The sequence below is a fragment of the Burkholderia sp. NLJ2 genome (assembly GCF_049487195.1).
Taxonomy (GTDB): Bacteria; Pseudomonadota; Gammaproteobacteria; order Burkholderiales; family Burkholderiaceae; genus Burkholderia; species Burkholderia pyrrocinia.
In genome coordinates this window covers 2,681,010-2,794,237 of sequence record NZ_CP137810.1, presented here as the reverse complement: position 1 = coordinate 2,794,237, position 113,228 = coordinate 2,681,010, and the positions used below count along the sequence as shown (strand labels likewise).

Annotated in this window: 100 protein-coding genes and 2 pseudogenes (2 of these 102 cut by a window edge); 44 read left to right on the top strand and 58 right to left on the bottom strand. The window is 67.3% G+C overall.

Going from position 1 to position 113,228, the window contains the following annotated elements:
* On the bottom strand, nucleotides 1–637 hold the 5' portion of the coding sequence (locus R9B84_RS35025; protein WP_423761945.1) for a YceH family protein. It extends 74 nt beyond the left edge of the window; the window shows 637 of its 711 coding nt (coding positions 1–637); its start codon is at nucleotides 635–637; the stop codon falls past the left edge of the window.
* A 447-nt stretch (nucleotides 638–1,084) separates the two neighbouring features.
* Between R9B84_RS35025 and R9B84_RS35020 the strand changes: the two genes are divergently transcribed.
* Complete coding sequence (locus tag R9B84_RS35020; protein WP_423761944.1) at nucleotides 1,085–1,849, top strand: SDR family oxidoreductase; 765 nt, start codon at nucleotides 1,085–1,087, stop codon at nucleotides 1,847–1,849.
* 37 nt (nucleotides 1,850–1,886) lie between these two features.
* Here the strand turns inward: R9B84_RS35020 and R9B84_RS35015 are convergent, their stop codons facing one another.
* Genes R9B84_RS35015 through R9B84_RS35005 form a run of 3 tightly spaced genes read right to left on the bottom strand, consistent with a single transcriptional unit; the run spans nucleotide 1,887 to nucleotide 4,317 of the window.
* Nucleotides 1,887–2,591, bottom strand: coding sequence for an MOSC domain-containing protein (locus R9B84_RS35015; protein WP_423761943.1), 705 nt, complete (start codon nucleotides 2,589–2,591; stop codon nucleotides 1,887–1,889).
* Nucleotides 2,588–3,484 carry a dihydrodipicolinate synthase family protein gene (locus R9B84_RS35010; RefSeq protein WP_423761942.1) on the bottom strand — a complete coding sequence of 299 codons (897 nt, stop codon included), beginning with the start codon at nucleotides 3,482–3,484 and terminating at the stop codon, nucleotides 2,588–2,590. The genes R9B84_RS35015 and R9B84_RS35010 overlap by 4 nt, the downstream gene beginning before the upstream one ends.
* A 50-nt stretch (nucleotides 3,485–3,534) precedes the next feature.
* Nucleotides 3,535–4,317 (bottom strand): aldolase, encoded by a 783-nt coding sequence (locus R9B84_RS35005; protein WP_423761941.1) that lies wholly within the window; start codon nucleotides 4,315–4,317, stop codon nucleotides 3,535–3,537.
* A 133-nt stretch (nucleotides 4,318–4,450) separates the two neighbouring features.
* Between R9B84_RS35005 and R9B84_RS35000 the strand changes: the two genes are divergently transcribed.
* Both R9B84_RS35000 and hutC read left to right on the top strand, forming a co-directional pair.
* Nucleotides 4,451–4,993, top strand: a complete 543-nt coding sequence (locus R9B84_RS35000; RefSeq protein WP_047902171.1) for a helix-turn-helix domain-containing protein — start codon at nucleotides 4,451–4,453, stop codon at nucleotides 4,991–4,993.
* A 31-nt stretch (nucleotides 4,994–5,024) separates the two neighbouring features.
* On the top strand, nucleotides 5,025–5,762 hold the full coding sequence (gene hutC, locus R9B84_RS34995; protein WP_423761940.1) for a histidine utilization repressor: 738 nt from the start codon (nucleotides 5,025–5,027) through the stop codon (nucleotides 5,760–5,762).
* A gap of 84 nt (nucleotides 5,763–5,846) precedes the next feature.
* On the opposite strand, the gene R9B84_RS34990 is transcribed toward hutC, so the two are convergent.
* Complete coding sequence (locus tag R9B84_RS34990; RefSeq protein WP_423761939.1) at nucleotides 5,847–6,695, bottom strand: phytanoyl-CoA dioxygenase family protein; 849 nt, start codon at nucleotides 6,693–6,695, stop codon at nucleotides 5,847–5,849.
* 31 nt (nucleotides 6,696–6,726) lie between these two features.
* The gene (locus tag R9B84_RS34985; protein ID WP_423761938.1) at nucleotides 6,727–7,527 is read right to left on the bottom strand and encodes an ABC transporter substrate-binding protein; all 801 of its coding nucleotides are present in this window, start codon (nucleotides 7,525–7,527) and stop codon (nucleotides 6,727–6,729) included.
* Nucleotides 7,528–7,998: 471 nt separating this feature from the next.
* Between R9B84_RS34985 and R9B84_RS34980 the strand changes: the two genes are divergently transcribed.
* From R9B84_RS34980 to R9B84_RS34970, 3 genes are all read left to right on the top strand, one after another.
* Entirely contained in the window at nucleotides 7,999–8,478 is a 480-nt protein-coding gene (locus R9B84_RS34980; protein ID WP_423761937.1) for a helix-turn-helix domain-containing protein, read from the top strand.
* On the top strand, nucleotides 8,475–9,164 hold the full coding sequence (locus R9B84_RS34975) for a nucleotidyl transferase AbiEii/AbiGii toxin family protein (protein WP_423761936.1): 690 nt from the start codon (nucleotides 8,475–8,477) through the stop codon (nucleotides 9,162–9,164). Before R9B84_RS34980 ends, R9B84_RS34975 begins: the two co-directional genes overlap by 4 nt.
* A 164-nt stretch (nucleotides 9,165–9,328) precedes the next feature.
* Nucleotides 9,329–10,189, top strand: coding sequence for a LysR family transcriptional regulator (locus R9B84_RS34970; RefSeq protein ID WP_423761935.1), 861 nt, complete (start codon nucleotides 9,329–9,331; stop codon nucleotides 10,187–10,189).
* Between the two features lie 55 nt (nucleotides 10,190–10,244).
* Here the strand turns inward: R9B84_RS34970 and R9B84_RS34965 are convergent, their stop codons facing one another.
* The 3 genes from R9B84_RS34965 to R9B84_RS34955 form a co-directional block, all read right to left on the bottom strand.
* On the bottom strand, nucleotides 10,245–10,718 hold the full coding sequence (locus R9B84_RS34965; RefSeq protein ID WP_423761934.1) for a nuclear transport factor 2 family protein: 474 nt from the start codon (nucleotides 10,716–10,718) through the stop codon (nucleotides 10,245–10,247).
* A 57-nt stretch (nucleotides 10,719–10,775) separates the two neighbouring features.
* Nucleotides 10,776–11,960, bottom strand: a complete 1,185-nt coding sequence (locus R9B84_RS34960) for an amidohydrolase family protein (protein WP_423761933.1) — start codon at nucleotides 11,958–11,960, stop codon at nucleotides 10,776–10,778.
* Nucleotides 11,961–12,029: 69 nt separating this feature from the next.
* A complete protein-coding gene (locus R9B84_RS34955) occupies nucleotides 12,030–13,229 on the bottom strand; it encodes an amidohydrolase family protein (RefSeq protein ID WP_423761932.1) in 1,200 nt (399 codons plus the stop codon).
* 539 nt (nucleotides 13,230–13,768) lie between these two features.
* On the opposite strand from R9B84_RS34955, the gene R9B84_RS34950 reads away from it, so the two are divergent.
* Entirely contained in the window at nucleotides 13,769–14,401 is a 633-nt protein-coding gene (locus R9B84_RS34950) for a glycine zipper 2TM domain-containing protein (protein ID WP_423761931.1), read from the top strand.
* Nucleotides 14,402–14,826: 425 nt separating this feature from the next.
* Nucleotides 14,827–15,336, top strand: a complete 510-nt coding sequence (locus R9B84_RS34945; protein WP_423761930.1) for a GNAT family N-acetyltransferase — start codon at nucleotides 14,827–14,829, stop codon at nucleotides 15,334–15,336.
* Between the two features lie 148 nt (nucleotides 15,337–15,484).
* Here the strand turns inward: R9B84_RS34945 and R9B84_RS34940 are convergent, their stop codons facing one another.
* Nucleotides 15,485–17,485, bottom strand: coding sequence for a glycoside hydrolase family 28 protein (locus tag R9B84_RS34940; RefSeq protein ID WP_423761929.1), 2,001 nt, complete (start codon nucleotides 17,483–17,485; stop codon nucleotides 15,485–15,487).
* 434 nt (nucleotides 17,486–17,919) lie between these two features.
* Here R9B84_RS34940 and R9B84_RS34935 point away from each other — a divergent pair, with 434 nt between their 5' ends.
* Nucleotides 17,920–19,278 carry an aspartate aminotransferase family protein gene (locus R9B84_RS34935; RefSeq protein ID WP_423761928.1) on the top strand — a complete coding sequence of 453 codons (1,359 nt, stop codon included), beginning with the start codon at nucleotides 17,920–17,922 and terminating at the stop codon, nucleotides 19,276–19,278.
* Nucleotides 19,279–19,405: 127 nt separating this feature from the next.
* Here R9B84_RS34935 and R9B84_RS34930 read toward each other — a convergent pair whose 3' ends face one another.
* The 5 genes from R9B84_RS34930 to R9B84_RS34910 are packed head-to-tail and all read right to left on the bottom strand — an operon-like array spanning nucleotide 19,406 to nucleotide 25,446.
* Nucleotides 19,406–20,674, bottom strand: coding sequence for a serine hydrolase domain-containing protein (locus R9B84_RS34930; protein ID WP_423761927.1), 1,269 nt, complete (start codon nucleotides 20,672–20,674; stop codon nucleotides 19,406–19,408).
* Between the two features lie 14 nt (nucleotides 20,675–20,688).
* On the bottom strand, nucleotides 20,689–21,885 hold the full coding sequence (locus tag R9B84_RS34925) for a serine hydrolase domain-containing protein (protein WP_423761926.1): 1,197 nt from the start codon (nucleotides 21,883–21,885) through the stop codon (nucleotides 20,689–20,691).
* Nucleotides 21,886–21,934: 49 nt separating this feature from the next.
* Complete coding sequence (gene hydA / locus R9B84_RS34920; protein WP_423761925.1) at nucleotides 21,935–23,350, bottom strand: dihydropyrimidinase; 1,416 nt, start codon at nucleotides 23,348–23,350, stop codon at nucleotides 21,935–21,937.
* Nucleotides 23,351–23,360: 10 nt separating this feature from the next.
* Nucleotides 23,361–24,089, bottom strand: a complete 729-nt coding sequence (locus R9B84_RS34915) for a maleate cis-trans isomerase family protein (RefSeq protein ID WP_423761924.1) — start codon at nucleotides 24,087–24,089, stop codon at nucleotides 23,361–23,363.
* Nucleotides 24,090–24,147: 58 nt separating this feature from the next.
* Nucleotides 24,148–25,446: an MFS transporter gene (locus tag R9B84_RS34910; protein WP_423761923.1), complete on the bottom strand. Its 1,299-nt coding sequence runs from the start codon at nucleotides 25,444–25,446 to the stop codon at nucleotides 24,148–24,150.
* A 172-nt stretch (nucleotides 25,447–25,618) separates the two neighbouring features.
* On the opposite strand from R9B84_RS34910, the gene R9B84_RS34905 reads away from it, so the two are divergent.
* Nucleotides 25,619–26,332, top strand: a complete 714-nt coding sequence (locus tag R9B84_RS34905) for a GntR family transcriptional regulator (RefSeq protein WP_423761922.1) — start codon at nucleotides 25,619–25,621, stop codon at nucleotides 26,330–26,332.
* Nucleotides 26,333–26,421: 89 nt separating this feature from the next.
* On the opposite strand, the gene R9B84_RS34900 is transcribed toward R9B84_RS34905, so the two are convergent.
* Nucleotides 26,422–27,606 carry a M20 aminoacylase family protein gene (locus R9B84_RS34900; RefSeq protein ID WP_423763544.1) on the bottom strand — a complete coding sequence of 395 codons (1,185 nt, stop codon included), beginning with the start codon at nucleotides 27,604–27,606 and terminating at the stop codon, nucleotides 26,422–26,424.
* Between the two features lie 38 nt (nucleotides 27,607–27,644).
* Nucleotides 27,645–28,877, bottom strand: a complete 1,233-nt coding sequence (locus R9B84_RS34895; RefSeq protein WP_423761921.1) for a diaminopropionate ammonia-lyase — start codon at nucleotides 28,875–28,877, stop codon at nucleotides 27,645–27,647.
* A 180-nt stretch (nucleotides 28,878–29,057) separates the two neighbouring features.
* Between R9B84_RS34895 and R9B84_RS34890 the strand changes: the two genes are divergently transcribed.
* Nucleotides 29,058–29,534, top strand: coding sequence for an Lrp/AsnC family transcriptional regulator (locus R9B84_RS34890; protein WP_423761920.1), 477 nt, complete (start codon nucleotides 29,058–29,060; stop codon nucleotides 29,532–29,534).
* A gap of 63 nt (nucleotides 29,535–29,597) precedes the next feature.
* Here the strand turns inward: R9B84_RS34890 and R9B84_RS34885 are convergent, their stop codons facing one another.
* From R9B84_RS34885 to R9B84_RS34870, 4 genes are all read right to left on the bottom strand, one after another.
* On the bottom strand, nucleotides 29,598–31,319 hold the full coding sequence (locus R9B84_RS34885) for a tannase/feruloyl esterase family alpha/beta hydrolase (RefSeq protein ID WP_423761919.1): 1,722 nt from the start codon (nucleotides 31,317–31,319) through the stop codon (nucleotides 29,598–29,600).
* Nucleotides 31,320–31,347: 28 nt separating this feature from the next.
* On the bottom strand, nucleotides 31,348–32,487 hold the full coding sequence (locus R9B84_RS34880) for a porin (RefSeq protein ID WP_423761918.1): 1,140 nt from the start codon (nucleotides 32,485–32,487) through the stop codon (nucleotides 31,348–31,350).
* Nucleotides 32,488–32,554: 67 nt separating this feature from the next.
* On the bottom strand, nucleotides 32,555–33,760 hold the full coding sequence (gene mhpT / locus R9B84_RS34875; protein WP_423761917.1) for a 3-(3-hydroxy-phenyl)propionate transporter MhpT: 1,206 nt from the start codon (nucleotides 33,758–33,760) through the stop codon (nucleotides 32,555–32,557).
* Nucleotides 33,761–34,046: 286 nt separating this feature from the next.
* Entirely contained in the window at nucleotides 34,047–34,541 is a 495-nt protein-coding gene (locus R9B84_RS34870) for a MarR family winged helix-turn-helix transcriptional regulator (protein ID WP_423761916.1), read from the bottom strand.
* Nucleotides 34,542–34,797: 256 nt separating this feature from the next.
* On the opposite strand from R9B84_RS34870, the gene R9B84_RS34865 reads away from it, so the two are divergent.
* The 3 genes from R9B84_RS34865 to R9B84_RS34855 all read left to right on the top strand — a co-directional run bounded on the left by R9B84_RS34865 (nucleotide 34,798) and on the right by R9B84_RS34855 (nucleotide 37,747).
* On the top strand, nucleotides 34,798–35,565 hold the full coding sequence (locus R9B84_RS34865; protein WP_423763543.1) for a GntR family transcriptional regulator: 768 nt from the start codon (nucleotides 34,798–34,800) through the stop codon (nucleotides 35,563–35,565).
* 86 nt (nucleotides 35,566–35,651) lie between these two features.
* Nucleotides 35,652–36,695 (top strand): Rieske 2Fe-2S domain-containing protein, encoded by a 1,044-nt coding sequence (locus R9B84_RS34860; RefSeq protein ID WP_423761915.1) that lies wholly within the window; start codon nucleotides 35,652–35,654, stop codon nucleotides 36,693–36,695.
* 56 nt (nucleotides 36,696–36,751) lie between these two features.
* On the top strand, nucleotides 36,752–37,747 hold the full coding sequence (locus R9B84_RS34855) for a PDR/VanB family oxidoreductase (RefSeq protein ID WP_423761914.1): 996 nt from the start codon (nucleotides 36,752–36,754) through the stop codon (nucleotides 37,745–37,747).
* A gap of 41 nt (nucleotides 37,748–37,788) precedes the next feature.
* On the opposite strand, the gene R9B84_RS34850 is transcribed toward R9B84_RS34855, so the two are convergent.
* The 3 genes from R9B84_RS34850 to R9B84_RS34840 form a co-directional block, all read right to left on the bottom strand.
* Entirely contained in the window at nucleotides 37,789–39,693 is a 1,905-nt protein-coding gene (locus R9B84_RS34850; protein WP_423761913.1) for a feruloyl-CoA synthase, read from the bottom strand.
* 91 nt (nucleotides 39,694–39,784) lie between these two features.
* On the bottom strand, nucleotides 39,785–41,236 hold the full coding sequence (locus tag R9B84_RS34845; protein WP_423761912.1) for an aldehyde dehydrogenase: 1,452 nt from the start codon (nucleotides 41,234–41,236) through the stop codon (nucleotides 39,785–39,787).
* A gap of 42 nt (nucleotides 41,237–41,278) precedes the next feature.
* Nucleotides 41,279–42,106 carry a p-hydroxycinnamoyl CoA hydratase/lyase gene (locus R9B84_RS34840; protein ID WP_423761911.1) on the bottom strand — a complete coding sequence of 276 codons (828 nt, stop codon included), beginning with the start codon at nucleotides 42,104–42,106 and terminating at the stop codon, nucleotides 41,279–41,281.
* A 170-nt stretch (nucleotides 42,107–42,276) separates the two neighbouring features.
* Between R9B84_RS34840 and R9B84_RS34835 the strand changes: the two genes are divergently transcribed.
* Nucleotides 42,277–43,176 carry an amidohydrolase family protein gene (locus tag R9B84_RS34835; RefSeq protein WP_423761910.1) on the top strand — a complete coding sequence of 300 codons (900 nt, stop codon included), beginning with the start codon at nucleotides 42,277–42,279 and terminating at the stop codon, nucleotides 43,174–43,176.
* An 87-nt stretch (nucleotides 43,177–43,263) separates the two neighbouring features.
* Here the strand turns inward: R9B84_RS34835 and R9B84_RS34830 are convergent, their stop codons facing one another.
* From R9B84_RS34830 to R9B84_RS34795, 8 genes are all read right to left on the bottom strand, one after another.
* On the bottom strand, nucleotides 43,264–44,166 hold the full coding sequence (locus R9B84_RS34830) for an SMP-30/gluconolactonase/LRE family protein (protein WP_423761909.1): 903 nt from the start codon (nucleotides 44,164–44,166) through the stop codon (nucleotides 43,264–43,266).
* Nucleotides 44,167–44,224: 58 nt separating this feature from the next.
* Entirely contained in the window at nucleotides 44,225–45,244 is a 1,020-nt protein-coding gene (araH, locus tag R9B84_RS34825; RefSeq protein ID WP_423761908.1) for an L-arabinose ABC transporter permease AraH, read from the bottom strand.
* A gap of 31 nt (nucleotides 45,245–45,275) precedes the next feature.
* Complete coding sequence (araG, locus tag R9B84_RS34820; protein WP_423761907.1) at nucleotides 45,276–46,829, bottom strand: L-arabinose ABC transporter ATP-binding protein AraG; 1,554 nt, start codon at nucleotides 46,827–46,829, stop codon at nucleotides 45,276–45,278.
* A 21-nt stretch (nucleotides 46,830–46,850) separates the two neighbouring features.
* The gene (locus R9B84_RS34815) at nucleotides 46,851–47,864 is read right to left on the bottom strand and encodes an arabinose ABC transporter substrate-binding protein (RefSeq protein ID WP_423761906.1); all 1,014 of its coding nucleotides are present in this window, start codon (nucleotides 47,862–47,864) and stop codon (nucleotides 46,851–46,853) included.
* A 73-nt stretch (nucleotides 47,865–47,937) separates the two neighbouring features.
* The gene (locus R9B84_RS34810) at nucleotides 47,938–48,867 is read right to left on the bottom strand and encodes a Gfo/Idh/MocA family protein (protein WP_423761905.1); all 930 of its coding nucleotides are present in this window, start codon (nucleotides 48,865–48,867) and stop codon (nucleotides 47,938–47,940) included.
* Between the two features lie 25 nt (nucleotides 48,868–48,892).
* Nucleotides 48,893–49,822 carry a dihydrodipicolinate synthase family protein gene (locus R9B84_RS34805; RefSeq protein ID WP_423761904.1) on the bottom strand — a complete coding sequence of 310 codons (930 nt, stop codon included), beginning with the start codon at nucleotides 49,820–49,822 and terminating at the stop codon, nucleotides 48,893–48,895.
* A gap of 50 nt (nucleotides 49,823–49,872) precedes the next feature.
* On the bottom strand, nucleotides 49,873–51,234 hold the full coding sequence (locus tag R9B84_RS34800) for an MFS transporter (RefSeq protein ID WP_423761903.1): 1,362 nt from the start codon (nucleotides 51,232–51,234) through the stop codon (nucleotides 49,873–49,875).
* Between the two features lie 79 nt (nucleotides 51,235–51,313).
* Entirely contained in the window at nucleotides 51,314–53,065 is a 1,752-nt protein-coding gene (locus R9B84_RS34795) for an IlvD/Edd family dehydratase (protein WP_423761902.1), read from the bottom strand.
* A gap of 114 nt (nucleotides 53,066–53,179) precedes the next feature.
* On the opposite strand from R9B84_RS34795, the gene R9B84_RS34790 reads away from it, so the two are divergent.
* Complete coding sequence (locus R9B84_RS34790; RefSeq protein WP_423761901.1) at nucleotides 53,180–54,130, top strand: LysR family transcriptional regulator; 951 nt, start codon at nucleotides 53,180–53,182, stop codon at nucleotides 54,128–54,130.
* A 114-nt stretch (nucleotides 54,131–54,244) separates the two neighbouring features.
* Here R9B84_RS34790 and R9B84_RS34785 read toward each other — a convergent pair whose 3' ends face one another.
* Nucleotides 54,245–54,721 (bottom strand): OsmC family protein, encoded by a 477-nt coding sequence (locus tag R9B84_RS34785; protein ID WP_423761900.1) that lies wholly within the window; start codon nucleotides 54,719–54,721, stop codon nucleotides 54,245–54,247.
* Nucleotides 54,722–54,856: 135 nt separating this feature from the next.
* Between R9B84_RS34785 and R9B84_RS34780 the strand changes: the two genes are divergently transcribed.
* Nucleotides 54,857–55,498, top strand: a complete 642-nt coding sequence (locus R9B84_RS34780; protein ID WP_423761899.1) for a GntR family transcriptional regulator — start codon at nucleotides 54,857–54,859, stop codon at nucleotides 55,496–55,498.
* A gap of 115 nt (nucleotides 55,499–55,613) precedes the next feature.
* Here the strand turns inward: R9B84_RS34780 and R9B84_RS34775 are convergent, their stop codons facing one another.
* Nucleotides 55,614–56,648: a LacI family DNA-binding transcriptional regulator gene (locus R9B84_RS34775; protein ID WP_423761898.1), complete on the bottom strand. Its 1,035-nt coding sequence runs from the start codon at nucleotides 56,646–56,648 to the stop codon at nucleotides 55,614–55,616.
* 189 nt (nucleotides 56,649–56,837) lie between these two features.
* On the opposite strand from R9B84_RS34775, the gene R9B84_RS34770 reads away from it, so the two are divergent.
* The 5 genes from R9B84_RS34770 (at nucleotide 56,838) to R9B84_RS34750 (ending at nucleotide 63,172) form a co-directional block, all read left to right on the top strand.
* The gene (locus R9B84_RS34770) at nucleotides 56,838–57,986 is read left to right on the top strand and encodes an ABC transporter ATP-binding protein (protein ID WP_423761897.1); all 1,149 of its coding nucleotides are present in this window, start codon (nucleotides 56,838–56,840) and stop codon (nucleotides 57,984–57,986) included.
* A gap of 9 nt (nucleotides 57,987–57,995) precedes the next feature.
* Nucleotides 57,996–59,981, top strand: a complete 1,986-nt coding sequence (locus R9B84_RS34765) for a beta-galactosidase (RefSeq protein WP_423761896.1) — start codon at nucleotides 57,996–57,998, stop codon at nucleotides 59,979–59,981.
* A 63-nt stretch (nucleotides 59,982–60,044) separates the two neighbouring features.
* Nucleotides 60,045–61,304, top strand: coding sequence for an ABC transporter substrate-binding protein (locus tag R9B84_RS34760; protein WP_423761895.1), 1,260 nt, complete (start codon nucleotides 60,045–60,047; stop codon nucleotides 61,302–61,304).
* Between the two features lie 54 nt (nucleotides 61,305–61,358).
* Nucleotides 61,359–62,303 carry a carbohydrate ABC transporter permease gene (locus R9B84_RS34755; protein WP_047902125.1) on the top strand — a complete coding sequence of 315 codons (945 nt, stop codon included), beginning with the start codon at nucleotides 61,359–61,361 and terminating at the stop codon, nucleotides 62,301–62,303.
* 17 nt (nucleotides 62,304–62,320) lie between these two features.
* Nucleotides 62,321–63,172, top strand: coding sequence for a carbohydrate ABC transporter permease (locus tag R9B84_RS34750; protein WP_065503326.1), 852 nt, complete (start codon nucleotides 62,321–62,323; stop codon nucleotides 63,170–63,172).
* Between the two features lie 240 nt (nucleotides 63,173–63,412).
* Here the strand turns inward: R9B84_RS34750 and R9B84_RS34745 are convergent, their stop codons facing one another.
* On the bottom strand, nucleotides 63,413–63,964 hold the full coding sequence (locus R9B84_RS34745) for an ArsR/SmtB family transcription factor (RefSeq protein ID WP_423761894.1): 552 nt from the start codon (nucleotides 63,962–63,964) through the stop codon (nucleotides 63,413–63,415).
* Here R9B84_RS34745 and R9B84_RS34740 point away from each other — a divergent pair.
* A complete protein-coding gene (locus R9B84_RS34740; protein ID WP_423763542.1) occupies nucleotides 63,963–65,087 on the top strand; it encodes an MFS transporter in 1,125 nt (374 codons plus the stop codon). The genes R9B84_RS34745 and R9B84_RS34740 overlap by 2 nt on opposite strands.
* A 163-nt stretch (nucleotides 65,088–65,250) precedes the next feature.
* Here R9B84_RS34740 and R9B84_RS34735 read toward each other — a convergent pair whose 3' ends face one another.
* A complete protein-coding gene (locus R9B84_RS34735) occupies nucleotides 65,251–66,654 on the bottom strand; it encodes a GGDEF domain-containing protein (protein WP_423761893.1) in 1,404 nt (467 codons plus the stop codon).
* A gap of 333 nt (nucleotides 66,655–66,987) precedes the next feature.
* Nucleotides 66,988–67,539: pseudogene (locus R9B84_RS34730) on the bottom strand (DUF6306 domain-containing protein); the annotation flags it as partial.
* Between the two features lie 156 nt (nucleotides 67,540–67,695).
* Between R9B84_RS34730 and R9B84_RS34725 the strand changes: the two are divergent.
* The 6 genes and pseudogenes from R9B84_RS34725 to R9B84_RS34700 form a co-directional block, all read left to right on the top strand.
* Nucleotides 67,696–68,058, top strand: a pseudogene (locus R9B84_RS34725) (heterodisulfide reductase-related iron-sulfur binding cluster); the annotation flags it as partial.
* Nucleotides 68,059–68,080: 22 nt separating this feature from the next.
* The gene (locus R9B84_RS34720; RefSeq protein WP_407971821.1) at nucleotides 68,081–68,485 is read left to right on the top strand and encodes a GlcG/HbpS family heme-binding protein; all 405 of its coding nucleotides are present in this window, start codon (nucleotides 68,081–68,083) and stop codon (nucleotides 68,483–68,485) included.
* 44 nt (nucleotides 68,486–68,529) lie between these two features.
* On the top strand, nucleotides 68,530–70,704 hold the full coding sequence (locus R9B84_RS34715; RefSeq protein WP_423761892.1) for a malate synthase G: 2,175 nt from the start codon (nucleotides 68,530–68,532) through the stop codon (nucleotides 70,702–70,704).
* A 563-nt stretch (nucleotides 70,705–71,267) separates the two neighbouring features.
* A complete protein-coding gene (locus R9B84_RS34710; RefSeq protein ID WP_423761891.1) occupies nucleotides 71,268–72,833 on the top strand; it encodes a sensor domain-containing diguanylate cyclase in 1,566 nt (521 codons plus the stop codon).
* Between the two features lie 179 nt (nucleotides 72,834–73,012).
* The gene (locus R9B84_RS34705) at nucleotides 73,013–74,395 is read left to right on the top strand and encodes a cache domain-containing protein (RefSeq protein ID WP_423761890.1); all 1,383 of its coding nucleotides are present in this window, start codon (nucleotides 73,013–73,015) and stop codon (nucleotides 74,393–74,395) included.
* A gap of 30 nt (nucleotides 74,396–74,425) precedes the next feature.
* The gene (locus R9B84_RS34700) at nucleotides 74,426–75,070 is read left to right on the top strand and encodes a response regulator (protein ID WP_047902116.1); all 645 of its coding nucleotides are present in this window, start codon (nucleotides 74,426–74,428) and stop codon (nucleotides 75,068–75,070) included.
* 230 nt (nucleotides 75,071–75,300) lie between these two features.
* Here the strand turns inward: R9B84_RS34700 and R9B84_RS34695 are convergent, their stop codons facing one another.
* Complete coding sequence (locus R9B84_RS34695) at nucleotides 75,301–75,897, bottom strand: MlaC/ttg2D family ABC transporter substrate-binding protein (protein WP_047902115.1); 597 nt, start codon at nucleotides 75,895–75,897, stop codon at nucleotides 75,301–75,303.
* 333 nt (nucleotides 75,898–76,230) lie between these two features.
* On the opposite strand from R9B84_RS34695, the gene R9B84_RS34690 reads away from it, so the two are divergent.
* Nucleotides 76,231–78,864: an MMPL family transporter gene (locus R9B84_RS34690; protein WP_423761889.1), complete on the top strand. Its 2,634-nt coding sequence runs from the start codon at nucleotides 76,231–76,233 to the stop codon at nucleotides 78,862–78,864.
* The gene (locus R9B84_RS34685) at nucleotides 78,857–79,858 is read left to right on the top strand and encodes an MlaA family lipoprotein (protein ID WP_423761888.1); all 1,002 of its coding nucleotides are present in this window, start codon (nucleotides 78,857–78,859) and stop codon (nucleotides 79,856–79,858) included. Before R9B84_RS34690 ends, R9B84_RS34685 begins: the two co-directional genes overlap by 8 nt.
* 116 nt (nucleotides 79,859–79,974) lie before the next feature.
* On the opposite strand, the gene R9B84_RS34680 is transcribed toward R9B84_RS34685, so the two are convergent.
* The 5 genes from R9B84_RS34680 to R9B84_RS34660 form a co-directional block, all read right to left on the bottom strand.
* The gene (locus R9B84_RS34680) at nucleotides 79,975–80,631 is read right to left on the bottom strand and encodes a phosphorylase (RefSeq protein ID WP_423763541.1); all 657 of its coding nucleotides are present in this window, start codon (nucleotides 80,629–80,631) and stop codon (nucleotides 79,975–79,977) included.
* 54 nt (nucleotides 80,632–80,685) lie between these two features.
* Entirely contained in the window at nucleotides 80,686–82,659 is a 1,974-nt protein-coding gene (shc, locus tag R9B84_RS34675) for a squalene--hopene cyclase (protein ID WP_423761887.1), read from the bottom strand.
* A 13-nt stretch (nucleotides 82,660–82,672) separates the two neighbouring features.
* Nucleotides 82,673–83,926 carry a hydroxysqualene dehydroxylase HpnE gene (gene hpnE, locus R9B84_RS34670; protein WP_423761886.1) on the bottom strand — a complete coding sequence of 418 codons (1,254 nt, stop codon included), beginning with the start codon at nucleotides 83,924–83,926 and terminating at the stop codon, nucleotides 82,673–82,675.
* 13 nt (nucleotides 83,927–83,939) lie between these two features.
* Nucleotides 83,940–84,788 carry a presqualene diphosphate synthase HpnD gene (hpnD, locus tag R9B84_RS34665; RefSeq protein WP_423761885.1) on the bottom strand — a complete coding sequence of 283 codons (849 nt, stop codon included), beginning with the start codon at nucleotides 84,786–84,788 and terminating at the stop codon, nucleotides 83,940–83,942.
* Between the two features lie 275 nt (nucleotides 84,789–85,063).
* On the bottom strand, nucleotides 85,064–85,396 hold the full coding sequence (locus R9B84_RS34660; protein ID WP_047902108.1) for a hypothetical protein: 333 nt from the start codon (nucleotides 85,394–85,396) through the stop codon (nucleotides 85,064–85,066).
* Between the two features lie 192 nt (nucleotides 85,397–85,588).
* Between R9B84_RS34660 and R9B84_RS34655 the strand changes: the two genes are divergently transcribed.
* Complete coding sequence (locus tag R9B84_RS34655; protein WP_423761884.1) at nucleotides 85,589–86,473, top strand: alpha/beta fold hydrolase; 885 nt, start codon at nucleotides 85,589–85,591, stop codon at nucleotides 86,471–86,473.
* Between the two features lie 51 nt (nucleotides 86,474–86,524).
* Here the strand turns inward: R9B84_RS34655 and R9B84_RS34650 are convergent, their stop codons facing one another.
* The 3 genes from R9B84_RS34650 to R9B84_RS34640 are packed head-to-tail and all read right to left on the bottom strand — an operon-like array spanning nucleotide 86,525 to nucleotide 88,447.
* Nucleotides 86,525–87,463, bottom strand: a complete 939-nt coding sequence (locus tag R9B84_RS34650) for a GGDEF domain-containing protein (RefSeq protein ID WP_423761883.1) — start codon at nucleotides 87,461–87,463, stop codon at nucleotides 86,525–86,527.
* Nucleotides 87,460–88,086 (bottom strand): chemotaxis protein CheC, encoded by a 627-nt coding sequence (locus tag R9B84_RS34645; RefSeq protein ID WP_047902105.1) that lies wholly within the window; start codon nucleotides 88,084–88,086, stop codon nucleotides 87,460–87,462. Before R9B84_RS34645 ends, R9B84_RS34650 begins: the two co-directional genes overlap by 4 nt.
* Nucleotides 88,079–88,447: a response regulator gene (locus R9B84_RS34640; protein ID WP_011548759.1), complete on the bottom strand. Its 369-nt coding sequence runs from the start codon at nucleotides 88,445–88,447 to the stop codon at nucleotides 88,079–88,081. The genes R9B84_RS34645 and R9B84_RS34640 overlap by 8 nt, the downstream gene beginning before the upstream one ends.
* 470 nt (nucleotides 88,448–88,917) lie before the next feature.
* On the opposite strand from R9B84_RS34640, the gene R9B84_RS34635 reads away from it, so the two are divergent.
* A complete protein-coding gene (locus R9B84_RS34635) occupies nucleotides 88,918–91,161 on the top strand; it encodes a response regulator (protein WP_423761882.1) in 2,244 nt (747 codons plus the stop codon).
* Nucleotides 91,162–91,207: 46 nt separating this feature from the next.
* On the opposite strand, the gene R9B84_RS34630 is transcribed toward R9B84_RS34635, so the two are convergent.
* Nucleotides 91,208–91,762 (bottom strand): NADPH-dependent FMN reductase, encoded by a 555-nt coding sequence (locus tag R9B84_RS34630; protein WP_096473180.1) that lies wholly within the window; start codon nucleotides 91,760–91,762, stop codon nucleotides 91,208–91,210.
* A 367-nt stretch (nucleotides 91,763–92,129) separates the two neighbouring features.
* On the opposite strand from R9B84_RS34630, the gene R9B84_RS34625 reads away from it, so the two are divergent.
* The 3 genes from R9B84_RS34625 to R9B84_RS34615 are packed head-to-tail and all read left to right on the top strand — an operon-like array spanning nucleotide 92,130 to nucleotide 93,342.
* A complete protein-coding gene (locus R9B84_RS34625) occupies nucleotides 92,130–92,729 on the top strand; it encodes an RNA polymerase factor sigma-70 (RefSeq protein ID WP_047902102.1) in 600 nt (199 codons plus the stop codon).
* Entirely contained in the window at nucleotides 92,707–92,922 is a 216-nt protein-coding gene (locus tag R9B84_RS34620; RefSeq protein ID WP_423761881.1) for a zf-HC2 domain-containing protein, read from the top strand. The genes R9B84_RS34625 and R9B84_RS34620 overlap by 23 nt, the downstream gene beginning before the upstream one ends.
* A gap of 42 nt (nucleotides 92,923–92,964) precedes the next feature.
* The gene (locus R9B84_RS34615) at nucleotides 92,965–93,342 is read left to right on the top strand and encodes a hypothetical protein (RefSeq protein WP_423761880.1); all 378 of its coding nucleotides are present in this window, start codon (nucleotides 92,965–92,967) and stop codon (nucleotides 93,340–93,342) included.
* 21 nt (nucleotides 93,343–93,363) lie between these two features.
* On the opposite strand, the gene arsC is transcribed toward R9B84_RS34615, so the two are convergent.
* The gene (arsC, locus tag R9B84_RS34610) at nucleotides 93,364–93,720 is read right to left on the bottom strand and encodes an arsenate reductase (glutaredoxin) (protein ID WP_423763540.1); all 357 of its coding nucleotides are present in this window, start codon (nucleotides 93,718–93,720) and stop codon (nucleotides 93,364–93,366) included.
* A gap of 979 nt (nucleotides 93,721–94,699) precedes the next feature.
* On the opposite strand from arsC, the gene parA reads away from it, so the two are divergent.
* Both parA and R9B84_RS34600 read left to right on the top strand, forming a co-directional pair.
* The gene (parA, locus tag R9B84_RS34605) at nucleotides 94,700–95,362 is read left to right on the top strand and encodes a ParA family partition ATPase (protein WP_034181507.1); all 663 of its coding nucleotides are present in this window, start codon (nucleotides 94,700–94,702) and stop codon (nucleotides 95,360–95,362) included.
* Between the two features lie 23 nt (nucleotides 95,363–95,385).
* Nucleotides 95,386–96,447 carry a ParB/RepB/Spo0J family partition protein gene (locus tag R9B84_RS34600; RefSeq protein ID WP_423761879.1) on the top strand — a complete coding sequence of 354 codons (1,062 nt, stop codon included), beginning with the start codon at nucleotides 95,386–95,388 and terminating at the stop codon, nucleotides 96,445–96,447.
* Nucleotides 96,448–96,538: 91 nt separating this feature from the next.
* Here the strand turns inward: R9B84_RS34600 and R9B84_RS34595 are convergent, their stop codons facing one another.
* On the bottom strand, nucleotides 96,539–97,906 hold the full coding sequence (locus tag R9B84_RS34595) for a replication initiation protein (RefSeq protein ID WP_423761878.1): 1,368 nt from the start codon (nucleotides 97,904–97,906) through the stop codon (nucleotides 96,539–96,541).
* Nucleotides 97,907–99,728: 1,822 nt separating this feature from the next.
* Here R9B84_RS34595 and R9B84_RS34590 point away from each other — a divergent pair.
* The gene (locus R9B84_RS34590; protein WP_423761877.1) at nucleotides 99,729–100,910 is read left to right on the top strand and encodes a DNA-binding protein; all 1,182 of its coding nucleotides are present in this window, start codon (nucleotides 99,729–99,731) and stop codon (nucleotides 100,908–100,910) included.
* Nucleotides 100,911–101,047: 137 nt separating this feature from the next.
* Here R9B84_RS34590 and R9B84_RS34585 read toward each other — a convergent pair whose 3' ends face one another.
* The 3 genes from R9B84_RS34585 to R9B84_RS34575 form a co-directional block, all read right to left on the bottom strand.
* Nucleotides 101,048–102,067, bottom strand: coding sequence for a tyrosine-type recombinase/integrase (locus R9B84_RS34585; RefSeq protein WP_423761876.1), 1,020 nt, complete (start codon nucleotides 102,065–102,067; stop codon nucleotides 101,048–101,050).
* Between the two features lie 102 nt (nucleotides 102,068–102,169).
* Nucleotides 102,170–102,547: a DUF2471 family protein gene (locus R9B84_RS34580; RefSeq protein WP_423761875.1), complete on the bottom strand. Its 378-nt coding sequence runs from the start codon at nucleotides 102,545–102,547 to the stop codon at nucleotides 102,170–102,172.
* Between the two features lie 130 nt (nucleotides 102,548–102,677).
* On the bottom strand, nucleotides 102,678–103,289 hold the full coding sequence (locus R9B84_RS34575) for a helix-turn-helix domain-containing protein (RefSeq protein ID WP_069749454.1): 612 nt from the start codon (nucleotides 103,287–103,289) through the stop codon (nucleotides 102,678–102,680).
* A 161-nt stretch (nucleotides 103,290–103,450) separates the two neighbouring features.
* Here R9B84_RS34575 and R9B84_RS34570 point away from each other — a divergent pair, with 161 nt between their 5' ends.
* Nucleotides 103,451–104,650, top strand: a complete 1,200-nt coding sequence (locus tag R9B84_RS34570) for a glycine C-acetyltransferase (RefSeq protein ID WP_423761874.1) — start codon at nucleotides 103,451–103,453, stop codon at nucleotides 104,648–104,650.
* Nucleotides 104,651–104,663: 13 nt separating this feature from the next.
* The gene (tdh, locus tag R9B84_RS34565) at nucleotides 104,664–105,692 is read left to right on the top strand and encodes an L-threonine 3-dehydrogenase (protein ID WP_047902093.1); all 1,029 of its coding nucleotides are present in this window, start codon (nucleotides 104,664–104,666) and stop codon (nucleotides 105,690–105,692) included.
* 386 nt (nucleotides 105,693–106,078) lie between these two features.
* Here the strand turns inward: tdh and R9B84_RS34560 are convergent, their stop codons facing one another.
* Nucleotides 106,079–106,495 (bottom strand): hypothetical protein, encoded by a 417-nt coding sequence (locus R9B84_RS34560; protein ID WP_423761873.1) that lies wholly within the window; start codon nucleotides 106,493–106,495, stop codon nucleotides 106,079–106,081.
* Nucleotides 106,492–107,130 carry a GNAT family N-acetyltransferase gene (locus tag R9B84_RS34555; protein ID WP_423761872.1) on the bottom strand — a complete coding sequence of 213 codons (639 nt, stop codon included), beginning with the start codon at nucleotides 107,128–107,130 and terminating at the stop codon, nucleotides 106,492–106,494. Before R9B84_RS34555 ends, R9B84_RS34560 begins: the two co-directional genes overlap by 4 nt.
* A gap of 193 nt (nucleotides 107,131–107,323) precedes the next feature.
* On the opposite strand from R9B84_RS34555, the gene R9B84_RS34550 reads away from it, so the two are divergent.
* Nucleotides 107,324–107,929 (top strand): TetR/AcrR family transcriptional regulator, encoded by a 606-nt coding sequence (locus tag R9B84_RS34550; RefSeq protein WP_047902090.1) that lies wholly within the window; start codon nucleotides 107,324–107,326, stop codon nucleotides 107,927–107,929.
* Nucleotides 107,930–107,993: 64 nt separating this feature from the next.
* Nucleotides 107,994–108,473 (top strand): DUF1348 family protein, encoded by a 480-nt coding sequence (locus R9B84_RS34545; RefSeq protein WP_096475497.1) that lies wholly within the window; start codon nucleotides 107,994–107,996, stop codon nucleotides 108,471–108,473.
* Between the two features lie 496 nt (nucleotides 108,474–108,969).
* Here the strand turns inward: R9B84_RS34545 and R9B84_RS34540 are convergent, their stop codons facing one another.
* Nucleotides 108,970–110,055, bottom strand: a complete 1,086-nt coding sequence (locus R9B84_RS34540) for a tartrate dehydrogenase (RefSeq protein ID WP_423761871.1) — start codon at nucleotides 110,053–110,055, stop codon at nucleotides 108,970–108,972.
* Between the two features lie 116 nt (nucleotides 110,056–110,171).
* Here R9B84_RS34540 and R9B84_RS34535 point away from each other — a divergent pair, with 116 nt between their 5' ends.
* Nucleotides 110,172–111,095, top strand: coding sequence for a LysR substrate-binding domain-containing protein (locus R9B84_RS34535; RefSeq protein ID WP_423761870.1), 924 nt, complete (start codon nucleotides 110,172–110,174; stop codon nucleotides 111,093–111,095).
* Between the two features lie 138 nt (nucleotides 111,096–111,233).
* Here R9B84_RS34535 and R9B84_RS34530 read toward each other — a convergent pair whose 3' ends face one another.
* The 3 genes from R9B84_RS34530 to R9B84_RS34520 form a co-directional block, all read right to left on the bottom strand.
* On the bottom strand, nucleotides 111,234–111,698 hold the full coding sequence (locus R9B84_RS34530) for a signal peptide protein (protein ID WP_423761869.1): 465 nt from the start codon (nucleotides 111,696–111,698) through the stop codon (nucleotides 111,234–111,236).
* Nucleotides 111,699–111,758: 60 nt separating this feature from the next.
* A complete protein-coding gene (locus R9B84_RS34525) occupies nucleotides 111,759–112,973 on the bottom strand; it encodes a patatin-like phospholipase family protein (protein WP_423761868.1) in 1,215 nt (404 codons plus the stop codon).
* A gap of 172 nt (nucleotides 112,974–113,145) precedes the next feature.
* Nucleotides 113,146–113,228, bottom strand: partial view of a 3-hydroxybutyrate dehydrogenase gene (locus tag R9B84_RS34520; protein ID WP_096475490.1) — the 3' end only. 703 nt of this gene lie beyond the right edge of the window; 83 of the gene's 786 nt are visible here — the last part of the coding sequence; its start codon lies beyond the right edge, outside the window; its stop codon occupies nucleotides 113,146–113,148.

Sequence of the window (113,228 nt, the reverse complement as noted above, 5' to 3'; positions counted from 1 at the left end):
GTCGCACCACTTCATCCGCGAGGCGCTTCTGTTCGGCCTTCAGCGCCTCGAATTCGGAAGGCGGCACGGAGTCCACGCCACCGGCATCCGCGCCCGCGAAGTCGGCAACATTCACCTCGCCGCACATCAGGTGCATCCAGCGGTTTTCGCGCGCGCCCGGCGCACGTGGCAGTCGGACGACAAGCGCCTGCGCACGCGCCGCGAGTTCGTCGAGAAACGCCTCGACCGACGAGATATCCGCGAAGCCGTGCAGCCGCGCGCTGTTCAGGCGCAGTTCGGCGGCCGTCTGCGGGCCGCGCAGCAGCAGGATCGTCAGCAGCGCGACCGCCTGGCTCGGGATGCCGAGCACGCGGTTCATGTTGTGCTCGAAACGCGGCACACGGCTGCTGCTGCCTTCCATCACGAGGCTCAGGTGCTTCAGCCCGTCGAGCGCGGTCGTGACTTCATCCTCGCTGACGTTCATCACCGGCGCGCGTGCGGTTTTCTGGTTGCAGCCCGCGGTCAGCGCATTCAGCGACAGCGGGTAGGTGTCCGGCACCGTGTGCTCTTTCTCGACCAGCACACCGAGAATGCGGGCCTCGAGAGGCGTGAGTTCGCGAAGGGCGCGTGGCGTGGGCATATCCGGCGTGGTGTTCATGGGTGGCGTCGCAGCGTGCAGCAGGTGAAGGGAAACGGTCGTGGCCCGTCCGGCATCGCGCACGGGCGAGCCATATGATAGCTCGCGACGCGCGGCCCGGCGCCGCTCGCCGTGCCGTCGCGCGCACGTGCCGCAGCCGCTTTCGTCCAACGTATCGGCCGAGCGATGCCGCGCGGCGCTGCACACGCCCGGCACTTGCGCATTCGCGCTGCACACGCACCGCGGCCTGCGGCGCATGCACGGCGGAGTCACCCCCGCGTTTGCGCGACACGCATGGCGGCGCTACGATATGCGTTCACGCGGGCATCCGCGGCGCCGCGCGCGACCGCCTCTGCACACCTCCGCACGCCAATACCACGCATCATCCGCCCAACACGCACTGCCGCCGCGCCTGCGCGCCGCTCGTCAACACCGCTCACCCTTTCATCCCTTCACCGGTTCGCCACCATGACTGCATCCTCACCCGCGCCGCACGTGCGCGCCATCGTCACCGGACACACGCGCGGTCTCGGCGCATCGCTCGCCGAACAACTGCTGCAGGAAGGCATCGCCGTGCTCGGCGTGTCGCGCAGCCGCCATCCGTCGCTCGCATCGCAAGCCGGCGACCGCTTCGCCGAAGTCGAACTCGACCTGTCCGACACGTCGGCCGTCGCGACCTGGCTGGCCGGCGACACGCTGCGCAGCTTCGTCGACGGCGCATCGATCGTGCTGCTGTTCAACAACGCGGGGATCGTCGATCCGATCGGCCCGCTCGCCGCGCAGGACCCGGCGATCGTCGCGCGCGCGGTCGGCCTGAACGTCGCGGCGCCGCTGATGCTGTCGGCCGCGCTCGCGCAGGCGGCATCCGCCCCGACCGAATGCCGGATCCTGCACCTGTCGAGCGGTGCGGCGCGCAATGCGTACGCGGGCTGGAGCATCTACTGCGCGACCAAGGCCGCGCTCGATCACCATGCTCGCGCAGTCGCGCTCGACGCGAACCGCGCGCTGCGGATCTGCAGCGTCGCGCCGGGTGTCGTCGACACCGGCATGCAGGCGACGATCCGCTCGACCAGCGAAGGCAACTTCCCGATGCGCGAAAAGTTCGACCAGTTGAAGTCGAGCGGCGCGCTCGCGACGCCCGAGGCGGCCGCACGCCAATTGATCGGTTATGCGCTGAGCGATGCGTTCGGCTCCACGCCGACGGTCGACGTGCGGGAACTGCCGGCCAGGTAAACCACGGGCCGCGAGGTCCGCCGCGCAACGCGGCCCGTCATCCCTCGAGCCGTTTCGTCCAGTCTTCGACCTGCCGCTCGGTCCGGCGCATTTCAAGCATCTTGCGCCAGCCGGGCGGCAGCACCGGGACATCACACAGCGCATCGAGCGCGGCCATGTCGAGCGTGCGCCGGTACAGCACATCGAGCACCGTCGACAGCGGCCATTGCGGATAGCGGCGCTCATGCAGCGCCAGCACGTCGCCCGGCGCGACCCAGCCTTCGTGCAGCACGCGGTAGTACCAGCCGGTCCGGCCGCTTTGCTGCACGAGCGCGGCCATCCGCGGATGATCGAAGCGCGCGTTGAGCTTCCAGCACGGCTGCCGCGACTGCGTCACCTGAAGCACGGCGCCGCCCAGCGTGAACACGTCGCCAACGCACACGTCATGCTCGGTCACGCCATGCGTCGACAGGTTCTCGCCGAACGCGCCCGCTTGTGCAAGCACGTCGCGTGCGCCGATCTGCGCGGACCACCACGCATAGTGATCGTGCGCATAGTGGTGGACCGCCTTGTCCGGCCCGCCGTGATGCCGCGCATCGGCCTGCTCGTCGCCGGCAAAGCCTAGCGCGCCCAGCCACAGGCGCGCGTCGACCGGCCGCTTGTCGATCGCGCTCGCGTGCGGCGTGCCGGCCAGCGGCCGGCTCGCGCCGACCCGCACCGCGCCGATGATGGCCGCGATCGCCGGCCGCGCTTCATCGCTCATGCCGGGACACCGTCCGGCAGTGCCGCGAGCAGGCGTTCGAGTTCGCGCGTGCGCGCATCGCCAAGCGGCAGCAGCGGCTTCCTCGGTTCGCCGGCGTCGAAGCCGCGCAGGCGCAGCCCGGCCTTCACGGTCACCGGCAGCCCGCCGTTGACGATGAACTGCAGCAGCGGCAACTGCGCATGAAAGACTGCCCGGGCGCGCGTCAGGTCACCCGCGCGCATCGCGTCGACCAGCGCGAGCGGCAACGCCGCGTTCAAATTCGGCGCGGCCGTGCACCATCCGGCCGCGCCCGCGGCCAGCGCGGCGAGCGCCATCGGATTGCTGCCGTTGTAGAACGGGATCGTCCCGTCGCTCAACTGCGCGAGTCGGTGCATCCGGCCGATGTCGCCGGTGCTCTCCTTGACCATCGTGACGTTGTCGACGGTCCGGCAGATCGTTGCAATCAGGTCGGGCGACATGTCGACGCCACTCGTCGCCGGGTTGTTGTACAGCATGATCGGAATGCCGATCGCGTCGCCGATCGCGCGGTAGTGCGCGACGATCTCGTCGTTGCCGAGCTTCCAGTACGACACCGGCAGCACCATCACCGCATCGGCGCCGGCTTGTTCGGCGATGCGCGCGCGGCGCACCGCACCCGCCGTGGTGAGTTCGGAGATGCCGACGACGGTCGGCACGCGCCGGCGCACCGCGCGGATCGACGCACTGGCAACCGCCTCCCATTCGGCGTCGGACAGGTACGCGCTCTCGCCGGTACTGCCCAGCGGGGCAATCGCCTGAACGCCGTCGGCGATCAGGCGCTCGATCAGCGCATCGAGCGTATTCAGATCGACGCCGCCGTCGGCGGAGAACGGCGTGACCGGGTAGGCAATGATGCCTTGCAGCAGGATAGACACGATGTGTATTCCTCAATGATGAGTGAACGTGACGGAAGCGATGCGCTCGTTCACGCGACGCAGTCGCGATGCGTGCGCAGTGCGCGGCGCGCGTAATAGTCGAATGTCACGGCATCGCGCTTCGGTTTCGAAATCCAGTCGTGCGCTTCCCGCGCCAGCGCCGGCGGCACCGGCTTGATCTCGCCGGCCGACATCGCGAGCAGTTGCAGCTTCGCGGCCCGCTCGATCAGCAGCGCGAGCATGCACGCTTCCTCGATCGTCTTGCCGACCACGAGCTGGCCGTGATGCGACAGCAGGATCGCGCGCTTGCTGCCGAGCGCCTTCGAGATGATCTCGCCTTCCTCGTTGCCGACCGGCACGCCGGGCCAGTCCTTCAGGAACGCGCAATCGTCGTATAGCGGGCAGGTATCCATGTGCGACACGACGAGCGGCTGCTCGAGCATCGACAGCGCCGCGACGTGCGCCGGATGCGTATGGATGATGCAGTTCACGTCCGGGCGCTCGCGATAGATCCACGTGTGGAACCGGTTGGCCGGGTTCGGAATGCCTTCGCCGTCGACGACGTCGAGATCCTCGTTGACGCGCAGCAGGTTCGCGGCCGAGATCTCGTCGAAACCGAGCCCGAGCCGCTGCGTGTAGTACGTGCCGGCGTCGCCCGCGCGGCAGGTGATCTGCCCGGCCAGGCCGGAATCGTGACCGGCGTCGAACAGGATCCGGCACGCGAGCGCGAGCTTCTGTCGCGCGGACCAGCCGCTGTCGCCCACCTCGTTTTCAAGACGCCGCTCCGCCAGCGCGACCAGCGCCGCCTTCGTCAAATTCAGCGTTTCCGCCATGTTCACCTCCTGAATGGGTCGGATGTGTCGCGTCGGCCGCAGCCGTTTTCCCGGGATCCGTGACACACGATCCATTATATGACACATAGTGTCATGCGTTACAATCGGTTTTTCGAAGGACACCTGGCGCCCCATGACGATTCGCCTGAAGCTGCTCAGAAAACAGAAGGGCTGGACGCTCGATGTGCTGGCCGACGAGACCGGCCTCACCAAGAGCTACCTGTCGAAAGTCGAGCGCGGCCTGAGCGTGCCGTCGATCGCGGTCGCGCTGAAGCTGTCGAAAGCGCTGAATGTCGACGTCGAGCAACTGTTCTCGGAAAGCAGCAATCGCGAGCTGATCACGGTCACGCGCGCCGGCGAGCGCACGGCGATGGGCGCGGCGGCCGACAGCCACGCGCACCGCTTCGAAAGCATCGCGGCCGGCGTCGCGCCGAAGAAGATGCTGCCGTTCGTCGTGCATCCGCCGCACGAATTCGTCGCGTCGACGTTCCGCGAGCACGAAGGCGAGGAATTCCTGTTCGTGCACAAGGGGCGCGTCGAAATCGAATTTCCGAACGAGACGGTGCAACTCAAGACCGGCGATTCAGTCTATTTCAACGCACTCATCCCGCACCGCACGCGCAGCCTCGGCGCCGCGCAGGCGGAGATCCTGGTCATCGTCAGTCACGACGACTAGACTCGTCACCTCTTCGCGCAAGGATCCTCCGATGGTCACAAAGGCCACCGCACCGTTCCAGCAGATCAAGACGCTCGTTCGCCAGAACGTCGAGTCGGGCGACTGGCGCCCCGGGGACCGCATTCCGTCCGAGCTCGATCTCGCCGCGCAGTTCGGCGTCGCGCGCATGACGGTCAACCGCGCGCTGCGCGAGCTGACCGAGGAGGGCGTGCTGAAGCGCATCGCGGGCGTCGGCACCTTCGTCGCCGAGGCGAAGCCGCAGTCGAACCTGCTGATGATTGCGCATATCCGCGACGAAATCCGCGCGCGCGGCCACGAATATCGCTGCCGCGTGCTGAGCCGGTCGAGCGAGCCCGCATCGTTCGACGTTGCGGCCGCGTTCGGCCTGCCGGTCAACACGCCGGTCTTTCATGTGGTGTGCGTGCACGAGGAAAACGGCCGCCCGATCCAGCTGGAAGACCGCTACGTGAACCCGGCCGCCGCGCCCGGTTTCATCGACCAGGATTTCCAGACCGAGCCGCCGTCCGAGTACCTGTACAACAACGTGTCGCACTACGAACTGGAAATCGAGCACGTCGTCGACGCGTCGTTGCCGTCCGGCGAACAGGCGCGGCTGCTCGACATGCGCGCCGACGAGCCGTGCCTCACGCTCACGCGCCGCACCTGGACGGACGGGCTGCCCGTCACGTTCGTGCATTTCCTGCATCCGGGCAACCGCTACCGGCTCGGCTCGCGCTTCAAGCCGGGCGCCGGGCGCCACCCGACCTGACCTTTCGCCACACGCCGGCACGCACAACAACGCGCAGCGGCCGTTTCGTCGGGAAACGGCCGCCGAGCTCGTTACATGTGCCGGTCAGATCGCGCCGGCCTGCCCCGCACCGCGCGACCACACGACCGGAAACAACGGGTGTTCGAGCGGCGCGCCGTCCGGCAGTTGCTCCGCGAGCCCGGGGAAATCGGGCGACGTTTTCCAGCGGCGCGGCGCGTGACGGATGTCGTCGCCGACGAAGCGGATCGAGAACGCACGCCGGCGGTTCTGCGTGCCGCCCGACGCATGCAGCGTGAGCATCCGGAAGCACACCATGTCGCCGGGCTCGAGCGCCCAATGGCGAATCGGGAACGCCGCGCGATCGGCTTCGATGTCGGGCAGGTCGGCGAGGCTGCCTTCCGGGAACCACTTCGCCTCCTTGTCCATGAACGTGCGCGGCATCAGCCACGGCCCGCGATGCGAGCCCGCGACGAACTCCAGCGTCGATTCGAGCGGCACCGGATCGACCGGAATCCACATGCTGACGTTGTCGTCGCCTTCGATGTTGTAGTACGGCTGGTCCTGGTGCCACGGCGTGCGCTGCCGCGTGCCGGGCTCCTTCACGAGCAGGTGGTCGTGATGCAGCCGCACGTGGTCCGTGCCCATCAGCGCGGCGGCCACCGACGGCGCCGGCGAGCGCACGATGAAGTCGCGGTATGCGTCGTTGTGCTGCCAGTTGCAGAAATCCTCGAAGAACCAGCCCGGATCGTCGGGCCGGCTCGCGACTTTCGCGCGCTCGCTCGGCTGCGCGAGATTCGTGTCGATGCCGGCCCGGAGCGCGGCCACTTCGTCGGGCGAAAAGATGCCCTTGATGCAGACCGCGCCTTCCTCGCGGAACGCGGCGATCAGTTCGGGCGTCACGGCTTTCGCGACGCGGTCCTGGATACTCGTCATGGTTTGCCTGTCGATTGAATGAATCACGGGGTCACGGTGCGGCGGTCAACTGCTTCGCGCCGTAGATGTCGAAGTCGAAGTATTTCGCGGCGATCTTCTGGTACGTGCCGTTCGCGCGAATCGCGACGATCGCGTCGTTCAGCCGCTTCTTCATGTCGGCGTCGCCCTTGCGCAGCCCCATCGCGACGCCGTAGCCGGTGATCCGCGCGTCGGTCACGTCGGGGCCCGCGAACGCGTAGCCCTTGCCGCGCGGCGTCTTCAGGAACGAGTAACCGGCCTGCGTCTTGTCCTGGAAGGTCGCGTCGAGGCGGCCGTTGACGAGATCCTGGTAGACCTGGTCCTGGTTCTGGTACGAGACGATCGTCACGCCCTTGGTCGCCCATTCGGCCTTCGCGTACGCCTCCTGCGTCGTGCCCTGGTCGATTCCGATGCGCTTGCCCGCGAGCGACGTCGCGGTCGGCAGCAGCTTCGAGCCGACCGGCGCGACGAGCGCGCCCGGCGACGCATACAGCTTGTTCGAGAAGTCGATCTGCTTGAGCCGCTCGTCGGTGGCCGTCATCGCGGACATGATTACGTCGAACTTGCGCGCGCGCAGCGCCGGAATCATCCCGTCGAAGCCCTGCTCGACCCACACGCACTTCGCACGCAGTTCCTCGCAGATCGCATTGCGCAGGTCGATGTCGAAACCGGCGAGCGAGCCGTCGGGCTGCTTCGCCTCGAACGGCGGATACGTGGGATCGATGCCCCAGCGAATCGTCGACGTGTCCTGCGCGAACGATACGAGCGGCGCGAACGCCAGCGCGGTAACGAGGAGCTTTGCAGTGCGGTTCATGGCGGGTCCTTGAAGGTCTCGACGCGGCGGGCGACCGCCGGCGTCCGGTGGATGGCGCCGTGCCGTGATGCCGGCGCGGCGCGGTGCGCGAAAGACGGGGACTTCGATGAAACTGCGATGCAGTCTAGACCGCTCAATTTCTGAGCGCAAGCGACGGAAACGGGGGTGAGGGGGATTGAGGCCGAGCGGAGGCGGGAAGGAAGGATTAGGGCTTGAATTCTGGCTGTTTTTCGGGGGTTTCGGGTGTTTACCCTGTGCGACGCATGCCTGCCACAGAGCGTGCTTCTACCGATATCGGCAGGATGGCGATGTCTATACAGGCGTGCAACGCGAAGTCTTGTCCGATACGGTTTTGGCTGTATTGATGATGCGACCTATACCGGGCTGAAGATTCTCAGAGACGAAAACTTGCCTTGAGATGTAAGATATAACTTACATTCAAGATCGCTTAAGCAGCGTCGGGAGGTCGGCATGCAGCTCTATGAAATCGGCCAGGCCGTTGCAAAACGAAGGTCGGAGCTCGACCTCACGCAGGCCCAGCTTGCGAGGCTCGCCGGATTGTCCCGCCTCACCGTGAACCAGCTCGAAGCCGGCAAGGTCAAGAATCTCGGCATCAACAAGCTGATCCCGTTGCTCAGCGTGCTCGGCATCGAACTCCTGGCACTCCCGCGGCAGGCGCAAAATGGTCTCTACAAGGCCGTCGTGAGCGCGAACGTCAGCTACAAGGGCGAATTGACCGAACGACTGCTGGCCGATGCGTTGACCACCGGACACATTCCGGAAGGATACGAATCGCAATTCTCCGTCATCCTCGACGAGGTGCCGCTGCCTGTCGTCGTGAAGGCGGCAGAGGAAGCTGCGGAGCGCTCGGGCACACCGCTTCGGACTATCTGGAAAAACCTTGCCGCATGGTCGAAGGATCTCCATCTGTATCGGGAGGTATGGACATGACCGCACCATCCGCGTTACCCGACGGCCCGTGGCAGGGCCTTTTCCGTCACGCGCTGACACTGGTCGACGAGATACGAAAACACGGCAAGTCGAATCCGTTCTGGACGTTCGGCGGCGGCACGGTTCTCATGCTGCGCCACGGCCATCGCGTCAGCAAGGACGTCGACATCTTCGTACCCGACCCGCAGTATCTCGGGTACGTGAATCCCCGCATCAGCGACGCCGCATCCGACATCACGGCGGACTACGAGGAACACGCCGGTTTCGTGAAACTGGTGCTGCCCGACGGCGAAATTGACTTCGTGGTCTCCCGAAATCTAATGTCGCCCGGTTACGACGAATGGATGCTGATGGATCACGTCGTCAAGGTCGAGACTTCCGCGGAAATCGTCGCCAAGAAAATGTGGCACCGTGGCGATCGCCCGACCGCGCGGGACCTGTTCGATCTGTGTCTGGTCATCGAGCGGGAACCGGAGAGCCTGATGGATGCCGGTGCATTTCTCGTTCGGCATCGCGATACGTTTTTGCGCCTGCTCAAAGAGCATCGTACCTTCGTACAGCCGCGCTTCGACGACATCCGGACACTCGGCTACACGCCGTCGTTCGACTACTGCGTGAAACTGGCCGACGCGTTTCTCGGGCAGCTTCCCGGTAGCCCCCCCGAACGCAAGTCGCGCCCCCGCTGAAACCTACCGCGCCCCCACCAGCACCCGCTCGATCGCCGCATACCCGCGCCCGCGCAACGCCGCGCCAGGTCCGGCGAAACCGCGATTGCCCGTAGCGCCCGGCCATGTTAAAAATCGTCGCACGCATTTGGAAATGAAATGTTCGAATCCGAAAAAGTGCAGAAATGAATAGACCCCTGTTCGACCTCGACCTGCTGCGCGCCCTCGTGATGGTCGCCGACTGCGGCAGCTTCACGACGGCCTCCGCGCGTCTGCACTCGACGCAATCGACGGTCAGCCAGAAGGTGCGCCGGCTCGAGGAAATCGCCGGACATCGGCTGCTCGACCGCGGCACGCGCGACGTGCGGCCGACCGACGCGGGCGTGACGGTGCTCAGCTATGCGCGGCGCATGCTCGCGCTGAACGACGAGATGCTGGAAGCGCTGTCGGGCGCGACGGTCGCACTGACGATCCGGCTCGGCGTGCCGGACGATTTCGCGGCGGGCCGCACGACCCATGCGCTCGCCGCGTTCAATCGCGAGCATCCGCAGGTCAAGCTCGAAGTGATGTGCGGGCTGAGCCGCGACATCAGCGCCGCATACGATCGCGGCGAGCTCGACCTCGTATTGATCAAGCAGCGGCGCGACAGCCGCGAGGCCGTCGTGCGCTGGCCCGAGAAGCTGCGCTGGATCGACAGCGCGAAGCATCCGTCGATCGATCTCGACCCGGTGCCGATCGTCGTGTTTCCGCCGCGCGGGCTCTATCGCGACGACATGATCAAGGCGATCGAGGAGCGCGGCCGCCGCTGGCGGATCAGCTTCACGACGTCGAGCCTGAGCGGCATCCAGGCCGCCGTCGCCGACGGGCTCGGCATCAGCGTGCTACCCGCGCGCGTGGTGACGGACGAGCACACCGTGCTGACCGCGAAGCAGGGTTTCGCGCCGATCGAGCACATGGACATCGCGATCCTGCATCGGCCGACGGCCGATCCGATGGTCAGCGCGCTGACGAAGACGCTCGCGGCGATGCTGGAGCACGAGGAATAGTCGAGCGGCGGGGTTCGTTCAGGAAGAAAGAAAGGAGCTGTCCACCCCGGATCACTCAGAACATCGTGTTCCCGTTCGCGGCCTGCTCGGGCACCGGCTGGTTGACGTCCCAGTGCTCGACGATCTTGCCGTTCTCCAGCCGGAAGATGTCCACGATCGCACTGCCGCGCGTGCCGGGTTCGCGCACCGCGTGCACGTGCAGGATCACGTAGTCGCCGTCGACGAACGAGCGTTTGATCTCGCTGTGCGACTGCGGATACTTGTCGCGCAGGAACGCGACGAACTTGCGGAAGCCGTCGCGGCCGTCGGCTGCATTCGGGTTGTGCTGCACGTAGCGCTCGCCGACATACGCGAGCGCGGCATCCGCGTCTTTCTCGTTCAGGCCTTTTTCGTAGAAGGCGAGCACCGTCCGCCGATTGGCTTCCTGCTGCGCGTCGTTCGGGCCGGCCGCCACCGCATGCGCGGCGGTCACGGCGAACAGGGCCGCCGCCATCCATCGTGCGGCCCGTGCCGCTGTCGTGCGTCGCATCGTCGTCTCCCGGAAAATCCGGCTGAAAACCGGATCATACCGGGGACGACACGGCGCTCAGACCAGCGCGCCGTTGCGCGCGACGATCTTCCCCGACGACACAACGAGACGCCGCACCGGCCGCGCGACGACCGCCTCGGCGAACGTCAGCGCATCGACGAGCACGACGTCCGCGCGGCTGCCCGGCTGCAGCCCGTAGTCGGCGAAACCGCAACCGCGCGCGCCGCTGTGCGTCACGCAGTCGAGCGCGACTTCGAGCGCATCGTCGCGGCGGAAATCGTTGCGCATGCCGATCAGCATCGCGCGTTCGAGCATGTCGGGCGAACCGTACGGCGTCCACGTGTCGCGCACGCCATCGTTGCCGCCGATGACGGTCACGCCCGCCGCGCGGCACGCGGCCACCGGCGGCACGGGCACCGCCGCCGGCGCGGTCGTGACGATCGCGACGCCGAGTTCGGCCATCCGCGCGAGCAGCGCATCACGCTCGCGTTCGGCGATATCGCCGAGACAGAACCCGTGGCTGATCGTGACCTTCCCGTGCATGCCGTGCGCGGCCGTGCGCTGCAGGATCAGATCGAGCGAGTACGCGCCCATCGACGCGCGTTCGTGCAGGTGGATGTCGAGCCCGCGGCCGTGGCGCTCGGCGATCGCGAACAGCACGTCCACCGCCTCGACCGGATCGCCTTCGATCGCGCACGGGTCGAGCCCGCCGAGCAGATCGGCGCCGGCGCCGAGCGCGTCGGACAGCAGCGCGTCGGTACCCGGCCGCTTGAGCACGCCCGATTGCGGAAACGCGACGATCTGGATTTCAACCTGCCCGCGCAGCGTCTCGCGCGTGGCGAGCACGCCGTGCAGGTGCCGCAACCCGGCTTCGGTATCGACGTCGACGTGCGTGCGGATGCGCGTCGTGCCGGCTGCGAGGAACGCGCGTGCGAGCGCGAGCGATGCGGCGCCCGCGTCATGGCCGCTCGTCGCGCGATAGTGCCGTTCGTTCTCGATGCGGTCGACGAGGCGCGGCCCGACCTGGTTGCGATACCACGGCATCCCCCAGTGCGTCTTGTCGAGGTGTGTGTGGCCTTCGACGAGGCCAGGCAGCGCGAGCGCGCCCGCGCCGTCCTCGATCGCGCAGCCGGCAGGCGCGTCGAGCGACGGGCCGACGCGCGCGATGCGATCGTCTTCGATGAGGATGTCGAGCGCAGCGTCGGCGCTCGTGCGGACATTGCGGATCAGCAGGTTCGTCATGTCGGTTCCGGTGTGGTCGGTCAGTGCGAAGCGGGCACGGCGCGTGCGCGGTGCCCGCGGTCAGGTCGGTCAGCGCGTGAAGTGCAGCGACGGGGCGAACGGCGCGCCCGTATCGCTTTCGCCGCGGCGGAACACCCAGCGTTCGGCCGGCACGCCCGCGACGGCCGCCGCCGCATTCGGCGCGCGCACCGCGACGAACGTCGCGTCGCAGCCGACCGCGATTCCGTAGTTCTCCTTGCCGATCGCGCACGCGCCGGCGTGCGTCGCCATGTCGAGCGCGATGCCGAGCGCTTCGTCGGTGTAGAAGCCCGACCGATAGCCGACCATCATCGCGCGCTGCAGCATGTCGCCGTTGCCGTACGGCCACCACGCGTCGCGGATGTTGTCGTTGCCCGCGAACACGTGCACGCCCGCGTCGCGCAACCGCCGCACCGGCGGAAACGCGCAGTCGCCCGGCGCGTTCGTCAGGATCGACACGCCGGCTTCGGCCAGCGCCACCGCCGTGCGTTGAACGTTGTCGTAGCCGACTTCGCCGAGCGCATACGCATGGCTCACGTTCACACGCCCGCCGAGCCCCGCCGCGCGCGTGCGCGCCGCGATCCGCAGCAGTTGCGCGATGCCGGTTTCGCCCGGTTCGTGCAGGTGGATGTCGAGCTTCGCGCCGCGCTTCTCGGCGATGCCGAACACGATGTCGAGCTGGCCGTCCGCATCGCCGTCGAGCGTCGTCGGGTCGATCCCGCCGACCACGTCCGCGCCTTCGCGTACTGCCGCGTCCAGAATGTCGGCGGTGCCCGGGCACGACACGACGCCGGCCTGCGGAAACGCGACGAGTTCGATGTCGACGATCCCGCGCCATTGCTCGCGCGCGGCCATCACGGCCTGCAGGTTCGACAGGCCAGTCGTCGCATCGACGTCGACGTGGCTGCGCATCGCGACCGTGCCGAATGCGGCGGCCTGCGCGATCAGCGCGTTCGCGCGCTCGACGATCGGCGGCGCGGCCGCGAGCTGGCGCTTCTCGACCGCGAGCCGCTCGCGCAGCGAGCCGACCGGTTCGTGCGGCACCCAGCGATCGCCGACGAAACTCTTGTCGAGGTGGATGTGGCCATCGACGAAGCCGGGCAGCACGACGCGGCCGTCGAGGTCGATCGTCTCCGTGCCGGGCGCAGCAGCGCAATCGGCGCCGATCGCGATGAAGCGGCCGTCACGGACGACGAGGTTGATGGGTTGGCCGCCGGCGTCGACGGCATTGATGAAGATACGATCGGTCATGGCTCGGAAGGTGGGGCAGTCGCTGCGCGACACCGGCGCGGACAGGGGAAGGAACCGCAGCCGGCGCGGCGCGACCGTTGGCAGGGAATCCGGCCACGATATCGGACGCCGCCGCCCGAGGCCAATTAAATGTCGCGATGCCGCGCATTCGATTTCGCGATGTGCGGCGCAAACGCCAAGCCGGCGAGGTGCGGCAGCGGGGTCCGATCTCGTCGGCGACGGCCCGCATGCCAATGGCCCGTCGGGCGACGTCGCGGAAGCCGAGGTTTCAGGCGCCGGAATCGACACGCCGACCGCCTCGGAAGACACGCCGCCGGACCGCTATCGATGCGCGTCATCGAAGCTGCCGAACGGGCGCCGGCGCCCTTGCCGGCCCTCGCTTCAGCGCCCCGCCCGACCGGCGATTTGCGCGGCAACAGACTTTACACGTTGTTACCCGGCCGCACCGGACACGCATTCGGCCATTCCTTATACTCACGCCGAGTTCGCCACCCGTCCGGGAATCCGTCGGCGAACACGTTGCCGATGCAGGAACCATCATGATGCGCATGCCTTCCACGAAGACCGTTCTGTTCGCCTCGCTCGTCGCCGTGGCGGCGCTTCCGCTGACCGCCTGCGTCGCGCCGGGTTATTACGGCGCGCAGCCGGGCTATCCGCAGCAGCAATACGCGACGCCCGGCTACGCGCAGCCCGCGTATTCGCAACCGGGCTACGTACAGCAGCAACCGTACGATCAATACGGCAACCAGCCGCAATACGGGTCGCAGCCGTATGACCAGTACGGCAATCAGCAACAGCAATACGGCAACCAGTACGGCAACGGCTACGGCACGCAGTACGGCACAGTCGCGAACATCCAGCCGGTCAACGGCTCGGTCGGCCCGTCGGGCGTCGCCGGCACCGTCGTCGGCGCACTGATCGGCGGCGTGCTCGGCAACCAGGTCGGTCGCGGTCACGGCCGCGAAGCGGCCACCGTGATCGGTGCGCTCGGCGGCGCGGTCGCGGGCAACCAGATCGGCCAGCAGATGGGTGCGGCGCAAGCGCCGAGCAGCTACCGGATCGACGTGCAGGTCAGCGACGGCTCGACGCGTTCGTTCGACGTGCAGTCGCCGGGCAACCTGCGGCCGGGCGACCGCGTGCAGATCAACGGCAATCAGTTGTCGCGGTATTGATGCCGATTCGGTGTGCCTGACCTGAGCGGGCGCACCTCGCGCGTTTGATGTCGTGTGACGGTTCGGCGCGATGGCGCGCGTGCTTCACGTCATCCTCATCCTTCGTGCCAGCGCGGCGCGCATGACGCGCCGCCGGTACTTCCGCAGTCCCTGCACCTTCGCGTCAGCCTCCAGCGCGACGCATCGCACTGCCGTTCCACCGCTCGCCTGCACGAACCGACCGCGTCGCAGTCACACGCGCTCCGCACCGAGCGCGATGCGCGTCGACCGCGCGACGCGATCTGACGACCAAGGCGCGGCCGGGATGCACGGCACATCGAACGCCGCCACGTGCCATCCGGATTCCGATTAGCATAGGCACGATGCATCCCGCGGCCGCAGCAGCACGCGCCGGCATGCACAGCCCCCAACCGGAACGCCCCTCGATGACGATCACGACCCGCCTGCTCGACGCGGCCGACGCCGCCCGTTTCCAGACCCTCCGCCTGCGTGCGGTCGACACCGCGCCTACCTCCTTCCTGCCGACACTCGACGAAGAATCGCAGGTGCCCGTCGACGAATTCGCGACGCGCATCACGCCGACTCACGAGCGCGCCGTGTTCGGCGCGTTCGACGGCGACACACTCGTCGGCATCACCGGCGTGCGCCGCGATGCGCGCGTGAAGATCGCGCACAAGGCGACGATCTGGGGCGTGTTCGTCGATCCCGCGTATCGCGGGCGCGGCATCGCGCAAGTGCTGCTCGAAAGAGCGACCGCGCATGCGGCGCACGCGTGGCAGTGCACGCAACTGATGCTGTGCGTGAACGAAGTCAACGGCACCGCGGAGCGGCTGTATGCGTCGCAGGGGTTCGTCCGGTTCGGCACCGAACCGCGCTCGCTGTTCGTCGACGGGCGGTTCTATGACGAACACTACATGGTCAAGACGCTGGCGTAACGCGGCGAAGCGGCGGGGACAAGCAGCGCAGCGCGAACGCTGATACGCCGCACCGCTCGCAATCTGCGCTCGCTTTCGAGCGCGGGCAACTGTGCGTCACGCACGCGCATCGACCGGCGCACGCACGCGCACCCGCTCGCTCGCACCATCATCGCCTGTCGGTGATCGTCGTGTTGACGATCTGCCCGGCGATCGTCACGTTCGTCAGCGTCAGCGCGTTCACGTTGAACGCGTAGATCGGCCCCGGCGACGTGACCGTCGGCGTGCCCGACGCGACCGGCGTGCCGAAGTCGCAGTTGCTGATCGTCACGCCGGAAATCGGCTGCACGGCCGGCACAGGCGGCGTGCCGTTGTAGTCGAACGCGACCGGCCCCTGCGCGACGATCGCCTGGAAGCACGACGCGGTCACGCCGTTCAGCGTCACGTTGCTCGCTTTCACGTCCGAGATCGTCACGTTCTGCACGACCGGCGCGCGCGTGCGCACCGCATCGTTCGCCGGCTGGTAATCGCAGTCGAACGTGACGATGCCGCCCTGCGCGGCCGACGGGTTGCCGGCCGACGGCGTGACGACGCCGAGCGGCACGCTCGCATTGACCGGGCTGCCCGCGAGCAACGCGCTGCCGTAGCCGCCGCCCTTCAGCGTCACGCCGTTCGGCAGCGTGACGCCCTTCACGTGGAAGTCCTTCACGTAGCCGCCGCGATTCATGTTGGTCTTCACGCGAATCGCGATGTTCAGCGGGTTGGTCTGCCAGTTCGCGTTCAGCATCGACAGGTTCGTCGCATAGATCTGCTCGACGCCGCCGCCCATCTCGCTGCCGAGCGTGATGCCGCCATGCCCGCTGTTCATCGTGCAGTTGCGGATCAGGTGCCGCTTTGCCGGCCCGTATTCGGTGTCGCGATCCTTGCCGGACTTGATCGCGATGCAATCGTCGCCGGTGTTGAACGTGCAGTCCTCGCACAGCACGTCGGTGCACGCGTCCGGATCGAAGCCGTCGTTGTTCGGGCCGATGCTGTTCGTCGTCACGCCGCGAATCACGACATGGCGGCTCCCGGTCGGATGGTGCTGCCAGAACGGCGTGTTCTGCGTCTGGTAATTCGCCATCAGCACGTTCGTGCAGCCGATGAATTCGACCATGCATGGCCGCAGATAGTGGCCGAGGCCGAAGATGCGCTTCTCGACCGGCACGCCGGCCTCGGATAGCGCGGGCAGGTAGTTCTGGTCCTGCTGCCATGGCGTGACCGGCGACGTGAGCAGCGCGTAGAGCGCGTCGGGAATCGCGGGCGCGACGATCCGCAGGTCGACGTTGTTCGGATTCGCATACGCCTGGCTCGGCACCCCCGCGGCTGCGCCGTACGCACCCGACGAACCCTTGAACGTCCACCAGCAGACGCTGCCGGCCCCGCTGCCGGAGAACGGCGTCATCGCCTGCCCGTTGAGCACCGACGTCGGGCCCTCGCCCGTCAGCGCGATATTCGTCGCGTTGCGCGCGTAGACGGGTGCGCCGTAGTTCAGGCAATCGTTCGCCTGCCAGCGGCTGTAGTACAGCCGGCCATTCGTGCCGCAATCGACCGGGCCATCCTTCGCGTAGTCGGCCGGGTTCGGGCTGAAGTAGATCGTGCAGTTCGCGCTCAGGTGGAAGGTCACGTTGCTCTGCAACACGATCGGCCCCGCGCAGTACCAGTTGCCGGACGGCACGACCACGCGCCCGCCGCCTTCGCGGCGGCACGCATCGATCGCCGCGAGAAACGCCGGGCGCGAATCGAACGCGCCAGGCGCGGTCGTCAGTTCGGAACCCGGGCTCACCGGCGATTTCGCGACGTTCGTGTACGGCGACGTCTGCGCGACCGTCGCGCACGGGCGCGCGCCGTAGTGCGTCACGTCGAAGTCGCGCCCGCGCAGTGCAAGCCGCGACACGTGCGCGAGCGACGCGGCGATGCGCGCCGCCGCGCCATGCTCGCCCCAGACGAGATCGACGGCCGACGCATTGGACATGTGGCCTCCCGCAAACGCCCGGGTTGCCGCGAGCGGTCCGCCGAGCACGGCGCCGCCGGCGAGTGCGCCGGTCCAGCCGATGAATGCGCGGCGCGACACCGGCTTCGACGATGGCGCTCGGACAGACGAAGACGAACGGCGGCTGTTTGCGGCCATGGGCACTCCTTCAGTGTATGGGGTATCGACGCGCCCGGCGGCGGATCGTTATTTATACGTCGTCGTACTACATCGAGCAGTCTAAATGCGATCGAAGCCAGACACGTATTTGTCGTTTACCCTGTTTTTACTGAATCAATTCGTCGAATGTGTGCGCACACTCACATCAACGAATGCTTTTTTAGAGATATGTTGTCGTACATTTATGCGCACAAACTTCAACTGAAATATCCAGGGCAACGACGCTCGCCGGGGCAGCGTCCCGACTCGCCATCCGCCGCGACCGCTCCCGCCGCCGGCTCGCGTCCTGTCGACACGGCCGGTTCGAACATCGGCACCCGTCCGCCGCCGACCCGCGTCGGTAATTCCGCCCCTGTTCAGCTCCCCGCTGCCCGCGCTATCGTTTCCCCATCTTCACAGCCCCGGAGCCCCACTTGCCTTCCCGTCACGGAGTCGACCTCATCCGCGCCCGCGCATTGTTCGATCGCGAGCGCCGTGCGTTCACCGAAGCCATGCCGGCGTCCCGCGCGCTGTCCGCGGAAGCGTCCGAGCACCTGCTGTTCGGCGTGCCGTTGCACTGGATGCAGGACTGGTCGACGCCGTTCTCGCTGGTCGTGAAGGAAGCGCGCGGCGCGACGTTCACGGACGTCGACGGCCATCGCTACGTGGATTTCTGCCTCGGCGATACCGGCGCGATGTTCGGCCATGCGCCCGAACCGGTCGCCCGCGCGCTCGTCGAGCAGGCCACGCGCGGCTACACGACGATGCTGCCGAGCGAGGACGCCGCGTGGGTGTCGCGCGAGCTCGCGCGCCGCTTCCGGCTGCCGGTCTGGCAGTTCGCGCTGAGCGCGAGCGACGCGAACCGCTTCGTGCTGCGCTGGGCGCGCGCGGCCACCGGCCGCAACACGATCGTCGTGTTCAACGGCTGCTATCACGGCACGGTCGACGACGTGTTCGTCGATCTCGTCGACGGCCGCCCCGTGCAGCGCGACAGCCTGCTCGGGCAGTCGTACGACCTGCTCGCGAACACGCGCGTCGTCGAATTCAACGACCTGGACGCGCTCGAAGCGGCGCTGAGGAACGGCGATGTCGCATGCGTGCTCGCCGAGCCCGCGATGACGAACATCGGGATGGTGCTGCCCGACCCGGGCTTCTGGGATGCGGCGCGCGAACTGACGCGCCGCTACGGCACGCTGCTCGTGATCGACGAAACGCACACGATCAGCAGCGGCCCGGGCGGCTACGCGGTCGCGCACGATCTCGAACCGGACATGCTGGTGGTCGGCAAGCCGATCGCAGGCGGCGTACCGTGCGCGGTGTACGGCTTCAGCGCGGAATTCGCGGAACGCGCGAAACAGGCGAAGCTGAACGCGCCGCCCGGCCATTCGGGCATCGGCACGACGCTCACCGCGAACATGCTCGCGATGCATGCGATGCGCGCGACGCTGGCCGAAGTCGCAACCGACGCCGCGTATGCGCACATGTTCGAACTCGCCGCGCGGCTGGCCGCCGGACTCGAACAGGCAATCGCGAAACACGGGCTGCCATGGTGCGTGACGCGCATCGGCGCGCGCACCGAATTCCAGTTCGCGCCCGAGCCGCCGCGCAACGGCACGCTCGCCGGCGCGCAACTCGACAGCGAGCTAGAACACATCGTGCACCTGTACCTGCTGAATCGCGGCGTGCTAATCACGCCGTTCCACAACATGATGCTCGTGTGCCCGCAGACGACGAGCGACGATGTCGACAAACTCGTCGCGCAGTTCGACGCGTGCCTAAGCGAGCTGGTGTGACGTGATGCAACCGCGTCCGGCTCGCCAGTACGCGCGAGCCGGACGCATGCCCGATGCGTCATGCATCACGGCGAGCGATGAGCGATGAGCGACATCCCGCATCCGGCGCGCCTGCCGGCTTAACGCGCTACTTCGGCCGATCCGTCGGATCGACCTGCGCGCCGGGCACGCTTTCGGCACGCGCGCTCGACTCAAGCTCGCGCGTGAGCGCCGCATGCGCTTCGCCACCGGACGCCTGCACGGAAGCCCCGCCGTCGAGCGCCGGCAGGATGTAGCCGTTCACCATCCGGCGGAACAGCTTCACGTTCTCCGCGTCGCGCAAGCCGCCTTCCACCGGCAGCACGCCCGTCATCACGACCACCGCATTGCGCTTCGGCAGCACCGTGATGAATTGCCCCTTGAAGCCCATCGCGTCGAACTCGGGTTCGCTCTCGACGATGTTGTTGATCCACCAGTAGTAGCCGAAATGCGGCGACACGCGCGGCGTCGTCATCTGCGCGACCCACGCTTGCGGGACGACCTGCCGCCCCTGCCAGCGGCCGCCGTCGAGCACGAGCATGCCGATCTTCGCCATGTCGATCGCGCGCAGCCGCAAGCCCCAGCCGGCCGACACGAGCCCCGTGCGGTCGGCGCGCTCCCAGGCGGCGCGCTTCATGTCCAGCGGGCCGAACAGATGCGTCTGCGCATAGCGCTCGACCGGCTCGCCGGCGGCCGCGCTCAAGATTGCCGATGCGAGGATCGGGTTGACGTCGGTGTACTCGAACGCGGTGCCGGGCGCGGCCTTCGGCGCCGCCGAAGCGGCAAGCTTCAGCCGGTCCGGCGCGGTGTAGTAGATCGGATCGTCCTTCGGGCTGAAGTCGTAGTGCAGGCCGCTCGACATCGACAGCACGTGTTTCAGCGCGATATTGCGCTTGTCGGCGAGCGCGCCGGCGAGATCGGGCCGCCACGCGGCGAGCCGCGCGGCCACCGGGGCGTCGGGATGCACGGCGCCGCGGTCGACCAGGATGCCCGCGACGAGCGACGTCACGGCCTTCGTGACCGAATACAGCTCGTAGGTCGCGTCGCGCGACGCGTTCGCGCCGTAGCGCTCGAAGATCAGCTTGCCGTCCTTCACGACGAGCAGGCTGTACACGTCGAGCTTCTGTTCGCGGATCCAGCGCGACAGGTCGACGAGCTTGCGCGAATCGACGCCGACATCCTCAGGCGTGGCGGCCTCGATGCCCGTTTCGTGCAGCAGCGGCAGCGCGTCGGCCGCCTGCGCCGCCGATAGCGCGGGCGCAAGCGCGCCGCCACCGATCAGCAACGTCGCGAGCCGCGCGAGCAGCCGGCGAACCAGAGGCGCCGCGCGCGACGCGGGCCCGCACGCATCGGGCCGCGCGGCCCGGCTGGCGATCATGTTTGCAATCCTCATCAAATTTCCGGCGCGTCGTTGAACGCGGCGGCCGTGCCGGGCACGCCCTTCGTCTGCCGGCTGCGCGCCAGCTCGTCGCGCAGCGCCTGCGTCGTGTCCGCGCGCTCGACCGGCGGCTGTGCCGGCGTGAGCGCGGGCAGGATGTAGTCGTTGACCATCCGGCGATAGAGGTTCAGGTAGGTCGCATCGCGCAGGCCGCCGTCGGTCGGCAGCAGGCTCGTCATCACGACCACCGCGCGCTGCGCGGGCAGCACCGTGATGAACTGCCCCTTGAAGCCCATCGCACCGAATTCCGGCGTGCCGTGCTCGACCACGTGGCTGATCCAGCAGTAGTAACCGTAATCGGCCGCGGCCGGCGACGGTGCGGTCATCTGCCCGACCCAGCCGGCCGGCACCACCTGCTTGCCGTTCCACTGGCCGCGGTCGAGCAGCAGCATGCCGAGCTTCGCCATGTCGACGGCACGCAACCTCAGGCCCCAGCCGCCGGCCACCGCGCCCGTGCCGTCGGCGCCGCTCCAGCGGTAATGCGCGAAGCCGAGCGGTTCGAACAGCCGCTTGCGCGCGAATTCGTCCTCCCGCTCGCGCGCGGCGATCGACACGGCCGTGCCGACCAGCACCGGGTTCACGTCGATGTAGTCGAAATGCGTGCCGGGCGGCTGCGCCGCGCGGCTCGTCACCGCGACGCGCAGCCGGTCGGGCGCATCGTAGTAGAGCGGATCGATGCCTTCGCGCGTCGTGTAGCGCAGCCCGCTCGACATCGACATCAGGTGCCGCAGCTCGATGTCCTGCTTGTCCGCGAGTTCGCTCGCGAGATCGGGCCGCGCGGCCGCGATCAGCGGCGCGACCTTCGTCGACGGGCCGAGCTTGCCTTCGCCGTCGAGGATGCCGGCGAGCAACGCGGTCACCGTCTTCGTCACCGAGTACAGCTCGTAGTTGTTGTCGCGCGTGAGGCCGTCGCCGTAGCGCTCGAACACGATCTTGCCGTCCTTCACGACGACGAGGCTGCGCACGTCCATCCGGTCGTGGCGCAGCCAGGCCGACATCCGCACGAGCGGCGCCGAATCGACGCCGACCGATTCGGGCACGACGCTCGGCATGTCCTGCGGCGCGCCGCCGGCCGCCAGTGCCGGGCCGCCGCACGAACCGGCGACGATCGCGGCGGCCGCGATGCCGCGCATTGCATGGGGAACGCTCATCCTTGCTCCTGTCGAAACCTGCGCCCGCGGTGTCGCGCGGGCCATCGCATCAATCGAGGCACGGCTTGCCGGCCGGCACGAACTGCCCGCGCCCCGGCTCGGCCGCGAGCAGGCGGCCGTCCTCGACCAGCAGTTCGCCGCGCGACAGGCAATGGCGCGGCCAGCCCGTCACTTCGATCCCTTCGTACGGCGTGTAGTCGACCGCATGATGCAGCGACGCATTCGCGATCCGCACGCGCTTGTCCGGATCCCACACGACGATGTCCGCATCGGCGCCGACCGCGATCGTCCCCTTCCTCGGATACAGCCCGTACAGCTTTGCGGGCCGCAGCGACGTCAGCTCGACGAACTGGTGCAGCGACAGCCGCCCGTGACGCACGCCGTCGAACAGCAGCGGCAGCCGCGTCTCGAGCCCGGGAATCCCGTTCGGGATATGGTCGAACGATACGGCCTGCCCGCCCGGATGCTTGCCGCACGGATCGTCGTAGTTGAACGGCGCATGGTCGGACGAGAACACCGAGAACACACCCTGCTTCAGCGCCTTCCACACGGCCTGCTGGTTCGCGGGATCGCGCGGCGGCGGGCTGCACACGCACTTCGCGCCTTCGTAGCCGTCGTGACCGGCGTGGCCGAGATCGGCGGCCGTCAGATACAGGTATTGCGGGCAGGTCTCCGCAAGGATCGGCAAACCGCGCGACTGCCCCCAGCGGATCTGCTCGATCGCCTCGGCGCCCGACACGTGCACGATCAGGATCGGCACGTCGACGAGTTCCGCGAACGCGATCGCGCGATGCGTCGCCTCGCGCTCGACCACGGCCGGCCGCGCATGCGCATGGAAATGCGGCGCGACGTGGCCGTCGCCGAGCAGCCGCTCGGTGAGCCAGCCGATGCAGTCCGAATTCTCCGCGTGCACCATCACGAGCGCGCCGTGTGCGCGCGCCACCGACAGCACGTCGAGCATCTGGCGATCGTTCAGCTTCAGGTCGTCGTAGGTCATGTACACCTTGAACGACGTGTAGCCGTTCGCGATCAGCCGCGGCAGCTCCTCGGCCAGCACGTGCGGCGTCGGATCGGCGACGATCAGGTGAAAGCCGTAGTCGACCAGCGCGCGCCCTTCCGCGCGCCGGTGATAGTCGTCGACGGCCGCCTGCAGCGACTGCCCCTTCGCCTGCGCGGCGAACGGGATCACGGTGGTCGTGCCACCGCACAGCGCCGAGCGCGTGCCGGACAGGAAATCGTCGGCCATCCGCAGCCCGTCGGGCATCGGCTGGTCGAGATGGCAGTGCGCATCGACGCCGCCCGGCATCACGAGCATCCCGCTCGCATCGAGCTCGCGCGGCGCGCGCGGCAGCCCGTGGCCGAGCATGGCCACGCGCCCCGCGCGGATGCCGATGTCGCACGAGAACCGGTCCGCCGCCGTCACGACGTCCGCGTGACGGATCACGAAATCGAGATCGTTCGACATGGTGCGCGCCTCAGATCACTTCGCTGAAGAGACGTCCCCAGCCCTTGACCTGCCGCGTGTCGTAGTCGGCGAGCTGCAGCGACTTCCACACGACGGTCGAGATCGTGTCGTAGATCGGGATGCCCGTCTCCTCCTCGAGCGCCGGCACCAGATGCGCGGCGTTCAGGTTGGTGCAGAAGATCGAGATCGCGCGCGGGCCGGCCTTCGCGACTTCGCGCACCATCCCGCCGATCTGGTCGCCCGTGACTTCGGAGAACGAGAAATTGACCTTCAGGTTCAGGTGGCGCTCGGCGATGCAGTCCAGCCCCGAGCGGCGATAGTTGTCGACGATCTTCGTCTGCACGTCGTCGAGGTACGGCGTGACGAGGCCGAACTCGTGCGCGCTCGTCTTGTTCAGGATCTCGTTGAGCGCGAGCACGGAGGTCGTCGCCGGAATGCCGGTCGCCGCTGTGATGCGCTCGCACAGCCGCTCGTCGGCCTCGAAGCCGAGCCAGCCCGACGACGTGCCGTTCCACGCGATCACGTCGACCTTCGCATCGGCGAGCAGCATCGCGGCCTGGATGATCTTGTCGTCGTCGAACTGGCCGAGCGCCTGGCCCGTCAGCGAAATCTCGGTGACCGGGAAGCGCGCGAAATGCGCGGACACGCCCGGCAGGCCGGCGACCATCGCGCTCGTCAGCGGTTCGAGCGAGGTGTTGGAGGACGGCGTCAGCATGCCGAGCAGGGTGCGTTTTTTCATGATGAGTCTCTCTACCAGTGAAAGCAGTGAATGCGGTAAATGCGGTGAAAGGGGCCGGTCAGACGGGGAGCTTGTTTTCGTAGTCGATCGCGCTGGAGCACACGAGCAGGCCGACGCCGGCCGCCGCGAACACCATCAACGCAAGGAAATAGGAGCCGGTGAACTGCACGATCGCGCCGACGAGGATCGGCACGGTGATGCCGCCGATGTTGCCGCCGAGGTTCATGAGCCCGCCGAGGAAGCCGATCTTGTTGCGCGTGCCGAGCGACGACGGGATGCACCAGTACAGCCCGCACCAGCGCAGGAAGAACAGCGTCGACGACAGCAGCGCGACGACGACGAGCGGGTTCGTCACATAGGCGACGGAGAAGATCGACACGGTGGCGATCACCGCGGCGATGCCGAACAGCGTGCGCATCACGACGTTCGGGCGGCCGCCCGCTGCTTTCCACTTGTCGGCGATCCAGCCGCCGAGCAATTCGCCGACGAAGCCGCTGAAAAAGATGATGAAGGTCGAGCCGCCCATCTGCTTGATGTCGAAGCCGTGCACCTTGTGCAGGTAGTTCGGCATCCACGTGAGCAGCCCGTAGAACACGCTGTTGAAGCACATCCAGCCGAAGAACATGCACCACACCGAGCGGTACTTGAAGAAATCGCGCGAGCGGCCCGACGCGCCGGCCGGCTCGGCCGCGAGGTCGCTCGCATGCGACGCCTCGATGTATTCGGCTTCCAGGTCGTTGACGCCCGGATGCTCACGCGGCGAATTGCGGATGTAGCGCCACGCGAGCAGACCGGCCAGCACGGTGCCGACGCCGGCCACCGCGAACGCGAGCCGCCACGAGCCGAGCACCGCGATCAGCCCGGCGATCAGCACCGCGCCCAGTGCCGCGCCGAGCGGCGCGCCGCCGTCGAGCAGCGTGGCGCCGCGGCCGCGCTCGGTCTGCGTCATCCAGATCGCGTTGAGCTTGCCGCCGGCCGGATAGATCGGCGCTTCGGCCGCGCCGAGACCGAGGCGCGTGAGCAGCAGCGACGGCGCGTTCGTGCACAGCGCGGCGATCGCCTGGAAGAAGCCCCAGAACACGGTCGCCGTCGCGATCACGATGCGCGGCTTGAACCGGTCGGCCAGCATCCCGCCCGGAATCTGCATCACCGCGTAGGTCCAGAAGAACGAACTGAGGATCAGACCCTCCATCGCAGGCCCGATATTGAACTCCTGCGAGATGTAAGGCATGGCGACGGACAGCGACGCGCGATCGACGTAGTTGATCGCGATGAGGCTCAGCATGACGATGAATATCTTCCAGCGGACAGCGGATTTGCCGACCGTCATGGCGGCGACACCGGAGGTTGAAGACATGGACGGACTCCAGGAGTGAACGAGGATGGTCAGGACGTCGCGCAACGTGGAACCGAGTATAGGATTAGAAATTTATAATTACACATGGTGTAAACACTTGGTTTTATTGAAATTGTGTTTACGCCAACAACGGCCCGGCTGACCCCGATATCGTGATAAGCTTGCACCCATCATGAGCCAGACACCCCGCAATCCCCTGCTTCTGCGCACGCGCGGCATGGCCGCGGAGATCGCCGCGCGCCTGCGCGTGATGATCGACGAGGGCGAACTGCCGCCCGGCGCGCGGATCGACGAAAAGGAACTCAGCCTCGCGTTCGACGTGTCGAAAACGCCGCTGCGCGAAGCGCTGAAGGTGCTCGTCGCGGAAGGAGCCGTCACGCATCGCCAGTACATCGGCTATCGCGTCGCGTCGATCGACGTCGACGACCTGGTCGCGACGTTCGAGCTGCTGCACGGGCTCGAGGCGATGGCGGGCGAATTGCTGCGCAAGCGTATCGGCGCGTCGACGCTCGCCGGGCTGCAGGCGAAGCACCGGCGGATGATCGAGTGCCACGAGGCCGGCAAGCGCGTCGAATATTTCCGGCTGAACCAGCAGATCCACCAGATGATCGTCGACGCGGCCGGCAACCCGGTGCTGTCGGGTATCTATGCGTCGCTGATGTCGAAGGTGCACCGCGCGCGCGGTGCCGCGAACACGGACTCGCTGCGCTGGGCCGAATCGCTGCACGAACACGAGGAAATCATGGCCGCGCTCGCCGATCCCGACCACGCAGTGCTGCCGCAGGTGCTGCGCAGCCATTCGGAGAACACCGCGCGCGAGGTGCTCGCGATCCTCGATCGCACGGGCACGGCCGACGCACCGGACAGGCGCTCGGCCGAAGCGTGACGGCTTGAGGGCTTGAGGGCTTGAGGGCTTGAGGGCTTGAGGGCTTGAGGGCGTGAGAGCGTGAGGGCCCGAAGCCCCGAACAACGCCGCTACGCGCCCCGCAACGCCCGCCGCGCCACTTCCGCGAAATAACGCGCGCCGACCGGCAGGATCTCGTCGTTGAAATCGTACGTCGCGTTATGCAGCGGCACGCCGCCGCGATCGGCCGTTTCGCCGTTGCCGATGAACACGAAATTGCCGGGCACGGCCTGCAGGAACGCCCCGAAATCCTCAGAGATCATCATCGGCTGCACGTCGGCGTTCACCGCGCCGGCGCCTGCGATATGCGCCGCGGCCTGCACGGCCGTATCGACCCATTCCAGGGAATTCACCGTCGGCGCGAACTCGTGCGTGTAGTCGAACGTGCAGGTCGCGCCGTGAGTACGGCAGATCCCTTCGCTGATCTCGCGCATCCGCGTTTCCAGCAGCGCCTGCACGTCGCGCGAATAGCTGCGCGTGTCGCCCTTGATCGTCACGGTCGACGGCAGCACGTTGCGCAGCCCGTCGGTGATGAATTCCGTACACGAGATCACGGCCTGCTGGCCCGGATCGAGATTGCGCGACACGATCGTCTGCAGCGCGAGCACGATCTGCGAGCCGATCACGATCGGATCGATGCCCATGTGCGGGCGCGCCGCATGCGTGCCGCGCCCATCGATCCGGATCACGAAATTGTCTTCGCTCGCCATGATGCCGCCCGCGCGCGTCGAGAACGTGCCCGCGCGCATGCCCGGCATGTTGTGCGCACCGAAGATCGCGTCGACCGGAAAGCGCTCGAACAGCCCGTCGGCCATCATCGCCTTCGCGCCGCGGCCATGCTCCTCGGCCGGCTGGAAGATGAAGCGCACCGTGCCGTCGAAGTCCTTCCGCTCGGCCAGCAACTGCGCGGCGCCGAGCACCATCGACATGTGGCCGTCGTGCCCGCACGCATGCATCTTGCCGGGCGTGCGCGACGCGTGTTCGCGGCCCGGCGCGTGCTCGACGATGTTCAGCGCGTCCATGTCCGCGCGGATGCCGATCGCGCGTTGGCCGGTGCCGACCGTCAGGTTCGCGACGAGCCCCGTGCCGCCGATGCCGCGATGCACGTCGAGCCCGAGCGTCGTCAGGATGCGCGCGACGTAGTCCGACGTGTTCAGCTCTTCGAAACCCGTCTCCGGATGCTGGTGCAGATACCGGCGCCAGGTCTTCAGTCGCCCCTGCAGCGTGCTTTCTTCGGTTGCGTCGACTGCATCGATTGGGTCCATTGCGCTTGCCTCGTCGGTCGTTGTGTCGTTCAGGCCGCTACCGCCGCGCGGTTCAGCCAGTCGCGCTGCCGCGCGAGCACCGCGTCGGCCGTTTCGCCGACGCAGCTCCGGTACACGGACGGCGCCGTTGCGCCTTCCGTATTGATCGCCAGCACGCGCGAGCTCGCGTCGAGCCCCGCCTGCCGCGCGCTCGCAGGGTCGCGCATCAGCACGTCCAGCCCCGCAATGCCGGCCGCGCCCGATTCGCCGGCGACGAACGGCACGTCGCGTTCGCTGCCGGCCGCGAGGCCGCGCATCGCGTGCACCGCGTCTTCATCGTCGATCAGCATGAAATGGTCGATGCACAGCTCGAGGAAATCCCATGCGAGCGGCGACGCCTCGCCGCATGCGAGCCCGGCCATCACCGAATCGACGCTGCCGGTCGCCTTCGCCGCCCGCCCCGCGAGCGCGCTCTGATACAGACAGTCGGCCTGGCGCGGCTCGACGACGATGAAATGCGGCCGCTGCGCGCCGTCGCGCTCCCACAGGTAACTCGCCACGCCCGCGGCGAGGCCGCCCACGCCGCCCTGCAGCAACACGTGCGTGAATGGCCGCCCGTCGTCTTGCGCCGCCTGCGCGGCGGCCTCGGCGGCGATCACGCCGTAACCCTGCATCACGTCGCGCGGAATCGCTTCGTAGCCGTCGTACGACGTATCCGACACGACGTACCAGCCGTTCGCCTGCGCAAGCTGCGCCGCGCAGACGACCGACTCGTCGTAGTTCCCCGCGATGCGCACGATCCGTGCGCCATATGCCGAGATCGCGCGTTCGCGCTCGGCGTCGACATTCGCGTGCAGCACGATCACGCACCCGCAGCCGATCGCGCGCGCGGCGGCGGCCAGTGCGCGGCCGTGATTGCCGTCGGTCGCGCTGATCACCGTCAGGTCGGCGAGCTGCGCTGCGTAGCGGCCGGTGACCAGCCCCTGCGGATCGAGATCGTGGGTGCGCCGCAGGCGCTTCACGAGCCGCACCAGCGCAATCGGTGCGCCGAGCGCCTTGAAGCTGCCGAGCGGCGAGCGGCACGACTCGTCCTTCACGCTGACGCTCGCGACGCCGAGCCGCGCGGCGAGGTCGGGCAACGCGCGCAGCGGCGTACGCGCGTTGCCGACGAGCGGCCAGTGGGACAGCCACGCGCCGCTTTCGTCGGCCGACGCGATGTTCATGACGCGACGCAGCGCGTTCGGATAGGCGGCGCGCGACGCGCGCGGGTTGGCGATCAGCATGGCGAGAGGCTCCGGAGCAGGACCGCGCCGGCGGCCCGTCGGGTGGTTCGGATCGGGCAAGCGCGGGTTGCGTTCGCCGTCGGTCCGAAAAATAATATTGCGCATGCCGGTCAACAAAATCGCCAAATCGGTTGCCCGGACGCAAAAATTTCTCATTCTTTCGAGGTTTCGCGCACCATCATGACGACCCCACTCGATGCGTTCGATCGCAAGCTGTTGATGGAAGTGCAGCGCGACGCGCAGACGCCGCAAAGCGAACTCGGCGCACGCGTGAATCTGTCGACCGCGGCGGTGAACCGGCGCTTGAAGCGTCTCGCGGAAAACGGTGTGATCGAGCGCTATACGGCCATCGTCGCGCAGGACAAGGTCGATCATCCGTTGACGATCGTCGTGAACGTCGAGGTCGAAAGCGAGCAGATCGACCAGCTCGACGCGATGAAGCGAACCTTCGAGCGGTGTCCGCAGATCCAGCAGTGCTACTACGTGACGGGGGAATGGGATTTCGTGCTGATCCTCGCCGTGCGCAACATGGATCAGTACAACGCGCTCACGCGCGAGCTGTTCTTCGCGAACAACAACGTGAAGCGGTTCAAGACGCTGGTGAGCATGAGCCGCGTGAAGGTCGGGCTCGAGGTGCCGGTCGAACCCGGCGAATGAGTGCCCCAATGAAACGGCCGGCGCGCAACTGCATGCGCCGGCCGCATCCCATCGACGGCACCGTCAGCGGCAACTGAAGCTCGCCGCCGAATTCACGTCGCCGGAGCCGTTGTAGCGCGCCACCTGCGGATACGGGCACAGCGGGCGCGTACGCCCCGCACCCCACGATGCGGGCACGTCCGCATTCGGCACCGCGTTCGTCGCGTCGCGCGCGGCGGCCACGATCGCGGCGGGCGCCTGCCCCTGCTCGACCCACGCGACGAGCGGCGTCAGCATATCGAACTGGTCGGCCGCCGGCCCGCCCGCACAGTGGTTCATCCCGGGCACCGGATAGAAGCGCGCGAAGCTCGACGCATCGCCGCCGTTCGCCTGCGCGACCCGCTGGTACCAGTCGGTCGTGTCGTTGGACGAGAACACCGGGTCGCCCGTGCCGTGATAGACGAGCAGCTTCGCGCCGCGCGACTTCAGCGCGGACAGGTTCGTCTCGTCGGGCGGCGTCATGAACGACCACGCGGATTGCGTGTACACGCCGTTGGTCGCGAAGATCGCCGGCGCGTCGTTGTCCATGTCGAAGCCGAGCGCGAAACCGGGCAGGTTCGCGAGCGTCGCGGCACTCTTCGGCGGCGACATGAACGTGAACGCCATCGCGACCGGATCGAGCGTGATGGAATTCGATTGCTTCCACGCGGCCCAGCCGCCGCCGGCCACGCCCGGATCGTACGGAAAGCTCGCATAGAGCGCCGTACCCGCGCTGTTGCGCGCACCCGCGAACACGTTCTCGAGCGCGGTCTTCTGCGCGGTCGTCAGGCATGCGCCGGTGCGCGTGCCGTTCGCGCAGGTCGGGATGTCCGTCTCGACGCTGAAGTGCGCCTGGCACGCGGCGACGTCCTGCACCATCCCGTCGGCCACGCCGTCGAGCGCATCGCATTTGTCGAGGATCTTCGCGCCGACGAACTGGCGCTCCGTGTCGGTGAAGCCGCTGCGGATATCCGGCAGCCCGTTCGACCCGGTCGCCGACGCGATCTTCGCGAACTGCTGCGCGCCGTACATCTCGCCGATCGCCGCCTTCGGCAAATGGAAGCCCGGATCGCCGGCGATGATCCCGTCGTAGTCGGCCGGGTTGCGCACCGCCGTGACCATCGCGTGACGGCCGCCGTTCGAGCAGCCGCCGAAGTAGCTGCGGTCGGGCACCTTTCCGTAGGCGAGACGGATCACCTGCTTCGCCATCGGCGTCAGCGCATCGACGGCGCCGTAGCCATAGTCGAGCCGCGCCTGCGGATCGACGCCGAACAGCGGGTTCTGCGCGCCGCTGTGCCCGGAATCCGAGCTGATCACCGCGAAGCCCTGGTTCAGCGCATCGGTCAGCGGCCCGCCGCCGCCGATCTCGCCGGTCGCGGTCACGACGTTACCGTCGAGCCCGCCGTTCGCCTGGTAGAAAAAGCGGCCGTTCCATGCCTTCGGCAGGCGCATCTCGAAGCCGATCGCATAGGTTTTGCCATCGACCGCGCTCACGCGCTCGTTCATCTTCCCTGCGATCACGCAGTGCTCGGCGATCGGCTTGCCGGCCACCGTCAGTGCGCCGGCGGCCGCGGTCGTTACCGACGTGAACGACGTGTTCGCATACGCGAGCTTCGCCGCGAGCGCGTCGCAGGTCTGCGCCATCGCGGCCGGCGTCGCGGCGCTCAGGTGCGTGGGCGCGGAGTTGACCGAATCGTCGCCGCCGCAACCGGCGAGCATCGCCGCGGACAGCGGTGCAATGCAGAGGAATACGGATTTTCTGTTCAAGATATCTCCCGTTCGTCAGGTTGCCGGATCAGAACAAGTGCTTGACGCCGACCATCGCACCGAGCTGCCCCATCCCCGCGCCGGGCGTCGTGCCGGGGCCGCCGCCGCTGACCGCGTAGCGCGCGTGCGCGCTGTTCCACAGATACGAGCTTTGCGCGTAAACCGACGTGCGCTTCGTCAGCAGGTAGGTCGCGCGCAGCGTCGCCATCGTCGCGCGCGTGTCGTGCGCGCTGTTGACGATCCGGTAGCCTTCGCCGTCGACGATGAAGTCCGGCTTGACCGCATACGACGCACCGACGAAGAACAGGTCGGAATGCGCGCCGGGCGCAGCCGGCGAACCGGTCGACACGCGCCGCCCGATCCAGCCCGCGCCGATCCGCGCACCCGCGGCCTGCGCGTACGCGCTCACGTGCACGCGCGCGTCCTTGCCCCCGCTGCTGGTGAAGGGCACCGGCGCGACGCCGTCGAAGAAGTTCGCGGCCGCGCCGGTGCCGCCGCGCTGCTCCTCGTACGACGCCGCCGCACCGAAATACGCGCTGTCGTACTTGAGCATCGCCGACCAGTTGCGGCATTCGACCGCGTGGCCCGGCACCTGCCCCGCGCACGTGCCCTGCCCCGGCGAGTTGCCGGTGCCCGCGCCGTCGCGGCCGAACGAATAGGCGGCGCCGAGCGTCACGCCGCGATAGGTGCCGAGGTAGGTCACCGCGTTGTCGGCGCGGCCGTTCGGCACGTACGCGTCGAACGAGCCGAGCCCGTAGATGTCGGGGCCGATGATGTCCGCGCCCTGCAGCGCGAGGTAGGTCATCGTGTACTGGCGGCCGAACGCGAGCGTGCCGAAGCCGCCCTTCAGCCCGACGAACGCCTGCCGGCCGAACAGCCGGCCGCCCTGGCCGAGATCGCCGCCGCGCACGTTGAAGCCGCTTTCGAGCACGAACACGGCCTGGTAGCCGCCGCCGAGATCCTCGCTGCCGCGCAGGCCCCAGCGCGACGGCATCTCGCCGGTCACGCCCGGCATCCGCACCACGTGGTCGCCGGCCGCGTTCGCGTGCGACACGTATTCGACGCCGGTGTCGATGATCCCGTACAGCGTCACGCTCGACTGCGCGTGCACGCTCGTCGCGGCCAGCGCGCATGCGCCGGCCGCCAGCAAGGCTTTGGTGTGCTTCATGGTTAGTGTCTCCAGACCTGCGTCGATATCGCGCTCTGCCGGCGCTCGTGGGTGAAAGTAAAGAAACTCAGTCGTGTGCCTGCGGCCTGCGGATCAGCACCAGCGCCGCGATGGCAGCGACCAGCGTGACGGGGATGCTCGCGCCGATCACGACCGACGCGCTGCGGCCCATCGCGAGCAGTTGGGCGGCCGCGAGCGGGCCGACCACGGAGCCGAGCCGGCCCACCGCGACCGCCGAGCCGACGCCGGTGCCGCGCATCGCGGTCGGGTAGTACATCGCGGCCAGCGCATACAGCACCGACTGGCCGCCGACCACGAACATCCCGGCCGCGAACGCCGCGGCGGACAGCCATACGAGCCCGGGCGCGATCGCGAGCGCGGCGAGCGACAGCACGATCCCCGCATACATGCCGCCGACGACGCGCGACGGCCGCATCCGGTCCATCGACATGCCGATGCCGAGCACGCCGAGGCCGCTGCCGATGTTGAAGAAGATCTGCACGATCCCGGCCTGGCTGCGCGCGAGCCCCTTCGCCGCCATCAGCGACGGCAGCCAGTTCAGCAGGAAATACAGCACGATCAGCGTGCAGAAATAGCTGAGCCAGAGCGCGAGCGTGGTGCCCGTGCGCGCGCCGCCGAACAGCGTCTGTCCGACACCCGGGCGTGCGGCGCCCGACGCGCTGACGTCGAGGAACGCGCGCGATTCCGGCAGCAGCGCGAGCAGCAGCGGGGCGAGCAGCAGCGGCCCGATGCCGCCGACGTAGAAGATGTGTCGCCACTCGGTGTCGCCGGCCAGCAGCACGCCGATCAACGATGCGATCACGCCGCCGAACGGAATGCCGCAGTACATCACCGCGACCGCGCTGCTGCGCGAGCGCGCGTCGGCCGCTTCGGACGACAGCGCGATCAGGTTCGGCATCGCACCGCCGAGGCCGAGGCCGGTCAGCGCGCGCACGACCACCAGCATCGCGAAGCTCGACACCTGCGCGGTCGCGATCGACAGCAGCCCGAACAAGCAGACCGACGCGATCAGCACATGCTTGCGGCCGATCCGGTCGGCGAGCCAGCCGCCGAGCATCGCGCCCGGCAGCAGGCCGAACGTGCCTGCGCTGAACGCGAGCCCCATCTGCGAAACCGTGAGCCCGAACTCGTGAGCCATGCGCGGCGCGGCGACGCCGACCGACTGCAGGTCGAGCCCCTCGAGCAGCGCGATCGCGAAACACAGGCCGAGCGTCGTCGCGACGGCCGGCCTCTCGGCAACGGAAGTGTCCATGTCGTCTCCAAACCTTGTACTGCGCGTCATGCCGGGACGCATGCGCGGTGTCTTTGCCGTGATCGGACCGTGCTTCAGAAATTATCAGGTAGCCTGATTCACTGTCCGAAATAAAATCCGCGCGACCAGCCGGTCGTGCGGACCGTCATCCCATCGAAGGACGGGACGATTTAATAACAGGTAACCTGATATTTCAAGTGTGTGACGCGCCGGTGTTAACCCGCAACGCGCGCGGAAGCCGGCCGGGCAAGGCCGGGCGGAACGACGAATGAAGCGAAAACGCGGCTCAGTCGCGCAGGTTGCGCACGAACAGCTCGAGCGTGCGCTGGACCTGCGCCGCGTCGGCGGCGGTGAGGTCGTCGCCGAGCATCCGGCGCTCGAGCGGCCGCAGCACCCGTTCGCATTCGCGCAGGATCGCCGAACCTTCGTCGGTCAGGCGCAGCAGGATCACGCGGCCATGATTCGGATCGGCCTCGCGTGTGACGAAGCCGCGGGCCGCCATCGCGATCATCACCTCGTTCGCGGATTGCGGCGTGATGAACGAGCGCACCGCGAGCTGCGCATTGGACAGCGCGCCGCGCGCCTCGAGCACCGACAGCGCCGTGTATTGCGCGAGCGTCACGCCGAGCGGTGCGAGCGCATCACTCATCTGGCGGCGCAGCAGCCGATCGAGATTGCCGATCAGGTAGGTCAGCCGCTGTTGGGCACGCATGGGCGGCTTCGCCTCGGTGGCACGGGCAGCGCGTTTCGCGCCGGCCGGTTTGGCGGGTGTCGAACTCATGAAGGTGTCGGGAGGAATATCGCGGGCCATCTTACCTCACGCGGCCCGCATGGCGGACAGGCTCGCATCGCCCGAATCGCGGTGGCTGGCGCGCTGTATACAACACAAGCCCGACTCGGCAGTTTCGATCGTGGTTTACCCGTTGATTTGCACGATTCAGCTTGAACGCACGGCAGCGATGTATACAATTTTATCAAGTAACCTGATAACCCCGCACGCCAGCACCGGCAATGCGGCACTGCCCCCGATATCCGCCATGACCGACCTCGACGCTCCGACTTCCGATACCCGCGCCGCTTCCCCGTCGCAAACGGTCCGCACGCTGCTCGGCCTGCGCGAGCTCATCGTCGGCGGAGAACTCGCGCCCGGCGCACGCATTTCCGAACTGTGGGTCGTCGAGCGGCTCGGCGTATCGCGCACGCCGGTTCGGGCGGCGCTGATCCGGCTCCAGGAGGAAGGGCTGATCGAGCCGATCGCGACCGGCGGGTTTGCGGTGCGCGCGTTTTCGGCGCGCGAGATCGGCGACGCGATCGAACTGCGCGGCACGCTCGAAGGGCTCGCCGCGCGGTTCGCGGCCGAACGTGGCGTGCCGCCGTCGATGCTGCGCGACCTGCGCGCGTGCGCCGACGAGATCGACGTCCTGCTCGCCGGCCCGCTGACCGACGACACGTTCTCGCGCTACGTCGACGCGAATGCCCGCTTTCACCGGCTGCTCGCGGCCGCGGCCGGCAGCGACGTCGTCGCGCGGCAGATCGACAAGGTCGCGACGTTGCCGTTCGCGTCCGCGAGCGCGTTCGTCGTCGTGCAGTCGCTCGATCCGCGCGCGCACGAAACGCTGATCGTCGCGCAGGCCCAGCATCGCGCGGTGCTCGACGCGATCGAACGTCGCCAGGGCGCGCGCGCGGAAGCGCTGATGCGCGAACACGCGCAGATCGCGCACGACAACCTGCGGCGCGTGCTCGACAGCCAGCGCGCGATGACGAAGCTCAAGGGCGGCAACCTGATTCGCCGCGACGCCGGCTGACCGGCGCGCGGCACCTTCGCGCGGCGCACGACGCGCCGCTCATCCGACGATAGACACGGCGTGTGCACACGCCATGGAGGAGACGCATGTTCCTGAAAAACGCGTGGTATGTGGCCTGCACGCCGGACGAATTCGCCGGCAAGCCGCTGGGGCGGCAGATTTGCGGCGAACGCATGGTGTTCTTTCGCGACGCGGACGGCGCGGTCGCCGCGCTCGAGGATTTCTGCCCGCACCGCGGCGCGCCGCTGTCGCTCGGCACCGTGCGCGACGGCCGGCTCGTGTGCGGCTATCACGGGCTGACGATGGGCGCGGACGGCAAGTGCACGAGCATGCCGTGCCAGCGCGTCGGCGGCATTCCGGCGATCCGCCGCTATCCGGCCGTCGAGCGGCACGGCTTCGTGTGGGTGTGGCCGGGCGACCCGGCTGAGGCCGATCCGGCGACGATTCACCGGCTGCACTGGGCCGACGATCCGGGCTGGGCGTATGGCGGCGGTCTCTATCGCATCGACTGCGATTACCGGCTGATGATCGACAACCTGATGGACCTCACGCACGAGACCTACGTGCATGCATCGAGCATCGGGCAGCCGGAGATCGAGGAAGCGCCGCCCGCGACGAAGGTGAACGGCGACACGGTCACGACCAGCCGCTTCATGGAAGGCATCATGCCGCCACCGTTCTGGGCCGCCGCGCTGCGCGGCAACGGGCTCGCCGACGACGTGCGCTGCGATCGCTGGCAGATCTGCCATTTCACGCCGCCGAGCCACGTGATGATCGAGGTGGGCGTCGCGCATGCGGGCAAGGGTGGCTATCACGCCGACCCGCGCGACAAGGTGTCGAGCATCGTCGTCGATTTCATCACGCCGGAAACCGAGACGTCGATCTGGTACTTCTGGGGGATGGCGCGCAGCTTCGCGGTGGACGACCGCGCGTTGACGGAGACGATCCGCAACGGACAGGGCGCGATCTTCGCCGAGGATCTCGACATGCTCGAAGCGCAGCAGCGCAACCTGCTGCGCTGGCCGGACCGGCCACTGCTGAAGCTGAACATCGACGCGGGCGGCGTGCAGTCGCGACGCGTGCTCGACCGGCTGATCGACCAGGAGCGCGCCGCCGCGCTGCCGTGCTGACCGCGTGCCGCACCGCCGCCGCATCGCGGTGTGGCATGCCTACCTCACCATTCCCCATGAAAGTCACACTCATCCGCAAGCTTCCCGTCGCGACCGACATCTGCGCGTTCGAACTCGCGCCGGCAGACGGCACACCGCTGCCACCGTTTACGGCCGGCGCGCATATCGACGTCCACGTCGGCGGCTTCGTCCGCCAGTATTCGCTGTGCAACAGCCCGTCGGAGGCGGGCGTCTACCGGCTCGGCGTGCTGCGCGAGCCCGCGTCGCGCGGCGGCTCGCTCGCGATGCACGCATGCGAGCCCGGCGCGACGCTCGACATCGGCGCGCCGCGCAACCACTTCCCGCTCGACCCGCGGGCCGCGCACACCGTGCTGCTCGCCGGCGGCATCGGAATCACGCCGCTGCTCAGCATGGCCGCGCACCTGATCGAGACCGGCCAGTCGTTCGAGCTGCATTACTGCGCGCGCGAGCCGGCGCGCGCCGCGTTCCTCGACCGGCTCGACACGCCCGGGCTCAAGGCCCGCACGCGGCTCTGGTTCGACGACGCGCCGGACGGCCGGCGCATCGATTTCGCGCACGTGCTCGCGAGGCCGGATGCGCGCACGCACCTGTACGTGTGTGGCCCCGGCGGGTTCATCGGCGCCGTGCTCGCGGCGGCCGCGCAAGCCGGCTGGGATCCGGCGAATGTGCATCGGGAGTATTTCGGTGCGGCGGGCATAGGTGCGGCTGGCTCAGGCTCGACCGGCGTTGATGCCGCGGCTGCCCCGTGCGAAGACGGAGGCGACCACGCGTTCCAGGTATCGCTCGCGCAATCGGGCCGCGTCGTCGACGTGCCGGCCGGCACGACGATCGTCGACGCGCTGCGCGGCTGCGGAATCGAGGTGCCGGTATCGTGCGAGCAGGGCGTGTGCGGCACCTGCCTCACGCGCGTGCTGTCCGGCACGCCCGATCATCGCGACGTCTACCTGACCGACGACGAACGCGCGGCCAACGATCAGATGCTGCCATGCTGTTCGCGTGCGGTCACGCCGCTGCTGGTGCTGGATCTGTGAAAGTGCGTGCGGCGCGGTAGACGCGCCGCAGCGCGCGCGCCTTACGCGCCGCGCGCCGCGCCGGCAACGATCACGCCCGCATCGGCTGCGTCATACGCATACATCGCTTCGATCACTGCCGCGCGCTGCGTCAGCACCGCGCGCTGGTTGATCGAACCCTTGTCGGTGATTTCGCCGAGATCGAGCGACGGCGGCGTATCGAGCAGGCACAGCCGCGTGATGAACGTCGCGCTGCCGGTCGCGTCGCGGTTCAACCGCTGCAACAGGTCCGCAAAGAACGCGCGCACGGCCGGCGTCTGCAGCACGGCGCGCACGTCGGCGTCCGGCCCCGCGCCCGCGAGGCGGCGGCAATCGTCGACGCGCGGAAAGATCATCGCGCCGACATCGTCGCGGTTCATCCCGGTCACGACCGCGTCCTGCACGTACGGCGCGCCGTTCGACACGATCCGCGCGCGCATCGGCCCGACGCTCACGAAGGTCCCCGTCGAGAGCTTGAAATCCTCGGCGATCCGGCCATCGAACATCAGCCCGATCTCCGGACGCTGCGGGTCGACGAAGCGCACCGCGTCGCCGCTGCGGTAATAGCCTTCGTCGTCGAACACCTCGCGCGCGTCGTCGCGGCCTGCGCGCCAGTAGCCGGCCATTACGTTCGGCCCGCGAAAACGCGCCTCGAGCTTGCCGTCGACCGGCACCAGCTTCGCGTCGCAGCCGGGCGCGGGCAGGCCGATATAGCCGGCGCCCGACATCGGCCCGGTGGTGAACATGCACGACGGCGCGGCCTCGGTCATCCCGAGGCCCGCCATGATCCGGATGCGCTCGCCGCAGTGCGCGAGCGTCACGCGTTCGAGCCGGTCCCACGCGGCCTGCGACAGCCCCGCGCCCGCGAAGAAATACATCTTCACGCGCGAGAAGAAGGTCGCGCGCAGCGTCGCGTCCGTTTCGAGCGCGGCGGTCAGCTCTTCCCAGCCTTTCGGCACGTTGAAGTACACCGTCGGCGCGATCTCGCGCAGGTTGCGCAGCGTCTCGTCGAACTTGCCGGCGACCGGCTTGCCGTCGTCGATGTACAGCGTGCCGCCGTTGTACAGCGCAATCCCCACGTTGTGGCTGCCGCCGAACGTGTGATTCCACGGCAGCCAGTCGACCAGCACCGGCGGCTCGATGCCGAATTGCGGAAACGTTTCGAGCAGCATCTGCTGATTGCTGCACAGCATCCGGTGCGTGGTCGGCACCGCCTTCGGCAGCCGCGTCGAACCGGACGTAAAGAGGAACTTGGCGATCGTATCGCCCGTGATCGCCTCGTGCGCGGCGTCGACGCTGCCCGGCGCGGTGTCGAGCAGCGACGCGAAGCGCGTGACGCCGTGCATCCCGTCCGCCGCCGACACGACCACGCGCTCGACGTCGGGCGGCACCGTCGCATCGAGCGCGGCGCGGAACGCATTGCCGTCCGCGGCAAACACGAGCCCCGGCGTCAGCAGCGCCAGCGCATGGCGGAGCTTGCCGTAGTCGCTCGACACGAGCGAATACGCGGGCGACAGCGGCGCATACGGAATGCCGGCCCACAACGCGCCGAACGCGACCTGCAGGTGTTCGAGATCGTTGCCGGACAGGATCGCGACCGGCCGCTCGGCCGACAGCCCGCGATCGAGCAGCGCCTGGCCGATCGCGCGTGCGCGTTCGAGCATCTGCGCATAGCTGATGCCGATCCATGCGCCGTCGGGGCCGCGCCGCGCGACGAGCCAGCGGTCCGGGTGCGCCTGCGCACCGCTGACGAGCCGGTCGGTCAGCCGGCGCGGGTATGCGCCGAGCGCGGTCGATGCGCGCAGGGTCCAGCAGCCGTCGCGTTGCGCGATGTCGAGCGGTGCCGCGCCGATCGCGACGGGGCGGTAGCCGGCGGGGGCCGGCTGCGCGGCGGCGATGCCGCGCAGTTGGGTCGGATCCGCATCCAAGGTCTGTCTCCAGTCGGTTCCGCCGGCGCGTTCGCGGCGCGCGGCGGAAACTTCATTGTGTCGTTGTGTGTGCCGCGGCGCGGCGGCCCGCTCAGATCGGGTAGTGGCGCGGCGCGGTCTGCACGGTGATCCAGCGCAGGTCGGTGAATTCGGCGATCGACGCCTTGCTGCCGAACCGGCCGTAGCCGCTCGCCTTCACGCCGCCGAACGGCATCTGCGCCTCGTCGTGCACGGTCGGGCCGTTGATGTGGCAGATGCCCGACTCGATCCGTTTCGCGACCTGCATCGCGCGCGCGATGTCGCGGCTGAACACCGCGGCCGACAGCCCGTATTCGCTGTCGTTCGCGGCCGCAAGCGCCGCTTCGTCGCCGTCGACGCGCTGCACGGTCACGACCGGCCCGAACGATTCGTCCGCGTAGAGCTTCATGTCGCGCGTGACGCCGTCGACGATCGTCGGCTGCATCACCGCGCCGTCGACTTCGCAGCCGAGCGGCAACGCCGCGCCGTGCGCACGCGCGTCGGCGACCAGCGCCGCGATGCGCTGCGCGGCCGCCGCGCTTTCCAGCGTGCCGAGCACGACGCCCGGTGCGGCCGGGTTGCCGGCCTTCAGCGTACGCGCCTTCGCAACCAGCCGCTCGACGAACGCATCGGCGACTTTTCGGTCGACGATCACGCGCTCGGTCGACATGCAGATCTGGCCCTGGTTGAAGAACGCGCCGAACGCGACCGCGTCGACCGCCGCATCGAGATCCGCGTCGTCGAGCACGAGCACCGGCGCCTTGCCGCCGAGTTCGAGCAGCGCCGGCTTCAGGTGCTGCGCGGCGAGCGTCGCGACGATCCGGCCGACGCGCGTCGACCCGGTGAAGTTGACGCGCCGCACCGCCGGGTTCGCGATCAGCCGTTCGACGATCGCGGGTGCGTCCTGCGGCGCATGCGTGATCACGTTGACGACGCCGTCGCCGAGCCCCGCGTCATGCAGCACGCTGCCGATCAGCCGGTGCACGCCCGGGCACCCCTCGGACGCCTTCAGCACGACCGTGTTGCCGCACGCGAGCGGCATCGCGAGCGCGCGGGTCGCGAGGATCACCGGCGCGTTCCACGGCGCGATGCCGAGCACGACGCCGCACGGCTGGCGCACGGCCATCGCGAGGCTGCCCGGTACGTCGGACGGGATCACCGCGCCGTCGATCTGCGTCGTCATCGCGGCGGCCTCGCGCAGCATGTTCGCCGCGAGCATCACGTTGAAGCCGTACCAGTTCGCCATCGCGCCGGTTTCAGCGCGGCCGATTTCGATGAATTCGCCGGCGCGCGCGTCCATCCGGTCGGCCGCCGCGAGCAGCCGCCGGCGGCGTTCGGTCGGCGCGAGCGCCGCCCACGCGGGAAACGCGCGCGCGGCCGCCGCGACCGCGGCATCCGCATCGGCGAGCGTCGCCGCGGCGGCGCGCGACGCCACCTGTCCCGTCGCCGGATCGATCCGGTCGAACGTGCCGCCATCCGACGCGCCGCGCGACACGCCGTCGATCAACAAACTCACTTCGTGCATTTCGCTGTCTCCGCTCAGTCCGGTTGCGTGCCGCGTCGCGCGTCAGCGCTTGTACGCCTGCAGGCCCGGCTTGATGCTCTTGTCGTCGAGGAACTGCTTGAGGCCCTGCTCGCGGCCGCCTTCCGGATCGCGATAGTTCGCCTGGTCGAGCTTCGCGTACAGGTAATCCTCGTTCTGCTCCCACGTCAGTTCGCGGCAGCGCTTGAAGCCGTGCTTCGCATTGCGGATCACGACCGGATTCTTGTCGAGCAGCTTCGCGGCGAGCGCGAGCACTTCGTCGCGCAGTTGTGCACGCGGCACGCTCTTGTTGACGAGCCCCATCTTCGCGGCCTGCTGCCCGGTGAAGGTATCGCCGGTCATGATGTAGTACAGCGCCTCGCGATGCCCGACCGTGTCCGCCATCGCCTTGCTGACGAGGTTGCCCGGCGGGATGCCCCAGTTGATCTCCGACAGGCCGAACACGGCTTCGTCGGCCGCGATCGCGAGATCGCACGCGACGAGCGGCGAGAAACCGCCGCCGAAACACCAGCCGTTGACCATCGCGATCGTCGGCTTCGAATACATGCGCAGCAGTTGCCACTGCCAGCGGCTCGCGTCGCGGCGGATCTTTTCCTGCAGGATCTCCGGGCCCGCGTCCACTTCGCGGAAATACTCCTTCAAATCCATCCCGGCCGTCCATGCATCACCCTCGCCGGTCAGCACGAGCACCTGCGCTTCGGCGTCGAGCTCGACCGCTTCCAGCACGTCGATCATCTCCGTATTCAGCGTCGGGCTCATCGCGTTGCGCTTGTCCGGGCGGTTCAGCGACACCCAGGCGATCCCGCCCTCGACAGCGACCTTCACCGTTTTCCAGCGACCTTCGTAACTCATCTTCGTTCTCCAATGACAGTGCCGCCCTGCGCGACTCGACGCCAATTTACTATCAGGTAACCTGATATGTAAAGTAGAATGGAAGCGGCTCGGGACAAACCCCTAAACGGGCACGAACGCGCGGCTTCGCGCCGCGCGGCGCCTGCCCTTCACGACATGAGGAGACACGCTTGGACGTCCGCAACCTGATCGCCATCGACACGCACGTGCATGCCGAAGTGTCGTGCTGCCAGCCGCCCGACCTGTTCGCGAAGGCATTCGACGACGCGGCCGACAAGTACTTCGGCACGGTGCTGAAGCAGGGCCGCCGGCCGACGATTCCGGAGACGATCGCGTACTACCGCGAGCGCCGCATCGGCTTCGTGATGTTCACCGTCGACTGCGAGACGAACATCGGCCGGCGCCGCATTCCGAACGAGGAGATCGCGCAGTTCGCGCAGGACAACGCCGACGTCATGATCGCGTTCGCGAGCATCGATCCGCACAAAGGCCGCTTCGGTGCGCGCGAAGCGCGCCGCCTGATCGAGGAACACGGCGTGAAGGGTTTCAAGTTCCACCCGACGATGCAAGGGTGCTTTCCGAACGACCGGCTTGCGTATCCGATCTACGAGGTAATCGCCGAACACGGGCTGCCGGCCGTGTTCCACAGTGGCCATTCGGGGATGGGATCGGGCATGCGCGGCGGCGGCGGGCTGCGTCTGAAGTACTCCGAACCGATCCATCTCGACGACGTCGCGGCCGACTTTCCGGACATGAAGATCGTGATCGCGCACCCGTCGTGGCCGTGGCAGGAGCAGGCGCTGTCGATCGCGCTGCACAAGCCGAACGTCTACATCGATCTGTCGGGATGGTCGCCGAAGTATTTCTCGCCGGAACTGGTCAAGTATGCGAACACGCTACTCAGGCACAAGGTGCTGTTCGCGTCGGATTTTCCGCTGATCCAGCCGGATCGCTGGCTGGAGGATTTCCACGGCGCCGGGTTTCGGCCCGACGTGCACCCGCTGATCCTGAAGGACAACGCGGTTGCGTTGCTGGGACTGGGACTGGGGCTCGACGCGCCGCGCGAGTGACGCGCCGAGTGGTGAATGCGCCGATTGCGGCGTGGCGGCCGGCGCAGTCGTGCGACGATGCCGCGTCCGCCGGCCGCGCCGTGGCGTTCAGGTTGCGCGCTTCGGCATGAACCGCGCGGTCGGCAGCCCCGCATGCCGCGTCTGCGCGACGAACACGCCGCCCGCATGCGCATCGCTTGCCAGCACGTCGTCGCTCAGCCCGACGCGCGCGCTCGTCACGTACAGGCGGCCTTCGCCGTCGAGCGCCGCGCAGCTCGGCTGCGCGGTCGGCACGTCGACGCGCGCCGTCTCGACGCCGTCAGGCCCGTAACGCACCACCCGCCGTCCGCCCCACTGCGCGTTCCACAGGCCGCCGTCGCGATCGATCGTCGAGCCGTCCGGGTCGCCGTCCGGGTCGGTCAGGCGCGCGAACGGCCGCACATTCGCGACGTCGCCACCCGCACGGTAATCGCAGACGAAAATCTCGCGCACGAGCGAATCGCAGAAATACATCTTCGAACCGTCCGGCGCGAACGCGATGCTGTTCGCGATCGCCGCCGCCGGCAGCGCGAGCCGTTCGAGCGTCAGATCCGGATTGAGCCGGTAGAACCCGCTGACCGCGCGCGGCGGCTCGCTGCCCTCGTCCTTCATCCCGAACACGAACGCGCCGAACGGATCGCAGCGCCCGTCGTTCAGTCGGGTCGACAGCTCGGGCTCGACGTCGACGATCCGCGTGAACGCGCCGCTGCGCAGGTCGAAGAACGCGAGATGGGTCGCGAGCCCGACGAGCAGCACGTCCGGATCGCCGGTCAGCGCGAAACACGCGAGCCGCTCGGGCATCGCCCACGACGTCAGGTCGGAACCGTCCGCGCGGCATCGCCACAACTGCGCGCCTTCGATGTCCGTCCAGTACAGCGCGTGCGTCGTATCGCACCACGTCGCGCCTTCGCCGAGCGTGCTGCGGCTGTCGGCCAGCAGCGTCGCCGACGCGGCCGGATGATTCTGTTGCATGCCGTCTCCCGATATCTGTCGCGAATATCCGTCGCGTTAGCGGGCGGCGCGCTGCCGGTCAGATCTTCATCGCGCGCCGCTGGTTGCGACGATACTGGTCGAACAGCACCGCGAGCAACAGAATTCCGCCGCGTATCAGATATTGGTAAAACGTCGGTACGTTCAGCAGGCTCATCGCATCCTGCACCGCGCCCATGATCAGCACGCCAACCAGCACGCCGGAGATCGTCGCGACGCCGCCCGTCAGCGACACGCCGCCGAGCACGCACGCGGAGATCACGCCGAGCTCGAGGCCGACCGACGTCTTCGGATCGCCGAGGCTCATCCGCGACGCAAGCATCACGCCAGCGAAGCCCGTCACGAGCCCCTGCAGGACGAACACCGTGATCTTGATGCGCATCACCGGCAACCCCGCAAGCAGCGCGGCCTCGCCGTTGCCGCCTACGGCGAGCACGTTCTTGCCGAACACCGTCTTGCGCAGCAGGAAGCCGAACACGACGAAGCCGATGATGTTGCTCCAGATCGGATACGAGATGCCCAGGAACGAGCCGGCCCCGAGTTCGAAGAAGCGTTCCTCGGAGATCATCACCGCGTCGCCGTTCGACGTGATGAACGCGAGCCCGCGCACGACTTCCATCATCGCGAGCGTGACGATCAGCGAATTGATCCGGTAGCGCGCGATCAGCACGCCGTTGACGAGCCCGACCGCACCGCCCGCGAGCACGCCGGCCGCGGTGCCGAACAGCACGCTGTGCGTCGCGGTGATCAGCGTCGACGCGACGACGCCCGAGAACGCGACGATCGACGCGACCGACAGGTCGACCTCGCCGAGCGCGAGCACGAACATCATCGTCACCGCGATCGAGCCGATCAGCGTGACCGACAGCAGCAGACCCTGAATGTTGCGCGGCGTGAGGAAGTCCGGCACGGTCAGCGACAGCGTCGCGAACAGCACGAGAAACACCATCACGATGCCGGAGCGGTTGATCAGTTGCCACACGCCGCCGCGCGCTCGCGCGGGCGCGGCAGCGGCATCGGGGGATGGAGAACTACGTTGGGGTTGCATTGCCTGGCTCATGTCTCTTTCTTTCCGGTTGAACAGCAAGCCGCTAGCGCGGCAGCGCGAGCTTGATCAGCGCGTCGGGCGTCGCCTGCGCCTTCTCCACTTCGCCCGCGATCCGTCCTTCCTTCATCACGATGATCCGGTCCGACACGCCGATCACTTCGGCCAGATCGCTCGACACGAGGATCACCGTGCGGCCCGCTTCCGCGAGTTCGTAGAACAGGTTGTAGATTTCCGCGCGCGCGCCGACGTCGATGCCGCGCGTCGGCTCGTCCATCAGGAACACGTCGATGCGTTCGGCGAGCCAGCGCGCCAGCACGACCTTCTGCTGGTTGCCGCCGGACAACGCGCCGATCGGCGTGTCGCCGTCGCGGGTCTTGATCGCGAGCCGCTCGATGTAGCGTTGCGCGAGCTCGCGCTCGCGTCGCGTGTCGAGCAGCATGCGCGCCGGGCTGAAATGCCGGCGCGCACTGATGTTCAGGTTGTCGGCCACCGACGCGATCGCGACGATGCCTTCCTGCTTGCGGTCTTCCGGGCACAGCGCGATGCCGGCGCGCACCGCGTCGCGCGGGCTGGCAAACGCGACACGCCGCCCGCCCAGCTCGACGTGCCCGGCGCTCGGGCGCACCGCGCCGTACAGCAGCTTCATCAGTTCCGAGCGGCCCGCGCCGACGAGCCCGAAGAAGCCGACGATCTCGCCGCGCCGCGCGGTAAACGACACGGGCTCGGACAGCCCGGGCCCCGCCAGCCCCTTCGCCTCGATCAGCACGTCGCCGGCCGCGCGCGGCCGGTAGCCGTACACATCCTCGATCGAGCGGCCGACCATGCAGCCGATCAGCCGGTCGCGGTCGAGATCGGCGACCGAATCGAACGTGTCGATCCGGCGGCCGTCGCGAAACACGGTCACGCGGTCGCACAGTTCGTAGACCTCTTCCATCCGGTGCGTGACGTAGATGATCGCGCGGCCTTCCGCGCGCAGCGCGCGGATGATCCGGAACAGCTGCGTGGTCTCGCGCGCGGACAGCGAGCTCGTCGGTTCGTCGAACGCGATCACGCGCGCGTCGCGCATCAGCGCCTTGCCGATCTCGATCATCTGGCGCTGGCCGATCGACAAATACTTCACCGGAATGCCCGGATCGATGTGCTCGCCGAGCCGCTCCAGCGCATCGAGCGCACGCGCGGCGAGCGTGCGCTCGTCGACCACGCCGAGCCGGCTCGGCAACTGCCCGAGCATCAGGTTCTCGGCAACCGTCAGCTCGGGCACCAGATGCAGCTCCTGGTAGATGATCGCGATGCCGGCCTCGAGCGCGGCGCGCGTCGACGCGAAGCGCTGCACCGTGCCGTTCAGCGTCAGCGTGCCGGCCTGCGGCTGGTTCACGCCGGACAGCACCTTCAGCAGCGTCGATTTCCCCGCGCCGTTCTCGCCCATCAGCCCGTGCACTTCGCCCGCCCGCACCGACAGCGACACGGCGTCGAGCGCGCGCACGCCCGGGAACGTCACCGTGATGCCGTCGAGCGCGAGCAGCGGGGCGTCCTGCGGCGGTGCGCCTGCCGCAGCGTCGTTGCTGCGGGACACGGCCGTCATCGTCTGCGTCGTCATCGCGTTTTCGCCTCGCACCGCTCAGATGCCGAGCTCGGCGCGCACGGCCTGCCAGTTCGCGCGCGTCATCAGCTTGCCGCTCGTCTGCGTGTCGGCCGCCGGCGTCTTGCCGTTGCGGATCCAGTCGACGAGGTTCTGCGTGCTGTCCTTGCCGTGGTTCGTCGAGCTGACCGCGATCGTCCCGTAGAAGCCGGTCGGCTCCTTCTTCTGGAACTCGGCGAACGCTTCGCCCGCACCGTTGATGCCGACGCCGATCACGTCGGCCGACGGGATGTGCAGCTGTTCGGTCGCGCGCACCGCGCCGAGCACGGTTTCCTCGTTCAGTGCGTAGACCACCCATTTCTTCACGTTCGGATGCCGTGCGAGCACCGGCGCGGCCGCGCTGAAGCCGCCTTCGTCGTCGGTCGTCTTCTGCGGCGCGTCGAAGATGTTCTCCTTGCGGAAGCCGTTCGCGAGCAGCGCCTGTGTCGCGCCGTCGGTGCGCAGCTTCGCGGTCGGCAGCTCGTTGTTGGTGATCCGCAGCGCGCCGACTTCCTCGGGCTTCCAGCCGCGCCGCTTCATCTCGTCGGAGATCGCCTGGCCGACCTGGTTGCCGATCTTGGTCGCCGACATCCCGAGGTGCGGCACGTTCGCGAGCGGCTTGCCGGTCGAATCGACGAGCTGGTCGTCGACGGTCACGAACTTCATGTTGTAGCGCTTCGCGCGCGCGGAGATCGCCGGGCCGAGGCGCACGTCGGGCGCGCAGATCACGAAGCCCTGTGCGCCCTGCGAGCCGAGGTTGTCGATCGCGGCCAGCACCTTCTCGCCGTCGGGCGTGCCGATCTTCACGACCGAGAAATTCTCCTTCTGGCCGAGCGCGGATGCCGCGTTCTGCTCGTTGATGAACCACGCCTGCTCGGGCATCTTCACCAGGAAGCCGATCTTCAGCGGCGCGTCGGCGCGCGCGGCGCCCTGCATGCCGAGCGGCGCGATGCAAAGCGCGGCCAGCAGCGCACGCAGGGGGTGTCGGCGAATCGTGTGAGTCGTGCGGGTCATGCGGTGTCTCCTAGTATCGACTTGGGTCTTCATCATTCATCGTGCGCGGTCGCGGCGAAGCGCGCCGGCACATTCAGCGGCCGAACGCGTCGGTCTGCACGCGCCGGCCGAACAGAAACGCATCGGCGACGAGCCGCAGCGGCCGCACGTCGACGTCGCTTTCGCCGCGCGCGATCAGCGCGCGGAAGTGAGCATACAGTGCCGGATACTCGCGTTCGGGGCCGATCTCGACCGGCTCGCCGTTGATCGACAATTGCGCGCCGCCGCGGCTGATCGCGAGCACGCCGTCGGCCGTGTCGACCGCGATCTCCCATTGCTCGACCGGGCCGTGCCGCCAGTCGAATTCCGCGCGCACGGGCACGCCGTCGGTATCCGCGCAATCGAGTTCGGCCGCGATCGGCGTCTGTACGTCGCTCGGCACGAACAGCGTCGCCTCGCGCAGCACGAGCTCGCGCGGCAGGATCCGCGTGACGATCGACAGCGCATTGATGCCCGGATCGAACACGCCGAGGCCGCCCGGCTCCCAGATCCACTGCTGCCCCGGATGCCAGCGCCGCACGTCCTCCTTCCAGCGCACCTGCACCGCGCGGATCGCGCGCGTCGCGAGCCATGCGCGTGCGGGCTCCACCGCGCTCGCGCAGCGCGAATGCCAGGTCGCGAACAGCGTGAGGCCGCGCGCGTGCGCGAGCGCCTCCAGCGCGGCCACTTCGCCGAGCGTCGCGCCCGGCGGCTTCTCGAGCATCACGTGCTTGCCGGCTTCGAGCGCGGCGCGCGCCTGAGCGTAGCGCACTTGCGGCGGCGCGCACAGCGACACCGCGTCGAGCTCACGCTCGGCGGCCAGCAGCGCGCGGAGATCCTGATAGTTGCGCACGCCGGCGACTTCCGCGTGGCGGCTCGCGCACGCAGTCAGCGCGATGCCCGGTTCGGCGGCAATCGCCGGAAGATGCTGGTCGCGTGCGATCTTGCCGATCCCGACGACGCCCAGCGAAACCTGCTTGGTCATGGTGCGTTCCTCCTTTGCGAATCGCTCAGTGCGCCCAGCGCAGCACGAGCGGATCGAGCCGGCGCGCGATCGCGAGCAGTTCCGCGCGCGTGTCCGGATGCAGTTCCGGCATCGGATGCCGCGGCCGCTCGCACGCGATCACGCCGCCTTCGCGCATCAGCGCCTTCGCGGTGAGGATCCCGGACTGGCGGTTCTCGTGATTGATCAGCGGCAGCCATGCCTGGTAGCGCGCGTACGCGTCGTCGTGGCGCCCTTCGCGCCATGCTTCGAGGATCGGCCGGATGCCGTCCGGAAACGCGCCGCCCGTCATTGCGCCGGTCGCGCCCGCATGGAGGTCGGCGAGCAGCGTGATCGCCTCCTCGCCGTCCCACGGCCCCTCGATCGCATCGCCGCCGAGCCGGATCAGCTCGCGCAGCTTGTTCGCCGCACCGGGCGTCTCGATCTTGAAGTACGCAACCTGCCCGATCTCCCGTGCCATCCGCGCGAGGAACGGCGCCGACAGCGCGGTGCCGCTCGCGGGCGCGTCCTGGATCATGATCGGGATCTCGATCGCGTCGGACACGCGTGCATAGAAATCGAAGATCTGCGCTTCGGGCACGCGGAACGTCGCGCCGTGATACGGCGGCATCGCCATCACCATCGCCGCGCCGAGCTGCTGCGCGCGCAGGCTGCGCGCCGCGCATACCTGCGTGCTGTAGTGCGACGTCGTGACGATCACCGGCACGCGGCCCGCCACGTGTTCGAGGATCGTGCGCGTGAGCACGTCGCGCTCGTCGTCGGTGATCGCGAACTGCTCGGAGAAGTTCGCGAGGATGCACAGCCCGTCCGAACCCGCGTCGATCATGAAATCGACTGCGCGTTTCTGGCTCGCGAGGTCTAGCTCGCCGGTGTCGGTAAACGTCGTCGGGACGACGGGGAAGATGCCGCGATAGCGCGGCGTGCTGCTCGATGTCATGGTTCGGTCCTGCGTCGGTCGAATCGGCGTTCAGCCGGGAAACAATGCGTTCAGGATTCGCGGGCGAGCGCGCCCGCGGCCGGCTGCGGCGCGCGCAGCGTCGCGCGGACCACGAACGTGATCAGCACCGCGAACAGCAGCGTCGCCGCGAGGAAATACAAACCGGCCGCGAGGCTGCCGGTCGCCTGCTTGATCAGGCCGATGCCGTACGGCCCGACATAACCGCCGAGATTCGCGAGCGAATTGATCGCGGCAATGCCGACCGCCGCGCTCGTCCCGGTCAGGAACTCGCCGGGCAGCGCCCATACGACGGCCTGGATCGAGTAAAGCGAGAACGCCGTGAGGCAGATGAACAGGAACTGCAGCGCGGGCTGCCGCGCCCATGCGCTCGCGGCCATCGTCAGCGCCGCGGCAGCCGACACGACGACGATGTGCCAGTAGCGTTCGCGCGTGCGATCCGAGTGACGCGGCACGACCAGCAGCCCGACCACCGCGAACAGGTACGGCACGGCGGACAGCAGGCCGGTGGCCGCGTCGCCCACGCCGAACGCGTGAATGATCGTCGGCAGCCACAGCGACAGCCCGTAGATGCACAGCGGGAACGGCAGGAACAGCGCCGCGAGCAGCAGCACGCGCCGGTCGGCCAGCGTGGCGAGCGGATTGCGGTGCGCGTCGGGGCGATACGTGTCGCGATCGGCGGCGAGCTGGCGCGCGATCCAGTGCCGCTCGTCATCGTTCAGCCAGCGCGCGCGGTCCGGCGATTCGGGCAGCAGCCGCAGCGTCGGCCACACGAGCAGCACGGCCGGCAGGCCGCTGACGACGAACAGCGTCTGCCAGTTCGACAGCCCGAACAGCCCGTGCGTCGACAGCAGCCAACCCGCGAGCGGCCCCGTCACGATGCCGGCGATCGGCTGCGCGAGCACGAGCAGCCCGATCACGCGCGCGCGGCCGCGCATCGGAAACCACTGCGTGAGGAAATACAGGATGCCCGGATACAGGCCGGCTTCGGCCGCGCCGAGCAGGAAGCGCAGCACGTAGAAGCTGGTCGGCCCCTGCACGAGCGCCATCGCCATCGTGATCACGCCCCACGTCGCGAGAATCCGTGCGAACCACACACGCGCGCCGAAGCGGCCGAGCGCGAGATTGCTCGGCACCTCGCACAGGAAATAGCCGATGAAGAACAGGCCCGCGCCGAGCCCGTACGCGGCGTCGCTCAGGCCGACGGCCGCGTTCATGTGCAGCTTCGCGAAGCCGACGACCGTGCGGTCGACATAGGCCACCACGTAGATCAACGCGAGAAACGGCACCAGCCTGCGCGTGAGCGTGCGCATCAACTGCCGTTCGTCGACGGCGGCCGACGGGCCGGATTGAGCCGCGGCCGGTGTCGCGGACGGGTGCTGCGTCGTCGTCATCGTGTCTCCATGGGTGGGCCGCGCCGGCGTCGTCGCCGGTCTGCCCTGCTTCACCTGTGCCGCGTTGCGCGCACGCCAATCAATGCGAGTGGCTCGGCACGTCCGCGCCGCGCATGCCGACCAGGAAGTCGAGGTCGCACCCCTCGTCGGCCTGCAGCACGTGATCGATGTACAGCCGCGCGTAGCCGCCCTTGCCGAGCTGGCCGGCCACGCCCGGCGCCGCGGTCGGATCGACATCCGACAGGCGGCGCTGCAGTTCGTCATCCGCGATGTCGAGATGCAGCGTGCCGGCCTCGCAGTCGAGCTCGATCCAGTCGCCGTTGCGCACCGCCGCGAGCGGCCCGCCGGCGGCGGCCTCCGGCGCGACGTGCAGCACGACCGTGCCGTACGCGGTGCCGCTCATCCGCGCGTCGGAAATCCGCACCATGTCCTTCACGCCCTGGCGCAGCAGCTTCGGCGGCAGCCCCATGTTGCCCACCTCGGCCATCCCCGGATAACCGCGCGGCCCGCAGTTCTTCAGCACGAGCACGGAGCTCGCGTCGACGTCGAGCGCTTCGTCGTTGATCGTGGCCTTGTAGTGTTCGAGGTTCTCGAACACCACCGCGCGGCCGCGATGCTTCAGCAGCTCGGGGCTCGCCGCCGACGGCTTCAGCACCGCGCCGCGCGGCGCGAGATTGCCGCGCAGGATGCGGATGCTGCCGTCCGCGATCAGCGGCCGGTCGAGCGGACGGATCACCTCGTCGTCGTAGTTCGGCGCTTCGCGCACGTTGTCCCACAGCGATTTGCCGTTGACCGTCAATGCGTCGGGGTTCGGCAGCAGCCCGCCTTCGCCGAGCCGGCGCAGCACGGCCGGCAGGCCGCCCGCGTAATAGAACTCTTCCATCAGGAAGCGGCCCGACGGCATCAGGTCGACGATCGTCGGCGTGTCGCGGCCGATGCGCATCCAGTCCTCGAGTTCGAGCGGCACGCCGATGCGGCCCGCGATCGCCTTCAGGTGAATCACCGCGTTCGTCGAGCCGCCGATCGCCGCGTTCGCGCGGATCGCGTTCTCGAACGCGGCGCGCGTCAGCACCTTCGACAGCACGAGCCCTTCGAGCGCCATCTCGACGATGCGGATGCCCGACATGTGCGCGAGCACGTAGCGGCGCGAATCGACGGCCGGAATCGCCGCGTTGTGCGGCAGCGTGACGCCGAGCGCCTCGGCCATGCATGCCATCGTCGACGCGGTGCCCATCGTGTTGCAGGTGCCGGCCGAGCGCGACATGCCGGCTTCGGCCGACAGGAAGTGGTGCAGGTCGATCTCGCCGGCCTTCAGCGCTTCGTGCAGCTGCCACACGGCCGTGCCCGAACCGATGTTCTTGCCTTCGAGCTTGCCGTTCAGCATCGGCCCGCCCGACACGACGATCGCCGGCACGTCGCAGCTCGCCGCGCCCATCAGCAGCGCGGGCGTCGTCTTGTCGCAGCCGGCGAGCAGCACGACCGCGTCGATCGGATTGCCGCGGATCGCCTCCTCGACGTCCATCGACGCGAGGTTGCGCGTGAGCATCGCGGACGGCCGCAGGTTCGATTCGCCGTTCGAGAACACCGGGAACTCGACCGGGAAACCGCCCGCTTCGGAGATCCCGCGCTTCACGTGCTCGGCGAGCTTGCGGAAGTGCGCGTTGCACGGCGTCAGTTCAGACCACGTGTTGCAGATGCCGATGACCGGCCGGCCGTCGAACGCGTGATCGGGGATGCCCTGGTTCTTCATCCAGCTCCGGTACATGAAGCCGTTCTTGTCGTTCGTGCCGAACCATTGGGTGGAGCGCAGCCTGGGTTTTGTTGCCGACATCGTCAGTCCTGTGGTGACGGGATACCGGCGCAGTCTAGGCAGAATTTTGATAACTCGCTAATGACGTTTTAGGCGATTACGATATCGATTCCGATATCGATATAAACCCGTACGATGACTGACGCCAGCCCATGGGGAAACCGCAGCCGCCTGAAAACCCGCCAGCTCCTGCTGGTCGTCGCGCTCGCCGACGAAGGCAGCATTCATCGCGCGGCGGCCGCGCTGAACATGACGCAGCCGGCCGCATCGAAGCTGCTGCGCGAACTCGAGGAATCGATCGGCGCGGTGCTGTTCGAGCGCCTGCCGCGCGGGATGCGGCCGACGCTGTACGGCGACGCGCTGATCCGCCACGCGCGCGCGGCGCTCGGCAGTCTCGACCAGGCACACGAGGAACTGGCGGCGCTGAAGGCCGGCCATCTCGGGCATGTGGCGGTGGGCGCGATCACGTCGCCGGGCCTGCGGCTCGTGCCGCCGGCCGTCGCCGCCGTGAAGGGCACGCATGCGGGCCTGCACGTGTCGGTCGGGATCGACACCAGCAACGTGCTGCTCGAACACCTTGCGCAGGACAAGATCGACATCGTGCTCGGCCGGCTCTCCGCCGAACACGACAAGCTGCGCCTGCGCTACGAGCCCCTGACCGGCGAAACGGTGGCCGCGGTGGTGCGGCCCGGCCATCCGCTGCTCGCGCAGGCGCCGCTGGCGCTCGCCGACGTGCAGCGCGCCGCGTGGGTCGTGCCGCCGGCCGGCAGCGTGCTGCGCCATCGCTTCGAGCTCGTGTTCCAGCGCGCGAGCCTCGCGCCGCCGGCGAACCTCGTCGAGACGGCCGCGCTGCTGTTCATCACCCAACTGCTCGAACAGAGCGACATGATCGCGGTGCTGGCCGAGGACGTCGCGCGCTACTACGCGCGACACGGGATCGTCACGGTGCTGCCGCTGGAGATGGATTGCCGGATGGACGATTTCGGGATCATCACGCGCACCGACCGGCTGCATTCGCCGGCGGTCACGGTGATGGCCGATGCGATCCGGGCGGCGGCGCGCGAGGTTTACGGCGTCGTGCTGTGACGCGGCGGGGGGTGAGGCCCGCCCGCGTTGATTGCTTCGAGCACGAAGTGCGGCGCCACGCGTGCATTTCTTGAGTAGCAGAACAGCTTCATCTTGCTTTCCGTTGCCGACGCGTCACGCGGCGGCGAACTCGATCACCGGTTCGCAGCGGATCGGGAAATTGACCGAGTTCGCGATATAGCACTTCGCGTGCGCATCATGATGCAGGTGTTCCGCCCGCTCGAGATCGTCGCCGGCCTGGATGCTCACGTGCGGGCGCAGCACGATCTCGGTGAAGCGTCCCTGCTCGGGACTGTCGAGCATCGTCCCTTCCGCGTTGTCGACATACGCGAGCACGCGGATACCGGCCTCGGAACACAGATGCAGATACCAGAGCTTGTGGCACGCCGATGCCGACGCCAGCAGCAGGTCCTCCGGGTTCCAGCGCGATGCGTCGCCGCGGAACGCCGCGTCCGACGAACCGGGAATGTCCGGCTTCGAGCCGGCGCGGATCACATGATCGCGGCCGTACTCGCGATACCCCGACGTGCCGGTGCCGCGGTTGCCCGTCCACTGCACTGCGACGCGATACTTGTGTTCGCCTGATGCCATCTCGCTCTCCATTGATGTCGGTTGCGTCGACCGGGCCGGATTTCATTTTACGGAGCCCGCCTGTGGCCGCCATTGTGGCACCGGATTCTCGTTTGGTATACCATTATTCCAAAGTGAAGTAAGGAACACGCAGGCATGGAAGCCAAACTCGACTCCACGGCGGACGCGGTGGCCGCATCGCTGCGGGACATGATCATCAATGGCGAACTGGAAGCCGGCGAACGGCTCGTCGAGCGCGACCTGGCCGACCGCTTCGGCATCAGCCGGATTCCGATGCGCGAAGCGATCCAGCGGCTGGAACGCGAAGGATTGCTGGATATCTTCAGGAATCGCGGCGCCGTCGTGCGCATGCTGAGCGCGCCGGACGTGCAGGAAATCTACGATCTGCGCGCGCTGCTCGAAGGCGATGCGATCTACCGGAGCGTAAAGCGGCTCGACGACGAGACGCTCGCGCGCGCCGAACTCGTTCATCGCCTGCTCGGCGACGCGGCGGTGCCGCGCCGGCAGGGCGAACTGAACCGCGAATTCCACGCGCTGCTGTATTCGTGCTGCGGCAACGCGCGGCAGTTGAAGACGATCGGCGAGCTGCGCAGCCAGGTCGAACGCTACGAGCGCCTGCAGGCCACGCTGCTCGCAGATACGCCGTCGTTCCAGGTCGAGCACGAGGAGATCCTGCAGGCGTGCCGCGAACGCAACGCGCGCGCGGCCCGTTCGATGACGGTCGCGCATCTCGAATCGGCCAGAAGCATCGTGATGCGGCTCGTCGAAGGCGGTTGAGGCCGGCGCTGCGTTTGCCGGTTTCCACACCGCACGCGGCTCCGCGCCGGGCCGCGCCGATTGCGTCGGCGAACTCGATGTTCCCGGCGCCGCCACGCGCGGTGTCTTCTTCCTTCTACCGCGTCGCGCTCCCGCTCGATACGCGGCCTGTCGTACCGCGCACCACCAGCCGCGGCAGCGACGCAGTCCGCACGCGCGACGCATCGTCGCTCCGGCCACCCGCCTCGCGCAACGCGTTGAGCAGTTCGACCGCGAGGCCGGCAGCCTCGCCGGTCGGGATCGCGACGGTCGTCAGCGTGGGCCGCGTGTCGCTTGCCAGATGGATGTCGGTAATGCCGACGATCGACAGGTCGTCGGGCACGCGCCTGCCGCGATCGGCCGCCGCATGCATCGCGCCGATCGCGGGCAGGTCGTTGGTGGCGACCAGCGCGGTCAGCTGCGGATGCGCGTCGAGCAGCCGGCCCGCCGCGCGCACGCCGCCTTCGATCGAATCGTGCTCGGCCGCGACGATCGACGCGTCGAGCCCCGCTTCGCGCATCACGTCGACGAAGCCGTCGTAACGCGGCGCCTGCACACCGCTCGCCGACCCGCCGACGATCAAGCCGATGCGCTCGTGCCCGAGTTCAATCAGATGCCGCGTCGCGATCCGCCCCGCCTCGCGAAAATCGATGGCCACGCACGGCAATCCGTCGGGCGGCGCCTCGGGCCGCTCCCACAGGCACAGCACGACCGGCACGCCGCGTCGCGCGACGTCGAGCAGATCCGGCAGGTGCAGGTTCGCGTTGGTCACGAGAATGCCCTCGGACACCGTGCCGGCAATCTGGTCGAGATAAGCGCGCCCCTGCAGCGGATCTTCGTTCGTATTGCAGACGATCAGGAACTGCCCGTTGCGGCGCACCGCGCGTTCGACCGCCAGCGCGAACTCCGGATAGAACGGGTTCGCGATGCTCGACACCATCAGCGCGACCGTCGGCGCGCGCCCTTCCGCCAGCGCCCGGGCAGCAAGATGCGGCCGATACCCGAGCGCCTGCACGGCTTCCAGCACCCGCGCGCGCGTGGCTTCGCCGACCCGGCCGCGGTCGCGCAGCACGTTCGATACCGTCGCGGCCGTCACGCCGGCGCGGCGCGCAACTTCATCCAGTGTCGCCATGGTTTGCCCACTATATGAGACGTCGATCCAGTATTTGCTTCGTTCATCGAAGCGGCGCACTATCGCCGCACACCTTGCCGCCCGACCATCGGGCGCGACTCGGCCGCGATCGCGTCGCCTCTTTTTTTGATCGCGGTGATTAAGCGCTTAATCAGACATGATGGCGCATTAAAACATGGAGCGGAGACAATGGCGAGCATCTCGATGCGACGCGTGCAGAAAGCCTATGGCGATCACGCGCCGGTCATTCGCGACGTCGATCTGGAGATCGGCGCGCACGAGTTCTGCGTGTTCCTCGGGCCGTCCGGATGCGGCAAGTCGACGCTGCTGCGCATGATCGCCGGGCTCGAGGACTTGAGCGCGGGCGAGCTGTCGATCGACGGCCGCCGCGTCGACGACGTGCCGGCCGCCGAGCGCGGCGTCGCGATGGTGTTCCAGAGCTACGCGCTGTTTCCGCACATGACGGTCTACGAGAACATGGCGTTCGGGCTGAAGCTCGCGCGCGTGCCGAAAGCCGAGATCGACCGGAAGGTGCGCGATGCGGCACGCATCCTGCAGCTCGATACGCTGCTCGACCGCAAGCCGAAGGCGCTGTCGGGCGGCCAGCGGCAGCGCGTCGCGATCGGCCGCGCGATCGTGCGCGAGCCCGGCGTGTTCCTGTTCGACGAACCGCTGTCGAATCTCGACGCGGCGCTGCGCGGCCAGACCCGCATCGAGATCGCGCGGCTGCACCGGCAGTTCGAACGCGCGAGCGTCGTCTACGTGACGCACGACCAGACCGAAGCGATGACGCTCGCCGACAGGATCGTGCTGCTGCACGCCGGCGCGGATACCGCGCAGCACGGCAGCATCGCGCAGGTCGGCGCACCGCTCGACCTCTACCACCATCCGGCCAGCCGCTTCGTCGCCGGCTTCATCGGCTCGCCGCGCATGAACTTCCTGCCGGCCGTCGTCACCGCATCCGATGCCCGCCGCACGACCGTCACGGTCGCGCCTTCCGGCGAAACCTTCACGCTGCCGCGCGACGGCTCCGCGCTCGGTGCCGGCGCAACCGTGACGCTCGGCATTCGCCCCGAGCACCTGACGCTCGGCGCCGCGCACGACGCGACGACGCTCGTGCGCGACGTCGCGCTCGTCGAGCGCCTGGGCGAACAGACCTACGTGCACCTCGACCAGCCCGGCGGCGTGCCGCTGATCGCGAAGGTGCCCGGCGACGCGCAGGTGCGCAGCGGCGAACGCGTGCACGTGCATGCGCCGGCCGCGGCCTGCCATCTGTTCACCGAAGACGGCCGCGCGGTGCCCGCGTGCGCCGACGTCCACGTTCATCACTACGCTTAAGGATCGCGTATGCGCCTCGGAGTCTGCTATTACCCGGAACACTGGCCGGAATCGATGTGGGCGAACGACGCCCGCCGGATGAAAGCGCTCGGCATCGAGCAGGTGCGGATCGCCGAATTCGCCTGGAGCCGCATCGAGCCGTCGCCGGGCGAATACGACTGGGGCTGGCTCGACCGCGCGGTCGACGTGCTCGGCGCGGCCGGCCTCGAGATCGTGATGTGCACGCCGACCGCGACGCCGCCGAAATGGCTGGTCGACCGTCATCCCGACATCCTCGCGATCGGCGCCGACGGCCGGCCGCGCGCGTTCGGTTCGCGCCGCCACTACGATTTCTCGTCGCCGACCTATCTCGAAGCGTCGCGCCAGATCTGCACCGCGGTCGCCGAACGCTACGGCCGCCATCCGGCCGTGCGCTACTGGCAGACCGACAACGAGCTGGGTTGCCACCAGACCGTCGTCAGCTACTCGCCGGCCGCGCTCGTGCGCTTTCGTGGATGGCTGAAGGCACGCTACGGCACGATCGACGCGCTGAACCGCGCGTGGGGCACCGTGTTCTGGAGCATGGAGTATCGCCACTTCGACGAAGTCGACGCACCCGTCGGCACCGTGACCGAGGCCCATCCGTCGCATCGCCTCGACTACCGGCGCTTCGCGTCCGACGAGGTCGCGCGCTATCACCGGATGCAGGTCGACGTGATCCGCGCGCACTCGCCGGGCCGGCCCGTCGCGCACAACTTCATGCAGCTGTTCACCGAGTTCGACCATTACGAGGTGGCGCGCGACCTCGACATCGCGACGTGGGACAGCTATCCGCTCGGCGCGCTCGAGGAGCAATGGTTCGCGCCCGACGTGAAGGCGCGCTGGCTGCGCACCGGCCATCCCGATTTCGCGTCGTTCAATCACGACGTGTATCGCGGCATGTCGAAGCTGCCGTTCTGGGTGATGGAGCAGCAGCCGGGGCCCGTGAACTGGGCGCACTGGAACCCCGCGCCGCTGCCGGGCATGGTGCGCCTGTGGAGCTGGGAGGCGTTCGCGCACGGCGCCGGCTGCGTGTCGTACTTCCGCTGGCGGCAGGCGCCGTTCGCGCAGGAGCAGATGCATGCGGGCCTGCACACGCCGGACGACAAGCTCGACGAAGGCGGCCGCGAGGCGCAACGCGTCGCGCGCGAGATCGCGGCCGTGCACGACGCTGGCGCGGATGCGGACGATCCGGTGCGTGCGCCCGTCGCGCTGATCTACGACTACGAAGCGAAGTGGCTGTTCGAGGTGCAGCCGCAAGGCGCCGATTTCCACTACCCGCGTTTCGCATTCGAGTACTACTCGGCACTGCGTTCGCTCGGCCTCGACGTCGACGTGGTCTCCGTGCATGCGCCGCTCGACGGCTATCGGCTCGTGGTCGTGCCGCCGCTGCCGATCGTGCCGGACGATTTCGCGGCACGGCTCGCCGCATCGGGCGCACATGCCGTGTTCGGGCCGCGCACCGGCTCGAAGACCGTCGACCTGCAGATTCCGCCGGCGCTGCCGCCCGGCCCGCTCGCGTCGATCCTGCCGATCCGCGTGTGGCGCGTCGAATCGCTGCGGCCGAACGTGACCGAGCGGATCGACGGCACGCTGCGCGACGGCTCGCCGCTCGCGGGCGATGCGCGCCACTGGCGCGACTTGGTCGAGCTTCACGACGACACGCGCAGCGTCGTGCGCGCACGCTTCGCCGACGGTCATCCGGCCTGCGTGTCGCATGGCGTGCTGCACTATTGGGCCGCACTGTTCGACGACGCGACCACCGCGCAACTGTTCGCCGATGTCGCGGCCGAAGCGGGCCTCGCACCGACGCCGCTCGGCGACGGCGTGCGCGTGAGCCGGCGCGGCGGCCTGACCTACGTATTCAACTATGGCGACACGCCGCACACGATCGACGCGGTGCCGCCGTCGGCAATCGTGCTCGGCGCCGCGCAGGTCGAGCCGCAAGGCGTCGCCGTGTACCGAAGCCGTTCGTAGCACCCGCCACCGGCGCCGCGACGCGCCGGTCACGCACAACGACACACAGGAATGGAGACAACCATGACACATCGCCCCCTTCGCGCCGCCGCCCGGCTCGCAACGGCCGCCGCCATCGCGTTCGCTTCGTTCGGCGCCGCCGCGCCGGCGAGCGCCGGCACGCTGACGATCAACATCGCGTTCAAAGGCGCCAGCCAGCGCGCGGTCTGGCAATCGACGCTCGACGCGTTCCACAAGGCGCACCCCGACATCGACGTGAAGGCGACCTTCGTCGACGAGGAAGCGTACAAGGTGCAGCTCCCCGCGTGGCTCACGACCGTCGCGCCCGACGTCGTGAACTGGCATGCGGGCGAGCGGATGGCGTATTACGCGAGGCGCGGGCTGTTCGAGGACCTGAGCGGCGACTGGACCAAGAACGGCTGGGGCGCGATGTATGCATCGACGCGCGACGCATCGTCGTATAACGGCAAGCAGTACGCGGCGCCGACCGTCTATTACTCGTGGGGGCTGTTCTACCGCAAGGACCTGTTCCGCAAGGTCGGCATCGCCGACGAGCCGAAGACGTGGGACCAGTTTCTCGATGCGTGCAAGAAGCTGAAGGCGGCCGGCATCACGCCGGTCGCGGTCGGCGGCCGCGACGCGTGGACGCTCGCCGGCTGGTTCGACTACCTCGACCTGCGCGTGAACGGCAACGCGTTCCACCAGCAGCTGATGGCCGGCGACGTGCCGTACACCGACCCGCGCGTGAAGAAGGTCTACACGACGTGGAAATCGCTGATCGATGCCGGCTACTTCATCGACAACGCGCTGTCCTACGATCTCGACGGCGCGCAGCCGTTCCTGTTCCAGGGCAAGGCCGCGATGATGCTGATGGGCACCTTCATCGCCGCCGGTTTCCCGGCGAACATGAAACAGGAAATGGGCTACTACCGCTTCCCGATCATCGACCCGAAGGTGCCGACCGCCGAGGACGGCCCGGTCGAATCGCTGCATATCCCGACGAAGGCGAAGAACAAGGCCGACGCGCACACGTTCCTCGCGTTCGTGCAGACCCCCGAAATGGGCGCGAAGCTCGCGGAAGGCCTCGGCTCGCTGTCGGCCAACAGCAAGTCGCCCGAGCCGGCCGACCCGATCTCGCGCATCGGCTTCCGGATCCTCGCCGACACGCGCGGCGGTGTCGCGCAGTTCTACGACCGCGACATGACGAAGGAAATGGCCGACGAAGGGATGAAGGGCATGCAGCAGTTCCTGGCCGATCCCGCGCAGCTCGATACGGTGCTCGCGCAGCTCGAACAGACCCGCAAGCGGATCTACAAGAAGTGACCGCGTGACCCAGCCGGCGGCCCTGCGCCGCCGCGTCAGTACAGGAGGCTTGCCGTGTCCAGTCCGATCACGTCCACCCCGCCCGCCGGCGCCGCGCCGCCGCCGCGCGGCGCACCCGCCGCCGCGTTGCCCGCGCGCCGCCCTTCGCCCGCCGTGCGGCGGCAACGGCGCGCCGCGTGGCTCTTTCTCGCGCCCGCATGCGCAATGGTTGCCGTCTATGTGATCTGGCCGATCCTGTCGACGCTGTGGCTGAGCCTGTACAACTGGGACGGGATGACCGAGCGCAGCTTCGTCGGGCTCGCGAACTACGTCGAACTGCTGCACGCGCCGACGTTCTACACCGCGCTGCGCAACAACGTGATCTGGCTCGCGCTGTTCATGCTCGCGCCGCCGCTCGGCCTCGCGCTCGCGCTGTACCTGAACCAGGCGGTCGGCGGCATCCGGCTCGTGAAATCGCTGTTCTTCGCGCCGTTCGTGCTGTCCGGCGTGGTCGTCGGCCTGATCTTCTCGTGGTTCTACGATCCGACGTTCGGGCTGCTCGCGCTGCTCGCCGGGCACGGCATCCCGGTGCTCGGCGACGCGCGCTATGCGACGCTCGGCATCGTATTCGCCGCGCTGTGGCCGCAAACGGCGTACTGCATGATCCTGTACCTGACCGGCCTCACGTCGGTCAACCCGGAACAGATCGAAGCGGCGCGGATGGAAGGCGCGCGCGGCTTCGCGCTGCTGTGGCACGTCGTGCTGCCGCAACTGCGGCCGACCACCTTCATGGCGATCGTCGTCACGGTGATCGGCGCGCTGCGCAGCTTCGACCTGATCTCGGTGATGACGAGCGGCGGCCCGTTCGAGAGTTCGACCGTGCTTGCGTATTACATGTACGACCAGGCGATCAAGTACTACCGGCTCGGCTATTCCGCGTCGATCGCGGTCGTGCTGTTCGCGATCATGCTCGTCTACATCGTGTTCCAGTTGCGCCGCATGCTGCGCAACGAGCAATAACCTGACCGGTGACCCTCATGTTTCCGACGCCCGTTGCCCAATGGAAGCCCGTCTCGCGCCGGCTGTACAAGCTGTCGCTGCCCGTCGCGCTGCTGATCTGGCTGCTGCCGATGATCGCGGTGTTCGTCACGTCGGTGCGCTCGACCGAGGAACTGGTCGAAGGGCACTACTGGGGCTGGCCGCGGCACTTCGCGATGGTCGAGAACTATCGCGACGCGCTGACGACGTCGCCGATGCTGCATTACTTCTGGAACAGCGTGCAGATCACCGTGCCGTCCGTGCTCGGCTCGATCGCGCTCGCGGCGATGGCCGGCTTCGCGCTCGCGACCTACCGGTTTCGCGGCAACGCCGCGCTGTTCGGCACGTTCGTCGCCGGCAACTTCGTGCCGGTGCAGGTGCTGATGATCCCGGTGCGCGACCTGTCGCTCCGGCTCGGCGTGTTCAATACCGTCGAGGCGCTGATCCTGTTCCATGTCGCGTTCCAGACCGGCTTCTGCACGCTGTTCCTGCGCAACTTCATCAAGCAGCTGCCGTTCGAGCTGATCGAGGCCGCGCGCATCGAGGGCGCGGGCGAATGGACGGTGTTCTGGCGGATCGTGCTGCCGCTGATCCGGCCCGCGCTCGCGGCGCTCGCGATCCTCGTGTTCACGTTCGTGTGGAACGACTACTTCTGGGCGCTGTGTCTCACGCAAGGCGACGAAGCCGCGCCGATCACGGCGGGCGTCGCAGCGCTGAAGGGGCAATGGACGACGTCGTGGAATCTCGTATCGGCCGGCTCGATCCTCGCCGCGCTGCCGTCGGTCGCGATGTTCTTCGCGATGCAGAAACATTTCGTCGCGGGGCTCACGTTCGGCGCGACGAAAGGCTGAACGCGCGCCGCCAGCACACTCGCATCTCCCCCTCCGCATCGTGAGGTTGCCCGCTTCGGCGGGCTTTTTTTCATGCGGCGCGGAATTCCATGGGTGACGCTGATCGCCCCTGACGAAACGCTCGGGTCACTCAAACGCGGCCGGTCGAAATGCTGGCTGGCTAGCTGGCGCCGGCATCCGGCGATGCGAGCAGCGTGTGCGACGCAGACATCGATCCGCCCGTCGACGACACGGGCCGGCTCAGCCCTGTTCGTCTCCGGACGGCTCCCATGCGATCACCAGTTGCAGCAGCCCCGGAAATCGCGAATCCAGATCCTCGGTACGCACGCGGCTGCGTCGCTCGAGCCCATATTGACGCTGGCGAATCACGCCCGCTTCACGCAGCGCCTTGAAGTGATGGGTCAATGACGATTTCGCACGATTGAAACTGAACCAGCTGCACGGGTGGTCGTACGCCTCGGATTCCAGCAACAGCCGGCGGACGATCGTCAGGCGCAACGGGTCGGCCAGTGCGCCGAATATCGCGTCCAGGCGCAAATCGGACACTGCCGGTTCCGGCAGCGGATCGGGAAGGTTCGCCGGGACTGCGGCGGCCAGGTCGGGGTGGGTCGTGCGTTTCATGTTCACGACTATATCACTGTACGAGTTTTTTCGAACTAAGCTATAGTACGAAAAAACTCGTACAAGGAAGGTCGTCGTGTCCGACACTGCCGCAGTGCAATCCAGCCGCGCGTCCGCGCACATTTCCCCCGCCATGTGGCGCGCCGCATGGACGGTCACCTCCGTGTTCATGCTGTCCAATTCCCCGACGCCGCTGTATGTGGTCTGGCAGCGCACGCTCGGTTTTTCATCCGGCACCTTGACGGTCATCTTTGCCCTTTACATCCTTGGGCTACTGGGCACGCTGTCGGTGGCCGGACAGCTATCGGATCGTTACGGCCGCAAGCCGGTTCTTCTGCCGGGGATCCTGGTGGCGCTGGTCGCATGTGCGTTGTTCGCCAGCGCAACGTCCATCGCAACGCTTGCCGTCGCGCGACTGCTGACGGGTATCTCGGTCGGTGTCATCGTGTCGGCAGGAATGGCGTCCGTGGCAGACCTCGGCGGCGGTGAGCGTCGACGTCAGGCAGCGCTGCTCGCATCGGTAGCGATGGTTCTCGGCGCGGGCCTCGGGCCGTTGCTGGCCGGCGGTGCTGCGCAAACGGTCGCGCATCCGGTCGCGCTGGTGTTCGGTATCGAGTTCCTCGTGCTGCTGAGTGCGCTCGTCATTGCGTGGCGGTTGCCCCTTGGCCGACCGGCAAGGACAACCGGCAATGTCGCGCGTCTGCATTTGCCGTCGGTCCCGGCGATGAATCGACGGCACGTCGCGGCCGGCATCGGCGTGTTCGGGCCCGGCATTACGGCAACATCGTTCGTGCTTGCGTTGGGGCCTTCGTTACTCGCCCGTCTGCTCGAGGTTCGCAGCCCGTTGCTCGCCGGCGGCATGGCATGCACGATGTTTCTCGCTGCAACGGGCGTTCAGTTCGCCGTGCGGCAGTGGTCGGTACGTGCGTTGTTCATGGCAGGTACGGTGGCGACCGTGCTGTCGATGGGTGCACTGTGTGGCGCGGTGCATATGCTGTCGGCACCCGTTCTGGTGGCCGCTGCGCTGTTCGCGGGGGTCGCGCAGGGCCTTGGGCAGCTGGGCGGCTTGACGCTCATCGGCCTGCATGTGCCGGACACGCGCAGGGCCGAAGCCATTGCCGTCATGAATATCGGCGGATATCTGCCGGCGGGGCTGCTGCCCGTCATGACCGGCTACGCGATCGACTTCTTTGGTCTGGCGGCCGGTGCCACTGCATTTGCCATCGCACTGGCGCTGATTGCGCTCGGGGCCGGTGGCATGGTGTTTCGATCGTTGAAACTCGGCGGCGATTGATGGTGGACGCGCGTCATTCCGTGGGTGTCGCCGAACGACCCGTCCCCGCCATGGGAAACGCCGGACCGCAATCGACAACTTTCGCGTGTTCAACGGTCGAATGGCTGGCCGGTAGCGGCCGGCGCGCAGGCTCAGCGTCTTTCGAGTCCCCGCTCTCGGCTCGCTACGCGGCAATCACGCGGTTTCGCCCCTGATGCTTGGCCTCGTACAAGCGCTCGTCTGCCTTGCGCAGAATCGCGTCGATCGTCTCCCCGTCACGGCCAAACTCCGATATGCCGACGCTCACCGTGACCTCGATCGGTTTGCCATCGCCATTCTCGAATGGCGTGCCGGCAATCGCTGCGCGAATGCGCTCGCCGACCAAGCAGGCAGTATCCAGAGCGGCCTGCGGCAACAAGACCATGAATTCTTCGCCGCCCACCCGCGCCACGCCGTCGTACGGGCGGATCGCGTCGAGGCATTTCTTGACGAAGCGTTGCAGGACCTGGTCGCCCGTCTGATGCCCGTAGCTATCGTTGACTGCCTTGAAGTGGTCGAGGTCGAGTGCAAGCAGCGAGAACGGTGCGCCGTTACGTCTCGCGCGGGCAATTTCCGCCTCAACGCGTTCGATGAAGCGCCGCCGGTTGGCCGCGCCGGTCAACGGATCGGTTGCGGCCATGTATTCGAGTTTCTCGTTGGTTCGCTGCAACTCCTGCAACGCACGTTCCGTGCGGGCCATCGCTTCGCGCAAGCGGGCAAACAGCTCTTCCTGGCTATAGATGGTCGAGAACGAGCGCGTTGTGTGAAATGCTTGCACGACACCGTAACTCAGCAGGAAAAAACCCCCGGCGAAGATCACATGCGCGAGCCACCACATATGGTTCCACGGGCGGCCGAGGATGAACGCAAGCGACGCGAGCGCGAACGACGAAACCGAGATGCCGTAGATCAGCATGAGCGGGGTGCGGATGCGCCGCACCACCAGCGCGATGACGTTGAGGGTCGAAAAGGCGAGTGCACCGCCTTCCATCGACAGGCGAACCCACGGATTGCCGGCAAATGGCGAGTACGCGACCCAGGCCACCAGCACATCGATCAGCACGAACAGGCCGACCCAGGTCGCCCACGCCCGACGATCGACGCGGAACGCCTCGCTGTCCGCCGACCGACTGTACGAGAGCTGTCCTACAAAGATCAAAATGGACATGACGAGGCGCGAGGCCGGTCCATACAACAGGAACAGCCAGATATTGTGGTGCGCCATGCCGGTGAAGGCACCATGCAATGTGTAGATCAGCGAAAAGCCCAGAAAGCCGAGCGTCAGCCAACGCAACAGCGGCTCTCCCGACAAGCGATAACAACGCCAGCACACGTAGGTGACGAACACGCCTTCGAGCGTCGCGGCTGCGATCGCCAACTCGTGGAATGCGTGATTCTCGAATTTCAGCGAGGGGTTCTGAAAGCAATAGAAGTACGCGATCAGAAATGCCGGCACCAAGGCGAAGCCGGCGAGCAGCAGCCTGGCGTAGACCCTGGTGATGAACTGAATGGCGGCGGCCGGCTCGTTTGCGGATGCGGCGATGCTCATCGTCTCCCCCCGGATTTCGTCGGATCAAACCAGTATATGCATAGCGATTTGCATTTGATACTGGTCAGGCACCATAGAATCGCGTGCAGTAAATAGATCGTCGAATTGAATCGAAACCGGTTCTTACGAACGTAATCCGAGCGTTGCGGATGAAGGGAATGGTCAGAGACGCAACGTTCGTCTTCGCCAATCGAACGTCTGTTTACAGGACGGGCCGGATGTCGGCGCGGTCAGGCGGCGCGATTGGCGAGTGACGCTTCGTGCGCCGGCCGCCGCCCCTTTGCCCGCGTTCCCCGCCACTCCGCGCAGCACCCGTTTTTCGTGCGGCCGCCACTACACGCTGCCCGACTCCCCGTCGCGCAATCGCGCATCCACTGCGCCGATGTTCTTCTCGTGCGCGACCAGCATCAGCGACAGCGCGTGGTGGATGTCCGGATCCGCGAGCGTCGGCAGCAGCGTCTGCAACTTGCGGACGACCCAGCGCTGGCCGCGGTTCAGGAACGCCATGCGCTCCGCCAGATCGTCGATCGCCATCGCCTTTTCGTAGAACGCGCCGGTCGCGCGCGTCGGCGTCACATCGAGCGACCGGATCGCGTCGACGAGCACGCCGCACCAGTGCGCTTCGTCCTGGCGGATATGTGCGATCAGCCGATGCAGTTCGGGATCATCCGTCACGTCGGCCGCCGTCTCGGAAGCGACACGCGCGCCCGCGCGCTCAGCCTCCAGCAGTTCGTCTAGCGCCGCCAGCAGCGCGGTGCGGCGTTCATGGGGAATCGGGACGGCGCGGGCGTCGGGCCCGTCACCACGCGTCGGAATGGACATGCGGCATCCTCCTTTCAGGATCGGCGGCGCGTCACGCTCAACGGCTCGAAACGCGTGTTGCGCGGATGTGCGCAGGTCATGACGACATGCACATCGAATGGATCACACTGTGACATATTCGATTGTGGCGCCGCATCGGCAGCGCACTTTGCTTGATTCACATCATCGCGCGAACGATCCGGCACCCGCTCACGTCCACCCTTCGAGCCGCAACGTCGAGCGCACGAGCCGCTCGACGCGCTGGCCGATGCGACGCACCGCCGCGTCGCGGTCCACTGCCCGTGCACGCTGCAGCACGCGCAGCGCCTCGGCGGCGCGGTCGAACGCATCCTGACGCGGCTCGGCTTCGATCTGACGAATGTCGCCGATGGCCATCCGTGCTGCGGCTCGGCCGGCACCGATTCGCTGACGCAGCCCGAACTCGCGACGACACTGCGCGACCACCCGCTCGATGCGCTCGAAGCCGCGCGGCGGAACCTGATTGTCACGGCGAACGTCGGCTGCCAGACTCACGTGAACGGCGCGGGCCGCACGCCCGTGCGCCACTGGATCGAACTCGTCGACAACCACCTCGTCAATTGACCGCGGATTCCGGAGGAACGCCATGCAAACGAAACCCGAACTCGAACTCGCCGATGCCGACCGCATGCTCGCCGCCGCCCGCGCGGAAGCGGAGCGCCATGGCTGGGCCGTGTCGATCGCCGTCGTCGACGACGGCGGCCATCTGCTCGCGTTCGCACGGCTGAACGGCGCATCGCCGGCCAGCGCGACTATCGCGCAGGACAAGGCGCGCGCCGCGGCGCTCGGCCGTCGCGAGACGAAGGCGTATGAGGATATGATCAACGGTGGCCGCACCGCGTTTCTCAGCGTGCCGCTGACGGGGTTGCTCGAAGGCGGCGTGCCGGTCACGGTCGGCGGCCGGATTGCGGGCGCGATCGGTGTGTCTGGCGTAAAGTCCGAACAGGACGCGCAGATCGCCCGCGCCGGCACACAAAGCGTCGCGACATAACCAGCCAAGCCGCGCGCGCGCATTTTTCCCCGGGAGGATTAACGATGATCGACCAAGCAGGACTGCAAGTCGCGCCAGCGCTGAGCCAGTTCATTGAAAACGAAGCGCTGCCGGGCACCGGCGTCGACAAGGCCGCGTTCTGGAGCGGGTTCTCGGCCCTGGTGCACGACCTGGCGCCGCGCAACCGCGAGCTGCTCGCGGAACGCGACCGCCTGCAGCAGGAACTCGACACCTGGCACCGTGCCCACCCCGGCCCCGTACGCGACCACGCCGCGTATCGCGCATTCCTCGAAAAGATCGGCTACCTTGTGCCGGTCCCGTCGAGCGTCGCGGCAGCCACCGCGAACGTCGACAGCGAGATCGCCACGCAGGCTGGCCCGCAGCTCGTCGTGCCGCTGTCGAACGCGCGCTACGCGCTGAACGCCGCGAACGCCCGCTGGGGCAGCCTGTACGACGCGCTGTACGGCACCGACGCACTGCCTGAAGACGGCGGCGCCGAACGCACCGCGACCTACAACCCGACGCGCGGCCAGCGCGTGATCGACTACGCGCGCAACGTGCTCGACAACGCGGCGCCGCTCGCGAGCGGCTCGCACCGCGACGCGCTGCGCTACCGCGTGCAGGACGGCCAGCTCGCCGTCGAAACCGGCAAGGGTGTCGTGCATCTCGCGCAGCCGGCGCTGTTCGTCGGCTACCAGGGCGCGGCCGACGCACCGTCCGCGATCCTGCTGAAACACAACGGCCTGCACCTCGAGATCCAGATCGATGCGTCGACGCCGATCGGCCGTGCCGATCTCGCGAACGTGAAGGACGTCGTGCTCGAAGCCGCGGTCAGCACGATCATCGATTGCGAGGATTCGGTCGCGGCGGTCGACGCCGACGACAAGGTCCAGCTCTACCGCAACTGGCTCGGCCTGATGCAGGGCACGCTGGTCGAGGAAGTCGCGAAGGGCGGCAAGTCCTTCACGCGCCGCCTGAACGCCGACCGCGAGTACACGACGCCCGACGGCGGCACGCTGTCGCTGCACGGCCGCTCGCTGCTGTTCGTGCGCAACGTCGGCCACCTGATGACCAACGGCGCGGTGCTCGACCGCGACGGCAACGAGATTCCGGAAGGGATCCTCGACGGCGTCGTCACGACGCTGTGCGCGCTGCACGACCTGAACGCGAAGCGCAACTCGCGCACGGGTTCGATCTACATCGTGAAGCCGAAGATGCACGGCCCGGTCGAAGTCGCGTTCGCCGATACGCTGTTCGCGCGCATCGAGGATCTGTTCGGCCTGCCGCGCAACACGCTGAAGATGGGCATCATGGACGAGGAGCGCCGCACCAGCGTGAACCTCGCCGCGTGCATCGCGGCGGCGGCCGCGCGGGTCGCGTTCATCAACACCGGCTTCCTCGACCGCACCGGCGACGAGATGCACACCGCGATGGAAGCAGGCCCGATGATCCGCAAGGGCGACATGAAGTCGTCGGCCTGGATCACGTCGTACGAGCGCAACAACGTGCTCGCGGGCCTGTCGGCCGGCCTGCGCGGCCGCGCGCAGATCGGCAAGGGCATGTGGGCGATGCCGGACCTGATGCACGCGATGCTCGAGCAGAAGATCGCGCATCCGCGCGCGGGTGCGAACACCGCGTGGGTACCGTCGCCGACCGCCGCGACGCTGCACGCGCTGCACTACCACCTCGTCGACGTGCAGGCCGTCCAGCAGGAACTCGAAAAGACGCCGTACGCGAGCGAGCGCGACGCGCTGCTCGAAGGCCTGCTGACCGTGCCGGTCGTCGAACGCGCCGAATGGAGCGAAGACGAAATCCTGAGCGAGGTCGAGAACAACGCGCAGGGCATCCTCGGCTACGTGGTGCGCTGGGTCGAACAGGGCGTCGGCTGCTCGAAGGTGCCGGACATCCACGATGTCGGCCTGATGGAAGACCGCGCGACGCTGCGCATTTCGAGCCAGCACATCGCGAACTGGCTGCGCCACGGCGTGATCACCGAGGCCTTCGTGCTCGACGTGTTCAAGCGGATGGCGCGCGTCGTCGACCAGCAGAACGCCGGCGACCCAAACTATCGCCCGATGGCGCCCGGCTACGACCAGTCGACCGCGTTCAAGGCCGCGTGCGCGCTCGCGCTGCAGGGCACGTCGCAACCGAGCGGCTATACCGAGCCGCTGCTGCACCGGTTCCGGCTCGCGTACAAGGCGCAACAGCACGGCGCCTGAGCATGCGCATGCGGGCCCGCCCCGCATGCCGGCTCGACGAAACGGGCGGCCTTCATGGCCGCCCGTTTTCATTTTTACGTTCGCGCGGCCGTTGAAACCGTATGCTGAAACCGATAATCGGCACATATCGCGCGCTTTCAAGTTTCGCCTGCGCCTGCCGTTAATCCGCCCGAATCGGCGGCCGTACGCGGCGCGCGTGCACCCGCCATGCGGCAAAGCCTTGCGCAGTAACGCTCCGCCCAATATTTGCAAGCCCGGGATTTCACTGTAATTTGATCCGGATCAACGGGTCGCAACATTTTCCGCGCGCGCGAATGCGCGCGTTATACTCCGTTGAATCCGCGCCGCCCGATTCGTCGGATCATCGAATCGCGGCAGATGTCGCCGATGAATGCACGATTTACCGGTATATCTGGCCGCGAATATCGATAATCGGTGCCCGTTTTCTCCGCCGGGCGGGAAGACGGCGCCGGAAGGGCCGCGCACCGGATCGCCGCCGACACGTCATACGAACAATCGCATCGGCCCGCCGCCTGGCGACGATGCCCATCGATCCACGGACCATGGCAGAAACCGACTACGCAATGCCCAGCGAATCCGGCCGGACAAGCCGTGTCGCCGCTCATTTGCGCCGGTTCCTGCTGCCGCACCTGATCTTCTATACGGGGCTGCTGATCGCGCTGATCCTGCTGCTCCTGTGCGGGATCGTGCTGTACGAAGGCCGCATCGACGCGCGCGACCGCTCGCGCACGATGCAGCAGAACCTCGCGCTGATGGGGTCGTGGGACATCGAGCGCAACATCGAGATCTATTCGCTGTCGCTGCAAGCCGTCGTCGAAGGCGAGAACGACCCGGCGGTCGTCGCGCTGCCGATGTCGCTGCGCCGCCAGGTGCTGTTCGACCGCGCGACGACGGCCAAGTACCTCGGCGGCATCTACGTGCTCGACGCAAAGGGCGACATCGCGGTCGACGGCATGAGCGACGTGCCGCGCAAGGCCAACTTCGGCAACGAGCCGTATTTCACCATCCACCGCGACCACCCCGATATCGGCCTGTACGTCAGCAACCCGTACCATTCGCGGCTGCGCGGCGGCTCGCCCAGCATCGCGCTCAGCCGGCGGATCACGAAGCCCGACGGGTCGTTCGGCGGCGTCGCGGTGATGTCGATCCGGCTCGAATATTTCCAGAACCTGTTCTCGCGCCTGTCGCTCGGCGATCGCGGCTCGATCGCGCTGATCAACACGAGCGGCCTGATGCTCGCGCGCGAACCGTACGACCCGAAGATCGTCGGCCGCGACATCAGCCGCGCCAGCACGTTCCGGCATTTCATGACCGCCAGCGAAGGCAGCTTCGCCGACACCGCGTCGATCGACGGCGTGCGACGCCTGTACGTGTTCCGGCACCTCGATCACCTGCCGCTCATCATCATGGTCGCGCGGTCGGAAGCGGACACCTATGCCGCGTGGTACGACCGCGCGATTCCGATCGGCTCCGCGATGGGCGCGCTCGCGATCGGCTTCGTCGGCCTGTCGCTGCTGCTCGACGTGCAGCTGCGCAAGCGCCATCGTGCGGAAACCGAGCTGCAGGCGCTCGCGCGCACCGACGGCCTCACGGGCCTCGACAACCGCCGGATGCTCGACGTCACGCTCGCGCGCGAATGGCGCCGCGCCGCGCGCTCGCAGCATGCGCTGTCGCTGCTGTTCATCGACGTCGATTACTTCAAGCGCTACAACGATACGCAGGGCCACCAGGCCGGCGACGACGCGCTCGCCGCGGTCGGCCATTGCATCGCCGGCTGCCTGCGCCGCCCGGCCGACTATGCGGCGCGCTATGGCGGCGAGGAGTTCGTCGTGGTGCTGCCCGACGTCGACACCGACGGCGCGGTGACGATCGCCGAGACGATCCGCACGGGCATCCTCGACCTCGGCATCCGGCACGACGCCGGCACGGCCGGCCGCCTGACGGTGAGCGTCGGCGTGACGACGAACTATCCCGAACACGACGACGACATGCAGGCCGCGCTGAAGCTCGCCGACGATGCGCTGTATCGCGCGAAGGAAGGCGGGCGCAACCGCATCGTCGTACTGACGCCCGCGCGCTCCGACGATCTCGAGTCGCGGCGGGCCTGAGCGCCCGGGCACCTGAGCGGCCGGGCGGCGGGGCGGCGGAGCGGTCGCAGCCCCCCGTGTGCAAAATCGCCGACAATGTCGGCTCGACACGCCGCCGCGCGGCTGACGCGCCCGGCCGGCCCGCACCTGGCCGGCCGCACCTAGCCGGCCGCACCGGTTCCCGGCCGCTTCGCACCACCATGAGACTCAAGGCAAAGATCTTCCTTCTGGCCATCGTGCCGTTCCTGCTCGCGATCGCCGGCATCGGCTTCGGCGTGCGCCAGCAGGCGACGTCGCTCGCGCGCACGCAGCACGCGACGATTCAGGCCGCGTACCTGTCGAGCAAGGAAGTCGAGCTGAAGCACTACGTCGAGCTCGCGACGAGCGCGATCATGCCGCTCTACGATGCGAGCGGCCGCAATGCGCGCGACGACGCGCTGCTGCGCACGCAGGCGCTCGCGATGCTGCAGAAGATGGATTTCGGGCCCGACGGTTATTTCTTCGTATACGACCTGCACGGCAATGCGCTGATGCATCCGCGCGAGCCCGAACGCGTCGGTCACAACTTCTGGTCGATGCGCGACCCGCAGGGTGCGCTGACGATCCAGCAGCTGATCGGCGCGGCATCGCACGGCGGCGGCTACGTGCGCTACGCATGGCAGCGGCCGTCGACGGGCCGCGTCGCGCCGAAGCTCGGCTACGTGGTCGCGCTCGAACGCTGGGGCTGGATGGTCGGCACGGGCATCTATCTCGACGACGTCGACACCGCGCTGCAGCGCATCGACGCGCGCGCGTCCGCGAACATCGAGCGCACGATGAGCTGGCTCACCGCGATCGCGCTCACGGGCGCGGCGGCGATCGCCGTGTGCGCGCTGGTGCTGAACGTCAGCGAGTCTCGCAGCGCCGACGCGAAGCTCAAGCTGCTCGCGCAGCGCGTCGTCGAATCGCAGGAGCAGGAGCGCGCGCGGCTGTCGCGCGAACTGCACGACGGGATCAGCCAGATGATGGTGTCCGCGAAGCTGATGCTCGAATCCGCGCTCGCGCGTTTCGAACGCGGCGCGTCGCGCGTGCCCGAGGCCGAACAGGCGCTCGTGTCGGGCGTCGGGCGGCTCGGCGACACGCTGCGCGAAGTGCGGCGCATCTCGCATGCGCTGCGTCCGTCGATGCTCGACGATCTCGGTCTCGCGGCCGCGCTCGAGCAGCTCGTCCGCGAGCTCGGCGCCGAAAGCGGCATCGACATCGGCTATACGCAGGTCGCGCACAGCGGCACGCGGCCGCTGCCCGAGGCTGTCAACACCGCGCTGTTCCGGATCGCACAGGAGGCGCTCAGCAACATCGTGCATCATGCGCAGGCGACGCGCGCGGCCGTCACGCTCGACGTCGGCGCGTTATCCGTCACGCTGACCATCGCCGACAACGGCTGCGGCTTCGACGCCGAACGCTCGCAGGCCGACGCGCGCCGCGGCATCGGCCTGCGCAACATGCGCGAGCGCCTCGACGCGCTCGGCGGCATGCTGACGATCTCGTCGCAGGTCGGCCACACGATCGTCGCCGCACGTGTGCCGCTGCGCGGCACCACGTGACGACGCACCCCATAACAGGAGACCTTTCGCATGAGCGCCCCCGACACTGCCCGGCCCGCCGCCCGATTGCTGCTCGTCGACGATCACCCGCTCGTGCGCGACGGCTTGCGGATGCGGCTCGAAGCAGCCGACCTGTCCGTGGTCGGCGAGGCCGGCAACGCCGACGAGGCGCTCGCGCTCGCCGCGTCGCTCGAACCCGATCTCGCACTGATGGACGTCGGCATGAACGGGATGAACGGCATCGCGCTCTCGGGCGTGTTCCACGAGCGTTTTCCCGGCATCCGCGTGCTGATGCTGTCGATGCACGACAACATCGAATACGTGACGCAGGCCGTGCGTGCCGGCGCGAGCGGTTACCTGCTGAAGGATTCGCCCGCGAGCGAGATCGTCCGCGCGATCGGCGCGGTACTGGCCGGGCAGACGTTCTTCAGCGAAGGGCTCGCCGCGCGGATGATCCATGCGAGCGCGACCGCGTCGCCGCTCGATCGGCTGACGCCGCGCGAACGCGACATCCTCGACGCGCTGGCCGAAGGGTTGTCGAGCAAGCAGATCGCGCAGCAGACGGGGCTGTCGGTGCGCACGGTGGAAACGCACCGGCTCAATTTGAAGCGCAAGCTCGAGATCGAAGGGCAGGCCGAACTGATCAAGTTCGCGGTCGAGCATCGGCGGCGGTAGGCACGCCCGGCGCGGCGATCCGCTGCGGAAGACGCGACCAGCCGGCCTGCACGCCGCATCGTTCCAGCTGCGAAGACGTCACGCACGACGCCGTCGTCCGCGATTGCCTGCGGATGCTCGGCGCCGGCGAATAATGCGCGACGGGCGGGTGCCGCACGCGCGGCCCGCAACGAAAAAGGGCGCCCGAGAGCGCCCTTCATGCATCCAGACTGCGGGCCGCGCAGCGGCCGTCAATTCGTCCGCGAATTGTGCTTCTGCAGATACGCGATCAGCCCGGCGATCCCGCCCGACGCGAGCTGGCTCTTGAACTGGCCCTGGTAGACCTGGATCAGCCACGCGCCCGACATGTCGATGTCGTAGATCTTCCAGTCGTTGCCGACCTTGCCGAGACGATAGCCGACCGACTGGCTGTCGCCCGGCGTCGTCACCGTCGACTGCACGAGCGCGTCGGCGCCCGACGCGCCGCCGGCCTTGAACGAGAACTTCGCGTCCTGACCGCCGAGCTGCGCGAGCGACGCGGCATAGGTGCGCGTCATCAGCAGCTTGAACTGCTTGTACAGCTCCTGTTGCTGGTCCGGCGTCGCCTGCTTCCACGCGTCGCCGACGGCGATGCGGGTCGTGCGCTCGAAGTTGGTCGCGGGCAGGAAGCGCTGCTCGACGACCTGCGTGACCTTCGCCATGTCACCGCCGCGGGCGGCCGGATCGGCCTTCATCGCGGTGACGGTGCCCTCGACCGCATTGCGGACGATATCGACCGGCGCGCTCTGCGCGAAAGCGGAAACCGACACGGCGGCGGCCGCGACGAAAGCAAACAGATGACGTTTCATACGGATATCGATATCGCACTCAATGGGAAAAAACGACCGGCTCTTTGCATCGGCCGGTGGGGCAAAGTATACCGGGGCTGACGCCCGGTTGCCGCGCCGTGACCGACTGTTACCTTTCAGCTTCATTTGTCACAGGCGCGGGCGACGGCGCGGCGAGGCAGCGCGGCGCCGATTATGTAAACATACCCTTACAAAACAGCCGGCCACCGGCATCGATTCCGCCGCCGCGAACAAATCTCCTTCCCGCCCCGAAACCCGCAACGTCACGTCCGTCGCCACGCCGCGCCGGTATACTTGGCTACTTTGCCCTTGCCAGCCGCTTCCCACCGCCACATGGTGACATCTCTCATCGTCCGACTCGTTGCGTGGTCGGTGCGCCGTCCCGTCTGGGTCGTCGTCCTGTCGCTCGTCATCGCTGCCCTCAGCGGTGTCTACGTCGCGCAGCATTTCAAGATCAACACCGACATCAGCAAGCTCGTCGATGCGGAACCGCAATGGGCCGCGCTCGGCCAGGCCGTCGACAAAGCGTTCCCGCAACGCAGCGGCACGATCCTCGCGGTCGTCGAAGCGCCCGCGCCCGAGTTCGCGAATGCCGCCGCGCATGCGCTGACCGAAGCGCTGCAGAAGCAGGCCGAAGCCGGCCGCATCGGCCAGGTCGCCGAGCCCGGCGGCGGGCCGTTCTTCGAGCACAACGGGTTGCTGTTCCTGTCGCCGCAGGAAGTCTCCGATACGACGTCGCAGCTCGCGAGCGCGCGCCCGCTCGTCAACGAACTCGCGAAGAACCCGAGCCTGACCGGGCTCGCGACGACGCTGGCCACCACGCTCGGCCAGCCGCTCCTGACCGGCCAGGTGAAACTGCCCGCGATGGCGAAGCTGCTCGCGCGCAGCGCCGCGACGGTCGACGACGTGCTGGCCGGCAAGCCGGCGGCGTTCTCGTGGCGCGCGCTGGTCGACAGCGACGCCGCGCGGCAGCCCGCGCGCGCGTTCGTCACCGTGCAGCCCGTGGTCAACTACGGCGCGCTGAAGGCCGGTGCGGAAACCAGCCAGGTGATCCGCGACGCTGCCCGTTCGCTCGACCTGGAGAAGCGTTACGGCGCGGCCGTGCGCCTGACCGGCGAACAGCCGCTCGCCGACGACGAATTCGCATCGGTCGAGGACGGCGCGGCGCTCAACGGCGCGCTCACGCTGCTCGCCGTGCTCGTCATCCTGTGGCTTGCGCTGCGCTCGAAGCGGATGATCGGCTCGGTACTCGTCACGCTGTTCGTCGGCCTCGTCGTGACCGCCGCGCTCGGCCTCGCGATGGTCGGCTCGCTGAACATGATCTCGGTCGCGTTCATGGTGCTGTTCGTCGGCCTCGGCGTCGACTTCTCGATCCAGTACGGCGTGAAGTACCGCGAGGAACGCTTCCGCGATCCGCGCATCGATCATGCGCTGATCGGCGCCGCGCACTCGATGGGCATGCCGCTCGCGCTGGCCACCGCGGCCGTCGCGGCAAGCTTCTTCTCGTTCATCCCCACCGCCTATCGCGGCGTGTCCGAGCTCGGCCTGATCGCGGGCGTCGGGATGTTCGTCGCCCTGCTGACCACGCTCACGCTGCTGCCCGCGCTGCTGCGCCTGTTCGCGCCGCCCGGCGAATCGAAGACGCCGGGCTTCCCGTGGCTCGCGCCGGTCGACGATTTCCTCGATCGTCATCGCAAGCCGATCCTGATCGGCACGCTCGTGGTCGTGATCGGCGCGCTGCCGCTGCTCGCGTTCCTGCGCTTCGACTTCAACCCGCTGCACCTGAAGGATCCGCACAGCGAATCGATGGCGACGCTGCTCGCGCTGAAGGATTCGCCCGAAGCAGCCGTCAACGACGTCACGCTGCTCGCACCGTCGCTCGCCGACGCCGACGCGGCCGCGAAGCGCCTCGACGCGCTGCCCGAAGTCGGCCGCACGACCACCCTGTCGACCTTCATCCCCGCCGACCAGCCGGCCAAGCGCGCGGCGATCGCCGCGGCCGCGAGCGACCTGCTGCCCGCGCTGACGCAGCCGGCCGCGCCGCCCGCGACCGACGCGCAGCGCGTCGCCGCGCTCAAGCGCGTGTCGGACCTGCTCGGCTACGCGGCGGAAGATCACCCGGGCCCGGGCGCGGCCGCCGCGCAACACCTGTCCGCGTCGCTCGCGAAGCTTGCCGCCGCCGACAGCGCGACGCGCGACCGCGCCGAGCGCGCGTTCTCCGATACGCTGCGCATGGCGCTCAGCCAGCTCGCGGCGCTGCTCCAGCCGCAGGACATCACGCGCGAATCGCTGCCGCCGCAACTCGTGCGCGACTGGGTCGCGCCGGACGGCCACGCGCTCGTGCAGATCTCGCCGAAGGTGCCGAAGGGCGTCGACCCGAACGACGACACGATGCTGCGCCGTTTCGCGCAGACCGTGAAGGCCGCGGAACCGGGCACGACCGGCGGGCCGATCTCGATCCTGCATTCGGCCGACACGATCATCAACGCGTTCCTGCACGCGGCGCTGTGGTCGATCATTTCGATCACGATCCTGCTGTGGCTCACGCTGCGCCGCTTCGGCGACGTGCTGCGCACGCTGGTGCCGCTGCTCGTGTCGGGCGTCGTGACGCTCGAGATGTGCGTCGTGCTCGGCATGCCGCTCAACTTCGCGAACATCATCGCGCTGCCGCTGATGCTCGGCGTCGGCGTCGCGTTCAAGGTGTATTTCGTGATGGCGTGGCGCGCGGGGCAGACGGGGTTGCTGCAATCGAGCCTCACGCACGCGGTGCTGTTCAGCGCCGCGACGACGGCGACCGCATTCGGCAGCCTGTGGCTGTCGCACCACCCGGGCACGTCGAGCATGGGCAAGCTGCTCGCGCTGGCACTGACCTGCACGCTGATCGGCGCCGTGATGTTCCAGCCCGTCCTGATGGGCAAACCGCGCGTCAAACGCGCCAAGAACCAATCGCAAGGAATCAATGAATAAGGTGCGAATCATTGCGGCGACCGTCGCCGCCAGCGCAATGCTGACCGGCTGCGCGACGGGACCGAACCGCAATCCGAACGACCCGCTCGAGCCGATGAACCGGACGATGTACAAGATCAACGACGCGGTCGATTCGAACATCGCGGTGCCGATCGCGAAGGGTTACCAGAAAATCACGCCGACGCCCGTGCGCACCGCGATCAGCAACTTCTTCTCGAACCTCGGCGATCTCGGCAACATGGCGAACAACCTGCTGCAGTTGCGCATCACCGATGCGACGCAGGATCTGATGCGCGTGGCGATGAACTCGCTGTTCGGCGTCGCCGGCCTGATCGACATCGCGACGCCGGCCGGGCTGCCGAAGCATCACCAGGATTTCGGCCTGACGCTCGCGCGCTGGGGCGTGCCGTCCGGCCCGTACCTCGTGCTGCCCGTGTTCGGGCCGAGCACGGTCCGCGACGGCGTCGGCCGCGCGGTGGACGTGCGCTTCAACCTGCTCAACTACATCGAGCCGGCCGCGCGCAATCCGATGTACATCGCGCAATTCATCAGCGCGCGCTCGGACCTGCTCGGCGCGACCGACCTGCTGAAGCAGGCCGCGCTCGATCCGTATTCGTTCGTGCGCGACGCGTACCTGCAGCAGCGCAAGTCGCTGACGTATCGCAGCCAGTCGTCGTCGACCGCGGTGCCGAACTACAGCGAGCCGGGCGAATCGGGCGCCGTGCCGGCCGCGACGCCGGCCGTGCCGGGGCTGCCGAACTACGAGGATCCGGGCGAGTCGGGCGGCGCATCGGGTACCACGCCGAACAACGCACCGGCCGCGCCGGGATTGCCGCAGTACGACGATCCGGGTGCGGACAATGCGATGCCCGCGAGTGCGCCTGCCGCGGCACCGGCAGCGGCACCGGCATCGTCGGGCCCGGCGACGGTGCCGGCCGCTGACGGTACACCGGCCGCGCCGGCGATGCCCGCGAGCAGTCCGGCCGCGCAGTAACGCCACAACGGCGACCGCCGCAAAAACAAAGAGCGCTGCATGATGCAGCGCTCTTTTTTTGTCCACGGGAAACGGGAAACCGGGAAGTGGAGGGGGAGAAACGCGGCGCGTGCCGCTCAGACGATCCGCATCGCGCCCGTACGCTCGAATGCGTGCCGTGCCTGGATCAGCGTCGTGCGCGCCGCGCGCGCATCGCTCGCGACCTGCAGCAGCGGGCCGAGCTGCGACGGCTGCTTCAGCAATTCGCGCAGGATCGGCAGGATCGCCGTGCTGCCGTCGTCGCGCAGGCCGGCCGTTGCCGCGCGCGGCAGCGTGCGCCACGCCGGATCGACGATCGCGCGGCACACCGCGAACGGCACGCCGCGCGCAGCCGCGAAGGCCGCCGCGATGTGCGACTCCATGTCGACGGCGAGCGCGCCCTTCGCATGGTGCAGCGATGCCTTTTCCTGTTCGCTGACGACCGGCGCACCGACCGCCGCGATCGTGCCGCGCGTGACGCGCGCCCACACCGGCGTGTCGTGCAGCGCCGCGACGAGCCGCGCGCTCCACCCCGTATCGGTCTCGACACGGCCGAACGGCCCGTCGATCGCGGTCGCGATCACGAGCGCGCCGGGCGCCAGATCGGGCGCGAGGCCGCCCGCCGTGCCGAAGCTCACGATGCCCGCGCAACCGCGCGCGGTCGCGTCGGCCAGCGCGCGCTCGAGCCGGTCGGCCCGCGCGGCGAATACGGCCTCGACGCCGTCGCCGCGTGCGATGCGCGCCTCGAACGCCATCCCCGTCACCGCGATGACGGGCGATGCGCCGTTGTGCCGTGACGTGCCCACGCGTTACATCCCGACCGTGACGCGCGTCGCGTTGTCGCGCTTCAGGTTGCGGTAGCGCGCGAGCGCCCACAGCGGGAAGAACTTGCGATAGCCGTGATAGCGCAGGTAGAACACGCGCGGGAAGCCCGTCGCCGTGAAGCGCGTCTCGTCCCACAGACCCTCTTCGTTCTGCTCGGCGATCAGGTAGTCGACGCCGCGCGCAACGGCCGGGTTGTTCACCTCGCCGGCCGCCATCAGGCCGAGCAGCGCCCAGGCCGTCTGCGACGCCGTGCTCGGCGCCTGCTCGAAGCCGCGGTAGTTCAGCTTGTAGCTGTCGCCGTCCTCGCCCCAGCCGCCGTCCTTGTTCTGGATCGACAGCAACCACTGCGCGCCGCGCTTCACGCGCGGATCTTCTGGCCCGAGGCCGGCCGCGTTCAGCGAGCACAACGCCGTCCACGTGCCGTACACGTAGTTCATCCCCCAGCGGCCGTACCAGCTGCCGTCCGGCTCCTGCTCCTTCAGCATGTAGTCGAGCGCGCGACGGGTCGGCTCGCTGTTCGCGGCCGTCTCGCCGAGCTGCGACAGCATCGACAGGCACCGGCCCGACACGTCGGACGTCGGCGGATCGAGCAGCGCGCCGTGATCGGAGAACGGGATGTTGTTCAGGTAGTACTGCGTGTTTTCCGGCTCGAACGCGCCCCAGCCGCCGTCGCTGCTCTGCATGCCGACGACCCATTCGCGTGCGCGCGCCATCGAATCGCGGTACGCGTCCGACTGCCTGAGCTTCTGCGCGCGGTCCATCGCCATCACGACCACGGCCGTATCGTCGACGTCCGGGTAGTGCGCGTTCGCGTACTGGAACGCCCAGCCGCCGGGCCGCACGTTCGGGCGGCGCGAGATCCAGTCGCCGCGCACGTCGAGAATCTGCAGCGGGCGCAGCCAGTCGAGGCCGCGCAGCACGGCGTCCTCGGCGCGCGCATCGCCGGTTTCGAGCAGCGCGTGCGCCGCGAGCGACGTGTCCCACACCGGCGACAGGCACGGCTGGCAATACGCTTCGTCCTCCTGCACGACGAGCAGCTTCTCGAGCGCCTTGCGCGCGATCGCGCGGTTCGGATGATCTTCCGCGTAGCCGAGCACGTCGTACATCATCACCGCGTTGGCCATCGCCGGATAGATCGCGCCGAGGCCGTCCTCGCCGTTCAGGCGCTCGTCGACGAACGAGACGGCCTGGCGGATCGCGCGTTCGCGCGTATAGCTCGGGAACAGGCCGTCGACCGCGCGCAGCGCATGGTCGACCACGCGGAAGAACGCGAACCAGCCGGCGCTCTGGTGCCCCTGGCGCGGCAGCAGCCCGGCGTTGACGGGCGGATCGATGAACAGCTCGTCGATGCGCACGCCGCGCGGGTTCTTCGCGAGCGGGCGCTTCGCGTTCAGCACGAGCAGCGGCACGATCACGGTACGCGCCCAGTACGACACCTTCGACAGGTGGAACGGGAACCACTGCGGCAGCAGCATGATCTCGACCGGCATCATCGGCACCGCGCGCCACGGAATCGCGCCGTACAGCGCGAGCTGGATACGCGTGAACACGTTCGACATCTCGGCGCCGCCCATCGCGTGGATCGCCCGGCGCGCGCGCTGCATGTGCTCGGCGTTCTCGTCGTCGCCGATCACCTTCAGCGCGAAATACGCCTTCACGCTCGCGCTGATGTTCGGCGCGCCGTCGGTGAACAGCGGCCAGCCGCCATCGGCTTGCTGGATGCGGCGCAGATACCGGCCGATCTTCTGTTCGAGCTCGAGGTTCGGCGTCTCGCCGAGATAGTGGACGAGCAGCACGTATTCGGCGGGAATCGTCGAATCGGCTTCGAGTTCGTAGACCCAGTGTCCGTCCGCCTTCTGCGCGGCCAGCAGCGCGTCGGTCGCACGTGCGACGGCCGCGTCGACGCCGGCTGGCACGGTGCCGGCGGACAGGGTAGCCATTTCGGTGAGATCGTTCATCGGTCCCTCTCTCTTATTGTGTCTGGAGCACGTCCGCGGCCAGTTGGCCGGAACGGATCGCGCCCTCGATCGTGGCGGGCAAGCCGGTGGCAATCCAGTCGCCCGCCAGCACAAGATTGGTCCAGCGCGTACGCACGGCCGGACGTTTCATTTCCTGCGACGGCACCGCCGCAAAGCCCGCGCGCGGCTCGACGACGAGCTGCCACGCAGGGATGGTTTCCGGGTTCGCGCCCGTCACGCGCGCGACGTCTTCCCAGATTCGCTGCGCAAGCACGTCGCGCGGCGTGTCGAGCCAGCGGCCCGCATCGCGGATCGTCGCCGCGAGCTGGCCGCCGCCGGCGCGCACCGCATCGACGGTGCCATTGACGACGGTCGTCTGCAGCGGGCTGCCGGCTTGCGGCTCGACCGCGAAATACGCGGTCACGACCGCGCTGAAGGTATCCGGCGCGGTGAGTTCGGGTACCAGCGGCAACGCGACCTCGGGCGGCACGGCCAGCACGACCGCGTCGCCCGGCGCGAGATCGATGCGCCCGCCGCCGATCGCGACCGCGTCGACCGCATTGCCGTGCGCGCCGAACTCGAACGCGTCGAGCCGCGAGTTCAGCCGGATCTGCGCGCCGCCGTACTGCAGCATGCGCAGCGCCGGTTCGACGAATGCGCTGCCGAGCCCGTGGCGCGCGACGAGCGGACGGCAACCGGGGCCGCCCGCGGCAAACATGCTGCACAGCACCGTGCGCGCGAGTTCGGCACTCGCGTGGCGCGGCTCGACGTTCAGCACCCCGAGCCAATACGGCCGCAGCCAACGATCCCACAGCACGCCGTCGCATCGCATCGTCTGTGCGAGTGAACGGCCCATGCGCGCAAATGCGAGCGGGGCGAGCGCGAGGTAGTCGAGCGGCGTCGTGCCCGGCGCGCGCGACGCGGCATCGAACAGCCACGACGGCCAGTGCCCGTTGCCGAAACGCAGCGTCCAGCGCTGCTGCGACGCGACGTCGACGACCGGACATTCAGGCAGCGCGGGCCCGACCAGTTGATCGGCCGCGCCGGTCGCGCGCAGGTAGCGCTGCGTGGCCGCCTGCCCCGCGAAGACCGCATGCAGCCCGCTGTCGAGCGTCGTGTTCAGCGTCCCGTCGAACCATGACCGGCAGCGGCCGCCCGCATGCGCGTGCGCGTCGTGCAGCACGATGTGCCGCCCGCGGCGTTGCAGCTCGACCGCGGCCGACAGGCCCGCGAGTCCGGCACCGATCACGTGGACGGTTCTGGGCATCGACTCGGTCGACTCAGAACAGCGCGTAGCGCGCGGCGATCATCAGCATGCGCGCTTTCGGCTTGCGCAGCGGGGCGCGCGGGGCGGCAAAGCCGCGTGCGACCGCGGCTTCGAGAATGCAGCGATACGCGCCCGACATGATGCGCGGCGCCTTCACCTGCGCACGCGGGCAGGTATCCATCACCGCGTCGGCCTCGCGGAAGTGCTCGAGCGCGCGCTCGACGAGCGTCGCGCACACGCGCGGCAGCGCCGGATCGCGCACGATCGTCGCCGGATCGGTGATCGCGATGCCTTCGCGCGCAAGCAGCTCGCGCGGCAGGTAGCAGCGGTTGATCGCCGCGTCGTCGTCGATGTCGCGCAGGATGTTGGTCAGTTGCAGCGCGCGGCCAAGGTGATGCGACAGCTTGATCCCTTCGGCTTCCGGCATCCCGAATATCCTCACCGACAGCCGGCCGGCCGCGCTCGCCACGCGATCGCAGAAGAGGTCGAGCGTCGGCTCGTCGGGCGCGCAGATGTCTTCTACCGCGTCCATCGCCATCCCGTCGATCATCGCGTGGAAGTCGTCGCGCTGCAGGTTGAATGCGCGGATCTCGCGATCGAGCGCGGCCAGATGGCGCGGCGGGCGACCCGCGAAGCACGCGTCGATGTCGGCGCGCCAGCGATCGAGGCCCGCGTTGCGCTCGGCGCGCGGCAGGTCGCTGTCGGCGATATCGTCGACCGCGCGGCAGAACGCATAGACCTGGAACATCGCATCGCGCTGCACCGCCGGCAGGATGCGCATCGCAAGATAGAAAGAACTGCCCGATGTGACGGCAGCGGCGTCGGTTTCTTGTTCGTCCACGACGGAATTGGAAACGGCCAAGACAAGCTCCACGGAGACACCCACGCGGGGCGATTGAAGAAGCCATGCCCGGCTGGGATGGTCAGGGTGTCAAATGCGTGCGAGATATGCGAACGATCGACGCAGACAGGCACAAATTACCGGCCGGATGCCGGAATTGGGCGAAAGTATAGCAATCTTTGAAGTTCGATGGCGGACACGCGCCACGCCCGGCGGGGCGCCGGGAGCCGCCGGCAGGCCGGCGCGGCCGGCCTCGGCGTGAACAGGCGCCGGCGTGAACAGGCGCCGGCGGCTCGTCAGCCGTAAACGATGTCGCGCTGCAGGTCGAGCGCAATCAGCCCCATTTCGCGGGTGAGCTGCAGCATCGAGCGGCGTTCGAGGCGCGAACCCATGAAGCTCGTCACGCGGCCGTCGGGCTCCGCGGTGAACTGGAACACCGCGCCGCCCGTGCCGAACCACGCGCCCGGCACGTCGGGCGACTCGTGCCAGTCGATCTGCTCGAACACGCGCGCGATGCCCGCGCGCACCAGGTCGCCCGGGCCGATCGGCGGCGCGATCTCGCCCAGATCGTCGAGCGAATAGGGGCCAGGTTTATTCGGCCTCCGATAGAAGAGATAGTCGACGTTCATGGGGCGCAATCACGGGCAAAGCAACAAATTAGCGCGCTTCGGCTCAAATGCATATCGGATCCGGACGAAATGTGGCCTGCGCGAGACAAGAGGGACGGATCGCAGCCCGCCGCGCAATCGTGCCGTGCGTTCGCGCTTGGATGCGCACGGGTTCGTCTAAGATGACACCTTTCTCGAAAAAACACGAACGCCATGGAGACGACCGTAACCGCCCCCCCGCAGTCCGACCATCCTGTCTTCGTCCTCGTGCACGGCGCCTGGCACGGCGCGTGGTGCTACGCGCACGTCGCGGCCGCGCTGGCCGCGCGCGGCTACCTGTCGATCGCGCGCGACCTGCCCGCGCACGGCATCAACGCCCGCTTTCCCGCGTCCTATCTCGAACGGCCGCTCGACAAGGACGCGTTCGGCGCCGAGCCGTCGCCGGTCGCGAACACGACGCTCGACGATTACGCGTCGCAGGTGATGCAGGCCGTCGACGACGCGTATGCGCTCGGCCGCGGCAAGGTGGTGCTGGTCGGGCACAGCATGGGCGGCCTCGCGATCACGGCGGCCGCCGAACGCGCGCCGGAAAAGATCGCGAAGATCGTCTATCTCGCGGCATTCATGCCGGCCTCGGGCGTGCCGGGCCTCGACTACGTGCGCGCGCCCGAGAACAGCGGCGAGATGCTCGGCCCGCTGATGCTCGCGAGCCCGCGCGTGGCCGGTGCGCTGCGCATCGATCCGCGCAGCGGCGACGCCGCATATCGCGAGACGATGAAGCGCGCGCTGTACGACGACGTGCCGCAGGCCGACTTCGAGGCCGTCGCGAACCTGATGACCTGCGACGTGCCGGCCGCGCCGTTCGCGACCGCGATCCCGACGACCGCCGCGCGCTGGGGCGCGATCGACCGTCACTACATCAAGTGCCTGCAGGACCGCGTGATCCTGCCCGCGCTGCAGCAGCGCTTCATCGACGAAGCCGACGTGTTCGCGCCCGGCAATCCGACCCACGTGCACCAGCTCGACAGCAGCCATTCGCCGTTCGTGTCGCAGCCGGCCGTGCTGGCGGGCGTGCTGGCCGGCATCGCGAAAAGCTGAACGCGGCACGCGCGGCGTGCAGCCGCTGCGCGCGCTGCGGGGCGGGCGCGCCTACGCGTAGGCAACCGAGCGGTCGCGCCCGAGCCGCTTCGCGCGATAGAGCGCGGCGTCGGCCTCGTTGACGAGCACGTCGCTGGTCGGCGCGCCCGTCTTCGCGCACGCGCCGCCGACGCTCGCCGTCACCGGCACGCTGACGCCCTCCGCATCGACCGGCACGCTGCCGATCGCGTCGCGCACCTTGTCGGCCACCAGCATCGCCTCGTCGAGATTCGTGCACGGCAGCAGCAGCGCGAATTCCTCGCCGCCGAAACGGCCGAACGTATCCTGCGCACGCACGATCGACGCGACGCGGCGCGCCGTCTCGCGCAGCACGGCGTCGCCGGCCGCATGTCCGAAGCGGTCGTTGATCGTCTTGAAGTGGTCGAGGTCGAACAGCAGCACCGACATGTCGCCTCCGTAGCGCTGCCAGCGCGCGAATTCGTCGCCGAGCCGCACTTCGAAGAAACGCCGGTTCGCGATGCCGGTCAGGCCGTCGCGATTCGCGTGTTCGCGCAGCTTCGCGACCGCTTCCTCGCGCTCGCGCTGCATCACGCTCACATGCGTGACGTCCGAGATCGTCACGCACACGGCCTCGACATCGCGGCCGCGCGTGAGCGGCATGAACGTACAGTCCTGCTGCATGTAGTCGATGCCGCCGGTAATCGGCCGGTCGTGCTCGAAGCGGAACAGGTAGGGCCGCTGCTCCCACGAGCTGAACGCGAAGCTGCCGAGCTGGAACACGCTCTCGACCTTGCGCGACAGCCACGCGCGCGGCAGGTCCGGAAAGCAGTCGAACAGGTTGCGGCCGATCACGTCGGCGGCCGGGATGCCGCTGTGGTCCTGCATGAAGCGATTCCACATCAGCACGGTCATCGATCGGTCGAGCACGAACAGGCCGAAGCCCACCCGCTCGATCACGAGGTCGCTCAGCGACGGCGCGGCGGCCGTCATAGCGCGGACAGCAACGCGTCGAGCGCGTCGCCCATCAGCCGGATCGAATCCTCGGCCATCAGCATCACGAAGTGGGCACGGAATGTGTGGTCCTCGAGCCCGAAGTTCACCTCGAGCAGCAGCGCGACGCTCCACGCGAGCACGTTCGGCTGGAATACGTCGTCGAACGACACGTTCGCGCCGAGCAGCCCCGGCGGAAAGAACACGGGTTTGCGACCGAGCTCGTCGAGGATCGACGCGACGCATGCGCCCATCAGCACGTTCGCGACGTCGAACACGAGTTCGTCCGGCGTCGCCATCCCGCCGGACACGCCTTCGCCGAACGTGCGGTCGACGATCGACATGAGCCGCGCGACGCCCGCGCTGCGGCACAGGACGATCGCCTCGCCCTTGATGTCCGAACGGAAGCCCTGGCGCACGGCGGTCACGTTGTCGTGAATGCCCGTCATCTCGCGCAGCGCGTCGCCCGCGTCGGCCGCTTTCACGACGCGCACACGCGGCACCGACAGTTCGATGAAGCGCCCGAGCAATAACGCAAGCCGCGCGGCGGCGCGGCCCATTGCAAGGTTGGCGATCTCCTGCAACGCGTCGCGTTGCTCCGCCGTGAACACCGATTCAGGCATACAACCCATACTCCTTGAGAATGGGCAGCAATGCCTCCGACGTCACGGGCTTGGCAACGAATGCGATCGCGCCCAATTCACGCACGCGTGCTTGCGCCTGCGGCTGGATATCGGCGGATACCACGATCACGAACGTGTTCAGATCTTCGTGGCGCAGTGTTTCCAGTACCTGATATCCGCTCATGTCGGGCATCGTCAGGTCCAGAAACATCACGGAAGCTTTGCCGTCACGATAGAGCGCCAGGGCCTCGCGACCATTCGCTGCGTACGCGACGTCAACGTCCCAGTCTCCCGGCAACGCCTTTGTCAGAAGTTTGCGAGCGAGCAGCGAATCGTCGGCAATTACAATTGGCAAAGGCATGGAGCGAAGCGGTATACGGAATGGTCTCTCTCGCGTTAACGACCGCGCGGCGCGCTTCTTGAGGCGCCATGCGTTTCGGGCGCGGGCAACCGCCTTGCGGCCGCGCGCGGGCGCCGCGAGCAGGTGCGCGCGACGCACCGCGCGGCGAACGCCGGCGGGCGCATATATCTGTCATAGGGAAAGCAAGGCGCGATTCTCTGAGTAAACCGGAGGCGATGCAACTCGCCATATTCACCATTTCGAACAGAATCGGTCCGATCGCGCGTCATTCCGAAAACAGCCACGACCATTTTCGAGATAAGTACGCAAAATTTTTCCTTGTGTACGTTTGCGCTGCCGGATTCGTCGCGTTTTCAATCTGACAGTCTCCTCCTGTCGGAATCGACAGGATCGTGCGCGTACGGGGCCGCGCGGCGGGCCCTCGCAACTCGTTTATGATGGCAGGCACCTCTGCTTCACCCTCTGCTTCGATGACGTCCGACCGGCCTGCCGACTCCCACGATCCCGCCTCCACGCCCGCCGACGACTGGCAGGACGACGGCAACTATGCGTCCGGCGCGCCCGAGCACGATTTCGCGGTCCGCCGCGTCACGCTGATCGTGCTGCTCGTCGCGGCGATCGTGCTGCCGTGCATCTACGTGGTGGTGATGGCGTACAACGACCTGAAGGCGCGCGAGGCCGCCGCGAGCGACGTGACGATGCGCACGGTGCGGGTCGCCGAAGAGCACGCGCTCAAGGTGTTCGACCTGAGCGAAACGCTCGATGCACGCATCGTCGATCTCGTACAGGACATGGACGACGCGACCGTGCGCAACAGGGAATCCGACATCCACGAAGCGCTGAACACGATCGGCGGCGGCTATCCGCAGGTGGCCGCCGTGTCGATCTTCGGCGCGAGCGGGATGCTGCTCGCCAACAGCCTCTACTATCCGGCGCCCTATGCGTCGATCGCGAACCGCGACGACTTCGCCGGCATCCGCGACGGCAAGGTCATCGAACACATCTCGCGGCTGATGATGGGCCCGCTCAAGCTCGAGAACATTCCCGTGTTCAACACGGGCGTCGCGCGGCGCCATAGCGACGGTTCGTTCGCCGGGATGGTGTCGATCGCACTGAAATCGTCGTATTTCAACGCGTTCTACCGCGACCTGCTCGGCGGCGCGAGCACGCCGATGACGATGGCGCTCGCGCGCTCGGACGGCGCGGTGATCGCGTCGTATCCGCCGCCGCCGTCGCTCGCGCACACCGATCGCGCAGCCACGTTCGGCGATGGGCGCAACGATCCGCGTGCGGGCGTCGTGCGCGTGCGCCACGACGGCGCGAGCAGCGAGATCGTCGCGTACCGCCAGGTCGGCAGCTATCCCGTCTACGTGACGTGTGCGTATCGCACGTCGGCGATCTGGCATGAATGGTACGAACACCTGAGCGTGCTGTTCATCTCGATGTTCGCGCCGTCGATCGCGCTGTGGTCCGTGATCTGGCTGTCGCTCAAGCGGCTGAAAGCGGAAGAGGAGGCGTGGGATCGCTGGCAGGCCGAAGCGTCGATGCGCCGCTCGATCGAATCGGCGTACCGGCAGTCGCGCAAGATGCAGGCGCTCGGCAACCTCGTCGGCAGCGTCGCGCACGACTTCAACAACCTGCTGATGATCATCTCGAGCAACGTGCAGATCGCGCGGCGGCGCGGGGTTCAGCATCTCGACAAGGAACTCGGCGCGATCGAACGCGCGCTGAAGAACGGGCAATCGCTCACGCGCCAGCTCCTCGGCGTCGCGCGCAAGCAGCCGCTGCACAACGAGACGATCGACGTCGGGCAATGGGTCGGCACGTGCCGCGAACTGCTGAAGACGTCGCTCGGTTCGAAATCGTCGCTGGTCGTCGCGATCGAGCCCGGCGTCTGGCCGATCCGCGTCGACGTCGCGGAGCTCGAGCTCGCGGTGATCAACCTCGCGGTCAACGCGCGCGACGCGATGGCGGTCGGCGGCCGCTTCACGGTCGGCGCGCGCAACGTGACGCTGCGCCGCGAGGACGGCTTTCCGCTGACCGGCGATTTCGTGCAGATCTCGCTCGACGACACCGGCTCGGGCATGGCGCCCGACGTGCTCGCGCGCGCGTTCGAACCGCTGTTCACGACGAAGGCGCAGGGCATGGGGACGGGGCTCGGGCTGCCGCAGGTGTTCGCGTTCTGCGAACGCTCGGGCGGCCTCGCGACGATCGACAGCGCGGTCGGCGCCGGCACGTCGGTGCGCCTCTACCTGCCGCGCGCGCGCGCCGAGGACGTCGTCGCGCGGCCGCAGGCCGTCGTGCACGACACGGGCGCGCTCGCGGGGCTGCACGTGCTGCTCGTCGAGGACAACGGCGAAGTCGCGGCCGGCACCGAAGCGCTGCTGTCGCTGCTCGGGCACCGCGTGACCTATGCGCCCACCGCCGACGACGCGTTGCGCCTGATCGAAGGCGCGGCCGCGAACGACGCGTTCGACCTCGTGATTTCGGATATCCACATGCCGGGCCGCCTGAACGGCATCGACCTCGCCGAAGCGGTCGAGAAGCGGCCGGGAAAGCTGCCCGTGATTCTCGTCACGGGTTACGCGGAGGAGCTCGACCGCACGCGCACCGTCAACGTCCGCGTGCTGTCGAAGCCGTTCGACATCGCACTGCTCGACGAGATCCTGCTGAGCATCCGTGAAGCGCGCGACGCACGGCACGCCGGCGCGTGACCCACTGCGTGCGGGCCGGCGCCGGCGGCATGAACGGCCGCGGCGATCAGGCCGACTTCAGCAGGCGCACCCAGCCCGCGTAGCGATCGACGAAGCCCTGCAGGAACTTGCGGGTGTCCTCGCTGACGATCTGGCCCTGCTCGTCGATGCGAGCCGGATCGTGCTTGATGAACATCTCGGGCTGCCCGAGCGTCTTCACGTCGAGGTACGCCAGCACGTTGCGCAGGTGCTGCTGGGCGAGCGCCGTGCCCGTCGCGCCCGGCGACGTGCCGAGCACCGCGCCCGGCTTGCCCGACCACGAGTTGGCACCCCACGGCCGCGAACCCCAGTCGAGCGCATTCTTCAGCACGCCCGGCATCGACCGGTTGTACTCGGGCGTGACGAACAGCAGCGCGTCGGCGGCTTCGATCGACTGCTTGAAGCGCTTCGCGACGTCCGGGAAATCCGCGTCGTAGTCCTGGCTGTACAGCGGCAGCTCGCCGATCTCGACGAACTCGAACGAAAAATCGGCGGGGGCGAGCGAGATCACGGCGTGCGCGAGCGCGCGGTTCGACGAAGCGCGGCGCAGGCTGCCGACGACGACCGCAATACGATAGGACATGGCATTCTCCTTCCGGTGAGTGAGGAATCGGATCGATTGCTTCCGAACAGGCGACAAAGGTCTGTTTATAGGCAAGCCAGCCCGTGAACCGCCCCACGGGGCCGTCCGGCCGACTTTCCACAAGGTTTTCCACAGAAACTGTGGATAACTCGACCGTTATGTTCTGATGTTACAAACTGCCCGCCGCACGACGCCGTCGGCACGCGATACGGGTTTCGGCAAGCATAGCGCAGCGCGCCGGCCGGTTTCGTGAATTCGTGACGGAACATACGTTGCAGGCCGGCACTGCGCCCAGTAAGCTGCTCGCACCGCGATGTGCCCGCCCGGTGGTGCAAGCGCGATCGCCTCGAGACACTGCTACCCAGACATGCCGTCCGCGTACGACGACCCCGTTTATCTCGCGCAACTGCGGCGCGACCTGCTGCGCTTCGCGCGACTCCAGCTCCGCGATGCCGACGCGGCCGAAGACGCCGTGCAGGAAGCGCTGACCGCCGCGTGGTCGCACGCAGGCGATTTCGCGGGGCTGTCGGCCCACAAGACCTGGGTGTTCGGCATCCTGCGCAACAAGCTGATCGACGTGCTGCGTGCGCGGCAACGGACGGTGAGCCTGTCTGCGCTCGACGCCGAGCTCGACGGCGAATCCGTGCTCGATCGCGAGCTGTTCAAGGAAAACGGGCACTGGGCTCCGCATGCGAAGCCGCGACCGTGGCCGCGCCCCGAAACGCTGTTGCAGCAACAGCAGTTCTGGACGCTGTTCCAGGCCTGCCTCGATCACCTTCCGGAGCAGATCGGGCGCGTGTTCATGATGCGCGAATTCCTCGATGTCGAGATCATGGATATCTGCAGCGAATTGACGCTGACGACGAATCATTGCAGCGTGCTGCTGTATCGGGCGCGCACGCGCCTGCGAACCTGCCTGAGCGAAAAAGGACTGACGACCGAAGATGCTGCCGGGGAAATGTACTGACGTGACGCGACTGCTGTCGGATGCGCTCGACCGGCATCTGACCTTGCATGAGCGCCTGCAGGTGCGCGTGCACCTGCCGACCTGCAGTGGCTGCAGAGCCTATCGCGGGCAGATTGCGCTGCTGCGAACGGCCGCGAAAGCGGCGGCGGGGCGGGAACCGGGTGATGACGACACGTCGTCCGGGGTAGGCTAGCCCCGGCCCGTGTTGCCGCTATCGTCCGGGCCGCGGGTCGCAGTGGCGCAACGCGCAACTGTGGTGCCCGGCGATCGCACCGGCTTCGACTGCCGGTGTCGACTGCCGGTGTCGATTGCCGGTGTCGATTGCCGGTGTCGATTGCCGGTGTCGATTGCCGGTGTCGATTGCCGGTGTCGATTGCCGGTGTCGATTGCCGGTGTCGATTGCCGGTGTCGATTGCCGGTGTCGATTGCCGGTGTCGATTGCCGGTGTCGATTGCCGGTGTCGATTGCCGGTGTCGATTGCCGGTGTCGATTGCCGGTGTCGATTGCCGGTGTCGATTGCCGGTGTCGATTGCCGGTGTCGATTGCCGGTGTCGATTGCCGGTGTCGATTGCCGGTGTCGACTGCCGGTGTGGTCGCCGGGCTGAAGCAATAAGAAAAATACGCCGGGCAAGAATTATTCGAACAGCGCTTGCACCGCTTCGGGCGGCCGACCGATGGCCGCCTTCCCTCGATAGATGACGATCGGACGCTGCAGCAAAACCGGATGAGCGGCAATCGCCTCGTAGGCTTGCGCATCGGTCAGGTCCGCGCGGGCCAGATCCAGCGTCTTGTACGGTTCCTCGCCGTCGCGCAGCATGTCGCGAACCGGGCGGCCGAGCTGCCGATGCAGCGCTTCCAGTTCCTCGACCGTCGGCGGCGTCTTCAGGTACTCGACGACGTTCACCGGCGTGCCGGTAGTGTTCAGCGTCTCGACCAACGCAAGCGTCTCGCGCGACTTCGAGCATCGGGGGTTGTGGTAGATCGTGATCATCATTCGGGCCTGGATGGGAGAGGGCTGTATTGTAGCCAGTCTGCATCGGGGGTTTCGGCGCAGGCGGTAGTGGGGTAGCGGTGCGCGGATTCGATGCTTTGGCGACGCTGATTGGCGAGAAGACGCCGCCCGCGACACGGGTCTCGGGAAAGACGATGCATCGGGGATGTGCTTCAAAGAGCTCACGTGTTTATGCGCATAAAGTCGTGCGGCCTGCTATCTCGAGGCAAGGATATGGATTCGCAAGCCTGCGCATCGTGATGTGTGTTTCGGGTGGCCAAGGGCGCAGGCGATCGCGTGGTACGTCGATTGGTTTATGCGCATAAAGCCTGCGATCGCTCGACAGGGTACAGGGCGACTCATCGCGCCGACGAGCATCGACAGCCATGGCACCGAAGCGAACGTTGCGTCGATGTGCTGTTCTGTCAGGGCATCCCGGCTTGCCGAATTGATGCGAGTAGGCACGTGATCGCTAGGTACTCGCCATCCATCGACCGCGGTTTATGCGCATAAACGTAGCGGCTCGACATGGCGTGATGCCGATGCACATCGCCTCCATGGCACACTTCCCGCACTGCGTATCTGACCAAGGCGGACAAGATCACGCCCGCGCTCGGGAGTACCTCGCTGTCCTGCCGCACGGTTGGCCTCCCCGGTCGTCGCAGAGTTTATGCGCACAAACTCACCTGCTCGCAGACACGACCACCCACCACCGTCACGCGAAAGGGCAGCGCACTTCGATCTCGGCAGCACCCACTGCGCGTACCGACGACGCGCGTCGTGATGACACAACCATCGTGTGGCTCGCCAACGTCCGCAGACATCACCCACGCCACCGATCACGCCACCGATCGCCGCCGGTCTGTTTATGCGCATAAACCGATAGCCCGAATGGCTAACGCGTAGTTGTCGAACGACAATTTCATTGAAATATAAATATCGTCCTGTAGAATTCCAACGACCAAAATAGGAGTGAAAATTGGCCGCGGAAATCATTGCAGTCACTCAACAAAAAGGTGGCGTCGGCAAAAGCACGATTGCCATGCACCTCGGCGCCGCGTTCCATGAAAAAGGGAAGCGCATCCTCGTCATCGACGCAGACCGTCAAAACACACTGGTTCACTGGTCGAGCGCATCCGGCGACAGCGACACCGGCATCCCGTTTCCGGTCGTCAACCTCGCCGAAGCCGACGGCCAGATCCATCGCGAGATCAAGAAGTTCATCAACGACTACGACATCATCGTCGTCGACTGCCCGCCGTCGATCACCGAGAAGGTATCCGGCGTTGTCCTGCTGGCCGCATCGATTGCCGTGATCCCGACTTCGTCGTCGCCGGCCGATTACTGGTCGAGCGTCGGGCTGGTCAAGCTGATCCAGCAGGCACAGGTCATGAACGAAGACCTTCGCGCGGTATTCCTGCTGAACAAGACCGAAGAGAAGCGCATGCTGACCCGCGAGCTCAAGCGCGCGCTCGAAGAGCTCGGCTTCCCGCTGCTGAAGACGCAGATCCCGACCCGGGAAGCGTACAAGCAGGCGATGGCGCTCGGTCAGACCGTGCTGCAGATGAACGATCGTGGCGGCAAGCTCGCCGCCGCCGAAATTCGCGCATGTGCCGACGAAATCGTCGCCATGCTGCCCTGACTTTATGCGCACAAAGGAGTCACATGAAACCTTCCCAATTTGCAAAAGGATTCCAAGCGCGCCCGGATATCACGACGAGCGAGAAGCGCACGGCACTCGACCGGCTCAATGCGATTGACGGCATCGTCAAGTCCGAGACGCCCGCCGCCGTACCGACCAAATCCGCGAAAAAAGACATCGCGCCGCCGCCCGCTCCCGAGCTCACGCTCGATCCGTCGATCGACGAATCGACGCAATATCGCGCGTGGCGTCTCGAGAACCGCTATGCACCGGGGCAGGTGATCGAGTTGTCGCTGAAGGCGATCAAGCATAGCCCGTTCAACCCGCGGCACTTCTATCTGAAGTCGTCGATTGCCGAACTCGCGGTCAACCTCGCGAAGCAGGGGCAGCAGCAAGCGATCCACGTGATTCCGGATTACGACAATCCGGGCACGTATTTCGTCAGCGACGGCGGCCGTCGCGTGCGGGCGCTGAAGGAAGCGAACAAGGAATCGGTCAAGGCGATCGTGATCGACGTGCCGATCGGCATCCAGAGCTACAAGCTCGGCTACGACCTGAACGTCCAGCGCGATTCGCAGACGGTGTTCGACAACGCCGTCGTGTGGCGCCGCTTCCTCGACGACAAACATTTCCAGAGCCAGAAGGAGCTCTCCGAGCATCTCGGCCTCGACGAGTCGACGGTGGCCGTCGCGCTGTCGATCGGCAAGTTGCCGGAAGCGATCATGCAGGAAATGGTCGCGCGTCCCGATCGCTTCGGTTCGAACATGGCGTATCAGGTCGGCCGCTATCACAATGCGCGCGGCACCGAGGCCACGCTGCGGCTGATCAACAAGATCGTGTCGGACGATCTCAGCACGCGCCAGGTGTCGGACATCGTCAAGGGCCGTGTCGCTGCGCAGGAGACGCCGAAGGCCGCGGGCCGTCAGCGCTACGCGCAGCGTCTCGAGATCAAGCTCGGCGGCAAGTCGGTCGGCGACCTGAAGTCGTATGGCGAAGACCGCATCGAATTGCGCCTGCGCGGCCTCCCGAAGGACAAGCGCGACGCGATCCTCAAGCAGCTCGAGCGGATGCTGTTGTCGGAGTGATGGAAGCGGCCGGCAGGGCCTGATGAGGACGCCGGGCCCGCCCGGCTGAGCGGGCGGCCGGCGGCGGCCCGTCAGCGGGCCTGAGCGGGCCTCAGGCGGCCCGCGACTGATTCAGCGTGAACGACAGCAGGTCGCCATCCGTCGGCTCGCCCCAGGTCTTCTGGGCCAGCCAGTCGAAAAAGGCCGTCTCGGCCAGCTTGGAATCGAGGCCGCGCTTGCGCCAGTCGTCGCGCAGATGCGAGCCCATCGTCGGCAGCGCCTCCGACTCGAACGACTCGCGCGCCACTTCGCGCTCGGCGTCGCCCTGCTCCTCGTACAGCACCTTCGCTTCCTTGCGGCGGAACGCCGCGAACTCGCTCAGCAGGCGTGCCTTCAGATCTTCCGGCTGCGCCGCTGCGACCTTCGCGGACGGCGTGCCGGCAGGCAGCGCATCGACCGACTCGACCGGCGGCGCATAACCCTTCTTCAGCGCATCCTTGAACAGCGCGGGCGCGCTGCGCACCGGCGGCAGCGTCGTGCTGCGCATCCGCTGCTCGGTCATCTGCAGGGCGGCGCGAATCCGGTTCTCCTCGCTGTCCGCATAGAGCGTCTGCGCTTCCTTCAGCGGGATCCCGAGTTTCACCATCCGGTCGACCAGCGTGCTGTCGAACACGTTCGGGTGTTCGTCGAGCGCCAGCATCGGCTGCTTGCGCTCGGTCACGCGGAACTGGATCTCCGCAACCCGGCGCCCTTCACGGTGCTCGATCAGCTCGACGAAGATATTGGTGACCGCGTTGACTTCCGCGATTGCGGGACGCAGATAGTCGCGCTTGAAGTACTTGTACTCGCGCTTCGCCTCGTCGCCGGCTTCCGTGTCGGGCGTGCCCGACAGGATCGGCCGCCACCATTCCCACGGCTCGCGCATCGTCAGGTGGCTCGGGTTCGTCAGATAGCGCACGCAGATCTCGTACAGCGCGAGGCCGGCGCTGCTGCGCAACTGGCTCTGGAACTGCAGGCTCAGACGCGCATACTGGACCGGGTCGAGCAGCTTCTTCTTGATCTTCGGCGCGAACGAGAATTCGACCCACACGCGGCGGGTCGTCGGATCCTCGAGAATTTCCGCGTCGGCGATCAGCGTCGAGATCCCCCACTTGCGGCCCGGCTTCTGGCTCGACGTCCCGGTGCTCCATTCGACCTGCACCGACACCATGCGGCGCAGGTGCTCCTTCACCAGTGCGGTGTCGTTCGAATCGAAGGCGGAGTTTGCGACGATATCCGACAGCAGCGCGCGATACGTATCGCCCGAGTCGTCGGCCTGCTGCGCGACCGCCAGCAGGACATTGAACAGCTTGCGGGTCAGCAGCGTGATCTTGCCGCTCTTCGGCTGAATTGCGATCGCCTCGACGGCCTTGCGCAATTCGGCTGAACTGGCACTCACCACATCCACATCGGTTTTCTTGGCGCGCTTCGTCGTGGCCATACGTCGGGTCGGAGGAGAAGTTTTCCGGAAGGATAGCGCCTGCGGTGATGTGCGTCCAGAACGACATGCTCACCATAGCCGGTGAAGTGCGCATGCAAATCGGCACTCACCCCAACCGCTCCCGAAAACGCTCACCGGTCCGGAATTGCAGCGTTCCGGACTCGTCCAGACGTGCCGCGGGATGCGCCGATTCACAGAATTTCGCCTGTGCATGACACGTGCGAAACTCGCTCCCGTATCGGCTCACCTTTCGATTTGTCGTAATTTTGCGACTGCCTGGCTGTGAGTTCGCCACAGGGTCGCGATCGCACCTCACAGTGCATCCCCGATCGCGCCGCATCGGGCTGTATGCATGTACAGGCGCGGCTCGCCGCGAGATCGGGATCGCATCCGGCACCCGGAAACGCGCCTTCGAAACCGGCCCGCGCCGCCCGATCGGACCTGCTTTGCCGGCTCGGGCGCGCATTGTACAGCGCACAAACCGTGTCGGGTCCCGAAAATACTCACCTTGAGCACAGTGTATTCTTTCGTCTCGATGCCGCCGAATGTCCGGCACACGAGGGATTGGCTACCAGAGCCTCCCGAAAACACTCACCTCATTGAAAAAATGCCGCACACCAACGGGCTCGTGAACGACTCCCGAAAAGCCTCACCGTAACTGTCGCGGTATCAAAAAACCCAATGCCTTCCGATACTTATGCACAGAAGGCATTTGGCTGTGCCCGGTAGACATCCCCCGAAAAACCTCACCTTTCGACGAAAATCCTTCATACGACAACCGTATGTAGGCTCCCGAAAAATCTCACCTGTCCCAAAAAGGGGCACAGCAAAAACGAGATTTCTTCCAGTCCTGGCGGGCTTTTCGGCGAATCCGGCCGCTCACGGGCCCCGAAAAGCCTCACCTGTGACCATTTTTCGAGCAAATACCGTTCCCGAAAATACTCACCTGTGGCCACGATCACAGCCTGTGATCCATGCCCCGAAAAAGCTCACCTTAGCGAGATCGGGGCAGGAAAACCCGGATTTCCCTCCCGAAAAGCCTCACCTTTAGTGCATCACAGGCCCCGGAAAGCACTTTTGCTGTGCAAAATGGCGTTCGCTTCCCGGAAATCCTCACACCAAATTCCCGTGGAGTCCCGTGAAACCTCACCTTTCGCCAAAACTGCCTAAAAGATGGGCAGAATCGGGGCGCGAAGAAGGTCCCGCAAATTCTCACCTATGTCTGCACAGGCAGAAAACTGTGCAGTCAGGCACAGCGCGGGTTCTGTGGCTGTGAGGCCCCGAAAAACCTCACCTTTGGGAAATCTCGTGTTTCACTGTGATCCCGAATCCGCTCACGACCTTTCCTGCAACGGCTCACGCAGCTCCCTGAACCCAATCACGTCAGCTCCCGCAGACAATCACCTTGGCTCCCGTAAAACTTCACCTTGCCGGCCGGAAAGCCTTGCTGCATAAGGCTGTGCCGTGGCGTTAACGTTTTTAACTAAGGGTTCAAGGGTGTTTACTTCTAATACTCTCAAGACATTGGCTGACGAGTTTTCCACAGATACCCCAACCCCTGAACACCCACAGGGAATAGGATCGTCCGTCATGTGAAACAAATGCCGATTTTCGGGGTTTGCTGGAAAACGCTTGCATTACAAAGACTTGGCTGACTTTCTTCGCTTTGTTTCACGCAATTCTGGACCACGTTCGTCCGGAAAGGCTCACAGGCCCGATTTCTGTGCAGAGCGACGTAAATTCGCAACGTCGACCCGAAACAGGTATCAAAAGATACGTATTTCGTTATGATTGCCACATTTCAATGTCTGTGAGCTCTGCCATGACCCTGGACGAAATGCGCCAAGTCATTCGGGACGAACTGGAATCGCTGCGTGCAAGCGGTGCGCGGCGTCAGGATTTGTCATTGCATGCATGCAAGCGTCTATTCTTCGATCTTGGCATCCGGCCGTCGGCCGCCAACGTCCGCGATCTCACCCAAACCGGCAGCGCCAGCGATATCCCGAAAGACATCGACCATTTCTGGGAACGCATCCGTTCTGCATCCAAGATCAGGCTCGACGGTGCGGCAATTCCGAAGGCCGTCGAGGAAAAGGCCGGTGCGCTTCTCGGCGCACTCTATGAAGAAGCGTTGAAAGCGGCGCGCGACAGTCTCGATGGCGATCGCGAGCAGGTTCGCGCCGGCATGGCCGACGCCGAACAGCGGTTGCGCGATGCAACCGTCCGCCATGAGACGCTCGAAAGCGCACTCGCGCGCGGTGAAGCTCGAAACGAGCAATTGCAGGCGCGCGTGACCGAACTCGAGGTTCAGCTCGCGTCGCAGACGACGCACGGTTCGGCAAGTGAAGCGACGTTGCTCACCACAGTTGCCCGACTGGAGAAGGAACTGGCCGCCGCGGCCGGCCGCGTCGACGCCGAACAGGCGCAAAACGCCACGTTGCGCGACCGCATCGATGCGCTTCAGGCCGAATTGCAGCAGCGCACCGAGCACTACGCACAGCAAATCAAGGATGCGGTGGCCGAAGCCGAACGCCGCGTGAAGCCGATGCTGGTCGAGCTCGACTCGCTGCGCAGCATGGCGTCGACCTACCAGAGCGGTTTGCGTGACGTCCAGCGCAAGGAATTCGATTTCCTTCAGCAGCTGAGCTCGGCCAAGGCACGCGCCGACCGGCTCGAAGAACAGTTGCGCAGCCAGAGCGATGAACTGGCACGTGCGACGCGCGACATGAGTTCGTTGCGCGCGAGCCGCGGAATGAATCCGGAAATTGCCGCGCTGATCCGGCGGCTGGCTGATGCCGGGCAACTGGACTCGGATGCGTTTGCAGCGATCGGGACCTCGCTGGATGAGGAGATTCCGGTGCCGGCTCAGTGCCCGCGTTGCGACGGGGAACCGGAGTTGTCGCACGGCGAAGAGGGTTTTGAAGTGGCGTGCCCGGAATGTGAGCATGCGTCGGGCGCGTGGCCGTCCCGGTTCGAAGCCATCGCGCGCTTTGCGCACACCTGACCCGAAGATCGGCCGCACCTGCACAGGTGAGACGATCCGGGACGCTTGAGGTGAGGTTTTTCGGGAGCTGTGAAACGGTGAGGCTGCGCCACGCAAGGCTGCTCACGGATCGTGTCGCGTGAACAGCCGTTTTCCGATCAGTGAGTTTCGTCGCTGTCGGATGCGTCACCGTTGCTGTCGGTGAGGCCGTCGCGCCAGTTTTTCCATGCGCGATGCAGGCGGTTCGACGAGATCGGCCGCATGAAGCCCAGCCATTTGCCGACCCGCTCGGGCGGCACGTCGTTTTCGAACAGTTCGGCCGCGTAGGTATTGCGCAGCGTCTGCGGGCTCGCGCGCGCGGTGCGCGACGACGTGAGCCCGGCCGATTCGACGATCGCGTCGATGGCGCGCAGCATCGTCGCCTTGTGCATCGGCCGCCCGGCATGCGATGCCGGGAATACGAGCTCGCCAGGAATGTCCTGGCGCTTGCGTTCCGTGAGCCACGCTTCGAGCAGCGCGATCGCGAACGAGGCCAGATGGGTTTCGCGCGCGTGATTCGGGTGCGCCGACTGGATCTGCAGCGACGTTCCGCTGGTATCGATGCAACTAATCGTAAGCGCACGCGCTTCGCCGGTTTTGATCCCGGCGCCGAGAAACGCGGCCACGAGTGCGCGGTCGCGCCGCTCTTTCCAGTACGCGGAACGGGATACGCCGATTGGTGAAAACAGATACGCGAGCAATGTCGCGCGTTCGGCCGGCGTCAGGAAACCGGTCGGCTCGTTGTCGCGTGCCTTGCGCCAGTTCGCTTCGCCATCCTGAGCAATGAAACGGGCCGGATTGGTCGATGCGTACTCGGTGCGCCGGATATGGTCGAGCACGCGCTCGATCAGCCGCAGATAGCGCATTCGCTGGGTTTTCCGGATCGGCAACTCGCCGACGAAGTTCGCAATCGTTGCCGTATCGACTGTTGCCAGATTTTTCTGATGCGCGCGCATCCACGTGAGAAACGCGCCCCATTGCGCTCGATAGACGTCGGCCGACGAGCGGCGATAGTCCTGCATGGCCAGCCATGCGTCGAATGCGGCTTCGGGCGACACGATCCAGTCGGATGCACCGCGGTCGAACAGATCCTTTTCTTCCGGGCGTGCAGGAGTGTCGGGAGATGCGGGAAGGGACATGTTATTTATTCCGTTAGTTGCGTATATGGTAGCCCTTTCCGCAACGTGTCGGGCAGCAAGAGGCTGAACAGGCCGCCATGCGCGGCGGTTTGGGGTTTGCAGTCAGTCGCCCCACGCCTTGGACGGGCGGTGAGCGCGCTCGAGAGGCGCGGTGCCGTGCGACGTTGCCGCCGCTTCATACGCGAGAACCGCGAACGAAAAGACGGCGGGCAGCGCGTTCGAGCGCCCGAAGTCGATCGGATCGTCCGTTTCGGGAAACGTCATGTCCGACGGCCGTTCGAACAATTGACGCATGCCGGCCTCGTGCCGGCTGGCAAAGCCGAGATCGGCGAGCGCCTCGGCTTCGATCGCGTGCAGCAGGCGCCACGTCAGCGGGACGCACTGACGGATGTAGCGCCCGGCAATATGGCGAACGATCAGCTCGAGGTCGTGCGCAGCAGCCTTGAAGCTGAGCGCGGCCAAATCTTGTTCTTCTGTCATCGCAGGCTCCTGTCGACCGGAGCGGGCGCCTCGGTGCGCCGGCTCCGGCCCATGCATGGCGGAATGTCCGTATACTGTACAAACATACAGTACTTTCCGCAACTGGCCCTTTGGCCAGCTATACGCGCCGTCAGCGATGTATCACGATCAGCAGTGCTCGCGCTTCGGCCTTGCCGGGATTGCGGATCGCATGCGGCTCGTCGGCCGGGTAGCGTGCCGTGTCGCCGGCCTTCAGGCGCCGGCTGGCCGCCGCGGCTTCGATCTCCATCGCGCCTTGCAGCACGGTGAGGTGCTCGCGCGTGCCGGGTTCGTGCGCGTTCGATACGAGTGCGCCGCCGCCCGGCAGCGTCAGCTCGTACCACTCGAACTTGCCGGCGAGGTCGATCGGGCCCCATACACGGAGCTGGTACCGGCCGTCGTGGCCGGCGAGCGTCGGAATGTCGTGCGGGCCGTCTACACGGATCGTCTCCGGCGCCTTCGGCTGCGAGAACAGCTCGTCGAGCGTGATGCCGAGCGCGTTCGTCAGCCGCCAGGCGACGGCGATCGTCGGGTTGGCCTTGTCGCGCTCGATCTCGGAGAGCATCGATTTCGATACGCCGGCCGCACGCGACAGGTCGTCGAGCGTCAGCTTGCGCTCGTTGCGCAGCCGCTGGATCTGCTCGCCGACGCGCGGCGGCGTGGCGGCCGGCGGTTGCGGTGCGGCGCTGGCAGGCGTGCGCCGCGATCCGGAGGAACTTGCCATTTGGATTCCGTTCGCTTAGAGTTGTTCGGTATTTCGAATTCTAGTTCGGAATATCGGATAAATGCGGTCAACCGAACGACCGACTATAACAGTAGCAGGCCGTTGCGCCGCCGCCACGAGCGGCGCGTTGCGGAATGCGAATCCCTGTCAGGAGCTTTGCGATGCGTGATGCTTTTCTCGCCCAGGTGCGCGGGACGCTCGACCAGATCCGCGCGGACGGTTTTTACAAGACCGAGCGCGAGATCGCGAGTCCCCAGGCGGCGGCCGTGCGGCTCGCCGGAGGTGCCGGCGTGCTCAATTTCTGCGCGAACAACTATCTGGGTCTGGCGAACGATCCGCGCCTGATCGACGCGGCGAAGGCCGGCCTCGACCAGGACGGCTTCGGCATGGCATCGGTGCGCTTCATCTGCGGCACGCAAACCGTGCACAAGCAACTGGAAAGCGCGCTGGCCGCGTTTCTCGGCACCGAGGACAGCATCCTCTACTCGAGCTGCTTCGACGCGAACGGCGGGCTGTTCGAGACGCTGCTCGACGAGAACGACGCGGTGATCAGCGACGAGCTGAACCACGCGAGCATCATCGACGGCATCCGCCTGTGCAAGGCGAAGCGCTTTCGCTACCGGAACAACGACTTGTCCGACCTCGAGGCGAAGCTCAAGGAAGCCGATGCGGCGGGCGCGCGCCACAAGCTGATCGCGACCGACGGCGTGTTCTCGATGGACGGCATCATTGCCGACCTGAAAGGCATCTGCGATCTCGCCGATCGTTACGGTGCGCTCGTGATGGTCGACGATTCGCATGCGGTCGGCTTCATCGGCGCGCACGGCCGCGGCACGCCCGAGCATTGCGGCGTCGAAGGCCGCGTCGACATCATCACGGGCACGCTCGGCAAGGCGCTCGGCGGCGCATCGGGCGGTTATGTCGCCGCGCGCCGCGAGGTCGTCGAACTGCTGCGCCAGCGCTCGCGCCCGTATCTGTTCTCGAACACGCTCACGCCGAGCATCGCCGCGGCATCGCTGAAAGTGCTGGAACTGCTCGGCAGCGACGAAGGCGCGAAGCTGCGCGAGCGCGTGCGCGAGAACGGCGCGCGATTCCGCGAGCAGATGACCGAAGCGGGCTTCACGCTCGTGCCCGGCGCGCATCCGATCATCCCGGTGATGCTCGGCGACGCGCAGCTCGCGACGAACATGGCCGACAAGCTGCTCGCCGAAGGCGTCTACGTGATCGGCTTCTCGTTCCCCGTCGTGCCGCGCGGCCGCGCGCGTATCCGCACGCAGATGAGCGCCGCGCATACGCCCGAACAGATCGACCAGACGGTCGCCGCGTTCGTGCGCGTCGGCAAGTCGCTCGGCATCGTTTGACGGAGGCACGACCATGAAAGCACTGGCAAAGCTCGAACGCGGCCCCGGCCTCACGCTCACGCGCGTGAAGCGTCCCGAAGTCGGCCACAACGACGTGCTGATCAAGATCCGCCGCACGGCGATCTGCGGCACCGACATCCATATCTGGAAGTGGGACGACTGGGCGCAGAAGACGATTCCCGTGCCGATGCACGTCGGTCACGAATATGTCGGCGAGATCGTCGAGATGGGGCAGGAAGTGCGCGGTTTCGCGATCGGCGATCGCGTGTCCGGCGAAGGCCACATCACGTGCGGCTTCTGTCGCAACTGTCGCGCGGGGCGCCGGCATCTGTGCCGCAACACGGTCGGCGTCGGCGTGAACCGCGAAGGCGCGTTCGCCGAGTATCTGGCGATTCCGGCGTTCAACGCGTTCAAGATCCCGCCCGAGATCTCCGACGATCTCGCGTCGATCTTCGATCCGTTCGGTAACGCGACGCACACGGCGCTGTCGTTCAACCTCGTCGGCGAAGATGTGCTGATCACCGGCGCGGGCCCGATCGGCATCATGGCCGTCGCGATCGCGAAGCACGTCGGCGCGCGCAACGTCGTCATCACCGACATCAACGACTACCGGCTGGAACTCGCGCGCAAGATGGGCGCGACGCGCGCGGTCAACGTCGCACGCGAGTCGCTGCGCGACGTGATGGCCGACCTGCACATGACCGAAGGTTTCGACGTCGGTCTCGAGATGTCGGGCGTGCCGAGCGCGTTCACGAGCATGCTCGAGGCGATGAACCATGGCGGCAAGGTCGCGCTGCTCGGCATCCCGCCCGCGCAGACGGCGATCGACTGGAACCAGGTGATCTTCAAGGGGCTCGAGATCAAGGGTATCTACGGCCGCGAGATGTTCGAGACCTGGTACAAGATGGTCGCGATGCTGCAGAGCGGCCTCGACCTGTCGCCGATCATCACGCATCGCTTTGCGGCCGACGATTACGAGAAAGGCTTCGCCGCGATGCTGTCCGGCGAAAGCGGCAAGGTGATTCTCGACTGGACGGCCTGAGTGCCGAAGGGGCAGCGCGGCTTGTCGGTCGCCTGCCCCGCTTTCGTTTGCGGGTGCGTCGTCGAGATCGGAACGCACGAATCCGGGCTTGAGGTGAGATTATTCGGGAGCTGTGTTTGCGCGCCGAATCGCGACGCGATCGCACATCGGTGATTTGCAATCGCAAGTTCGCTTCACCTGTCAGCCCTCGTCTCGCTTCCCCCCATCACGCCATTCGGCGCCTGTTCTGCCTCTTTCGCACGCTTCCCTGCTTCGCTTGTCGAGCAATCGCTCGCTACACATCGTATGCAATGCCGTGCCGAACCAGGGCGTCAACCGTGAGCCGGTGAACCTCGTCACGACTCACTCATACGCCAGGCACTCTGCGTTGAGCGGTGCGCAGACCGCTACTTGTTCTGTTCACCCTTCACCCATCGCGGTTCGAGCTGGAGATTCAACACGACCAGCCAGCGCTTCGGGCACTGCGGGGCAACATCGATCAGATCGCCGTGCGTGCCGGAAACCGTGACGAACCCGTGCTGCGCCGCGTACCGATAGGCGCGCAACGCATCGGCTTGCAGCCAGAAACTGACGAGTGCGCAGGTCACGAAGCGGAACAGCAGCAACGTCGCGGCTTCGGGCACGAAGCCGGCTGCGACCAGCACACCTTCGAACGCGAACGTCAGCGCATGCGCGACCGCGATCGTGACGATCGTCAGCTTCATCGCGCCGCGCAGCCGCAGCGCCGCACGCACGCGTGCCTGCCTGACGGCAAGCTGCGCGCGATCGTCATCGCCATCGTGCTTCGGCACGTCGTGTTTCATGACGCCGCACCGGCTTGCCGCGCAACGTCGATCTGCGCCGTGTCGCAGGCAAGCATGTGGTCGTCCGCGACGCCGACGGATTTGCACAGGATCGCGCTGTCGTAGGTGTGTCCCGGGAAGCGCATCACGTCGACCGGTTGAAATCCTTCGCGACGATAAAAATCGATGAGCCGGACCGCCGCGTACGGCGCGTCGAGTGCGAGGTGCGTCGCGCCGCGCGCGGCCGCCCGCCGTTGCGCGAACGCGAGCAGCGAGCGGCCGATGCCGCGTTCCTGCCAGACGGGATCGACGGCCAGCTGGCCGAGTGTCGCGACGCGCCGGCTGCGATACGGATCGCAGCGCGAATCGGGATCGTGCGAATGCATCGTCATCGTCGCGACCAGATGCGCGTTGCCGAGCGCGACGAAGCACTCGCCGGTGAGTACGCGTTCGCGCGTCGCCGATGCCGGCTGGTCGACGCACGGGCAGTTGAAGCCCAGCGCGCCGAGCGGCGCGAAGGCGCGATGCAGCAGCGCGGTCAGCGTGTCGTACGAATCGCTGCGCGGATCGAAGCGCCGCACCACGACGCGGCCGTCGAGCCGCTTGGCATAAGCCGCATAGGCGCGCGCGGGGCGCGCGGATTCCGGTCGCTGCATGATGTCCTTTCGCCCAGACAGGGTGACCGAAGTGTAGTGAGCGTCGCGTATCCGCTTCAAGAAAAAATGTCGTAAACGCGGCGGGCCTCGCTGCGCGGCGGCCGCGCGGTCAGGCCGCGATTCAGCCCTTTCACCGATATGGACATTTCACACAGGAGTTGACGAGGGAGAACGATCGTTCTACCGTAAACGCATGAACACACCACACGACACTTCCGGCGAACCGGGCGTTCGCGACCGGCTGCTCGACGCGGCCGAAGCGCTGATTTATTCGGGCGGCATCCACGCAACGGGTGTCGACGCGATCGTGAAGCGGTCCGGCGCGGCACGAAAGAGCTTTTATTCGCAGTTCGAATCGAAGGAGGCGCTGGTGGTTGCCGCGCTCGAACGCCGCGACGAGCGCTGGATGCGCTGGTTCGTCGACGCAACCCATGCGCGCGGCAAGGCGCCGCGCGCGCAGTTGCTCGGCATGTTCGACGTGCTGCGCGACTGGTTCGGGCAGCCCGACTTTCATGGCTGCGCTTTCCTGAACGCGTCGGGTGAGATTCCCGACGCCGACGATCCCGTGCGCGTCGTCGCGCGTATGCACAAGGCGCGTCTGCTGGCATTCGTGCGCGAGCGGTTCGATGCGTATGCCGACGAAACGGGAATCGAGCGCCGCGGGCTTGCGCGCATTGCGCGTCAGTGGCTCGTGCTGATCGACGGCGCGATCGGCGTAGCGCTCGTCAGCGGCGATGCAAACGCCGCGCGCGATGCACGCGCGACAGCCGAACTGCTGCTCGACACCGTTTCGCGGTAGTCGGTGCAGCGAATCCGAACCGGCCGCGGGCGTCCGCGGCCAGAACCCTGAACAGGAGCAACTCATGTCAGCTTCCCCCGAAGTCCGTCCGCCCGTTCCGCCTTTTACGCTCGAATCGGCGCGCCAGAAGGTGCGCGCCGCCGAGGATGGGTGGAATACGCGCGACCCGCAGCGCGTGTCGCTCGCCTATACGCCGCAAAGCCAATGGCGCAATCGCGCCGAATTCGTGACCGGCCGCGACGAGATCGTCGGGCTGCTGCAGCGGAAATGGACGCGCGAACTCGACTACCGGCTGATCAAGGAGCTGTGGGCGTTCGGCGGCAATCGCATCGCAGTGCGCTTTGCGTATGAATGGCATGACGATGCAGGCAACTGGTTCCGTTCGTACGGCAACGAAAACTGGGAGTTCGATGAAAACGGCCTGATGGCACATCGTCACGCGTGCATCAACGACCTGCCGATTCGCGAGGAAGATCGTCTTTATCACTGGCCGCTCGGCCGCCGTCCCGACGATCATCCGGGGCTGTCCGATCTCGGGCTGTGACGTTGTCGCCGCGCCTGTTCAGCGGATCGGCGAACGCATCACCTGAGTCCTAAGGTGAGGAAATTCGGGAGGCGGTGCGCTGAAGGTGAGGTTTTTCGGGACCAGGTGGAATGTCGCGTCGGTCTGTGTGCTTTGCGCAGATCGATGCGGCATCGCCCCGGGTAAAGCGGACATGTCGCTCGCGTCGATATCACCTGATGCACGTATCGACACGCGACGGTGTGCTTCACCACGCGATGCATCTCACCGATCGAACCGGTTCGACAATCTGTTGGCAATCGGTGTGCGTGAACGTGATGTGCAACTCACCGATCGAATCGATTTCAACCTGAGTCAGCGCAAGCAGTGCGCGTGGTGGTGTGTCGTTGCTCACCGCTCGACGTCACCACGCACGCATCGGAATCCGTACGGGTGCGCAACAGCATCGTGTGTTGCTCACCGCCGCCTGATTCGTGAAGTCGTTTCCCGGCGCAATCGCTCGCGCCGGGCCTGATCGTCAGCCTGCAATCCGTGCGGCGATCGCCTCGCCCACTTCCTGCGTCCCCGCGTTGCCGCCGAGATCGCGCGTATGCGGCCCGGCGCGCAGCACGTCCTCGATCGCGGCGACGATCGCATCGTGCGCTTCGCGTTCGCGGCCCGCGCCGTTGCCGAGGAAGTCGAGCATCATTGCTGCCGACCAGATCATCGCGACCGGATTCGCGATGTATTGCCCCGCGATGTCGGGCGCGGAGCCGTGCACGGGTTCGAACAGCGACGGAAAGGTGCGGTCGGGGTTCAGGTTCGCCGACGGCGCGATGCCGATCGTGCCCGTACAGGCCGGCCCGAGATCCGACAGGATGTCGCCGAACAGGTTCGATGCGACGACGACGTCGAAGCGGTCCGGCTGCAGCACGAAGCGCGCGCACAGGATGTCGATGTGCTGCTTGTCGACGGCGATTTCGGGATAGCGTTCGGCCATCTCGGCCGCGCGCGCGTCCCACCACGGCATGCTGATCGCGATGCCGTTGCTCTTCGTCGCGACGGTGAGACGCTTCGCGCGCCGCTGCGCGAGCTCGAGCGCGAATTTCAGCACGCGCTCGGTGCCGTGACGCGTGAAGATCGACTGCTGCATCACGACTTCGCGGTCGGTTCCTTCGAACATCGTGCCGCCGACCGACGAATATTCGCCTTCGGTGTTCTCGCGCACGATCATGAAATCGATGTCGCCCGGGCGGCGACCGGCGAGCGGCGACGGCACGCCGTCGAACAGGCGCGCGGGCCGCAGGTTGATGTACTGGTCGAACTCGCGGCGGAATTTCAGCAGCGAGCCCCACAGCGAAATGTGATCGGGCACCGTTGCGGGCCAGCCGACCGCGCCGAACAGGATCGCGTCCATGCCCGACAGTTGCGCCTTCCAGTCGTCCGGCATCATCTTGCCGTGCTGCGCGTAGTAGTCGCAGCTCGCCCAGTCGATCTGTACGAAGTCGAAGCGAATGCCGAAGCGCGCGGTCACGGCGTCGAGCGCGCGCAGGCCCTCGGGCATCACTTCACGGCCGATGCCGTCGCCGGGGATCACGGCAATCCTGTAAGTCCTGTCGGTCATGCAAAGCTCCTTGGCTGGTCGGCCTGCTGCCGGGGATGCAGTGGCCCGTCACGCCATTCTATTTATTTCCATTCGGATTAGAATCGTGCGAAAGGTTAATCGACTTTCCACGAATCGTGAACAAATCACCGAACCTCGACGACCTGCGCGTGTTCAGCCTGGTCGTCCGCCTGACGAGCTTCAGCGCGGCCGCCGAGCAGCTTGCGGTGTCGCCCGCCTATGTCAGCAAGCGCATTGCGCTGCTCGAGGCGCAGCTCGGCACACGCCTGCTGCACCGGTCGACGCGCCGCGTGACGGTCACGGAAGCCGGCGAACGCGTGTTCGCGCGCGCCGAGAAGATTCTCGACGACGTCGATCATCTCGTCGAGGACGTGTCGACGACGCGCACGGTGCCGCGCGGCACGCTGCGCATGTCGAGCAGCTTCGGCTTCGGCCGGCACGTCGTCGCGCCGGCGCTGCTCGACTTCTCGGCACGCTATCCGCAACTGAACGTGCGGCTCGATCTGTTCGACCGGCTCGTCGACGTCGCGGGCGAAGGCTACGACCTCGACGTGCGCATCGGCGACGAAATCTCCGATCACCTGATCGCGCGCCGCCTCGCCGCGAACTACCGCGTGCTGTGCGCGTCGCCCGACTATCTCGCACGACGCGGCACGCCGCGTTCGCTCGCGGATCTCGCGTCGCACGACTGTCTCGCGATCAAGGAGCGCGATCACCCGTTCGGTGTCTGGCGGCTGAACGTGCGCGGCGAAACGGCCACGGTGAAGGTTGGCGGCGCACTGTCGACGAACCACGGCGAGGTGGCCGTGCAATGGGCGCTGGCCGGGCGCGGGATCGTGTTGCGCTCGATCTGGGAAGCCGGGCCGCTGATCGAACGCGGCGCGTTGTGCCGCGTGCTGCCGGACGCGATCCAGCCCGCGAACATCTGGGCGGTTTATCCGGAACGCGTCGCGGCGTCGGCGAAAGTGCGCGTGTGCGTGGATTTTCTGGTGGAGACGCTGGCCGGCCTGAATGCCGCAGCGGGTGACGATACGGCCTGAGAACGGCCAAAGGTGAGCTTTTACGGGAAGATGAACCGCGCGTGACCGGCCAGGCGCGCAAAGTCGAAACGTGAGACGCGCGACGTCGTGCCAATCACCATTGAACTTGCGCGACGACGGCGCCGATCTGTTCGCTTGTCACAGCCGGTTGTCCTTCGCCAGCGTCAGCACGCGCGCCCAGCGCTGCGCATCGCGCTTGTCCGTCATCGGCAGCTTCCATTCGCTGCGCACCGCGTCGCGCACGCGCACGACGAGATGCCAGCGGCCGCCGATCGGCGCGGCCTGGCAGCCGTCGAGCTGCGACAGCGTATAACGACCGTCCGCGCCGTCGTGCGACAGCCACAGCAGCCCTTGCGTCGCGGACACACGCAACTCGCCCCATGCGCGATGCACGATGTGCGTCCAGCCTTCTTCCCGGGTATTCGGTGCGATGTCGCGGCGGCGCTTGATCCACCACGCGACCAGCGCGCTCAGGATCGCGGCGGCGAGCACGGCGGCCGCGATCGCGACCGGCTGCCCGAACTGCGCGGCGATGACGTGAAACAGGTGAACCGCGCCCCATCCCAATGCGATGAGCGCGAACAGTGCGATGAAAATCGGCATGTCGAATCGGAGAAGAGGACGGACCGGCGCACGCATCGCGCCGGTCCGTCGCACCCGGCATCACCGGCGGCGGTGAATGTCGTGCGTCACGAAGCCCGCGTCGTTGTTGGGCAGCGCGAGGCCGTCCTTCACTGCGAGCGTCTTGCGGATGTCGTCGAGCCCTGCGGACCAGTGGTCGCGCATCGTCGACAGACCGAACTGATAGTCCTTGTAGTGATGCTCGTACGCCTTCTGCTGATAGATCAGGTGCTGGATGTTGTACTTCTTCCCGCTCGACATCGCGTCGGCCTCGACGCACCACGGGTCGTTCTTGCGCTGCTCTTCCGGCACCTGCTCGAGCACGTGGCGCAGCACGTTGCGGTAGCGCTGTTCGCGCTGCAGCGTATCGGTGACGAAACGCGTGCGGCTCGAATACTGCACGTCCTTCGTGCGTTCGGCGACGTCGGCCATCGTGCGCGGCAGCGGCCCGCGCGCGCTCCACAGATCGACCTGGAACGCGAGCGTGTCGCGGCGCGGCCGTGAGCGGAGCACTTCCATCAGCGGCGTGTTCGACACGACGCCGCCGTCCCAGTAATACTCGCCGTCGATCTCGACCGGCGGGAACGCGGGCGGCAGCGCACCGGACGCCATGAAATGCTCGGGCGCGAGACGGATGCGCGAGTTGTCGAAGTACACGAAGTTGCCGGTGCCGACGTTGACCGCGCCGACCGAAATGCGCGTCTCGCCCGAATTGATCCGGTCGAAGTCGCACAGTTTCAGCAGCGTCGTGCGCAGCGCCGACGTGTCGTACCAGCTGATCTTTTCCGGATGGTCCGACACGCCCGGCAGCGGCGGCGGGAAGCGCGGCGAGAAGAAGCCCTGCTGGCCCTGCATCATCGCGCTTGCAGCCTGCGACGCGGTGAAGAACGTGCGGATCTGGTCGATGCTGTTGAACAGCGCGAATTCGAACGCGGCCGGAATCGCCGGAAAGAACGCCGGCTGGCAGATCGTTTCCCAGAACTCGCGCAGCCGCTCGACGCGATGCTCGGGCGCATTGCCGGCGATCAGCGCGGTGTTGAGCGCGCCGATCGAGATGCCCGCGATCCAGTCGAGCGGAATGCCCGCCTCGTGCAGCCCTTCGAACACGCCGGCCTGATACGCGCCGAGCGCGCCGCCGCCCTGCAGGACGAGCGCGATCGTTTCGTACGGCAATGACCGCGCGGCGGTCGGCGCGCCGGCTTCGTGCAGGTCTGTCTCATCGACGGCCTGCTTTTCTGTTCGGGCGTGCGGTTTCATCAGTTGCTCCGAGAAATCCCGCCATCGATGGCGGAGAGGAAAGGCATGCCGTCGACAGACGGCGCGCCATCGTTTGAATGACCGGTATGATTCTTGTCTGCCGCTACCGGGTTCCGATGCGAACGTGCATCGCCAGGTGTGGGAATCGCCTCCCTTTAGGGAGGCGAGGACGTTACTGCATGAACCAGCCGTGGCTGACGACGAACGACTGGCCCGTCAGCGCAGCGCTCGGGAACGCCGACAGGAACAGCACCG

Excerpts from the sequence above, each read along its gene's own strand:
- R9B84_RS34745 (WP_423761894.1), bottom strand. The coding sequence starts at position 63,964 with ATGAACACGGAGGTGACCGTCCATGCGGCGCGCCACATGGCGGGGGAA.
- R9B84_RS34795 (WP_423761902.1), bottom strand. The coding sequence starts at position 53,065 with ATGTCGGCAACAAAACCCAGGCTGCGCTCCACCCAATGGTTCGGCACG.
- R9B84_RS34620 (WP_423761881.1), top strand. The coding sequence starts at position 92,707 with ATGCTGCCGGGGAAATGTACTGACGTGACGCGACTGCTGTCGGATGCG.
- R9B84_RS35015 (WP_423761943.1), bottom strand. The coding sequence starts at position 2,591 with ATGAGCGATGAAGCGCGGCCGGCGATCGCGGCCATCATCGGCGCGGTG.
- R9B84_RS34525 (WP_423761868.1), bottom strand. The coding sequence starts at position 112,973 with ATGAAACCGCACGCCCGAACAGAAAAGCAGGCCGTCGATGAGACAGAC.
- R9B84_RS34765 (WP_423761896.1), top strand. The coding sequence starts at position 57,996 with ATGCGCCTCGGAGTCTGCTATTACCCGGAACACTGGCCGGAATCGATG.
- R9B84_RS34600 (WP_423761879.1), top strand. The coding sequence starts at position 95,386 with ATGAAACCTTCCCAATTTGCAAAAGGATTCCAAGCGCGCCCGGATATC.
- R9B84_RS34930 (WP_423761927.1), bottom strand. The coding sequence starts at position 20,674 with ATGATCGCCAGCCGGGCCGCGCGGCCCGATGCGTGCGGGCCCGCGTCG.
- R9B84_RS34750 (WP_065503326.1), top strand. The coding sequence starts at position 62,321 with ATGTTTCCGACGCCCGTTGCCCAATGGAAGCCCGTCTCGCGCCGGCTG.
- R9B84_RS34760 (WP_423761895.1), top strand. The coding sequence starts at position 60,045 with ATGACACATCGCCCCCTTCGCGCCGCCGCCCGGCTCGCAACGGCCGCC.
- R9B84_RS34720 (WP_407971821.1), top strand. The coding sequence starts at position 68,081 with ATGCAAACGAAACCCGAACTCGAACTCGCCGATGCCGACCGCATGCTC.
- R9B84_RS34960 (WP_423761933.1), bottom strand. The coding sequence starts at position 11,960 with ATGACGAACCTGCTGATCCGCAATGTCCGCACGAGCGCCGACGCTGCG.
- R9B84_RS34630 (WP_096473180.1), bottom strand. The coding sequence starts at position 91,762 with ATGTCCTATCGTATTGCGGTCGTCGTCGGCAGCCTGCGCCGCGCTTCG.
- R9B84_RS34570 (WP_423761874.1), top strand. The coding sequence starts at position 103,451 with ATGCGTGATGCTTTTCTCGCCCAGGTGCGCGGGACGCTCGACCAGATC.
- hutC (WP_423761940.1), top strand. The coding sequence starts at position 5,025 with ATGGTCACAAAGGCCACCGCACCGTTCCAGCAGATCAAGACGCTCGTT.
- R9B84_RS34865 (WP_423763543.1), top strand. The coding sequence starts at position 34,798 with ATGACCGACCTCGACGCTCCGACTTCCGATACCCGCGCCGCTTCCCCG.
- R9B84_RS34860 (WP_423761915.1), top strand. The coding sequence starts at position 35,652 with ATGTTCCTGAAAAACGCGTGGTATGTGGCCTGCACGCCGGACGAATTC.
- R9B84_RS34555 (WP_423761872.1), bottom strand. The coding sequence starts at position 107,130 with ATGCAGCGACCGGAATCCGCGCGCCCCGCGCGCGCCTATGCGGCTTAT.
- mhpT (WP_423761917.1), bottom strand. The coding sequence starts at position 33,760 with ATGGACACTTCCGTTGCCGAGAGGCCGGCCGTCGCGACGACGCTCGGC.
- R9B84_RS34910 (WP_423761923.1), bottom strand. The coding sequence starts at position 25,446 with ATGTCTTCAACCTCCGGTGTCGCCGCCATGACGGTCGGCAAATCCGCT.
- R9B84_RS34805 (WP_423761904.1), bottom strand. The coding sequence starts at position 49,822 with ATGACATCGAGCAGCACGCCGCGCTATCGCGGCATCTTCCCCGTCGTC.
- R9B84_RS34890 (WP_423761920.1), top strand. The coding sequence starts at position 29,058 with ATGACGACCCCACTCGATGCGTTCGATCGCAAGCTGTTGATGGAAGTG.
- R9B84_RS34985 (WP_423761938.1), bottom strand. The coding sequence starts at position 7,527 with ATGAACCGCACTGCAAAGCTCCTCGTTACCGCGCTGGCGTTCGCGCCG.
- R9B84_RS34690 (WP_423761889.1), top strand. The coding sequence starts at position 76,231 with ATGGTGACATCTCTCATCGTCCGACTCGTTGCGTGGTCGGTGCGCCGT.
- R9B84_RS34625 (WP_047902102.1), top strand. The coding sequence starts at position 92,130 with ATGCCGTCCGCGTACGACGACCCCGTTTATCTCGCGCAACTGCGGCGC.
- R9B84_RS34740 (WP_423763542.1), top strand. The coding sequence starts at position 63,963 with ATGCTGTCCAATTCCCCGACGCCGCTGTATGTGGTCTGGCAGCGCACG.
- R9B84_RS34695 (WP_047902115.1), bottom strand. The coding sequence starts at position 75,897 with ATGAAACGTCATCTGTTTGCTTTCGTCGCGGCCGCCGCCGTGTCGGTT.
- R9B84_RS34870 (WP_423761916.1), bottom strand. The coding sequence starts at position 34,541 with ATGAGTTCGACACCCGCCAAACCGGCCGGCGCGAAACGCGCTGCCCGT.
- R9B84_RS34810 (WP_423761905.1), bottom strand. The coding sequence starts at position 48,867 with ATGACCAAGCAGGTTTCGCTGGGCGTCGTCGGGATCGGCAAGATCGCA.
- R9B84_RS34785 (WP_423761900.1), bottom strand. The coding sequence starts at position 54,721 with ATGGCATCAGGCGAACACAAGTATCGCGTCGCAGTGCAGTGGACGGGC.
- R9B84_RS34590 (WP_423761877.1), top strand. The coding sequence starts at position 99,729 with ATGACCCTGGACGAAATGCGCCAAGTCATTCGGGACGAACTGGAATCG.
- R9B84_RS34700 (WP_047902116.1), top strand. The coding sequence starts at position 74,426 with ATGAGCGCCCCCGACACTGCCCGGCCCGCCGCCCGATTGCTGCTCGTC.
- R9B84_RS34650 (WP_423761883.1), bottom strand. The coding sequence starts at position 87,463 with ATGACGGCCGCCGCGCCGTCGCTGAGCGACCTCGTGATCGAGCGGGTG.
- R9B84_RS34645 (WP_047902105.1), bottom strand. The coding sequence starts at position 88,086 with ATGCCTGAATCGGTGTTCACGGCGGAGCAACGCGACGCGTTGCAGGAG.
- R9B84_RS34595 (WP_423761878.1), bottom strand. The coding sequence starts at position 97,906 with ATGGCCACGACGAAGCGCGCCAAGAAAACCGATGTGGATGTGGTGAGT.
- R9B84_RS34530 (WP_423761869.1), bottom strand. The coding sequence starts at position 111,698 with ATGCCGATTTTCATCGCACTGTTCGCGCTCATCGCATTGGGATGGGGC.
- R9B84_RS34970 (WP_423761935.1), top strand. The coding sequence starts at position 9,329 with ATGAATAGACCCCTGTTCGACCTCGACCTGCTGCGCGCCCTCGTGATG.
- R9B84_RS34880 (WP_423761918.1), bottom strand. The coding sequence starts at position 32,487 with ATGAAGCACACCAAAGCCTTGCTGGCGGCCGGCGCATGCGCGCTGGCC.
- R9B84_RS34925 (WP_423761926.1), bottom strand. The coding sequence starts at position 21,885 with ATGAGCGTTCCCCATGCAATGCGCGGCATCGCGGCCGCCGCGATCGTC.
- R9B84_RS34640 (WP_011548759.1), bottom strand. The coding sequence starts at position 88,447 with ATGCCTTTGCCAATTGTAATTGCCGACGATTCGCTGCTCGCTCGCAAA.
- R9B84_RS34680 (WP_423763541.1), bottom strand. The coding sequence starts at position 80,631 with ATGGCGTTCGAGGCGCGCATCGCACGCGGCGACGGCGTCGAGGCCGTA.
- R9B84_RS34635 (WP_423761882.1), top strand. The coding sequence starts at position 88,918 with ATGACGTCCGACCGGCCTGCCGACTCCCACGATCCCGCCTCCACGCCC.
- R9B84_RS34975 (WP_423761936.1), top strand. The coding sequence starts at position 8,475 with ATGACCGCACCATCCGCGTTACCCGACGGCCCGTGGCAGGGCCTTTTC.
- R9B84_RS34845 (WP_423761912.1), bottom strand. The coding sequence starts at position 41,236 with ATGCACGAAGTGAGTTTGTTGATCGACGGCGTGTCGCGCGGCGCGTCG.
- R9B84_RS34950 (WP_423761931.1), top strand. The coding sequence starts at position 13,769 with ATGATGCGCATGCCTTCCACGAAGACCGTTCTGTTCGCCTCGCTCGTC.
- hpnE (WP_423761886.1), bottom strand. The coding sequence starts at position 83,926 with ATGCCCAGAACCGTCCACGTGATCGGTGCCGGACTCGCGGGCCTGTCG.
- R9B84_RS34705 (WP_423761890.1), top strand. The coding sequence starts at position 73,013 with ATGAGACTCAAGGCAAAGATCTTCCTTCTGGCCATCGTGCCGTTCCTG.
- R9B84_RS34905 (WP_423761922.1), top strand. The coding sequence starts at position 25,619 with ATGAGCCAGACACCCCGCAATCCCCTGCTTCTGCGCACGCGCGGCATG.
- R9B84_RS34655 (WP_423761884.1), top strand. The coding sequence starts at position 85,589 with ATGGAGACGACCGTAACCGCCCCCCCGCAGTCCGACCATCCTGTCTTC.
- araG (WP_423761907.1), bottom strand. The coding sequence starts at position 46,829 with ATGACGACGCAGACGATGACGGCCGTGTCCCGCAGCAACGACGCTGCG.
- R9B84_RS34955 (WP_423761932.1), bottom strand. The coding sequence starts at position 13,229 with ATGACCGATCGTATCTTCATCAATGCCGTCGACGCCGGCGGCCAACCC.
- R9B84_RS34710 (WP_423761891.1), top strand. The coding sequence starts at position 71,268 with ATGGCAGAAACCGACTACGCAATGCCCAGCGAATCCGGCCGGACAAGC.
- R9B84_RS35005 (WP_423761941.1), bottom strand. The coding sequence starts at position 4,317 with ATGGCGGAAACGCTGAATTTGACGAAGGCGGCGCTGGTCGCGCTGGCG.
- R9B84_RS34945 (WP_423761930.1), top strand. The coding sequence starts at position 14,827 with ATGACGATCACGACCCGCCTGCTCGACGCGGCCGACGCCGCCCGTTTC.
- R9B84_RS34540 (WP_423761871.1), bottom strand. The coding sequence starts at position 110,055 with ATGACCGACAGGACTTACAGGATTGCCGTGATCCCCGGCGACGGCATC.
- R9B84_RS34915 (WP_423761924.1), bottom strand. The coding sequence starts at position 24,089 with ATGAAAAAACGCACCCTGCTCGGCATGCTGACGCCGTCCTCCAACACC.
- R9B84_RS34895 (WP_423761921.1), bottom strand. The coding sequence starts at position 28,877 with ATGCTGATCGCCAACCCGCGCGCGTCGCGCGCCGCCTATCCGAACGCG.
- R9B84_RS34965 (WP_423761934.1), bottom strand. The coding sequence starts at position 10,718 with ATGCGACGCACGACAGCGGCACGGGCCGCACGATGGATGGCGGCGGCC.
- R9B84_RS34775 (WP_423761898.1), bottom strand. The coding sequence starts at position 56,648 with ATGGCGACACTGGATGAAGTTGCGCGCCGCGCCGGCGTGACGGCCGCG.
- R9B84_RS34660 (WP_047902108.1), bottom strand. The coding sequence starts at position 85,396 with ATGAACGTCGACTATCTCTTCTATCGGAGGCCGAATAAACCTGGCCCC.
- R9B84_RS34980 (WP_423761937.1), top strand. The coding sequence starts at position 7,999 with ATGCAGCTCTATGAAATCGGCCAGGCCGTTGCAAAACGAAGGTCGGAG.
- tdh (WP_047902093.1), top strand. The coding sequence starts at position 104,664 with ATGAAAGCACTGGCAAAGCTCGAACGCGGCCCCGGCCTCACGCTCACG.
- R9B84_RS34560 (WP_423761873.1), bottom strand. The coding sequence starts at position 106,495 with ATGAAACACGACGTGCCGAAGCACGATGGCGATGACGATCGCGCGCAG.
- R9B84_RS34545 (WP_096475497.1), top strand. The coding sequence starts at position 107,994 with ATGTCAGCTTCCCCCGAAGTCCGTCCGCCCGTTCCGCCTTTTACGCTC.
- R9B84_RS34585 (WP_423761876.1), bottom strand. The coding sequence starts at position 102,067 with ATGTCCCTTCCCGCATCTCCCGACACTCCTGCACGCCCGGAAGAAAAG.
- R9B84_RS34550 (WP_047902090.1), top strand. The coding sequence starts at position 107,324 with ATGAACACACCACACGACACTTCCGGCGAACCGGGCGTTCGCGACCGG.
- R9B84_RS34580 (WP_423761875.1), bottom strand. The coding sequence starts at position 102,547 with ATGACAGAAGAACAAGATTTGGCCGCGCTCAGCTTCAAGGCTGCTGCG.
- araH (WP_423761908.1), bottom strand. The coding sequence starts at position 45,244 with ATGAGCCAGGCAATGCAACCCCAACGTAGTTCTCCATCCCCCGATGCC.
- R9B84_RS34940 (WP_423761929.1), bottom strand. The coding sequence starts at position 17,485 with ATGGCCGCAAACAGCCGCCGTTCGTCTTCGTCTGTCCGAGCGCCATCG.
- R9B84_RS35020 (WP_423761944.1), top strand. The coding sequence starts at position 1,085 with ATGACTGCATCCTCACCCGCGCCGCACGTGCGCGCCATCGTCACCGGA.
- R9B84_RS35000 (WP_047902171.1), top strand. The coding sequence starts at position 4,451 with ATGACGATTCGCCTGAAGCTGCTCAGAAAACAGAAGGGCTGGACGCTC.
- R9B84_RS34830 (WP_423761909.1), bottom strand. The coding sequence starts at position 44,166 with ATGCAACAGAATCATCCGGCCGCGTCGGCGACGCTGCTGGCCGACAGC.
- R9B84_RS34735 (WP_423761893.1), bottom strand. The coding sequence starts at position 66,654 with ATGAGCATCGCCGCATCCGCAAACGAGCCGGCCGCCGCCATTCAGTTC.
- R9B84_RS34790 (WP_423761901.1), top strand. The coding sequence starts at position 53,180 with ATGACTGACGCCAGCCCATGGGGAAACCGCAGCCGCCTGAAAACCCGC.
- R9B84_RS34800 (WP_423761903.1), bottom strand. The coding sequence starts at position 51,234 with ATGACGACGACGCAGCACCCGTCCGCGACACCGGCCGCGGCTCAATCC.
- R9B84_RS34715 (WP_423761892.1), top strand. The coding sequence starts at position 68,530 with ATGATCGACCAAGCAGGACTGCAAGTCGCGCCAGCGCTGAGCCAGTTC.
- arsC (WP_423763540.1), bottom strand. The coding sequence starts at position 93,720 with ATGATCACGATCTACCACAACCCCCGATGCTCGAAGTCGCGCGAGACG.
- R9B84_RS34770 (WP_423761897.1), top strand. The coding sequence starts at position 56,838 with ATGGCGAGCATCTCGATGCGACGCGTGCAGAAAGCCTATGGCGATCAC.
- R9B84_RS34840 (WP_423761911.1), bottom strand. The coding sequence starts at position 42,106 with ATGAGTTACGAAGGTCGCTGGAAAACGGTGAAGGTCGCTGTCGAGGGC.
- R9B84_RS34990 (WP_423761939.1), bottom strand. The coding sequence starts at position 6,695 with ATGACGAGTATCCAGGACCGCGTCGCGAAAGCCGTGACGCCCGAACTG.
- R9B84_RS34780 (WP_423761899.1), top strand. The coding sequence starts at position 54,857 with ATGGAAGCCAAACTCGACTCCACGGCGGACGCGGTGGCCGCATCGCTG.
- shc (WP_423761887.1), bottom strand. The coding sequence starts at position 82,659 with ATGAACGATCTCACCGAAATGGCTACCCTGTCCGCCGGCACCGTGCCA.
- R9B84_RS34575 (WP_069749454.1), bottom strand. The coding sequence starts at position 103,289 with ATGGCAAGTTCCTCCGGATCGCGGCGCACGCCTGCCAGCGCCGCACCG.
- R9B84_RS34685 (WP_423761888.1), top strand. The coding sequence starts at position 78,857 with ATGAATAAGGTGCGAATCATTGCGGCGACCGTCGCCGCCAGCGCAATG.
- R9B84_RS34815 (WP_423761906.1), bottom strand. The coding sequence starts at position 47,864 with ATGACCCGCACGACTCACACGATTCGCCGACACCCCCTGCGTGCGCTG.
- R9B84_RS34855 (WP_423761914.1), top strand. The coding sequence starts at position 36,752 with ATGAAAGTCACACTCATCCGCAAGCTTCCCGTCGCGACCGACATCTGC.
- hydA (WP_423761925.1), bottom strand. The coding sequence starts at position 23,350 with ATGTCGAACGATCTCGATTTCGTGATCCGTCACGCGGACGTCGTGACG.